The sequence below is a fragment of the Endozoicomonas montiporae CL-33 genome (genome assembly GCF_001583435.1).
In the GTDB taxonomy this organism is placed as follows: Bacteria; Pseudomonadota; Gammaproteobacteria; order Pseudomonadales; family Endozoicomonadaceae; genus Endozoicomonas_A; species Endozoicomonas_A montiporae.
Map to the genome: position 1 here is coordinate 727,672 of NZ_CP013251.1, position 115,343 is coordinate 843,014.

General features: G+C 48.1%; 93 protein-coding genes and 9 pseudogenes (2 of these 102 only partly in view). 36 read left to right on the forward strand and 66 right to left on the reverse strand.

Going from position 1 to position 115,343, the window contains the following annotated elements; genetic code table 11:
• The 3 genes from EZMO1_RS03260 to EZMO1_RS03270 all read left to right on the forward strand — a co-directional run.
• Positions 1 to 224, forward strand: the end of a protein-coding gene (locus EZMO1_RS03260) for an MFS transporter (protein WP_082212371.1). Its footprint begins 1,003 nt before the window's first position; the window shows 224 of its 1,227 coding nt (coding positions 1,004-1,227); its start codon lies off the left edge, out of view; it ends in the stop codon at positions 222 to 224.
• A 5-nt stretch (positions 225 to 229) separates the two neighbouring features.
• Positions 230 to 1,108 carry a hypothetical protein gene (locus tag EZMO1_RS03265; protein ID WP_051790729.1) on the forward strand — a complete coding sequence of 293 codons (879 nt, stop codon included), beginning with the start codon at positions 230 to 232 and terminating at the stop codon, positions 1,106 to 1,108.
• A 381-nt stretch (positions 1,109 to 1,489) separates the two neighbouring features.
• The gene (locus EZMO1_RS03270; RefSeq protein WP_034879658.1) at positions 1,490 to 3,217 is read left to right on the forward strand and encodes a sulfatase family protein; all 1,728 of its coding nucleotides are present in this window, start codon (positions 1,490 to 1,492) and stop codon (positions 3,215 to 3,217) included.
• Between the two features lie 108 nt (positions 3,218 to 3,325).
• Here the strand turns inward: EZMO1_RS03270 and trpB are convergent, their stop codons facing one another.
• Positions 3,326 to 4,504, reverse strand: coding sequence for a tryptophan synthase subunit beta (gene trpB / locus EZMO1_RS03275; RefSeq protein WP_034879660.1), 1,179 nt, complete (start codon positions 4,502 to 4,504; stop codon positions 3,326 to 3,328).
• Positions 4,505 to 4,840: 336 nt separating this feature from the next.
• On the opposite strand from trpB, the gene EZMO1_RS03280 reads away from it, so the two are divergent.
• The 4 genes from EZMO1_RS03280 (at position 4,841) to EZMO1_RS03290 (ending at position 7,238) form a co-directional block, all read left to right on the forward strand.
• On the forward strand, positions 4,841 to 5,677 hold the full coding sequence (locus tag EZMO1_RS03280; protein ID WP_082212372.1) for a HEAT repeat domain-containing protein: 837 nt from the start codon (positions 4,841 to 4,843) through the stop codon (positions 5,675 to 5,677).
• Positions 5,678 to 5,682: 5 nt separating this feature from the next.
• Positions 5,683 to 6,555, forward strand: coding sequence for a hypothetical protein (locus EZMO1_RS03285; protein WP_034879663.1), 873 nt, complete (start codon positions 5,683 to 5,685; stop codon positions 6,553 to 6,555).
• A gap of 61 nt (positions 6,556 to 6,616) precedes the next feature.
• Positions 6,617 to 6,760: a hypothetical protein gene (locus tag EZMO1_RS26505; protein ID WP_160174134.1), complete on the forward strand. Its 144-nt coding sequence runs from the start codon at positions 6,617 to 6,619 to the stop codon at positions 6,758 to 6,760.
• A 268-nt stretch (positions 6,761 to 7,028) separates the two neighbouring features.
• Complete coding sequence (locus EZMO1_RS03290; protein ID WP_034879665.1) at positions 7,029 to 7,238, forward strand: hypothetical protein; 210 nt, start codon at positions 7,029 to 7,031, stop codon at positions 7,236 to 7,238.
• Positions 7,239 to 7,335: 97 nt separating this feature from the next.
• On the opposite strand, the gene pdxR is transcribed toward EZMO1_RS03290, so the two are convergent.
• Positions 7,336 to 8,808, reverse strand: a complete 1,473-nt coding sequence (gene pdxR, locus EZMO1_RS03295) for a MocR-like pyridoxine biosynthesis transcription factor PdxR (protein WP_222842185.1) — start codon at positions 8,806 to 8,808, stop codon at positions 7,336 to 7,338.
• 92 nt (positions 8,809 to 8,900) lie between these two features.
• On the opposite strand from pdxR, the gene EZMO1_RS03300 reads away from it, so the two are divergent.
• A complete protein-coding gene (locus EZMO1_RS03300; RefSeq protein WP_034879667.1) occupies positions 8,901 to 9,569 on the forward strand; it encodes a pyridoxamine 5'-phosphate oxidase family protein in 669 nt (222 codons plus the stop codon).
• A 264-nt stretch (positions 9,570 to 9,833) separates the two neighbouring features.
• Positions 9,834 to 11,141, forward strand: coding sequence for an NCS2 family permease (locus tag EZMO1_RS03305; protein ID WP_201772253.1), 1,308 nt, complete (start codon positions 9,834 to 9,836; stop codon positions 11,139 to 11,141).
• 153 nt (positions 11,142 to 11,294) lie between these two features.
• On the opposite strand, the gene EZMO1_RS03310 is transcribed toward EZMO1_RS03305, so the two are convergent.
• The 11 genes from EZMO1_RS03310 to EZMO1_RS03360 form a co-directional block, all read right to left on the reverse strand.
• A complete protein-coding gene (locus tag EZMO1_RS03310) occupies positions 11,295 to 12,233 on the reverse strand; it encodes a LysR family transcriptional regulator (RefSeq protein ID WP_061509256.1) in 939 nt (312 codons plus the stop codon).
• A 222-nt stretch (positions 12,234 to 12,455) separates the two neighbouring features.
• A protein-coding gene (locus EZMO1_RS03315) for an IS5 family transposase (RefSeq protein ID WP_201772254.1) occupies positions 12,456 to 13,231 on the reverse strand; the annotation gives its coding sequence in 2 pieces (ribosomal slippage) (positions 12,456 to 12,892 and positions 12,892 to 13,231; 777 coding nt in all).
• Positions 13,232 to 13,301: 70 nt separating this feature from the next.
• Positions 13,302 to 16,502, reverse strand: coding sequence for a hypothetical protein (locus EZMO1_RS03320; RefSeq protein WP_145912449.1), 3,201 nt, complete (start codon positions 16,500 to 16,502; stop codon positions 13,302 to 13,304).
• Positions 16,503 to 16,596: 94 nt separating this feature from the next.
• Positions 16,597 to 17,289 (reverse strand): pseudouridine synthase, encoded by a 693-nt coding sequence (locus tag EZMO1_RS03325; RefSeq protein ID WP_082212374.1) that lies wholly within the window; start codon positions 17,287 to 17,289, stop codon positions 16,597 to 16,599.
• A 98-nt stretch (positions 17,290 to 17,387) separates the two neighbouring features.
• Positions 17,388 to 18,710, reverse strand: a complete 1,323-nt coding sequence (locus EZMO1_RS03330) for an MFS transporter (RefSeq protein WP_034879673.1) — start codon at positions 18,708 to 18,710, stop codon at positions 17,388 to 17,390.
• Between the two features lie 470 nt (positions 18,711 to 19,180).
• On the reverse strand, positions 19,181 to 19,942 hold the full coding sequence (locus EZMO1_RS03335; RefSeq protein WP_034879674.1) for a Crp/Fnr family transcriptional regulator: 762 nt from the start codon (positions 19,940 to 19,942) through the stop codon (positions 19,181 to 19,183).
• Between the two features lie 131 nt (positions 19,943 to 20,073).
• Positions 20,074 to 20,934 carry a pyridoxal kinase PdxY gene (pdxY, locus tag EZMO1_RS03340; protein WP_034879675.1) on the reverse strand — a complete coding sequence of 287 codons (861 nt, stop codon included), beginning with the start codon at positions 20,932 to 20,934 and terminating at the stop codon, positions 20,074 to 20,076.
• A gap of 46 nt (positions 20,935 to 20,980) precedes the next feature.
• Positions 20,981 to 22,168 (reverse strand): acyl-CoA dehydrogenase family protein, encoded by a 1,188-nt coding sequence (locus EZMO1_RS03345; protein ID WP_034879676.1) that lies wholly within the window; start codon positions 22,166 to 22,168, stop codon positions 20,981 to 20,983.
• Between the two features lie 21 nt (positions 22,169 to 22,189).
• A complete protein-coding gene (locus tag EZMO1_RS03350) occupies positions 22,190 to 23,797 on the reverse strand; it encodes an acyl-CoA carboxylase subunit beta (RefSeq protein WP_034879677.1) in 1,608 nt (535 codons plus the stop codon).
• On the reverse strand, positions 23,794 to 24,297 hold the full coding sequence (locus tag EZMO1_RS03355) for an acyl-CoA carboxylase biotin carboxyl carrier protein subunit (protein ID WP_051790731.1): 504 nt from the start codon (positions 24,295 to 24,297) through the stop codon (positions 23,794 to 23,796). Before EZMO1_RS03355 ends, EZMO1_RS03350 begins: the two co-directional genes overlap by 4 nt.
• A complete protein-coding gene (locus tag EZMO1_RS03360) occupies positions 24,297 to 25,820 on the reverse strand; it encodes an acetyl-CoA carboxylase biotin carboxylase subunit (protein WP_082212375.1) in 1,524 nt (507 codons plus the stop codon). The genes EZMO1_RS03355 and EZMO1_RS03360 overlap by 1 nt, the downstream gene beginning before the upstream one ends.
• 133 nt (positions 25,821 to 25,953) lie before the next feature.
• Here EZMO1_RS03360 and EZMO1_RS03365 point away from each other — a divergent pair, with 133 nt between their 5' ends.
• Entirely contained in the window at positions 25,954 to 26,436 is a 483-nt protein-coding gene (locus EZMO1_RS03365; RefSeq protein WP_034879678.1) for a MaoC family dehydratase, read from the forward strand.
• On the forward strand, positions 26,426 to 27,313 hold the full coding sequence (locus tag EZMO1_RS03370) for an HpcH/HpaI aldolase/citrate lyase family protein (RefSeq protein WP_034879679.1): 888 nt from the start codon (positions 26,426 to 26,428) through the stop codon (positions 27,311 to 27,313). The genes EZMO1_RS03365 and EZMO1_RS03370 overlap by 11 nt, the downstream gene beginning before the upstream one ends.
• Here EZMO1_RS03370 and EZMO1_RS03375 read toward each other — a convergent pair.
• The 3 genes from EZMO1_RS03375 to EZMO1_RS03385 form a co-directional block, all read right to left on the reverse strand.
• Positions 27,306 to 27,845 carry a hydrolase gene (locus EZMO1_RS03375; protein ID WP_034879680.1) on the reverse strand — a complete coding sequence of 180 codons (540 nt, stop codon included), beginning with the start codon at positions 27,843 to 27,845 and terminating at the stop codon, positions 27,306 to 27,308. The genes EZMO1_RS03370 and EZMO1_RS03375 overlap by 8 nt on opposite strands.
• A gap of 157 nt (positions 27,846 to 28,002) precedes the next feature.
• Positions 28,003 to 28,275, reverse strand: a complete 273-nt coding sequence (locus EZMO1_RS03380) for a DUF406 family protein (RefSeq protein ID WP_034879682.1) — start codon at positions 28,273 to 28,275, stop codon at positions 28,003 to 28,005.
• Between the two features lie 253 nt (positions 28,276 to 28,528).
• Positions 28,529 to 30,088 carry a SulP family inorganic anion transporter gene (locus EZMO1_RS03385; protein ID WP_034879685.1) on the reverse strand — a complete coding sequence of 520 codons (1,560 nt, stop codon included), beginning with the start codon at positions 30,086 to 30,088 and terminating at the stop codon, positions 28,529 to 28,531.
• Between the two features lie 270 nt (positions 30,089 to 30,358).
• Here EZMO1_RS03385 and EZMO1_RS03390 point away from each other — a divergent pair, with 270 nt between their 5' ends.
• Together EZMO1_RS03390 and EZMO1_RS03395 are read left to right on the forward strand one after the other, a co-directional pair.
• A complete protein-coding gene (locus tag EZMO1_RS03390) occupies positions 30,359 to 32,398 on the forward strand; it encodes a vWA domain-containing protein (protein WP_145912450.1) in 2,040 nt (679 codons plus the stop codon).
• A 248-nt stretch (positions 32,399 to 32,646) separates the two neighbouring features.
• Positions 32,647 to 34,197 (forward strand): trypsin-like serine protease, encoded by a 1,551-nt coding sequence (locus tag EZMO1_RS03395; RefSeq protein WP_034879689.1) that lies wholly within the window; start codon positions 32,647 to 32,649, stop codon positions 34,195 to 34,197.
• 289 nt (positions 34,198 to 34,486) lie between these two features.
• On the opposite strand, the gene EZMO1_RS03405 is transcribed toward EZMO1_RS03395, so the two are convergent.
• The 7 genes from EZMO1_RS03405 to EZMO1_RS03435 form a co-directional block, all read right to left on the reverse strand.
• Positions 34,487 to 35,068: an electron transport complex protein RnfA gene (locus EZMO1_RS03405; RefSeq protein WP_034879691.1), complete on the reverse strand. Its 582-nt coding sequence runs from the start codon at positions 35,066 to 35,068 to the stop codon at positions 34,487 to 34,489.
• Entirely contained in the window at positions 35,058 to 35,744 is a 687-nt protein-coding gene (gene rsxE, locus EZMO1_RS03410) for an electron transport complex subunit RsxE (RefSeq protein ID WP_034879693.1), read from the reverse strand. Before rsxE ends, EZMO1_RS03405 begins: the two co-directional genes overlap by 11 nt.
• Entirely contained in the window at positions 35,741 to 36,496 is a 756-nt protein-coding gene (locus EZMO1_RS03415) for an RnfABCDGE type electron transport complex subunit G (RefSeq protein WP_201772255.1), read from the reverse strand. The genes rsxE and EZMO1_RS03415 overlap by 4 nt, the downstream gene beginning before the upstream one ends.
• On the reverse strand, positions 36,493 to 37,584 hold the full coding sequence (locus EZMO1_RS03420) for an RnfABCDGE type electron transport complex subunit D (protein ID WP_051790734.1): 1,092 nt from the start codon (positions 37,582 to 37,584) through the stop codon (positions 36,493 to 36,495). The genes EZMO1_RS03415 and EZMO1_RS03420 overlap by 4 nt, the downstream gene beginning before the upstream one ends.
• A 12-nt stretch (positions 37,585 to 37,596) precedes the next feature.
• On the reverse strand, positions 37,597 to 38,988 hold the full coding sequence (gene rsxC, locus EZMO1_RS03425; protein ID WP_051790736.1) for an electron transport complex subunit RsxC: 1,392 nt from the start codon (positions 38,986 to 38,988) through the stop codon (positions 37,597 to 37,599).
• 106 nt (positions 38,989 to 39,094) lie between these two features.
• Positions 39,095 to 44,011: a 2-oxoacid:acceptor oxidoreductase family protein gene (locus tag EZMO1_RS03430; RefSeq protein ID WP_034879695.1), complete on the reverse strand. Its 4,917-nt coding sequence runs from the start codon at positions 44,009 to 44,011 to the stop codon at positions 39,095 to 39,097.
• 140 nt (positions 44,012 to 44,151) lie between these two features.
• Positions 44,152 to 45,027, reverse strand: coding sequence for an RnfABCDGE type electron transport complex subunit B (locus tag EZMO1_RS03435; protein ID WP_201772256.1), 876 nt, complete (start codon positions 45,025 to 45,027; stop codon positions 44,152 to 44,154).
• Positions 45,028 to 45,432: 405 nt separating this feature from the next.
• Between EZMO1_RS03435 and EZMO1_RS03440 the strand changes: the two genes are divergently transcribed.
• Genes EZMO1_RS03440 through EZMO1_RS03450 form a run of 3 tightly spaced genes read left to right on the forward strand, consistent with a single transcriptional unit; the run spans position 45,433 to position 48,722 of the window.
• Positions 45,433 to 46,290: a DUF6279 family lipoprotein gene (locus EZMO1_RS03440; protein ID WP_051790739.1), complete on the forward strand. Its 858-nt coding sequence runs from the start codon at positions 45,433 to 45,435 to the stop codon at positions 46,288 to 46,290.
• 55 nt (positions 46,291 to 46,345) lie between these two features.
• A complete protein-coding gene (locus tag EZMO1_RS03445; protein WP_034879697.1) occupies positions 46,346 to 47,545 on the forward strand; it encodes a hypothetical protein in 1,200 nt (399 codons plus the stop codon).
• A gap of 10 nt (positions 47,546 to 47,555) precedes the next feature.
• Positions 47,556 to 48,722, forward strand: coding sequence for an FtsB/FtsL family cell division protein (locus EZMO1_RS03450; protein WP_034879699.1), 1,167 nt, complete (start codon positions 47,556 to 47,558; stop codon positions 48,720 to 48,722).
• 205 nt (positions 48,723 to 48,927) lie between these two features.
• Here the strand turns inward: EZMO1_RS03450 and EZMO1_RS03455 are convergent.
• From EZMO1_RS03455 to EZMO1_RS03480, 6 genes and pseudogenes are all read right to left on the reverse strand, one after another.
• Positions 48,928 to 50,418 (reverse strand): annotated as a pseudogene (locus EZMO1_RS03455) (IS1380 family transposase).
• Between the two features lie 263 nt (positions 50,419 to 50,681).
• The gene (locus tag EZMO1_RS03460; protein WP_034879701.1) at positions 50,682 to 51,179 is read right to left on the reverse strand and encodes an ecotin family protein; all 498 of its coding nucleotides are present in this window, start codon (positions 51,177 to 51,179) and stop codon (positions 50,682 to 50,684) included.
• Between the two features lie 216 nt (positions 51,180 to 51,395).
• A complete protein-coding gene (locus EZMO1_RS03465; protein WP_051790744.1) occupies positions 51,396 to 53,081 on the reverse strand; it encodes a sulfatase family protein in 1,686 nt (561 codons plus the stop codon).
• A gap of 358 nt (positions 53,082 to 53,439) precedes the next feature.
• Entirely contained in the window at positions 53,440 to 54,426 is a 987-nt protein-coding gene (locus tag EZMO1_RS03470) for a LacI family DNA-binding transcriptional regulator (RefSeq protein WP_034879704.1), read from the reverse strand.
• A 481-nt stretch (positions 54,427 to 54,907) separates the two neighbouring features.
• Positions 54,908 to 56,164: an ATP-binding protein gene (locus EZMO1_RS03475; protein WP_034879706.1), complete on the reverse strand. Its 1,257-nt coding sequence runs from the start codon at positions 56,162 to 56,164 to the stop codon at positions 54,908 to 54,910.
• A 569-nt stretch (positions 56,165 to 56,733) separates the two neighbouring features.
• Positions 56,734 to 58,146, reverse strand: coding sequence for a putative glycoside hydrolase (locus tag EZMO1_RS03480; protein ID WP_034879708.1), 1,413 nt, complete (start codon positions 58,144 to 58,146; stop codon positions 56,734 to 56,736).
• Positions 58,147 to 58,798: 652 nt separating this feature from the next.
• Between EZMO1_RS03480 and EZMO1_RS03485 the strand changes: the two genes are divergently transcribed.
• The 7 genes and pseudogenes from EZMO1_RS03485 to EZMO1_RS03515 all read left to right on the forward strand — a co-directional run bounded on the left by EZMO1_RS03485 (position 58,799) and on the right by EZMO1_RS03515 (position 65,972).
• Positions 58,799 to 59,824 carry a hypothetical protein gene (locus tag EZMO1_RS03485; protein ID WP_034879710.1) on the forward strand — a complete coding sequence of 342 codons (1,026 nt, stop codon included), beginning with the start codon at positions 58,799 to 58,801 and terminating at the stop codon, positions 59,822 to 59,824.
• 224 nt (positions 59,825 to 60,048) lie between these two features.
• Complete coding sequence (bglX, locus tag EZMO1_RS03490) at positions 60,049 to 62,358, forward strand: beta-glucosidase BglX (RefSeq protein WP_236632096.1); 2,310 nt, start codon at positions 60,049 to 60,051, stop codon at positions 62,356 to 62,358.
• 309 nt (positions 62,359 to 62,667) lie between these two features.
• Positions 62,668 to 63,201: an IS1/IS1595 family N-terminal zinc-binding domain-containing protein gene (locus EZMO1_RS27165; protein ID WP_236632012.1), complete on the forward strand. Its 534-nt coding sequence runs from the start codon at positions 62,668 to 62,670 to the stop codon at positions 63,199 to 63,201.
• Positions 63,140 to 63,556: pseudogene (locus EZMO1_RS27170) on the forward strand (IS1595 family transposase); the annotation flags it as partial. The gene EZMO1_RS27165 and the pseudogene EZMO1_RS27170, both read left to right, overlap by 62 nt.
• Before the next feature lie 92 nt (positions 63,557 to 63,648).
• Complete coding sequence (locus tag EZMO1_RS03505) at positions 63,649 to 64,071, forward strand: hypothetical protein (RefSeq protein WP_034879715.1); 423 nt, start codon at positions 63,649 to 63,651, stop codon at positions 64,069 to 64,071.
• Positions 64,072 to 64,341: 270 nt separating this feature from the next.
• Positions 64,342 to 65,163, forward strand: coding sequence for a hypothetical protein (locus EZMO1_RS03510; protein ID WP_145912453.1), 822 nt, complete (start codon positions 64,342 to 64,344; stop codon positions 65,161 to 65,163).
• A 2-nt stretch (positions 65,164 to 65,165) separates the two neighbouring features.
• Positions 65,166 to 65,972, forward strand: a complete 807-nt coding sequence (locus EZMO1_RS03515) for a hypothetical protein (RefSeq protein WP_145912454.1) — start codon at positions 65,166 to 65,168, stop codon at positions 65,970 to 65,972.
• Here the strand turns inward: EZMO1_RS03515 and EZMO1_RS03520 are convergent.
• Positions 65,969 to 66,730 carry an AraC family transcriptional regulator gene (locus EZMO1_RS03520; RefSeq protein ID WP_034879718.1) on the reverse strand — a complete coding sequence of 254 codons (762 nt, stop codon included), beginning with the start codon at positions 66,728 to 66,730 and terminating at the stop codon, positions 65,969 to 65,971. The two genes, EZMO1_RS03515 and EZMO1_RS03520, sit on opposite strands and share 4 nt — an antisense overlap.
• Before the next feature lie 133 nt (positions 66,731 to 66,863).
• Here EZMO1_RS03520 and EZMO1_RS03525 point away from each other — a divergent pair, with 133 nt between their 5' ends.
• The gene (locus tag EZMO1_RS03525; protein ID WP_034879839.1) at positions 66,864 to 68,036 is read left to right on the forward strand and encodes an MFS transporter; all 1,173 of its coding nucleotides are present in this window, start codon (positions 66,864 to 66,866) and stop codon (positions 68,034 to 68,036) included.
• Positions 68,037 to 68,109: 73 nt separating this feature from the next.
• On the opposite strand, the gene EZMO1_RS03530 is transcribed toward EZMO1_RS03525, so the two are convergent.
• From EZMO1_RS03530 to EZMO1_RS03580, 10 genes are all read right to left on the reverse strand, one after another.
• Positions 68,110 to 69,975 (reverse strand): RCC1 domain-containing protein, encoded by a 1,866-nt coding sequence (locus EZMO1_RS03530; protein WP_034879719.1) that lies wholly within the window; start codon positions 69,973 to 69,975, stop codon positions 68,110 to 68,112.
• A gap of 245 nt (positions 69,976 to 70,220) precedes the next feature.
• Positions 70,221 to 70,978 (reverse strand): IS1 family transposase gene (locus EZMO1_RS27970; protein WP_420809906.1). Its coding sequence is split into 2 segments (ribosomal slippage): positions 70,221 to 70,711 and positions 70,711 to 70,978, totalling 759 coding nucleotides; the frame shifts between segments, so codons are not numbered across the junction.
• A 74-nt stretch (positions 70,979 to 71,052) separates the two neighbouring features.
• Positions 71,053 to 71,871, reverse strand: a complete 819-nt coding sequence (locus EZMO1_RS03545) for an SH3 domain-containing protein (RefSeq protein ID WP_034879720.1) — start codon at positions 71,869 to 71,871, stop codon at positions 71,053 to 71,055.
• On the reverse strand, positions 71,868 to 73,688 hold the full coding sequence (locus tag EZMO1_RS03550; RefSeq protein ID WP_034879721.1) for a BatD family protein: 1,821 nt from the start codon (positions 73,686 to 73,688) through the stop codon (positions 71,868 to 71,870). Before EZMO1_RS03550 ends, EZMO1_RS03545 begins: the two co-directional genes overlap by 4 nt.
• Positions 73,689 to 73,712: 24 nt before the next feature.
• Positions 73,713 to 75,425, reverse strand: coding sequence for a VWA domain-containing protein (locus tag EZMO1_RS03555; RefSeq protein ID WP_034879723.1), 1,713 nt, complete (start codon positions 75,423 to 75,425; stop codon positions 73,713 to 73,715).
• Positions 75,422 to 76,435, reverse strand: a complete 1,014-nt coding sequence (locus tag EZMO1_RS03560) for a vWA domain-containing protein (RefSeq protein ID WP_160174135.1) — start codon at positions 76,433 to 76,435, stop codon at positions 75,422 to 75,424. Before EZMO1_RS03560 ends, EZMO1_RS03555 begins: the two co-directional genes overlap by 4 nt.
• A gap of 5 nt (positions 76,436 to 76,440) precedes the next feature.
• Positions 76,441 to 77,274, reverse strand: coding sequence for a hypothetical protein (locus EZMO1_RS03565; RefSeq protein WP_034879725.1), 834 nt, complete (start codon positions 77,272 to 77,274; stop codon positions 76,441 to 76,443).
• Entirely contained in the window at positions 77,267 to 78,157 is an 891-nt protein-coding gene (locus EZMO1_RS03570; RefSeq protein WP_034879727.1) for a DUF58 domain-containing protein, read from the reverse strand. Before EZMO1_RS03570 ends, EZMO1_RS03565 begins: the two co-directional genes overlap by 8 nt.
• Before the next feature lies 1 nt (position 78,158).
• Complete coding sequence (locus EZMO1_RS03575; protein WP_034879729.1) at positions 78,159 to 79,139, reverse strand: AAA family ATPase; 981 nt, start codon at positions 79,137 to 79,139, stop codon at positions 78,159 to 78,161.
• 376 nt (positions 79,140 to 79,515) lie between these two features.
• Positions 79,516 to 80,178: a C-GCAxxG-C-C family protein gene (locus tag EZMO1_RS03580; protein WP_082212379.1), complete on the reverse strand. Its 663-nt coding sequence runs from the start codon at positions 80,176 to 80,178 to the stop codon at positions 79,516 to 79,518.
• A 227-nt stretch (positions 80,179 to 80,405) separates the two neighbouring features.
• Here EZMO1_RS03580 and yedF point away from each other — a divergent pair, with 227 nt between their 5' ends.
• The 4 genes from yedF to selD are packed head-to-tail and all read left to right on the forward strand — an operon-like array spanning position 80,406 to position 83,472.
• Positions 80,406 to 81,053 (forward strand): sulfurtransferase-like selenium metabolism protein YedF, encoded by a 648-nt coding sequence (yedF, locus tag EZMO1_RS03585; protein WP_034879731.1) that lies wholly within the window; start codon positions 80,406 to 80,408, stop codon positions 81,051 to 81,053.
• On the forward strand, positions 81,053 to 82,198 hold the full coding sequence (locus EZMO1_RS03590; protein ID WP_034879733.1) for an aminotransferase class V-fold PLP-dependent enzyme: 1,146 nt from the start codon (positions 81,053 to 81,055) through the stop codon (positions 82,196 to 82,198). Before yedF ends, EZMO1_RS03590 begins: the two co-directional genes overlap by 1 nt.
• On the forward strand, positions 82,195 to 82,410 hold the full coding sequence (locus EZMO1_RS03595) for a putative Se/S carrier protein (protein WP_051790748.1): 216 nt from the start codon (positions 82,195 to 82,197) through the stop codon (positions 82,408 to 82,410). The genes EZMO1_RS03590 and EZMO1_RS03595 overlap by 4 nt, the downstream gene beginning before the upstream one ends.
• 12 nt (positions 82,411 to 82,422) lie before the next feature.
• The gene (gene selD, locus EZMO1_RS03600; RefSeq protein ID WP_034879734.1) at positions 82,423 to 83,472 is read left to right on the forward strand and encodes a selenide, water dikinase SelD; all 1,050 of its coding nucleotides are present in this window, start codon (positions 82,423 to 82,425) and stop codon (positions 83,470 to 83,472) included.
• Between the two features lie 67 nt (positions 83,473 to 83,539).
• Here selD and EZMO1_RS03605 read toward each other — a convergent pair whose 3' ends face one another.
• Positions 83,540 to 83,884: a TehB family protein gene (locus tag EZMO1_RS03605; RefSeq protein WP_034879735.1), complete on the reverse strand. Its 345-nt coding sequence runs from the start codon at positions 83,882 to 83,884 to the stop codon at positions 83,540 to 83,542.
• Positions 83,885 to 84,077: 193 nt separating this feature from the next.
• Here EZMO1_RS03605 and EZMO1_RS03610 point away from each other — a divergent pair, with 193 nt between their 5' ends.
• A complete protein-coding gene (locus EZMO1_RS03610; protein WP_034876179.1) occupies positions 84,078 to 85,514 on the forward strand; it encodes a hypothetical protein in 1,437 nt (478 codons plus the stop codon).
• A gap of 20 nt (positions 85,515 to 85,534) precedes the next feature.
• Here EZMO1_RS03610 and EZMO1_RS03615 read toward each other — a convergent pair whose 3' ends face one another.
• The 4 genes and pseudogenes from EZMO1_RS03615 to EZMO1_RS03625 form a co-directional block, all read right to left on the reverse strand.
• Positions 85,535 to 86,080, reverse strand: coding sequence for a class I SAM-dependent methyltransferase (locus EZMO1_RS03615; protein ID WP_034879737.1), 546 nt, complete (start codon positions 86,078 to 86,080; stop codon positions 85,535 to 85,537).
• Between the two features lie 26 nt (positions 86,081 to 86,106).
• Complete coding sequence (locus EZMO1_RS27175) at positions 86,107 to 86,274, reverse strand: rubredoxin (RefSeq protein ID WP_201772258.1); 168 nt, start codon at positions 86,272 to 86,274, stop codon at positions 86,107 to 86,109.
• Between the two features lie 135 nt (positions 86,275 to 86,409).
• Positions 86,410 to 86,580, reverse strand: coding sequence for a hypothetical protein (locus EZMO1_RS27180; RefSeq protein WP_201772259.1), 171 nt, complete (start codon positions 86,578 to 86,580; stop codon positions 86,410 to 86,412).
• A 251-nt stretch (positions 86,581 to 86,831) separates the two neighbouring features.
• Positions 86,832 to 88,231: pseudogene (locus EZMO1_RS03625) on the reverse strand (IS1380 family transposase).
• A 188-nt stretch (positions 88,232 to 88,419) separates the two neighbouring features.
• Between EZMO1_RS03625 and EZMO1_RS03630 the strand changes: the two are divergent.
• On the forward strand, positions 88,420 to 89,844 hold the full coding sequence (locus tag EZMO1_RS03630) for a hypothetical protein (RefSeq protein WP_061509258.1): 1,425 nt from the start codon (positions 88,420 to 88,422) through the stop codon (positions 89,842 to 89,844).
• Positions 89,845 to 90,217: 373 nt separating this feature from the next.
• On the opposite strand, the gene catB is transcribed toward EZMO1_RS03630, so the two are convergent.
• The 4 genes from catB to EZMO1_RS03645 all read right to left on the reverse strand — a co-directional run bounded on the left by catB (position 90,218) and on the right by EZMO1_RS03645 (position 92,630).
• Positions 90,218 to 90,850 (reverse strand): type B chloramphenicol O-acetyltransferase, encoded by a 633-nt coding sequence (gene catB, locus EZMO1_RS03635; protein ID WP_034879741.1) that lies wholly within the window; start codon positions 90,848 to 90,850, stop codon positions 90,218 to 90,220.
• A 108-nt stretch (positions 90,851 to 90,958) separates the two neighbouring features.
• Complete coding sequence (locus EZMO1_RS27185) at positions 90,959 to 91,279, reverse strand: hypothetical protein (protein WP_201772260.1); 321 nt, start codon at positions 91,277 to 91,279, stop codon at positions 90,959 to 90,961.
• A complete protein-coding gene (locus tag EZMO1_RS03640; RefSeq protein ID WP_201772261.1) occupies positions 91,276 to 92,016 on the reverse strand; it encodes a hypothetical protein in 741 nt (246 codons plus the stop codon). Before EZMO1_RS03640 ends, EZMO1_RS27185 begins: the two co-directional genes overlap by 4 nt.
• Positions 92,016 to 92,630 carry a hypothetical protein gene (locus tag EZMO1_RS03645; RefSeq protein ID WP_051790751.1) on the reverse strand — a complete coding sequence of 205 codons (615 nt, stop codon included), beginning with the start codon at positions 92,628 to 92,630 and terminating at the stop codon, positions 92,016 to 92,018. Before EZMO1_RS03645 ends, EZMO1_RS03640 begins: the two co-directional genes overlap by 1 nt.
• A 137-nt stretch (positions 92,631 to 92,767) precedes the next feature.
• Here EZMO1_RS03645 and istA (EZMO1_RS25270) point away from each other — a divergent pair.
• Positions 92,768 to 93,944: pseudogene (gene istA, locus EZMO1_RS25270) on the forward strand (IS21 family transposase).
• On the forward strand, positions 93,944 to 94,705 hold the full coding sequence (gene istB, locus EZMO1_RS03660; RefSeq protein ID WP_034873160.1) for an IS21-like element helper ATPase IstB: 762 nt from the start codon (positions 93,944 to 93,946) through the stop codon (positions 94,703 to 94,705). Before istA (EZMO1_RS25270) ends, istB begins: the two are co-directional and overlap by 1 nt.
• A gap of 89 nt (positions 94,706 to 94,794) precedes the next feature.
• Here istB and EZMO1_RS03665 read toward each other — a convergent pair whose 3' ends face one another.
• The 6 genes and pseudogenes from EZMO1_RS03665 to EZMO1_RS03690 form a co-directional block, all read right to left on the reverse strand.
• The gene (locus EZMO1_RS03665; RefSeq protein WP_222842187.1) at positions 94,795 to 95,463 is read right to left on the reverse strand and encodes a hypothetical protein; all 669 of its coding nucleotides are present in this window, start codon (positions 95,461 to 95,463) and stop codon (positions 94,795 to 94,797) included.
• A gap of 167 nt (positions 95,464 to 95,630) precedes the next feature.
• Positions 95,631 to 96,164, reverse strand: a complete 534-nt coding sequence (locus tag EZMO1_RS03670) for a GNAT family N-acetyltransferase (RefSeq protein ID WP_034879742.1) — start codon at positions 96,162 to 96,164, stop codon at positions 95,631 to 95,633.
• Complete coding sequence (locus EZMO1_RS03675; RefSeq protein ID WP_034879744.1) at positions 96,161 to 96,430, reverse strand: type II toxin-antitoxin system TacA family antitoxin; 270 nt, start codon at positions 96,428 to 96,430, stop codon at positions 96,161 to 96,163. The genes EZMO1_RS03670 and EZMO1_RS03675 overlap by 4 nt, the downstream gene beginning before the upstream one ends.
• Positions 96,431 to 96,580: 150 nt before the next feature.
• Positions 96,581 to 97,159: a TetR/AcrR family transcriptional regulator gene (locus EZMO1_RS03680; protein WP_034879746.1), complete on the reverse strand. Its 579-nt coding sequence runs from the start codon at positions 97,157 to 97,159 to the stop codon at positions 96,581 to 96,583.
• A complete protein-coding gene (locus tag EZMO1_RS03685) occupies positions 97,152 to 97,628 on the reverse strand; it encodes a hypothetical protein (protein ID WP_034879748.1) in 477 nt (158 codons plus the stop codon). The genes EZMO1_RS03680 and EZMO1_RS03685 overlap by 8 nt, the downstream gene beginning before the upstream one ends.
• Before the next feature lie 122 nt (positions 97,629 to 97,750).
• Positions 97,751 to 99,094, reverse strand: a pseudogene (locus EZMO1_RS03690) (IS110 family RNA-guided transposase).
• A gap of 790 nt (positions 99,095 to 99,884) precedes the next feature.
• Here EZMO1_RS03690 and EZMO1_RS03695 point away from each other — a divergent pair.
• Complete coding sequence (locus EZMO1_RS03695) at positions 99,885 to 100,910, forward strand: hypothetical protein (protein WP_145912455.1); 1,026 nt, start codon at positions 99,885 to 99,887, stop codon at positions 100,908 to 100,910.
• A 303-nt stretch (positions 100,911 to 101,213) separates the two neighbouring features.
• Here EZMO1_RS03695 and EZMO1_RS03700 read toward each other — a convergent pair whose 3' ends face one another.
• On the reverse strand, positions 101,214 to 101,408 hold the full coding sequence (locus EZMO1_RS03700; RefSeq protein ID WP_034879752.1) for a helix-turn-helix domain-containing protein: 195 nt from the start codon (positions 101,406 to 101,408) through the stop codon (positions 101,214 to 101,216).
• Between the two features lie 123 nt (positions 101,409 to 101,531).
• Here EZMO1_RS03700 and EZMO1_RS27975 point away from each other — a divergent pair, with 123 nt between their 5' ends.
• Positions 101,532 to 101,687 (forward strand): IS1 family transposase, encoded by a 156-nt coding sequence (locus EZMO1_RS27975; protein ID WP_145912456.1) that lies wholly within the window; start codon positions 101,532 to 101,534, stop codon positions 101,685 to 101,687.
• 3 nt (positions 101,688 to 101,690) lie between these two features.
• Here the strand turns inward: EZMO1_RS27975 and EZMO1_RS25275 are convergent.
• Positions 101,691 to 101,915 (reverse strand): annotated as a pseudogene (locus tag EZMO1_RS25275) (ATP-binding protein); the annotation flags it as partial.
• Positions 101,916 to 101,999: 84 nt separating this feature from the next.
• Here EZMO1_RS25275 and EZMO1_RS03715 point away from each other — a divergent pair.
• Positions 102,000 to 103,107 (forward strand): IS3 family transposase gene (locus EZMO1_RS03715; RefSeq protein ID WP_145912435.1). Its coding sequence is split into 2 segments (ribosomal slippage): positions 102,000 to 102,268 and positions 102,267 to 103,107, totalling 1,110 coding nucleotides; the frame shifts between segments, so codons are not numbered across the junction.
• 42 nt (positions 103,108 to 103,149) lie between these two features.
• Here the strand turns inward: EZMO1_RS03715 and EZMO1_RS03720 are convergent.
• Together EZMO1_RS03720 and istA (EZMO1_RS03725) are read right to left on the reverse strand one after the other, a co-directional pair.
• Positions 103,150 to 103,704, reverse strand: a complete 555-nt coding sequence (locus tag EZMO1_RS03720) for an ATP-binding protein (protein ID WP_051790756.1) — start codon at positions 103,702 to 103,704, stop codon at positions 103,150 to 103,152.
• Between the two features lie 10 nt (positions 103,705 to 103,714).
• The gene (gene istA / locus EZMO1_RS03725) at positions 103,715 to 105,247 is read right to left on the reverse strand and encodes an IS21 family transposase (protein ID WP_145912735.1); all 1,533 of its coding nucleotides are present in this window, start codon (positions 105,245 to 105,247) and stop codon (positions 103,715 to 103,717) included.
• Between the two features lie 222 nt (positions 105,248 to 105,469).
• Between istA (EZMO1_RS03725) and EZMO1_RS26075 the strand changes: the two genes are divergently transcribed.
• Positions 105,470 to 106,149 (forward strand): IS1 family transposase gene (locus EZMO1_RS26075; RefSeq protein ID WP_145912457.1). Its coding sequence is split into 2 segments (ribosomal slippage): positions 105,470 to 105,686 and positions 105,686 to 106,149, totalling 681 coding nucleotides; the frame shifts between segments, so codons are not numbered across the junction.
• Positions 106,150 to 106,405: 256 nt separating this feature from the next.
• On the opposite strand, the gene EZMO1_RS03735 is transcribed toward EZMO1_RS26075, so the two are convergent.
• The 7 genes and pseudogenes from EZMO1_RS03735 to tkt all read right to left on the reverse strand — a co-directional run.
• Entirely contained in the window at positions 106,406 to 107,557 is a 1,152-nt protein-coding gene (locus tag EZMO1_RS03735) for a carbohydrate porin (RefSeq protein WP_082212390.1), read from the reverse strand.
• A gap of 283 nt (positions 107,558 to 107,840) precedes the next feature.
• Positions 107,841 to 109,232 (reverse strand): MFS transporter, encoded by a 1,392-nt coding sequence (locus tag EZMO1_RS03740; protein WP_051790817.1) that lies wholly within the window; start codon positions 109,230 to 109,232, stop codon positions 107,841 to 107,843.
• Between the two features lie 98 nt (positions 109,233 to 109,330).
• Positions 109,331 to 110,479, reverse strand: coding sequence for a glycoside hydrolase family 172 protein (locus EZMO1_RS03745; RefSeq protein WP_201772271.1), 1,149 nt, complete (start codon positions 110,477 to 110,479; stop codon positions 109,331 to 109,333).
• Positions 110,480 to 110,644: 165 nt separating this feature from the next.
• Positions 110,645 to 110,755: pseudogene (locus EZMO1_RS27525) on the reverse strand (IS1595-like element ISEnu2 family transposase); the annotation flags it as partial.
• A gap of 202 nt (positions 110,756 to 110,957) precedes the next feature.
• A pseudogene (locus EZMO1_RS25285) lies at positions 110,958 to 112,380 on the reverse strand (ISNCY family transposase).
• 183 nt (positions 112,381 to 112,563) lie between these two features.
• Positions 112,564 to 113,816, reverse strand: a pseudogene (locus EZMO1_RS03760) (ISL3 family transposase).
• Positions 113,817 to 113,942: 126 nt separating this feature from the next.
• Positions 113,943 to 115,343, reverse strand: the 3' portion of a protein-coding gene (tkt, locus tag EZMO1_RS03765; RefSeq protein WP_034879755.1) for a transketolase. Its footprint extends 606 nt past the window's final position; the window shows 1,401 of its 2,007 coding nt (coding positions 607-2,007); the start codon falls outside the window, past its right edge; the stop codon is at positions 113,943 to 113,945.

A 115,343-nucleotide genomic window follows, 5' to 3' on the forward strand; every position in this document is an offset into this window, starting at 1 on the left:
CCAATACTCTGGCGGGCGTTCTACAGAACAATGACAAGTGGGCCATGCAGGCTGTGTCGTTAATGTTTATTCTGTTTTCATCTATGGCGAGCATCGTCAATATTTTTTTGATTGTCCATCAGGACGGTACTCCTAAAGTATTATCTCTGTTTTCACTGTTGGTACTGGTTATAACCTATCTTGTCTTTTTGGGCACTCTGCCCGCCCATAAGCGAATCCGGTGACTCGTATGACGATTACAGTGGACTGCTCCGATCAGGAACAGATTGAACTGGAGGAGTATATTGATTTTTGTCGTTCACAGGCGCACTTAAATGACCGGGATCAGGTTCTTGCAAGTGCTTTTATGCTGCGTCGTCTGGCGAATAATCAGACATTCCTTCTTGATTTTCTTAATGCCCGTTTAAAGAATGTTGAACAGTACAATGTAAAAACAGATTTCACACCGCCCAGCTTTTATCTGTTCAGTTGCAATGCATTTTCAGTTCGGGCGGTATTGTGGCTCCCCTGCGATGAACCTGACTCGGAAGATGCCATCTCTCTGGGGTATGGTGTTACGCACAACCATCATTTTGATTTTCTTACCTGTGGTTGTTATGGGCCCGGATACAGAACGATTGTCCATTTGTGCGACAAAAGCCGGATGGCAGGTCTGGTTGGGGAGTCGGTTGAGGCCGCCTTTCAGGAAGATACCTTGCTGACGCCGGGTAAACTGATGTTTTACCGGCATACGGAAGATATCCATGTGCAGTATCCGCCTGAGAGTTTATCCGTTTCCATTAATCTGATTTTTCCCTCTCATCCTGATGCGCTTGAGCAGTGTGCTTTTGATCCTGAAACCTGGGTAATCACTCATCACCTTGACCCCATGGCGACCACAACAAGACTGTTTCAAATCGCCAAACTCCTGCACAACAATCAAACCGTTGAGCGGTTGCTCGCTATTGCCGAAAGGCATGCTCATCCCAGAGTGCGTTCTATGGCTTACTTCTCGCTGGTGTCGATTCTTCCACAGTCCAAAGCAGAGCTTTTAAAACAGGCAGGCAGTGACTCCAGTTCCTTTGTAAAAAAACTGTTTGCCGCTGCTAGTGAGAGCGAGCAGGGATAGGCCGTCTGGCCAGATAATGCATTCCTGAAAGTAGGGCTGGAAACCAGATTTTTCCATGTAGCTCAAACTGTAAACAGGTATTTTATAGAAATGTTTAAGCATTAGTGTTGGGGTTGTAAATTAAGTTAATATCTATGGATATCGGCGTAATCTGTAGATATATGTACTTTGTCGCTTAGTTGCGAGCCCCGTTATTTACTGATTTATACGATTTTTTGGCGACTGCTCATAAAATAGCTCAACGTTGATTCAAGTCACAAAAGCGATCATTTCAAAAGAAAAGCCCACACATACCTTGCAGGTACAGTTCGAAGTTGTACATAATGCGAAACGTTTCAATAATGAACTGGCAAGTCGTTTCTTCAGATAGAAAGGAATACAATGGACTTTACTCGATCTGCATTTTTAACAGGAGCAGGGGCGTTGCTGACCGCTGCTGCTCTGTCAGTACAGGCTGCTACAGCGGTTCAGACACAGCCAAATATTGTCTTCATCTTCTCGGATGACCACTCAACACGAGCTATCAGCTCTTATGGCTCTGACCTGGTACCGACTCCAAACATTGACCGGATCGCGCAAGACGGTGCCCTGTTCCAGAACTCCTTCGTTGCCAACTCTATCTGTCAGCCAAGCCGTGCAACGGTAATGACCGGTAAGCACTCTCACCTGAACGGTGTTATCGATAATACCTCTCGCTGGAATCCTGATCAGACAATCTTCCCTAAACTGATGGAAGAGGCGGGCTACCAGACCGCGCTGGTGGGTAAGTGGCACATGCAGCCAACACCGGTAAACGAGTTTGGCTATGCAACAGTACTGAGTGGTTCCGGCGGTCAGGGAACCTTCTATCAGCCTGAGTTTATTAACAACAAAGGTGAAAGCTATACCGTAGAAGGCTATTCCGCCGACATTATTACGGACAAGTCCATTGACTGGCTGGAAAACTCACGGGAAGAGGGTCAGCCATTCCTGCTGAAGGTTCAGTACAAGGCGCCGCACACACCTCGTCGTCCTTCGCTTGAGCATCTGGAAACCTTTAAAGATCACGTGTTCCCGGAGCCGGAAACACTGCACGATGATTACTCCACTCGTGGTGAGCATGCCGATAAGGCGTGGATGGAACTTTATGGTATGAACCATGAAGGTATTAATGCTTTCCCTCCGGCAGCGACAACACCAGAGCGCGCCAAAATTCGTGAAGACTGGTTTGCCAGCATGAACGAACATCAGCGCTGGGCGCATGATAGCTGGATGAATCGCATGACTGAAGAGCAGCGTGATGCGTGGCACGCTGCTTATGATGACATGAACTCTGAGTACTGGGAAAAAATCCAGACTGAGCCATACAAGCGTGTTTACAGAAGACTGACGCCTGAGGAGAAGAAGCCTCGTACACAAATGATGTATCAGCGCTTTATGAAGGAATATGCTGGTACTGTCGTTAGTATGGATGACAGCATTGGTCGTCTGCTGGACTATCTGGAAGCAAATGATCTGGTTGAGAACACGATTGTTGTTTACAGCTCCGACCAGAGCTTCTTCATCGGTGAACACGGTTGGGCTGAAAAGCGTTATATGTATGAAGAAGGCCTGAAAATGCCATTCATCATCCGCTGGCCTGGTCACATTGAGCCGGGTTTAAGACCTGACGCGATGATCCAGAATATCGACTACGGTCCGACCTTTATGGCGGCTGCAGGTATGGAAGCACCTGATGAGATGCAAGGTCTTTCTTTCCTGGATGTTCTGAAGGGAGAAATGACCGATGAGCAGTGGCAGGAAGGTCGAAACCGTATTTACTACCACTACTACATGCAGGGCGCTCATAACGTTCCTCGTCATGACGGTGTGCGTACGGAAGATTACAAGCTGATTCACTTCTACTCTGAAAACGACGGTAAGGGTTTGTATGAAATGTATGACCTGAATACCGATCCGCACGAAATGAACAACATTTTCGAAAATCCAGAGTACAAAGAAGTTCGCGACAACATGATGAAAGAGCTGGAAGGTGCTCGCGAAGAGTACGAAGTACCTGATGATGTTTATGTGGCTCCGTTCCCTTATATGAATGCAGAGGAACGCAGACGTTTAGGCTACGATAGCTGATCTGGCACTTAATTGTTGCTTCTTGAGCCGGGAGGGTGTCCTCCCGGTTTTTTTGTCTTAAATAAAAGTTTTCATATAAAAGACAAGTGCTTTTTATATGTCAGCGTGTTACAGATTGAGTTGTCTGACCACGAAATCGATATCTTTGTCGCCCCTGCCGCTCAGGTTGATAAGGATGCTCTGGTTTTTTGACAGCTGAGGAGCCAGCTTTATGGCACCGGCCACCGCATGCGCACTTTCCAGTGCCGGAATAATGCCCTCTTTTCTGGACAGTGTCATAAAGGCATCCAGACATTCCTGATCCGTTGCACTCTGATATTCAATACGACCTATGTCTTTTAAATAGCTGTGCTGCGGCCCAACTCCGGGATAATCAAGACCCGAGGCAATGGAGTGAACCGGTAATGGTTCTCCGGCGTCATCCTGAAGTACGTAACATTTGAAGCCGTGTACTGCACCGGGTTTGCCCAGCGTTAATGTGGCTGCGTGATCCGGAGTGTCCAGCCCTTTCCCTGCGGGTTCTATGCCAATGATGTTGACCGATTCATCCTGAAGGAAAGCGGTAAACAGGCCAATGGCGTTGCTGCCGCCTCCCACGCATGCCATCAGATAGTCTGGCAGTCTGCCAGTCATTTCCTGAAACTGATCCCGGGCTTCTTCGCCAATAATCTGCTGGAAATCACGGACCATCATGGGGAACGGATGAGGCCCGACCACAGAGCCAATGGCATAGAGCTGACTGTCCGGATCACTCAGGTAGGCTTCAAAAGCGCTGTCCACGGCATCTTTAAGGGTTTTGGTTCCGCGGGTAACGGCAACGACTTTACAGCCCAGTATTTTCATACGCGTTACGTTGGGCGCTTCTTTTTCAATATCGATCTGTCCCATATGGATTTCACAGTCGATGCCGACCAGTGCGCAGGCTGTTGCCATTGCTACACCGTGTTGCCCGGCGCCAGTTTCGGCCACCACCTTTGCTTTGCCCATGTACTTCGCCAGCAGGGCTTCACCAATGGCGTGATTGATTTTGTGCGCGCCGGTATGGTTCAGGTCTTCCCGCTTCAGGTAGATCTTTGCACCGCCAAGATGATCCGACAGTCGCTTGGCATAGAAGACAGGGCTTGGACGACCAACGTAGTGTTTATAAAGATCGAGCAGTTCTTTTCGGAAATCAGGATCATTACGGATTTCCCGGTAGGCCCTGTCAACATCGGCAATGGCTTTTTCCAGAGCAGGAGGAACCATGGCACCGCCATAATCACCAAAATAACCATGGTCGTCTGGCATGGGGGCAAACCCTGTTGTTTTATTCACTTCGCTTACCTTGCTTTTTTGTTTGTCACTGAGTTTTCTTCGGATGATGCCAGCAAGCCGGAGTATTTGTAAGGGTGTTTGTCATGGTTTACCTGAATAGAAGATGAATTCAAGAATTTAATTTGAATTACAAATTGCTGTTATAGGAATTGTGTATTTCACAACCACTGTTTGCTGCTCTATATTCTGCTCACAAACAATCTGTGACTGATATTTGTGTGACGTTAAATTGAATTTTGGTTCGTAAATTTCTCCTTGGTTCATCTTTCGTGAAAGTTTTTTGCTTTTACAAATGGCAGGAGGTTCGTTATGTCCTCTCCAATGACGATTGCCGGAATGACTTCGATGGCAGAACAGTTAATGACCCGTAAAGGGTTTGTGTTTGCTGATTTTTGCGAGTTGTTCACCGAATTTAATCATGCGTTAGCCTGCCAGTTATTTAACAGTGTTCTGGAGGCGGTACTCAAACAATCGGTTAGTGAAGGTAAATCCGCATACTCTGATCAGGTTCATCTTGCAGAATCCGGAGAGTTTAACCTGTCACTGGTTGTGGTCGGAGAGGGCGTTCTGAATCATCAGACAATCTGTGCCAGTGAATTTGACATGATTGTCGTAAGTCTGAGTTCAGAACCGGTTAGTATACCTGTTTATAGAGCGCTGCTAGACGTTAATCATCTGTTTGAGCGGCCGGAACCTCTGGTGGCACCGGTCAGTCATCGGCTTGATCCGTTCAGCCCGGTGGTGTTCCATGCTTACCGGGATATCGTTGATCTTGAGAATGCGGATACCAAAGCGCCTTTATTGATTATCCACTCGCTGCCAAGAGGTTCTGTTACCTGGGTTTATGAACGAGAGTCTCTGCAGCCTCTGAATCTTACCGACAATAACCTGCAGAAGTCCCGCATTCAGCTGGCAGTCAGAGTGATTGGAGACATGGGAAGTGAAGAATACGCTGATACGCTGGAGGCATTGGCGACTTCTGACTTTGATCACTTTGTTCGCTGGGAAGCAGCGGAAAGTGTTTACAAATTAAATGAGCAGCGGGGCATTGAACTGTTGCAGCAGCACCTTGTGAATGACACCAATCAGTCGCTGGCCAAATCAGCCAGACAAACGCTGGTTAATCTGACCAGCGGGGAGGGATAGTTGTCATGACCTGCACCGTTTATTCGCAAACCCGGGCGGAATCTTCGCTGGAAGAATACATTGATTTTTGTGAAAGTCATCCGGAAATGCGGCGTCCTGAAGCAGCGATTGCACACGCCGATGAGCTATTGAAACTGTGTAATAATCGGACGTTTCTGGCTCGATATTTTACGGAGCAGCTCCGTCATCTGGCTGATTTTCAAAAAGGTAACGACTACAAGCCTCCTACTTTCGTGCTGCACTATGGCTCATATTACGCGATCAGGGCCGTTGTCTGGCTGCCAATGGAAGAGTTGGCTGCAGATGAGTTGTTATCTTATTACGACGGGCATGATCACAATTTTGATTTTCTGACCTGCAGTTATTCCGGTTCTGGTTATCGAACGGTTATCTACGAATACGATTATGACAGGGTAGTGGGTTATCCCGGTGAAGAGGTGGAGTTGAGATTTAAGGAAGATACCACGTTTCCGGTGGGTAAATTAATGTATTACTTTGCCAGCAAAGATGTACATACCCAGTACCCGCCCGATGATCTTTCAATCTCGGTCAATCTGATTTTGCCCCGCCCCGGTGAACCAAAGCTTCAGTACTTTTTCGATGTGGATAAGCAGACGATTATCGGTCAGGTCAACGAGTTGAGTTTACGCACCAATATTTTCAAAGCAATTCAGACTTTGGAAGATGAAAACAGTATTGAGTTGCTGTTGCATATCGCCCGAAGTCACCCGTGCTTCCGTACGCGGGGGTTGGCATGGGAAGCCGTTCTGGCGATGGAGGCAGGAAGTGTCGATTTTTACTCTCAGGCTATGAGCGACAAACATCCGTATGTTCATGAAGTCGTTCGAGCATCTTTAGGCCGCCAGCAGGCGGCATAAGTAGCTCCCATGCGCAGCTTGGATAAGCTGTGCTACATGTTGGCAAACAGGAGTACATGTGATGAAAACTCAAGCAGTAAAACAGCGTAAAGCCTTTGTTAAACTGGATGAACAAGTCAGCTTGGCCAGCTCTTATAAAAGAGTGGTTAAAACCGCTGTCCAGGGCCGTGAACTAGGCTTTGGTTGCCACCTTCGCAGCAAGTGAAAGCAGGGATTTTCATTAATCACTATCCGGGCATCCTGATTCTTTGATCGGGATGCCCTTTGTACGAAAGACGTTATTAATTCCCCTTGGCATGAACAGCCACGTTCCTTAAAGCTAATTTAGATAGCTAGAACGGTTTTTTAGCTTAGTATTGTCATAAGGATTGAACTAAGTGGGCAAGGATTAGTCAAACGACCAAGATTTGCACTTTTTCCGGATGGCTTCCGGTGAGGGTGTGAACTCCTTGAGCTAATTGGGAAGTTAAATAATGTCTAAAAGATCAATCTCTCTCATTGACGACCGTCATCAGAAAAATAACACTGAAGATTCAGCATCTATTGAAGAGCAAGTTGCCGAATTCCTGAAGTCCGGAGGTAAAATAGAACAGATTGCATCCGGAGTGAGTGGTATGGAAAGCATGGCAACCCGTCAGCCAAAATCTCTGCAGAAAAACACTCGAAAAACCAAGAAAAGCTAACCCCCGGAAGCTGAAGTCTATAACTCGGCACTTAGGTGATGTGCCTGAGAACCGAGCGGTTGATAAGAGAGCCCTGCTTTCAGGCTCTCTTGGTTTTTTATGTTCTTGCTGCCAGTTTGATCGTGGATGCAATCTGCTCCACCTTGGTTCTTATTTCTTCCTCACTGCTGTTTGCAAACCCTAGTACCAGACCTGATTTTACGGGTTCTTCAAGGTAGTACCGACTGAGCTTTGAGCAATAGACTTTCTGCTTGACCAGCTGATTGTAAACTGACTTCTCACAAAGTTCGGCGGTAAATTCAATGACCAGGTGCATGCCTGCGCCGTGAGTATGGATTTTGCACCAAGGTGTCAGCTTTTCGCAGGCTTTTAGCATGCACTCCAGCTTTTCTGCATAAAGTACTCGCATACGCTTCAGGTGTTTACTGAAATAACCCTGTTGAATAAAGGCTGCGGTTGTCGCCTGAATATGGACGGGCGTTTCACCACTGTGCTCCATTTTTGCCTGGGTAAACACATTGGTCAGTTCTTTTGGCAGAATGGTATAACCGAGACGAAGGGCAGGAAACAGTACTTTGCTGAACGAGCCGATATAGATCACTCTGCTGTTTTTGCAAAGCCCCTGCAATGAAGCCAGCGGCCGGTTCTGATAATGGTATTCACTGTCGTAATCATCTTCCAGAATCCAGCTGTTGTGAGTGGCAGCCCAGTTAAGCAGGCGGGTTCGTCGTTGTAATGACATCACACTGCCCAGTGGGTAGTGGTGTGCAGGTGTGACATAAACCAGTTTTGGTGGCGGATCGAGTTGTTCCAGTGCGCTGACCATCACGCCATGTTCATCAACAGGCAAAGCTGTCACATGCGCGCCTGTGGCATGAAGGGCTCGACGGGCTCCGGTATAACCGGGGTTTTCCATTGCGGCCGGATCGCCCGGATTTAAAAGCAGTCGGGCGCACAAGTCCAGAGCCTGCTGTGCCCCCTGAGTGATCACTACCTGATCAGACTCGCAGCGAACCGCTCTGGAGCTTCGGACATAATCGGTGATGACTTCCTGCAGTTCAGGCAGTCCTTGTGGGTACTGAAATCCCATCAGTTCGGTTAATCCGGCATGGGGTATGGAGCTGGAAACCTTATTCCATAATCTGGCCGGAAAGCCTTTAAGATCCGGGACTCCTACTGTGAACCCCTGATTAGAGCCGTTTTTTCGAACGTTTTCATCCCTTATGGCTTCTGCATAATTCGATAGTGCAATATTCTGTATGGGTTTTGGTGGAGAATGGGACTGAGCTTCTGCCTGAAACCAGGCTTCCGGCAATTCTTCTGTGACAAAAGTACCAGAACCTGATTTTGATTCCAGATAGCCTTCAGCGATCAGTTGCTCGTACGCGGCAATCACTGTATTTCGGGCAACGTTCAGCTGCTGTGCCAGTTTGCGACTCGACGGCAGCCGGGTGCCGGGACTGAGGAGGCGATTCAGAACCCGCGTTCTGAGGGTTTGGTAGAGTTGGTCGAACAGTGGCGTGTTGCTGTTGTTGTCCAGCCTCAGGTCGGGTATTTCTACCAAAGGCATTCTCATTAGGTGGCTCTGTCTCTTTTTCGGAAATGGTTCTATCGAACGATCCATTATGCGCGTAGCCTTTGAAGGATTCCAGAGGAGGTCATATGAAAGCACTGCCAGAGTCAGACAGAACAAAATTAAAAAGAAGTCCGAAAAGGGCATGTTTCGACAGGGAACGGCTGTATGAAATTTTTGATGAAGCGCATGTTGTTCATGTCGGTTTTAGCACCAATGAGCAGCCATACGTCATTCCCATGTTGGGGTGGCGGGTGGACAATCAGCTGTACATTCACGGCAGTAATGGCAGTCGAATGATCAAGGCACTGCGTGACGGGACAGGGTGTTGTGTTACCGCCACGCTTCTCGATGGCATGGTGTTATCGAAGTCTGCTTTTCATCACAGTGCTAATTATCGGTCGGCCGTTGTGTTTGGGTCGTTTCGGGCAGTGAATGACCCTGAAGAAATTGAGAGCAGCCTTTATCGATTCCTTGAACATATTGCTCCGGGTCGCTGGGATGAGGTTCGCCCCCCTTCTGAACAAGAGTTAAAGGCAACCACTATTCTGGCTATCGAGCTGGAAGAAGCCTCGGTGAAGATAAGAACCGGACCGGCTCAGGAGGCTGACGGTGATGAAGTTCTGCCGGTGTGGACAGGGGAAATGAGGATCAGGCAACAGGTTCGAGAGATGGTGGCAGATGAGAACGCCAATGTCTCTGAAGCACCCGACTACAGTGGAGCGTGGAAAGAGCGCCGGGAGGTGGAGAAAGAATAAAGAGCAGGATGATTTTGGAGTGGAAGGGGTGACCGGGAGGTTGCCCTTTCGGAAGTTACAGTCTCTGCGTTTGCCGCAGGACAACCCTGCATTATTTCATTTTTTAAGTTGTACGTCAGTACGCATATGTTCGTCTGTTTCTTTGCTGTCGGATCGTTAGACTATGGATGCTTCATGGACGAGTGTACGTATTTTGGTTGAGAGAGAAAAAAATTAAATTCGCATTCGTCTTGTTTGATGGCGATTCCCACCTAAGTGAGTCACATGCTGGACACCATTCAACGCTATTTTGAATTTGATCGATTCAAAACCAATTTCCGAACTGAAATCATGGCAGGCCTGACAGCATTTCTGGCCATGTCGTATATCCTCAGTGTGAACCCTGCCATTCTCGGCAACACCGGCATGGACAAGGGGGCGGTGTTTACTGCCACCGCTTTATCGGCGGCCTTTGCTTCGTTGGTGATGGGTATTTTTGCCAAATACCCTATTGTTCTGGCTCCGGCCATGGGTATGAATGCCCTGTTTACCTACGGTACCGTTATTGCTCTGGATATTCCATGGGAAACGGCACTGGCAGGTATTTTTGTATCGGGTGTGATTTTTTTCCTGCTGTCGGTTACCGGTGTCCGTGAAAAAGTGATCAAGTCGGTCCCTGCCGACATGAAATACGCCGTAACGGCAGCACTGGGTTTCTTTATTTGTTTCATAGGTTTAAGAAACGCCGGGATCATTGCTGCCAACCCGGCCACTCTGGTACAGCTGGGTGATGTAAGATCGCCTTCCGTTCTGCTGGCATTGTTTGGTCTGGCTTTGACCATCTTCCTGATTGCCAAAGGCGTCAAGCTGGCGGTGTTCTTCGGTGTAATGGCCACCACGCTGGTGGGTGTTGCGGTGGGTTTGAACCCGGTGCCGGACGCGATTGTTTCTGCACCACCGAGCCTTGCGCCAACATTCGGTATGGCGATTGCCAACCTGCCCAACATTCTGACGTTGGAAATGGTGGTAGTGGTCATTACCTTCCTGTTCATTGATTTCTTTGATGCAGTAGGCACCATCATCGCGGTGTGTAATGGTATTGGTGTGACCGACAAGGAAGGTAACATTCCCAATGTCAAACCGGCTTTGTTTGCCGATGCCGCTGGTACGATTGTGGGTTCGGTGCTGGGTACCAGTAGTGTGACCTGTTACTCCGAGTCGGCTGTTGCGGTAGGTACTGGTGGTCGTACCGGTTTTACTTCGGTGACCACGGCGGCCTGTATGCTGATGGCTCTGTTCTTCTTCCCGTTGATTGCCATGTTTACGACGGTGAGCACCTCTCCGGCACTGATTGCTGTGGGTGTCTTTATGGCCAGCAGTCTGCATCATATTGACTGGTCAAAGATGGAAATCAAGATTCCGGCATTCTTTACCATCATTATGACAATTCTGTCGTACAGTCTGGTAGACGGTATCGCCTTTGGTTTTACGCTTTACCCGGTCTCCATGCTGGCACAGGGACGCGGTCGTGAAGTGACGCCGACCATGTATGTTCTGTCTGCTATCTTCGTGACGTACTATTTCTTCCTGTAAAAGCCCTGCAATATCAGGCTGGTGCTGCTTGTACCAGCCTGCTTTATCTAGGAGCCTGTCGGACTTACCACTGACCTACTGCGAAAAAGCCGGATTTGGCCATTTTTGACGATCCTTTTCGTTGAATAGCTCGCTATTCGCCTCAAATGATCGTCAAAACTGTCTCAAACCGGTCTTTTTCTCGCTACGGTCGGCTAAGTCCGACAGGCTCCTAGTTCCTAATATCTCTTCTATTTTCTGACGAATAAAACGGTATCGGGCAGGCAGTTGCCGGTACTTCTTTTCAACCAGATAAATGGTTTCAAACACCGGGTTTGGTAGTGTCAGGGCATGAATTTTGTCTTTGTCCGGAAAAGCCTGCACCACCGAGGCAGGCAATACCGTAAAGCCAAGACCCGCCGCCACCGGATAAAGAATTATATTGATCTGGTTGACATAGCCACTCACGCGCAGGTCGGGCAAGTTATGGATATCATCCGGAAAGTTGTTTTGCATGACCATTGTTGTATGGTGACTGGCATCCGGATGGCTGATCATGCCCAGCTTTGCAAGATCGGAATAGGTTCGGGCCGGTACTTTACTGGCGGGTATTACAAGGTATAGCTCTTCCCGGCTGACCGCAGTGGCAGACAATAAACCAGATCGGGGCTCACAGGTCATCAAACCAAGATCTGTCCGATGTTCAAGCAACTCGGTTTCTATTCGGTGGTTGGGTGCGATTTCATAATGAATTTCCAGGTCCCGGTGGTTCTGTTGCAATGAAACCAGTTGCGTGTAACAACGAATTCCAAGAGCGCCCGGGCTGGATAAGCGGCATAAGCCCTTACAGGGGTGGTCGTTAAGTAACTGTTCCTTCAGGTCTTGCTCACTGCGCAGCAGGTTTAATGCAAACTGGTAAACCTGCTCTCCGGCTGGTGTCAGCTCAAACTGTTTGCCCTGACGGTTCAGCAGTTCGGTATCGTAATAGTTTTCCAGTTTTTGAATATGCTGGCTGACGCCGGGCTGTGTCATTGCCAGTACATGGGCTGTTTTGGTGAAGTGGCCTTGCTGAACCAGTGTCGTAAATGTTCTTAGCCAGATTGGATTGATCATAAAAAATAAATTTGAGGACTGCAGGTATCGACATCAATTGATTGAGCGTCTATTTCAGAAGTTCACCGGGAGTTTCCCGACAGATTTCCCAGCTTTTCATACTCTTGCTTCATGTACTCAAGAAATACTGCCATCATTTCTTCAGTTGTTACATTTTCATCATTGAGATTCAACTGGTTTGTTTCCAGAAAAGTCGTGTTGTTTTTAGAGGCTGTTTTAAAACTAAACAAGCCTCTTAACCATTATTCGAATCATGCATATATAGATAAACGATTCTGAATTTTCTGGTAGTTGCTCATAATCCTTCGCCAAGCGACGAGAGCCTTCAAACCACCCAAAGGTTCTCTCTACGACCCATCGCTTGGCTTGCACAACAAATTTACCCCGTGGGCGCTTTGTGATTTCCAGCTCTCGTCTTGGCTTTCTCCGATAAAACCACTCTTCCAGATACCCTCTGTAACCGCAGTCTGCCCAAACCTTACGGATTTTCTTAAAGTGCTTGATCACACAGGCAAGCAATATCTCTCCAGAAAGGCTGTCACTGATAGAAGCTGAATGAACCCAAAGAACCAGAATCAGACCTAGCGTATCTACAACTATATGGCGCTTTCTACCATTGATCTTCTTGCCTCCGTCATAACCCCGGCCCCCCCTTTTACTGAGGTTTTTACACTCTGAGAATCAATGCTGGCAGCAGTTGGTTGAGCTAATTTGACAACACTCAGCCTTACTTTGTCTCTCAAAGCGTCGTGTAATTTCTTCCAGGTTCCATCGAGCCGCCAGTTTCGGAAATAGGTGTAAACGGTTCCCCAAGGCGGGAAGTCAGAAGGCAACTGTCGCCACTGACAGCCTGTTTTATCAACATAGATAATCGCATCCAGAATGTGTCGATAAGCCCACTCTCTGGGTCTGCCATTTTTGGGTTGGTCATATCCCGGATCGGGGAAGAAGGGCTGAATGACTTTCCACTGGTCATCAGTCAAATCTGAGGGGTACATGGAGAACCCTCCATCAAAGAAACTCTATGAAGGGTAATACATTGTGTACGAATTTTCTTGAGTCAGTGGTCTATAGCTTTTGAAACAGCCTCTTACCGAAAAAAGATTTTTCATCAAACAGTTTTACACTGTTTACAGGCAGGTCCATGATCTCTGGCTTATTGACGATCCACCATTCAGGTGCAAAATGGTGCGGCGATATCAAATGCCCCGTTTTAGAGATCATTGTATTGGTATAGAAAATAAGCTGACCCGGATCGTTGGTGTTAATGGATTCCAGCTTTATGTTATGGGTCAGCTCACGTGTGATCACTCTGGTTTTCCAATCCGGGCCGGATTGACGATGCGGGATACTAAAAGTCCATACTGAAAAAGCCGGGTTATTGACTGAATAGCCTAATGCGGGATGAATGAGAAGCACAGAGTTGGGCAGATTATTGTCGGGCAGGACGACCTGACTATCGAGCCAGAGCAACAAGGCCATAAACATATGTCCGATTCGGGTGCCCGGTGTTATCTTCGCCTTTTGGTCTGAAGCGGGCAAATGACTGAGCAGCTGCTCGAACATAAAGGCGGGGTCAGATGGAATAACTGTTCTCTGGTAAGCATTGATCATTAAAGTCAGTTTCAAATAATACGATGAATCCTGATCCAGACTGTTGATGCGCCTGGATGTCAGTGGCACAACAAATCGATCCATTGTGTCGAAACGCCAGGAAGCAACCTCATGCATAGGGTAACGCAACAAAAAAGCGGTTTGTTGAGAGGATAAAGGTGAAACTTCTGACCAGTGACTTTTTGATAAGCCTGGAGATACGTCACTGGTCTGATGCAATAGCAGGGATAAAACCATTTTGTTTTCTGCAAGTCGTCTTATTTCCTGCACATCGTCAATGATCTCTTTGACGATTATTTTTTTCTTAACATCAAACCAGTAATGCTTTGAATGTGGTTGAAAATGTTTGTCGGGCTGCACCACCTGTATGTGAAAATGGAAACCTCTGGAAGCCAGAGCTTTAAGTAACAATGGTATGTAGCTATCCCCCCAGAGTTTTATAAACTCCTCGTCATATGCTCTGGATGCAGACATTTGTGACATCCGGCGTAAATCAGGAGCCGACAGGCTACCAGTGTAACCGGAATTGATATGACGGTTTCGTTCCAGCCAGTTGCTGATGCTGATCCAGAGCCCATTTGCTGAAGAGTGAGCTTTTGAGGATTCCAGTCCAAGAATAAAGTTTGCATAACTCTTGGCTTCGGTCTCACTCATCATGCAAGGGGTGCTTTCCAGAGTATGTATGTTTTGCTGTTTTTTGTAGTGCGGTTTAACATCCCTGATCCATTTAAGCCACCGGTCTTTTTTCCACTGATCCACCCTTGCACTCATAAGGGACGCTTCCATCTGCAGAAATTTAACAATAGGAGATGATTGATCCACACTCATTGCTTTGTGCGCATGTTGGTGTTTGTTGTTGGTTAAGATATCTGAATGGTACGACACATAGGCTTTCCCTCCTCTGGTGTTACTGTCAACAGAGAGAGCTCCGGCGCGACTCACGTCGCTGTTTGCTTCAGAATCTTGTCCCCATGCTACACGTTGTTGTGCCTTAAGCAGACGCGTTATCTCATTATGAACAGGGGGCTTAGAGGCAATCTTGAGCAACGCGTGGTCAAACAGTTTGTACCAGAAGTTACTTTGTTTTTTTTCCGGCGTGCAGTCCATCTCACTGAAGATGCATTGTCTGAATGCAATCAATTTGTTCTGACAGGTTCTGAATAACATGCCCAGAAAAAACAGGTAGCGGTGCAGGGGGTTCATGGAAATGTCATCAAAATGGGTGGCAATCCCCTCCAGCTCCATGTCAAGAAACTGATGGTTAATGGCCGGTGTTTCCCCTTCAAAAGCCATAAAAAAGGGAGTCAGATCTACCACTGTTGCCTGAGTACCGTCATAGAAATAGTTGGCGTAATTAGGGTCAACAGCCAATGAAAAGCCAGTCGATGCCGGTAACAGGGTTCTGAGCTGCTTAGCATTACTGGTATCACACTCCACCAAAAGATCAATGATATCGTCCAGCAGTTTTTCCATAGCAGGCATGGGCTGACCGGGGTCTTCAAACAGGTGGTCAAGAAACTGCTCGGAATCACACTTCTTTTGAACACCGTAAAGCGCCACTTTCCCTTTTTTTCGTGCAGGCACATGGAAATAGATCAAGGGCAGGTAACGAATTTCTGCCATCGTCAGCAAACGCATATTGATCTGTGCCGTCAGAATAAACTCCTCGGCAGACCGGGTATCAGGCACCTCTTTGATCACCCGCTTTATCGCAGCTGAATGCAGGAAGCTGACAGGCTCCATGACCTGAGCCGATATTCCGCGACCAAGCAGGCTTCCTACGTGGCGGTTCGCTGCAGGGTTTTCCGGATCATATTGTCTTTCCAGATGGCTGAGAAAAAGCTCAATACTTTCTTCGGTGTATTCAGGGAGCGGTGAAAATTCGTCATGAGGGTCAATAATGTCATCAATGGAGAATTGCTGGGCGGGTCCCATCGGGATGCAGACTTCGAATTGATTGCCTCTGTCATCATCGTTATCGCTGCTATCGCTGACACACAGCGACATCAGTAGGAACTGGTCGTTTTCCCCACCTTTTTGGAATTTGACAGATGAATCGCAGTAATCAACAGGCTTAAAGTAAGCGTGTTCATATTGACTGCTACTGTTGAACAGTTGTTGTGATGAGTAGCTGTCCACAAATCCGAGCTGGCTGTCGTGGAACAGGCTTTCATCACTGCACTGTGGTTTTATTGGGTTAGCTTTGCTAAAAGTCAGGCCTGCAACGGTACCGTCTTCAGATGAATACTGTTCATACCCCGCCTTCTGTTTATAGGTTTTGTGGTTCGGGGAGTTTTTATCGAGAAAAGGTTCCGGATAGGTAATAAAGACCGATTCGGCAGCTTTGTTTGAATGGTCTTTATTTGCTACAGGAACAAAAAACAGGTCGAAGTATTCCTGATAAGGGGGAGGCGGGTGTTTTTCCAGATAATGACGGAAGGCTTTTAGTGAATGTCTAAACCATCCTTTATTTTCAGCAACAAAGAGTTCAACAGTATTTTTGTGAAGAAGGGTGAATTTTTCCAGCTCTGTTCCTGCCATGGCGTCAGAATGACTGAACTGCAGGCAGAACAATATTGAGATCAGCGCCGGTGTTGTTCGTTGTTGTTTTATTAACCGGATCAGCTGTTGAAAGGCAGCCTTATGAAGAATCAAACTGACAACCTGAGTCTGTCTTATCTTGTTGATTGCCAGTGATTCTAGTTCAGATCGGGCGCTGTGTGCCAAATCCGGTTAAATTCAGCGTGGATTAAAAGGGAGCAGACACTTCAAAGGTCATGGACTCCTTCAATACCGGATGCATAAAGGTCAGTCGGGTTGCATGAAGGTTTAACCTTGAGCTGGCTGAATACGCTTCGGCATGGGCATAAAACTCACAGCCAAGAATAGGATGCCCCAGTTCAGCCATATGTACCCTTAGCTGGTGTGAGCGTCCTGTTACAGGTTCAAGCCATACCCGACTGTTTTGGCTGGAGGTTCCATCGTGGTTATTAATGCACGAATAGTGGGTCAGGGCAGGCTTACCCTGTTCATGGTCTACGATCTGTCTTGGCCGGTTTGGCCAGTCACAGCGCATGGGCAGGTCAACAGAACCTGACGTTTCTTCAGGAATGCCCCACACTTCTGCGGTATAACCCTTGCTGACCAGACGGTCCTGAAACTGGCGACTCAGTGCCCGGTGACTGTCAGCATGCAGGGCAAACACCATGACCCCGGAAGTGGACATGTCCAGTCGGTGTACCACCCGGCTTTCTGGGTTTATGGCCTGCAGGCGGGATAAGGCACTGTCAAAGTTGGCAGGGTGTCGCCCAGGCACGCTAAGCAGACCGGCGGGTTTGTCCACAACCACCAGATGCTCGTCCCGGTATAATTCCCTGAGTTCCTCATGGCAGGCAGGAACAATATGTACAGGGCGTTCAGAAGTTTGGGCTGATTCAGTCATGGGAGCGAATTATGGCGGCAAAAGCCACTGGTGTCATTGGTCATTGATACCAACGTTTTAAGTGGCTTTTGCGAGGTCACTGGCTGATAACCCGTTAATCAGGAAGGCTGTCGGGAAAAGCGAACCCTGAAACGTTGCCAGAATTCAGGCGATGTTTTAAATATCAATAGGCTCACAACCACATGCAGAAGTGCCAGAGTCAAGAAGAACTCCTCGATGCTGCGGTCGGCAACGCCCAGAAACACCATACCGAAGACGGCACTGCAGACCATATAGAAAGAGTTCATCACGTTCAGGGCTGCAATCATTCGTGCCCGGCGGCTTTCTTCGGTTCTTTTCTGAACCATGGCGTACAGAGGCACAATAAACAGTCCGCCAAAGAAACCAATCATGGCTAGATCAAACAGTACCCTGACATTGGCCGGAATCATTAAAAATTCCGCAACGCTCAGAAATTCGTCGGTGGTATTTGGCGAAATGGCAAAAAACAGATCCAGAGCAAACAGGCTGAGACCAAAAGCGCCCAGAGGCACGATGCCGGGTTCAACCTTGCCGTGGGAGATACGTCCGCAAAACAGGGAGCCTGCCGCTACACCCACGGTAAACATGGCCAGCATAATGCTGACGACCTGAGGGCTGCCGGATAAAATCTGGCTGGCAAGGTTGGGAAGCTGGGTCAGATAGGCGGCTCCCAGCGCCCAGAACCAGGAAATCGCCACCAGACACATATAAACCGTTTTATTACCATGGGCGTCTTTCATGATTTTCCGGGTCTGGGAGAACAGGTTGTAACTGATGTCCAGCTCCGGTGCTGCTGCTCTGGCTTCCGGTACCTGACGGGCGCACAGCCAGCCGAGAATCGCCAGCACGACAACGGATACTGCAATCCACTTATGAGCTTGTGGCAATTCAACCAGAAGACCTGCTCCAAGCGTGCCGAGGAGAATGGCCACAAAGGTTCCCATTTCCACCAGTGCATTACCGCCTACCAGCTCATCGTCGTACAGATGCTGGGGAATAATGGCGTATTTGACCGGGCCAAAAAATGCACTCTGGGTGCCCATAAGAAAGAGCAGAATCAGAAGGATCAGAAAATTCTGGCTGATAATGAAGCCGGCAGCCACGGCCATGATTCCGATCTCCAGCAGCTTGACCCTGCGGATGATCAGCGACTTTTCATACTTGTCTGCCATTTGTCCGGCAATGCCGGAAAAGATGAAAAAAGGCAGGATAAACAGGCCAGCTCCCAGGTTGATGAACAGGTCCGAGTCGAACGGCAGTTGCTCGGCAGTCGCAAAAGCGGCCATCAGCAACAGTGTGTTTTTGTAGATGTTATCGTTAAACGCGCCCAGAAACTGGGTCGTAAAAAAGGGTAAAAACCGTCTTTTACCCAGTAGGGAAAGTTGGTGGCTGTGACTCATTCGGTCTCCGCAGATTCTTGCGCCTTAGGCTGATTAACTAAGAACATTCGCAGGTAATGGAAGTTAATGCAACGTTCGTTTGTTAGTCAGGTGTATTCGTTAAATGTCAGGCTTGGCGAGAAAAAATATCTGAGGAAAATAACAGTCTATCGATCAAGTAGAAATAATATTGACTGAATGATGAATATTCAGTCATGGTAGTTAAATAGTTGTAGTATAAAAAACCAGTCGTCTTTTTTGATATAGCCACTCAAGTTGCTATTCACTTAATAGCCCCGCTGAAAAATGAACAGGGCTGTTAAGTTAAGCTGGATGGCTGTATTTGCTTAGACGTTATTAAAACTACAAAATATGAATCTTATTTATTTTTTGTTGGCTGTAGGCGCATGATTAATAATGTCGGTTGGAATAAACATTTAACCTTGTGTAAAGATTGAACTGAATGAGGCTCCTCCTCCCCATAAGGATAGTTATAACTCTTTTTTTAGTGTTGAATTGTCCGATACAGACATTCTTCGGCAACTACTTAACGTGTTGTCTTGATGATTTAAATAGTTGGAATCAATAATTTCAAACCAGCCATAACCACTTCTTATGATGCTATTTTTAACCAGTTTTTTAATCTCTGCGTGTATTTTCTGACGACTGACGCCCAGCATATCCGCCAGATCGGTTTGTGTTGCATAGACTCTGTTGCTGTCGGGCCCGGCAATGCTGATCAGCTTACGCAGTACGCGCTCTGGCAGAGGCCTGGTCAGTAATGATTCAACGATTTCATCAAGGTCGCAGGCGCTTTCAGAGGCTGATTTCAACAACACATTCATTAATGTCGGGTATTTATTCAGCTCGTTCAATTTGATTTTGATTAAAAGAGATAAACAATCTGTCTGAGCCTGAACCGATGTTGTATGGGATGTGATGCCAGAAAAAAAGCCAAAGTTAATCAGATGTAGCGAATGTTTAATGTGTATAGCGACTGAATGATTATCCTGATTTGATTTTGTGGCTTTTGTTGAACCGGATAGAAGAATTAAAATGCCGTCTACTAATTCATCTTGTTTGCATATATATCCATTTGCTTTTGTTTTGATCAAGCGACAATGATTCATTAATTCGGTAAGCTCACGGTTTGATACATGATCACCCAATAAAGCTGACAGATGTGATTCAATGAAAGGTGTTTTACAGGCAGTTGATAGAGATAGAGGCTTTATCAGAGGTAAATAATTCACGAGAGTAATCGCGTCCTTAATATTACTTTGTCGTTTATAATTAGTACCATATTAAAAAAATTAATAAAGACTGTTTTGTTAGTTTTTTATGAATGCTCCGAATTATTTATCGGAGCAGTGTGCTGAATTGGTCAAAAAGTAACAGGATTGGCTGAAAAGGTAACGGATGGTGTCATAAGCTCATCCTGAGCTGCGATCAGTTGTAATTCAGGGCTGCCTGCCAGACTGGTTGTTTTAAACAATCCGTGCATCGCTCCGGCGATGTGCTCAAGTGAATGTTGCAGGCTATTACTTTGCAAAAGCTTTGCTAAAAACAGCGCTGCTGTTGCATCGCCTGAACCACTGACAACGTCCTTCATCGGGTACATAGGGGTTTTAACCAGCCAGGCTTGTGCATAATTAACCGCCAGCATGGCAATCTGGTCGTTCTGGCAATCCTCGGTAATGAGGCTTGTGACCAGAACCGTATCAGGGCCTTCTGCCAACAGAATTTTTGCTGCATCGACAGCCTGTTCGATGGTTGTAATCTGTCTGCCGGTCAGCATCTGCAGCTCAAAGTGATTGGGTGTAATGATGTTAGCCTGCTGAATAACCTTGTTGCGAAAGAAGTCCGGAATCTCTTTCTGAACATAAATGCCGGTATCGACGTCGCCTATCACCGGATCACAGCAATACAGTACATCAGGGTTAGCTGAACGAATACGTTCAACCGCATCAAGAATGACCTCTGCCATACCCGGGTCACCCATGTAACCGGACAGAATGGCATCACACTCGGCAAAAGCACCATGTTCCTCCATACCCAGAAGCACTTCCCGGACGGTTTCAGGGGTAAACACAGGGCCACGCCAGCCGGGATGACCGGTATGATTGGAAAACATCACCGTATTCACAGGCCAGACATTAAAGCCCAGCCTCTGTAACGGAAAAACAGCCGATGAATTGCCCGCATGACCAACAGCAACATGGGACTGGATAGAGAGAATATTCATGCTTCAGACTGTACTCACTAATGATTTCAGCCTCAAGGCTTACCCGCTACCTCAATAATTCACCGGCAATAATCATTTTCCGAACTTCGGTCGTGCCTGCGCCGATTTCCAGCAATTTGGTGGATCGAAACAAGCGGTTCATTTCCGATTCCCAGATGTAACTTGTACCGCCATGTACCTGAACGCCGTTGTCCAGAACCCTGTTACACATATCCGCGCAATACATCACGGAAGCGGCTGTACGGGCATGAATTTCACCACGACCGGCGGTGGTCTCGTCAATATGGGTGACTTCTTCCAGTACCTGCCAGCAGAAAGATTTCATGGTTTCCACCCAGACGTACATGTCGGCCAGACGGGACTGAATCATCTGGAAGCTGGCAATGGTCTTGCCAAACTGTTCGCGGGTTTTTGAGTACTCAACCGATAGCTCTAAAGCCCGTTCAGCAATGCCGACATTGATGGTGGCGATGATGGCACGTTCAATATCCAGCCCACTCATCACCACCTTATGACCCTGATGCTCCTCACCGACAATGTTGTCCACAGAAACCCGCAGGTCTTCAAACACCAGTTCACCGGTCTGGCTACCACGGAACCCCATCTTTTCCAGCTTCTGAGCCACTTTAAAGCCGGGTGAATCGGTTTCTACGACAAATGCCGTAATACCCTTGGAACCTTTGCCGGGCTGGGTTTTGGCATACACCAGGCAGATGTCAGCCACCGGACCATTAGTAATGTAGATTTTGGAACCGTTCAGAACGTATTCGTCCCCATCACGAACCGCTTTGGTTCGCATGGAGCCCAGTGCGTCTGAACCCGCTCCCGGCTCGGTCAATCCAAGGCATCCGGTCCATTCGCCGGAGCACAGTTTTGGCAGGTATTTTTTCCGAATGGCTTCGCTGCCATTGTTGTAGAGATTATTTACACAAAGGTTGTCGTGTGCCACCCAGCTCAGTCCGAAGGCATGGTTCCAGCGTGAGATCGCCTGCAGGATCAAACCGGCTTCCAGTATGGATAAACCAACGCCTCCATACTGTTCCGGTACAGTGACACCAAGCAGGCCAAGCTTGCCCATTTCCCTGAAAGCGTCCTGTGGCCACCACTCTTCGTTATCCATTTTTTCACACAGGGGGTAGAGCTGCTCACGGGCAAACCGGTCAGCATGATCCATCAGGCTCTGCTGGTCAGCAGTGAGGGAAAAAGCCTGCCGGGTGTTTGATGTGTCATTCATAATTATTCATCCCTGAAAACATTAAAACCGCATCACACCGTAGCGGGGTTCGCCAAAGGGTACGTTTAACGATGCACTAATCGACATCGCCAGTGCATTTCGGGTGTCCACCGGATCAATAATGCCGTCATCCCACAATTCGGAGGATGAGTAGTAGGCACTGGTCTGGTTTTCATAGCTGGCTAATACGGAAGCACGAATTGTTTCTATTTCTTCCGGATCCGGTTCAATGCCTTCACGCTGCAACTGTTTCAGCTTGATAGTGACGAGCGTATTGGCTGCCTGATCAGCCCCCATTACAGACGTTTCACTTTGAGGCCAGCTGAACAGGGTGCGGGCATCAAAGGCTCTGCCGCACATGCCATAATTGCCTGCACCAAAGGAGCCATTGGTCATTACGGTGAACTTGGGCACATCCGAGCATGCCTGAGCCATAATCATTTTCGCTCCGTCCTTGGTAATACCCCGGCGTTCGTAGTCTTTGCCCACCATGTAGCCGGTAATATTCTGCAGGAACACCAGCGGTACGTGATTCTGATTACACAGTTGGATAAAGTGGGCTGCCTTTAAAGAACTGTCGTTAAACAGTACGCCGTTGTTGCCCAGAATACCGACCTTGTAACCCCAGATATTGGCATAGCCACAGACCAGTGTGTCGCCATAATCCGGCTGATATTCAGAAAAACGGCTTCCGTCTACTATTCGGGCAATGACTTCCCGCATATCAAACTGTTTCTTTATGTCGTCAGGGATAATGCCGTACAGTTCGGACGGATCATAATAGGGCTCTTCAGGGGTTTCCCGCTGCAGATTGAATTTCGGCTTCTGTTCCCACTGGGCAACGATTTCACGACCAAGGGTAATGGCTTCTTTTTCATTGCTGGCGAAATAGTCGCAGGTGCCTGAAACCGAGGTGTGCATTCTGGCACCTCCCAGCTCGTCCACGGTCACTTCTTCACCGGTAGCGGCTTTCACCAGTGGCGGGCCACCCAGAAATACAGCACCGGTTCCATCCACGATCACTGAATAGTCGGACAGGCTGGGAATATAAGCGCCGCCCGCCGTGCAATGACCAAAGACCAGTGCCAGCTGTTTACAGCCCAGCTTTGACAGCTGCGTCTGGTTTCGGAAAATCCGTCCGGCCATGTATTTATCAGCAAAAAATTCCGATTGCATGGGCAGGTATCCGCCCGCACTGTCGCACAGGTGTATTACCGGCAACTGGTTTTCAATGGCAATATCCAGTGCCCGGATGGTTTTCTTAACGGTGAGTGGAAACCATGCCCCGCCTTTTACCGAACTGTCACTGGCATTGATCAGCACCTCCCTGCCTCCCACAACGCCAATGCCGGTAATACATCCGGCAGAAGGTGCAATACCGTCATAGGCCATGTTGGCAGCCAGTGATGACAATTCAAGGAAAGGGGTGCCGGGGTCGAGCAACAGTTCCAGCCGTTCTCTGGGCAGCATCTTATTCTGGCTCTTCAGGCGCTGAATATCCCTTTCAGGCCGGTGAAACCTTGCAGCTTCCTGCTTTTGATGAAACTCCGTCAGTATTTTTTGATTGTGTGCCCGATATTGTCTGAACTCGGGTGACTGGGTATTAATGCGGGTTTGCAATCGTCTCATGGTGATGCCTCCCCGGCGATGTCCACCAGTATTGAACCTTTTTCGAAGCTGTCACCGGCACCGGCAACATGAATACCTGTAACTGTCCCGGACACCGAAGCCCTGATAGCCATTTGCAGTTTCATACTTTCGATTAATAAAAGGCTGTCGCCTTCTTTGACCTGATCGCCAACAGCGGTATTCAATTCAATAACCACTCCCGGCATGGGCGCAATCACCTGACCACTGGCAGTGTGTCCGCCAGCAGCGGCATCACTGAACTCGTCAATGCATTCGAGGTGCCAGGTTTTCCCGCCAAGATGAATAAACAGTTGCTGGTTATCCTGAGCGATGTAAACCTGCAGACAGTCATCATCCAGCATCAGAAAGGCTTCATTCGGGCCAGACCACTCCAGTCTGGCGTTGACGGTATGGTTACCTATCTTCAGCACGGTCGAGTGTTGTTTGCGAATGGGGGTCACTGAATAGACTGAGTCATTCAATAAGTATTTTGGTTGCATCAGTTCCTCCAGTGCCCAATAGCAGCATGCAACTCGGGTGTTGCTTCTGCTAATAGCCGGTTGTTACGTTCACCTAACTGAGCCGTGGCAAGGATGGCATGGAGTTCTTTCTTGTTTTCCGGCTGGGTAGCGGTGAGATCACTGGCATAATGTTGAATAAAGCCAGTGTCAAAGTGACCTGCTGCAAATTGCTCATGGCGCAGAATCGCGTCAAGGTAATCAGCGTTATGTTTGACACCAAGAATGACCAGATCACCCAGTGCCTGCCGCATTTCCTCAATGGCTTCCTGACGGGTATCGGCGTGAACAATCAGCTTTGCCAGCATGGGGTCAAAGGCGCTGGTAATAGCCTGATTCTGATACAGGCTACTGTCGAACCGTAGGCCCTGACCGTAGGGCTCTTTCAGAAACAACACTTTGCCAGTTTCAGGCATAAAGTCATTAAAGGCATCTTCCGCACAAATACGGCACTCAATGGCATGACCGGATGATGACAGTTCTTCCTGTTTGAAGGAGAGTGGACGACCTGTAGCGATATGGATCTGCTCACACACCAGATCAACACCAAAGGTCATTTCAGTAACCGGGTGCTCAACCTGAATACGGGTATTCATTTCCAGAAAGTAATACTCGCCTTCCGGCGTGTATAAAAACTCAACCGTGCCTGCACTGTTGTAACCGGCGCTCTGGGCAATGCCTCTTGCGGTTTCACAGATTTCACGACGCGTTATGTCATTCAGGGCAGGAGAAGGGGCTTCTTCGATAACTTTCTGGAAACGACGCTGGATGGAACATTCTCTTTCACCTAGGTGAACCACCTGTTGACCATCGCCCAGAACCTGAACTTCAATATGCCGGGCACTGGTAAAATACTTTTCAACGTAAACCCGTTTATCTCCAAAGTACTTTTCAGCCTCGGACGACGCAATGCGCAGGGCATCTTCCAATTCGTCCTGACTATGAACAATGCTCATTCCCTTGCCACCACCACCGGCAGACGCTTTAACCACCACAGGAAATCCCATGGCAACAATGCTGCTGATAAAGTCAGGGTGATCGGGTTCGAGATTGACCGACGGTGGCACAGGAAAACCATGGTCGGCGACAAAGGTTCTGGACGTAATCTTGTCGCCCATCAGTTCAATGATGCTGGCTTCAGGGCCAATAAAGGTAATACCGGCTTGTTCCAGAGCTCTTGCAAACGCGGCATTTTCCGATAAGAAGCCGTAACAGGGATGAACGGCGTCTACGTTCAGTTGCTGACAGAATTCAATAATCTGTTGTCCGTCAAGGTGAGCAGCAGAGGGCGTATCGCCGAGTATTTCTATGGCCTCATCAGCCTGTTGTACAACAGGAGAATGTTGGTCGCTATGGTGATAAATAGCGACAGAGGCAATATCCAGCTGCTGCAAAGCCCTTAACACTCTCAGGGCGATTTCTCCACGGTTGGCAATCAGCACTTTCTTGAAGGGCTTGTCGGGTGGTGGAGCAGGGGAGGCTGTTTTCGTTTCCAGATCGTTCATTGCTAGATCCGTATTTGTTATTTTTTCCACTTTCCTAATTTAAAGGCTCTGGCAGTATATTGGAATGCTTGGAACCTCTATTTGCAGGGTGTATAACAGTAACCAATGACAAGAAGAATAAAAGGAAGCGGTCATGCCCGGGCTATATTACGAGCAATGTGACATTGGGCGGGTGATAAAGCACAACCTTTCCCGCACTGTGACCGAATCAGACAATGTTCTGTTTTGCGCCATTACTCACAATCCTCAGCCTTTGCATCTGGATGCAGAATACGCCAAAGGCACCGAGTTTGGACAACGAGTGTTCAACAGTATGTACACTGTGTCTTTTGCCTGTGGGGTTTCGGTCGAAGACACCACGCTGGGAACGCTGGTGGTCAATCTTGGTTTTGGTGAAATGAGATTTCCCAAGCCAGTGTTTATTAATGACACGCTCAGGGTCGAAACCGAAATCAAGGAAAAACGACCCAGTAAATCACGGCCTGATACGGGCATTGTCACCTTTGAACACAAGGTTTATAACCAGCACAGTGAAATGGTGTGTTCAATGCTTCGTACCGCCCTGTTGCAAAAACTTCCTTCCAGTGCAGACAAGGGAGAGCAACATGCTGGCTAAATCCTATCTGTTTGTTCCCGGTGATAACGATAAAAAAATGCTGAAGGCAAAAAATGCCGGAGCCGATGCCCTGATTTTATGCCTTGAAGACGCGGTTTCAGAAAAGAACAAAAAGTTGGCAAGGGACAAGGTTCTACAGTTTTTGCTGGCTCATCAATCGTCTTCCAAGAGAAAAAGCACCCTGTCTCAACTCTGGGTCAGGGTTAACAGCCTGTCATCCTCTCATCTTCTGAATGATTTAGTGACCATTATGCCGGGTAAACCCTTTGGTGTTTTTCTGCCTAAGCCCTCAGGCTCGGAAGATTTCCAAACCGTTGACCATTACCTGACGGCACTGGAAGTACAAAACAACCTTGAGGTGGGTTCAACCCGGGTTATGAGTGTGGCGGAGTCGTCTATAGGAGCCATCAACCAGAACACCTTTATCCATGCCAGCCCAAGATTGAAAGGGTTTACCTGGGGGGCAGAAGATTTGTCTGCCGATATTGGTGCAATCACGAACTGCGAACCGGATGGGGCACACTTTCTGATCCATCGAATGAATCGGGCTAACTGCCTGCTGGTGGCATCGGCAGGTAATATGCAGGCCATTGACGGGATATGTTCTGATTATAAGTGCCAGAAAAAACTCCGGACAGAATGTGGGCGTGCCCGTATGGAAGGCTTTACCGGTAAACTGGCGATTCACCCGGATCAGGTTGACATTATTAACCAGTGCTTTACACCCACTGACGATGAAGTGGCTTATGCCCGGCGGGTTGTTGATGCCTTTGCCAACAGTCATGGTGCCGGAACGGTGGGGTTGGACGGGCGTATGCTGGACCTGCCTCATTTGAAGCAGGCTCAACAGATACTCAGGCAGGCTGAATCTACTTGATCAGTTTGGCAACGGTTCTAAACTGAGGCGCATCGGCGGTTTTCATCAGCTCAAACAGTGCCATTTCGGTGCTGGTAATGCCGATGCCCGCTTTGCCCAGTTTTTCCAGAGCCAGGTTTTTGTTCTGCTTGGTTCGGGAAGAGACGGCATCCGCTACCACTTCCACATCATAACCGGCCTGATGCAAGTCCATCGCCGTTTGATAAACGCAGATATGAGCTTCAATACCGACCACCAGAACCTGCTTTCGACGGGTCTGTTCCAAAGCTTTTAGAAATTCAGGTTCGCCATAGCAACTGAAACTGCTTTTACTGATAGGATTTTGTTCAGTCAGTAGCTCGGACAGTTCTGTAATGGTGGGGCCCAGCTTATGGGGAATCTGCTCCATCCAGAGTACTGGCACGTCAAGCTCTTTTGCTCCGGCTGTAATAGCCATCAAATTTTTGTATAAATCCTGCTTTTTGTGCATCAGCGTCGCAAGCTTGCCCTGCACATCCACAATCACCAGAACCGTATTATCAAGACTGAACATTCGTTGATCTCCAGATCAGTGGGAATAGAGGTATATCCTACCATCAGTCTCCAGGTGAACGGCTAATCTGGATCAAAAGTTTGGAATCTTCAGTTTCATGCACTTTTACTCACTGATGAAAATAAAAGTGCATTTTCATGAGTTCAGTCGCGTAGAGTCAGGCGTTTTCGCCCAGCTTTTTATACTTGCTGTTAAATTCAGTATTCAACTGAAAAATCAGCTTTTCGGCGGCGCAGCAAAAATCAAAATGAGCGTGAATAACGGCGTCCTTTTCAAGAATTTCCGTTTCGTAGTCAATCAGGCAGGGGTCTGTTTCAATCTTATGGATAAGGGCGGTTAACTGATAAAGTCGTTCCCTCGCTTCCGGCAAATCACCGGCGTGGATGTCCATATCAAGATGTGTGTCTTTTGGGTCAGAAAGGCTGGTCATAAAGCCCCCTCCTGTATTTTTTGTAATGGGTAACTGTTGGTCAGGATTACTGCGCAGTTCCTTCTTCTGGTTACAATCCCTGTAACTTCTGGTGGATGATGACTCGACTATAACGTCAGTTAACAGTCGTTTTATGGATTTGAGTCAAATTTTGACAGGAAAAAACAAAGCGACCCAACCACTGGTTTTCAGTAGTTGGGTCGTTAGTGTGCGAGATGTGATGCAATAAGAGTCTGTTCAGCAGGATGAAAGATCAGGCATTGGTCGCCACAAAATACTTCGGATCTTCAATGACATTGACCTCAACCAGGTTGCCTGCCCGCTTCAGTAACTGGCGACAATCCGGGCTAAGGTGCAGCAGGTGCAGGGTTTTGCCGGAATTCAGATAACGCTCTGCCAGCGTATCAATGGCTTCGAGACCGGAGTGATCGCAGACTCTGGAATCGGCAAAATCAATAATGACATCTTTACCGGCTTCCTGTGGTTTGAACTGTTCCAGGAATGCTGTGGTAGAGCCGAAAAACAGCGGACCATGCACCTTGTAAACGGTGGAGCCTTTGTGGTCTTCCTGTTTTTCCACCCGGATATGCTTGGCGTGTTCCCAGGCAAAGATCAGGGCAGACACAATAACGCCGGTGATAACGGCAACCGCGAGGTCGGTTAATACGGTGACTACGGAAACGAGAATCAGCACAAAGGCATCCCCTTTCGGGATTTTGTTCATGATGCGCAGGCTACTCCACTCAAAAGTGCCAATCACAACAATAAACATCACACCGATCAGAGCCGCAATGGGAATCTGTTCAATCAGAGACGACGCAAACAGAATAAACACCAGCAGAAACAGTGCCGCCGAAATGCCGGACAAACGACCACGTCCGCCTGAATTCACGTTGATCATGCTTTGTCCGATCATGGCACAGCCGCCCATTCCGCCGAAGAAGCCGGTGGTAATATTGGCAACGCCCTGACCGATGCATTCCCGGTTTGAGCTGCCGTGTGTTTCGGTAATCTCGTCCACCATGCGCAGGGTCAGTAACGATTCAATCAAGCCAATGGCAGCCAGAATCAGTGAGTAGGGCAGGATAATCCACAGGGTTTCAAGGTTAAAAGGCACCATGGGAATACTGAACTCAGGCAGTCCTCCGGCAATACCGGCAACATCACCAACGGTTTTGGTATCCAGACCAAAAGCAATCACTACGGCACTGACCACGACAATAGCGGCAAGAGAGGATGGCACTGCCGTGGTCAGCTTTGGCAGAAAATGAATGATCGCCATGGTCAGAGCCACCAGACCGATCAGCATGTAGAGTTCGGTGCCTTCAATCCAGGCGACATCCAGCACACTGCCTTCAAGAAAAGTACCACTGAGCCAGCCAGCTTCGCCTGCTACACCAAACTGTCCGAGTTGGGCAAGGAATATGACAATGGCCAGACCGTTCACAAAACCCAGCATCACCGGGTGTGGCACCATTCGAATGAATTTACCCAGCTTGAGGGCACCTGCCAGCACCTGAATAATGCCCATTAATACAACGGTGGCAAACAGATACTGAACACCATGGGCAGCCACCAGAGACACCATTACCACGGCCAGCGCTCCGGTGGCTCCGGAAATCATGCCGGGCCGACCACCAATGAGCGAAGTAATTAACCCGACCATAAAGGCGGCATAAAGACCCACCAGAGGCTCAACACCTGCAACAAAGGCAAAGGCGACTGCTTCGGGAACCAGGGCCAGGGCAACGGTCAGGCCGGACAGCAGGTCACTTTTCAGACTGGCTGCTTTATTGGTTGTTAATTCGATCACGATATCTACCTGAAAAGTCAAACTGTTCTCTGTTATCGGCGGGGACAGGAGCCCAATAAGGCACGGCAAAGAGACAGGGAACAGGGTGCATTTTGTTGAATTATTGTTTGCCAGCGGATTTTAGACGAAAGCTGAATCATTCCTCAAGCTGAACCAAATCTGAATGACAGAGTACCTGACCTTGTCAGTCGGTTATTAGTTTCTATAGTCAGTGGGCTGCAGCAATGAATGTTTTTCAAAGTTCATATCTCTGAATTAAAGAGGAATAAGATGATGATCTGGAATCAGCTTCCGGTTCGAAACGTATTGCTGCTCTGTGTTTTATGGTTGCCTGCCCAGAGCTGGAGCATGATCGGTGTAGAGCATCAGCCAGCGGGCGCTATCGGGGGCTTCGGTAGTGCAGGCAACCTGCCGTTGTTTCGCGGGGCTGACCCCGAACAGATGATGAAGTCGCAAGTGATCTCTGATCTGGTTGATGGGATGACCGTAACCCCGGAAACTCACGGCATCCTCTTGCCGCCGGATGATTCGGATACGATTTCTTCCGGGTCTGTTCCCGCCCGTCAGGAGCAGGAGCCGAAATCGCTGCTACAAAAACCATGGCCTGAATTTTGGGAAGAAGAACGTGAAAAGCGGCAGGAATTATTGCAGGTTCTGGAAGAACAGGATGTTTCCGAGTTTGAACTGCGCGACCGGGACGACGTTTCGCAACAGGTTATTGAAATCCTCCACAGGGACAGGCAGGAAACCGCTTCGGTACCCGAACCTCCGGCTGACCCGGACGATTTTAAAGGGCAGCAGGTTTACCGGCAGCAGCAGGCGGCTGCATTTCGGGAACGGGATGAAGGCGACCTGGAACCGGCTTTTGCACGGGATCAGGATGAATCCATCGGTGACGGGGAAATGGTTGCAGAGGCGAACCGATATAATGGTGATGTTGAGCTGGACACCCGCCATGTCTACAAGGGGGCTGTTAATGGCATGGTGCATCTGCCTGATCAGAATAGCCAGTCGTCAAAAACACCTTCAGCTCCGCCTTCCGATGCTCCTCCTAGCTATCAGGAAGCCGTTGAAAATGGTGGTTATGTTCCTTGGGCTGTCGAGCCTCGGCTAACTTGGGTCATTCGAAATGGTCAGCTGGTTCAGGAACCGACTCTACCAATTGCGTCGAGTGTAGGGCAGGTGCGGGAGGTTAATCCATGGGTTAGACGTAACGGTGTTAAACAGCTTCCAGAGTCAACCCGAGAGCTGGGTTTGCTTGGGAAGTCGCAGGCAGCTGTGATCGAAGCGGCTTCATCACTGAAAATCCCGGTGGGTATTACCAGCAAGCTTTCAAGGCTGAGAGAGTATCATATCTATTTGATTGTTGACGACAGTGGATCAATGGGAGAGTCCGATACCGGTTTGTCGTACGAAAAAAACGGTTGTCCTCAGTTGTCCAGAATGGAGGAGCTGAAATTCCGGCTGCGGGCTATCATACCACTGCTGGCTGCTGTGTCGGTACAGGGCATCACCATTCGATGTCTGAACCGGTTTGAAGCCCAGTATATTTCCGGTGACATGAGCGTGAGGGATAAGGAAGCGGCGTTGCGTACTTTTGTTGATTCTCTTCAACCGTCCTATGGCACGCCCCTTAACCAGGCTTTAAAAGACAGTTTTGAAAACGCCAAAAGTCAACAGAGGCCTACGGTCGTTTATATATTTACGGACGGAGAACCCACTGACTATGCCGCAGGCGCGTCTGGCTCTCAGGGCTTCATTAACCTGATCAGACAAATTCGACGGGAAAGGGATGCCGAATTTTTCCCTATTGGTCTGATGCCGTGTACGGACAAAAAAAGCTGCATTCAGTGGATGAATGGGTTGGATGAAGACACGGACCTGGGATGGATACAGGTAGTGGACGATTATTTCTCAGAACGGAAAGAAGTTTATGATCATCATGGTGGACTCATTCCTTACACTATTGGGCTTTACCTTGCAGCAGCGTTGCTGGGACCCGTTGATCAGGTACTGGATAACCTCGATGAAAGCACCATTTTCACCAAACGGCAGTTGGAAGAGTTTATGGGGTATCGAGTATCCAGCGAAGAGTACCAGCGTTACCGGAGCAGTGCACAGGAAGCCGTTCGGAATAGACACATGTGGGGACATGGCAGGCATCCGGTTGACTGGCTGAACCGGGAACCTATCTATCTTCAGGGGCAGGCACTGTTCCGGATTGATAGCGGTTGCCGGTACTCCGATTCAGACGACAATGATCCTGATCCCTATAACCCGAACGAATGCCCGCTATGTACTATTTTGTGATGTGATTAATGAAAAGCCCTGTTTCATGAGGGCTTTTCATTATCAAGGTATTCAATAAAACGAAACAGATACTACAAAGAATGAAGAGAGCTATTCAGGACTACACTGCATAAACAAATTAAAAGTTAGAGACGGCAATGATTATAAAATATCCTTTTTTGGCAGTAGTCTTGTGCAGTGTTTTATTGGCTGATGATTGTAAGGCTAATCACCGCGTAAAGAGAATTCTTGGCGGTGACCCAGTACCGATGGACACTTATCCTGAAATAGCCTTTTTTGAAAAAGAAACACGTTATGGAAGGTCGAGCTGTACCGCTACATTGATTGATGTCCGAACGACTGAACCCAAGCTGGCGTGGTTTTTGACAGCCGCTCATTGTGCTTATGCGGGAGAAGAAAAGAACATTAAATTGTCGATGCGGAACTACCATGACCGGCACATGGATAATATACCGGTTGCCAGAGTGTACCAGTACGAAGGTTGGAAAATAGGTGGTTACGAAAAATTGTCAGGAATCATGATAAACGACGCATCCCTGCTTGAAGTTCAACTGCCGGAAGGTCTTGAGCGCATAAAACCCATGCGGTTAACGTATCGGGATGTTTCTGATGATGATATCGAAAAAGGTGATTACGCCGATGCGACTGCTGCCGGTTATGGGTTAACCGGTGATGAAAGCAGAGGGCAGTTGAATAAAGTGATTGCCCCGGCCATGACCAAAAGGCGTTGCTGGGGTGAGAATATTGTTTTTGCTCCTTTGTTCAAAAGCATCCTCTGCGGAGGAAAATTCACTAATGGAGGTAAAGGGGCTTTTTATGGTGATTCTGGCAGTCCTTATTTCATCACTGAAAATGGTGTCAGAAAGCAAATAGGTCTGGTTAGTTATGGCAGTTTTTCTGAAACATTTTCTCAAAATAATCTGCAACGAGAGCTGTATAACATTACTTATTGTGCTCGCATAGAATTTTTAAAGGATTTTATAGTCAGTCATGTGGGTACAGGTAAAAACAGGCTGTTCAGCTGGGGGAAGGGCTCCGAGGGCGCAGCCAGAGTGTTTAAGCAAGGAAGCAAACCATTAGGTATCTGCAAGCCAGCCTCCTCATCGCAGGTGTGTACCCTTGATATTTCATCCAGTGAATGTATCTGTCCAACGGAAGATCAGATACTGACTATCACCAATGCTAACCATTTTGAGGCGCTTCAAGGCAATTTGCTAAAACTGTATCGCTGGCATGACTGGGATGGAAACATTGGAAAACACTTTATTTTCAGCACTAACAGCCGGGATAATCAGCAAGAGATGATTGGGTCAACCGGGTCTCCTGTCTCTGACCCGGTTCCATGTCTGGTTAATTTGTCGGACGAGAGAAAGCAGCCAACAGGCTCTGTTTTCAATGCGACAGAAATATTACCTTCTGGACGAAATCTGACCAGTCCTGTTCCTGCTTATCGTCCACTGTCTTCTTTTATCGGAACACTGGATGAAAATAATCAATGCCTTGTCAGGCTAAATGAGAATCAGGTGGTTGCTTCAACACAGTTTAAAATTCTGGTTCATTACACTTATCAAGACCCGACAACGACAACGACAACTGTATTGGATCAACTGACAATGTCCTCAAAGCCGGAGCAGGCATTAAGTAAAGGTACAATTGCAGGTATTGCTGTGGGCGTTGTAGTTTCTGTGGTTGTCGTAATGACAGCTATAGGTGGTATTACGATTAAAAAAATGAAACAGCGAGGTGGAGCTGGTTTTAGTTCACAGGGTGTTCGGAATCAAGCGTACGCAAGTGAGTAATAAGCCCGTGTTGCCTGTGAAACGTTAATTCTTGTGATATTAAAGAGGCGTAGTTGCTTCAGAGCACCTTCCTGTTTTGAAAGTGCTCTGGAACGGTGAGATCAAGCTCTGTTGACTTGACACAAATGGCGATTAGCGCAGCATTTGCAAGCGGTATTCCCGCCATCCTCCCGGAATGGTCCACATTCCGGGTTGTTCTTTTCAAAATTACGGTACAGTTGTTGTACACCCAGCCAACCCGCCATGGTCAGCATCAGTACAACCACTGCCGTTAACATCTGAAACAGCATCAGGCCCCCAGTCCGGCAAAGCCCATAAACGCCAGTGACAGAACGCCACCAATCATAAGGGTCATGGCTGCCCCTTGAGCGACAGACGGCGTTTTTGCCAGTTCCAGCTTTTCGCGAATACCCGCCATCAGCAGCAATGCGATACTGAAACCTGCACCGGCTCCCAGGGCAAAGGCGACACTTTGCGGGAAGTTATAGCCACGGTTGGTCTGAAACAGCGCCAGACCCAGAATCGCACAGTTGGTAGTAATCAATGGCAGGAAGATACCCAGTGCCCGGAACAGTGCCGGACTGAATTTCTTCACAAACATCTCGACCAGCTGAACCGACGAGGCTATGACAGCGATGTAACAGATCAATCGCAGGAACTCGATGTTCAGTGCGATCAACAGCAGGTTAATGACATAGGCACTGGCCGAACTCACCAACATTACAAAGGTTGTGGCAAGTCCCATGTTCAGGGCGGTGTCTCGTTTGTTGGACACCCCCAGAAACGGGCAGATACCCAGAAACATTGCCAGCACAAAGTTACTGACAATGGCTGCATTCAGAAAGATACTGAACAGGCTTTCACTTTCCATGGGCTAAAGCCTCCCCTTTAAATTGCTCTTCACCCTGTGCGTCCTTTTGCTCTTTGCGCATACGAACAAAGGCAAACAACAGCAGCCACGCACCCAATACAAAGAAGCCACCGGCAGGCAACAGCATGACGATCCAGGGTTCAAAACCGGCAGGCATGATATTGATGCCGAACAACGCACCCGCGCCGAGGATTTCCCGCACCGAACCCAGACTGAACAGTGCCAGTGTAAAACCTGCACCGGTACCCAGACTGTTGACCATGGAGGCAACAGGCTTCTGCTTGGAAGCGTAGGACTCCGCACGACCCAGAATCACACAGTTCGCCACAATCAGCTGAATGAATGCGCCCAGAGCGTTATACAGATCCAGACTGATGGCCTGAATGATGTAATCAACAATGGTCACAAACGACGCAATAATGACGATGTAGGTCACGATGCGAACTTGCTTGGGAATCAGATTACGAACCAGCGAGATCAATCCGGTAGACATCAGCAGTACAAAGCTGGTGGCCAAGCCCATACTGATGGCATTGATAGCCGAGTTGGTTACAGCCAGTACCGGACACATGCCCAGTAACATCACAAAGACCGGGTTTTCCCGCCACAGGCCACGCAGAAAGGTATCTGGCGTGACGTTCTCATACTCTTGTTTTTTCTTCGGCACGCTAATCATTCGCTTGCCTCGCTCTCTGTTAAAGAATTGAGAGTTAATGAATCCAGATGCTGGTGAATCACCGGCAGCCATTGTTGTGCGCTCAGGTTAACCGCCTGGCCAATGGCATTGGAGGTAATGGTGGCGCCACTGATGGCATCAATTTCCCAGGCATTTTGTTTGGTACCGCTTTTTACCGTGACAACGTCGTTTGCCAGTGCCGAGCCATCGGCAGACAGACGGGCATCGAGACGATCAAAGTTGGCGAGGAAGTCCTCGTCAGTCAGTACCTTGTCACCCAGTCCCGGCGTTTCCGTCATGGTCAACACCTGATAAGCAGTAATCGCTTCCAGCTCAGGCTGATAACCAAACATGATATACACCGGACCGGCATAACCGGAGGCAACGCCAGGAATGGCAAGCCCTTTCAGACCACCGCTGGCATCGTAGCCACCGTAGATAACAAAGCCGTCTTTATCGGTCTGTTCTACCGGAACGATGCCGGATTCCGAGATCACAAAAGAGCGGCTGGTGGTCGCACCATGCACCACATTGAAGACTGCCGCTTCCGTGGCCGCTTTCTGGTTGGCTTCGATATACGGCATTGCCCATTGAACGACCATGACCACCAGAAAGCCCGACAGCAATGCGGTTAGTGTCAGGGTGCGGAACATCGCCATCACCGGTGTCTGAGGTGCTGCCTGTTCTACTGGCTGCTCTTCCATCGGTGTGTTGGCAGGTACCTCGGTCAGAGGAATATCGTTACTGCTCATGCTTCCTCCCGGGATTGTGGTTTCAGGCCGGCACCACGGGCACAAGTACCAAAGGCTCTTGGTTGAGTCACGCTGTCAATTAACGGTGCCAGGGCATTTGCCACCAGAACCGCATACATAGCACCTTCCGGCAAACCACCAAACAAGCGGATAATGACGGTCATAAAGCCAATGAATAAACCGTAAATCCAGATGCCTGTTGGCGTCAGAGGTGTTCCCACCATATCGGTTGCCATAAACATTGCTGCCAGCATCAGGCCGCCAGAGAAAATAACAAACAGAGGTGATGGATAAATGTCGGCATTCATCAGCCAGAACGGTGTAGCGGTCAGCAGCGCACCCAGAATAACGGCTGCAGGAATTTTCCAGCCCATAATGCCACGGGCAATCAGGAAACCACCGCACAGCAGCACCAGCAGAGCCGAGGTTTCACCGGCTGAACCACTGACCATACCCAGCATCAGATCCGATGTGCTGGTGGTCACCTGTTCAAACTTGAACAACGACAGTGGTGTAGCGCTGGAGTAAGCATCTACTTGACCGGCAATCCACGCACTACTGTCAGCCGGAGACATAAACGGCAACGCCAGACTGGACGGGATAAACGACGAAAAGCGTTCAGGCAGGAAGCCGGGTGTCCATGTGGTGATAGAGACCGGAAAGGCTGCCTGTACAAAAGCACGACCCACCAGTGCAGGGTTGAACGGATTTTGCCCGAGGCCACCAAACAACATTTTGCCCAGCGCAACGGCTACAAAACCGGCAACCGCCGCCATCCATAGTGGAAAGCCCGGTGGCAGTGTCAGTGCCAGCAGAATACCGGTAATGACCACGCTGTAATCGGAAAGCGTACTTTTTTTATCGGAAATAGCTGTAAACAGCTGTTCCGTTGCCATGCACGACAGAGTGGTAATAATGATGAGTGCCAGTGCGCTCAGGCCAAACTGCCACACTGACCATGCACAAATAGGCAGCAGGGCATACACCACATTGCGCATGATCTGTGGCACCGTCAGCACCTTCTTCAGGTGTGGCGAAGTGCGAATGGTTAAGGGAGCGCTCTTATTTCGCTCAAGGCTGTTATTCATAGTCTTCCACCCTTATCGTGCATTGCGAGCTTTTTGACGGATGGACTGCTTGGCGACCCGGATTTTCTGGGTCAGGGGAATGTTGGCGGGGCATGAGTTACTGCAGCAGCCACACTCAAAACAGTTCATCAAATGATACTCGTCCATCATTTCCTGATGACGGCTGACGTCAGCCAGCTTGCCGAGCATGGAAGGGTTCAGGTACATAGGGCAGGCTTCAACGCAGGCGCGACAGCCAATACAGGGCATTTCAGGTTCATTACAGCAGGGCAGTTGTTCCGGTGGAAACACCAGTATGCCGGTAATGCCTTTGGTAGTGGCAATATCACGGGTGGCGATACTCATGCCCATCATGGGGCCACCCAGGATAATCATGCCGGGTTTTTCTATGGCACCTACCTGTTCAAGGACATACGGCAGTGGTGTACCAAGAGGGATAATGTAGTTGCCGGGTTTGCTGACACCGGGACCACTCACGGTGACGATTCGTTCAATCAGTCCACGACCTTCCGGCACCAGCTCACCAATTTGCGCCAGTGTGCCCACGTTGAAAACAGCACAGCCAATATCAGCAGGAATACCGCCCGCAGGTACTTCCAGTCCCAGCAGACTTTTCAACAGCATTTTTTCTGCACCCTGTGGGTAACAGGTCGGTACGGCTTCGCAGGTGATGTTAGTCAGTTGTTGTTTGTTAATGGCCTCACGGATTTTTTCAACCGCGTCCATCTTGTTATCTTCGATACCGATAATGGCTTTTTCAGCCCCCGAAGTGACCATGGCCAGCTGCAAACCTTTCAACAGGTTATCGGTTTGCTCCAGCATGGTTCGGTGATCGCAGGTCAGGTAAGGCTCGCACTCGCAACCATTTGCCACCAGAGTGGTAATGGTTTTACCTTTGGGTGCTTTCATTTTGACGTGAGTCGGGAAGGCTGCACCGCCCAGCCCTACGACGCCGGCATCCTGTACTGCCTTAACCAGTTCATCAGCAGACATGACCTTGGTATCACGCGGCTGCAGATAACGGATGGCCTGGTCCGAGGAAGGCCAGGTATCAATCAGGATGGCGGGCGTTTTGCTGCCATTAGGCATGGAGACCAGTTCATCCACCGCAGAGACCGTACCGGTTACTGGCGCATGAATGGGGGCAGAGACAAAACCACCTGCTTCGGCAATGGGTTCTCCGCGCATAACATCCTGACCTTTGGTCACGATCGGTTTGGCAGGTGCGCCAATGCTTTGCGACAGGGGAACAATAATTTTGTTAGAAAACGGCATTCGCCGTATAGGCTTATGCTCGGTCAGTTCTTTATGGTCTTCCGGATGTATACCGTTGGCAAAGCTAGTGCCTTGCCAGGGTAACTTCAGAAAACCTTTTTGGGTAAAAGGTTGGTTAAAAAGAGACATTGATGGAAATCCTTTTGACTGAAAAGCATCAGGCAGAAATAACAAGGGTGGGCAGTGCCCACCCTTTTGCTTTTTATAAGAAAGCTACTTCACAGCGAAGATTGTTTTACTGGAACTTCTCAGCTCGCTTGATCAGCTTATCCAGATCCTTTTCACTTTGATCCCAGGGGATACCGGGGTGAATGCTGCCAGCAGTACACTTCTCAGCCGCCTTTACAATATCCTTAAAAGCAGCGCCCTGCGGGTTCGTGATCTGCACCTTGCCATCGCTATCGTAAGCGAAGACGCCGGGCGCAATGTTGATACACTCATCACAGGCAGTACATTCAGCACTTTCTACCCAGACACCTTCACCGACCTGTACAGCAGGGATCAGGTTGTCACCCTGTGCAGCAGGTGCGGCAATCGTAGGAGACACGGTGATGGTGCCCACCAGTTCCTCTATCTTGCCGGTCAGCTGGCTGGCCAGTTCGGCTTTCGCCTCGGTAGCAGCAGCTTTCACCTTCGCCTGATTTTCTACGCCAGTCAGGCTGCGAAGCTGACGCCAGAAGTGACGACGCTCGTCGCAGGAATTCACCATTTCCTGAGCCACCAGAACACGAACCAGGTGGTTCTTGCTGTCGGTAGCCATCACGTAAGGGAACAGGCCTTCACGGTCACTGTTGTCCATTCCCAGGAACTCGTGCAGTGGCACCATTTCGTCGTTCCAGGCATCCTGAGGCACCTTACGGAAGTGCTTGCTGAAGCGACCTTCAGTCATGGCAAAGTCAGCGAAGGTAAATGGCAGTTCCATCGTCTTCTGCTCGCCTTCTTCATCCAGATACTTGATCGGATAAGTCAGCCAGTCGTCGGTCAGCTTGGCATTACCTTCCAGTGATGCACAGTCTTCATAGCTGGTGCCTGCATCCGGATCGTAGCGGAACAGTGGGTAGGCACGGGAATCGACCGCCAGTTTGGACTGATGACGAGCCATGTCGTCGGCAATACCGTGTTCTACCGGACAGGCGGCGTAGATGTTAAACAACGCCGGATGACGACTGTTGAAACCATCAATAAAGCCTTCCAACAGGTGTGTCGTGTGCGCCGCAGAACTCTGCAGGATAAAGCTGGTGCGATGCGCCATACCGATCAGGCTGATCTCCTTACGCATCTCGGTCTTACCGTGTTTGGCTTTACCGTATGGGCTCATGTCAGCGACCTGACCCACAAAGCTGGAGGTACAGGCCTGACCACCGGTGTTGGAGTACACCTGAGTATCCAGCACCATCACCTTGATCGGTACGCCTGATGCCATGGTACGGGACAGATTCTGGAAACCGATGTCGTACATCGCACCGTCACCACCAATGGCAACAACCGGTGGGCACAGACGGTATTCTTCATCACTGAAGTCATTCCACTTGAAGTGGGTGAAGAACTTGTCGTGTACGTCAGAGTCGTACTTGCCTTCCAGCTCCAGTTTCGCCTGACGAATGGCCTTGAAACCTTCCGCCATTTTCACCATATGGCCTTCGAAAAGACCCATTGCCAGCGATGTGCTGTCCTGGAACAGGTGGTTCGCCCATGGGAATGGGTATGGGTTGTATGGATAGGTAGCCCCCCATACAGAGGTACAGCCGGTGGAGTTGGTGATACCCATCGCTGCACGACCACGGCCAGTGGTGCCTTCGGTGTAGCGATACTTCAGGTGCTTCAGTTTTTCAACCAGCTGGGTCACCCAGCGCAGCCACTTCGGATCAATCGGTGTGCTGGCACCTTCAGCGTTCAGGCTGTCGGTCAGGTTCGCCAGCGTCAGGTCATGGTCGCTGTGCTCTTCAATGGCGTGCTCGATGGCATCCACATTGCTGATATCAACGCCACCCGCCAGCTTCATGCGAATGTGGGTTTCCAGCCTGGCGACCAGATCGTCAATCTCTTTCAGGTGTGCCTTGATACGCGGCTGCATCATTGCCGTCACAGTAGACGTCATCAGATGGATGATGCTCTTCTCACCACAACCCAGACAGGCACCGTCACCACAGACAGTGGACATGTAGTTTGCCTTGTCCATCAGCAGGGTTTCGAGTGCACCCACTTTTTCGTCGAGGTCATCAATACGGCTGAACTGTTCGCTGGTGGTCGGCAGATCCATCCAGAAATCCCAGTTCTTACGCATTTTCTCAACAGACTCATCAGTCTGTGGCTTAACCACCAGGGCGTTGTCGGTACAGACCTGAACACACTCCATACAGCCTTTACAGGTGTTGGGGTTCAGGGTGATAGACAGCAGACCACCGGAGCCTTTCGCCTTCTTCTCACGACTGGTGTAGTACGGTTTGGTAATGGAGAAATCAAACTTGCTGACCTGATCAAGCAGCAGGCTGAATTCCTGTTCCTGGGCTTCTTTCTGGGAACCTTCCAGAGTGGAGTTGCTCAGATGTTCCAGAACCGCCTGATCAATCAGCAGGTTCGGATTAGAGCCTTCACCACCGGCTTCGATCAGTTCGCGTACACGCTTTTCAATAGCGCGGGTGTCGCGACGCAGGAAGCGGGTAGGCATGCCCTTGGTTTCGATGCGGTTAATGGCAGTTTCAAAGACTTCGCCGAAGGTGTTAACCAGTGCAGGTAATGCACTGTCCGGACAGATGGTGAAACAGTCGCCACAGGCTGTACAGTTTTCAGGAATCCATTCAGGGTACTCAAAACGAATACCGGTCATATCACGGTAAGCGCCGGTACCGGCAGGCATCAGGCTCATCGCCAGACTCGGGTCGGCAGGATTGCCTTCACCGTCGCCTTTTGCGTAGAACGAAGCAGTGTCGTCCCAGAACTTGTGCAGGTCAGAAATGCCGTCTTTGCTCACAGGAACCTGTTTCAGCATTACGGGCAGTTTTTCTTCTTTGCGAACTTCTGGCAGAGAGGCACCAACGACCTTTTCAGTGATCTCAACCATTTCGTCAAAGCCGCGACGAACCACACGAATGTTGTCTTCTACAACGTGGGCACCCTTATGGCCAAACTTGCTTTGCAGCTGGCTGCGGATCGCTTCAAACAGGCTGTCCTCGGTGAGGACGCCGTTGCTTGATGAAGAACCGCGCTTGAGCAATGGAGACGCCCGGAAGAAGGCCCCCTGGAAGGCGTTACCCTGCATACGATACTGGAGCTCAGGGTTGGAGGCCTCTTCACGAGCGATCTTGAAACCATCCAGATAATAAATATTGATATCGTTATCAACGATATACTGCTGAGATGCACGAGGGATGGTTGCCCAGACTTCCTCTGGTGTTTCGAGAGAACTCTGGATAATAAATACACCGCCCGGCTTCAGGCCAAACAGTGGGTTGGAATGACCAAATACGTTGGCATCCGGAGACATCACTACGTCTACATAATGGTATTCGCAGTTGATGCGGATAGGCTCAGGGGCTGCAGACAGGTAGTAAGTGGTGGGCTGACCTTTTTTCTCGGAACCGTATTTCGGGTTTGCACGAATGTCATAACCCAACAGGTCGAACAGTGTGACCGCCAGGTTCTTGCCGGTGGTGATCATACCCCAGCCGCCGATGGAGTGCAGACGGGCTGTAATGGCACCTTCTGGCAACAGGTCAGGATTCTCAGAACCTTTCAGGCTCATCTTCTGAATGTCAGGGTAAGCGTCCAGCAGTTCCTGACGACGAATGTCTTCTTTTGGTGTCAGGCCTTCTTCACGGGTGAAATCAATACCCAGATAGAAGAACTTTTGGTGTCTGCCTTCTGGCAGCATGTTTTCAACGGCGGCAATGATGCCCTCGGGTTGCAGATCGCGGGAACCCAGACCGAAGCAACCAGAGTACAGACGTGGTGTATCAAACTTGCTGTAGGTGGCGTAGTGCTCATAAGGTGTTTCGTCCTGAGCAATACCATTCTCCTGACACTTGGTGATCGCTGCACGGATTTCGCGAATCACAGGCAGGTCTTCTGCCAGAGGCTGGTCGGTACGTTCCAGAACCACAACGCCTTTACGGCCTTTCAGGGCTTTACCGATCAGGTCACCCGGGAATGGGCGGTACATGGTCAGGTTAACGACACCCATTTTGATGCCACGCTTTTCATGCATGTAGTCGGCGACTGCGCACGCCTGTTCTGCCATGGAACCCTGTCCGACCACTACATATTCAGCGTCGTCCATCTTGTAGTTCATGACACGCTCATAGCGACGACCGGTGAGCTGGTAGTACTCTTCCATGCATTCGTCGGTGATCTTTGAGATGTGTTCAAAGAAGTAAGGACGCTGGGCGGCTACGGATTGCATGTAAGCGTCCTGATTCTGAACAGTACCCGCCACCACAGGGTTGTCTACGTCCCACAGCTCTGGTACACGACGGCGCTTTTCACCGTAGATCAGCTTCTGAGCCGGTGTCGGGCATTCAATAATGTCGTCCGGGCAGCCACAGAACTCTTCCACCAGATCTCTTTCCGGAACCATTACCGGCTCAATCAGGTGCGTGGTCAGGAAACCGTCCTGTGCGACAGCGGCAGGCGTCAGAGACAGCTCGGCAATCTTGCGACCAATCAGGTTGAGGTCGGCAGCTTGTTGGGCATTGGTTGCGAACACCTGAAAGAAACCAGTGTCGTCGATGCAATGGTAGTCGTCATGACCACAGTGTACGTTCAGGGAGGCTTTGGTAATTGCACGGGCGCCGACGTTCAGTACATAGGGCAGGCGCTTACCCACCGCTGCGTACAGGGATTCGTGCATGAACGCGATACCCTGGGCAGAACTGAAGTTGGTGGCACGCAGACCACTCATGGACATACCGGCGGTCACCGCTGCAGCAGCGTGTTCCGATTCCGGCTCGACAAAGATCAACGGCTTGCCGGAAACGTTAACGTGTCCTGCCGCCGTCTGCTCTGCCCAGTATTCACCCATCTGTGTAGACGGGGTAATGGGGTAGGCACCGGCAGCATCGGAGGCTTCACGCTCACACATGATCACCGCGGTGTTACCGTCGATGGCCATGCGCTTGCCTGGGTACTTGAATTGCTTTTCGACTGATTTGACCAAGAGGGATCTCCTTCCAAACGACCACTTCTTACTGTTTTAACCGCAGAGTGATCCATAAAGCTCCAGCTGTGGAACGGCTCTGAAAGGGTTAAAACGTTCGGGTTTCAATCTTGTATCAGGGCTGGTAAACCCTGACGCTGTTACGCAACAGGTAAGGCATCTTTGCGGATGACTTTCTTTGCTTTCTTGCCTTTACGGATAATGTCGTCTTTTTCAAGCCAGACGATGGCACCCGTTGGGCAACGTTCGATGGCAGCTTTTTCTGCCTTGTTATTCAGGGTGTAATTGACCGTAGCCAGATTGTTGCTGATGGCGATCAGGCCTTCAGCGGCATCCATTTCGCAGCGACCACAGGCCGTGCAGGCAACGCCGCAGTCAGACTCGGCTTTATCACCAAATTCTTTATTATTACAGGCCACCCAGAGTTTGTGACTGACAGGCTGCATGGACAGCAGAGTTCTGGGGCAGGCATCAATGCAGTCGCCACAGGCGGTGCATTTTTCTGCATCGACATGGGGTAAACCATTACGATCGAGGTAGATGGCATCAAACTGACAACTGACGACACAGTCACCCTGACCGAGACAACTCCAGTTACAACCTTTACCACCACCGGCCACCAGATCGGCGGCGCGACACCCTTCCATACCTTCGTAGTGCGCGCGTTGCCAGGCAACGTGAGAACCACCGGCACAGGCGACACGGGGCAACTGTTTCTCGGCAACACTCATGGCAACGCCGAGCATGCTGGCAATGTCTTTGTTTTTATCGCTGGAATTGGCAGTGCACTGACCGGGCTGGAATGTTCCGGCTACCAGACCTTCGGCAAAGGCGCGACAACCGGGGGAACCGCAGGCACCACAGTTGGCGCGGGGTAACAGGTCTTCGACTTCATCAATACGGGGGTCTTCAAAAACATAAAAGCGTTTATTGGCAACGATAAGCAATACAGCCAGTAACCCACCTAGAACGGCCATAAAGCCGGTGGCACTGGTGATGATCAGACTAGTATCCAATACTTACTCCCCCATTGGTTAGTCAGTTCAGGTATTCTCACTGTTTTATGTTTCAGACTGTTTGCGAAAGCACTCTTTAGCGGTGATCAGACTACGAAACAGGGCAAATTTATTCAGAGAAATACGCTGTGCCGGAACTTTGTAAGAACCCGGCTGTGTTCTTGTTTATTGAGATGGTGAAGATTGTTATTGAGTTTGTTAATTAATGATTTGATATGGGTCAGTTTTTGTTTCTATTTACAGAATTTGATAAAGCTTTATTCAAAAAGTATTTTTTAGTTAAGTATCTGAATGCAAATGATTACCTTTTAAAAGCGATCTTTCTCGCTAACAGACAAATGGAAATCATTATCCAGCTGATTTAAGGTATAGGCAGGCTCAATAATAAAAAGCACCCAGTGCCGTATGAATACTATAAAAAGAGTCTGCTGCCTGTTCCTTCTGATGATGCTGCCTTTTTTGCCGAGCTGCTCGACGACTTACGTTTACGATAATCTTGACTGGCTGGTGCACTGGTATGTGGACGATTATGTCACTCTGACCCCCACACAAAAGCAGGATTTTGACCGGCGTTTCAGTCAGTTACAGCAGTGGCATAAAAACAGTGAGCTTCAGGAATACCAGCTGTGGCTGGAAAGTATTCGTGACCAGTTGATGAACAAAGAATTATCACGCCACGATATTCTTGTCAGTGTGCGCTCGCATCGCATGAAATCGCTGACCTTCTGGCAACGGCTGGTGAGTGAGGCAGAGCCTCACCTGTTGCAATTGTTGGATCAGTTATCTGATCAACAACAGCAGGAACTGACAGAGAATATCCGGAAACAGTTGTTGAAGCGCTATGATCGCCGTGAGGCGCTTGGCCGAAAGGGATGGGAACGAGATAAGGTCGCCCGAATGGAAAAAGGGTTAAAACCCTGGGTGGGCAAGCTGGGTCGTGAGCAGAAAAAGTTGCTGATGAACTGGGCTGTCGAGTTGCATAACCTCGATCAGCAGAATCGTGAATTCCGCCTTGACTGGCTGGCACGCCTGACAGAGCTTCGGGCACTGCCACTGTCACAAAGACGTGGCAAATTCGCCATGCTGGTGGTCAATCCGGATCATTTCAGAACAACGGATCATTTGCAGAAGCTCGATGAGAACCGGGAGCTGACTGACAGAGTGATTGCCGAGGTTATCGCGTTACTCAGCCAGCGGCAGAACAAAATGGCTTTGGCTGAAATTGAGCAATGGTTGCAACGGATAAAAAGCACCAGAAGTTAGCAGGCCAGCAACCGATAACCTGATTAGACAAAGCGATCAATCAGGTTAAAGACGAATGATGCGGCCATTCAACCCCAATATAGTCAACAAATTCATTGGTGAAGGACAGTCACCTGATCGTATATTGCGCTTTTCCGATCAGAAACAGGTTGATAGTGAGAAAAAAGGGGTGCTTTGGCAGAGTAAAGAAGCTAAACGACTCGGCAAAGCCTTGCAGCTTTTTGTTAGTCGGCACCTGGAATTAGCAGTCAAAACAATCAATAAGCGGGCTATAAAGGTGGTCAATCGGGAGCAGTGCAAGAACCTGATCAATCACTATCGGAATCAGCCCGTCAGTGAAATTCATCAGCTGGAGATTACGCTGCTTGAGGCAGTTGTTAGCCAGAATCAGGAGGGCGTCAATAAAGCTCTGGATGAGATGAAAGATCTATTCAAATTGTCCTTTGGCGATGAGTGGCCTGAAAAATATCAAGCGTTTTTAAAGGATGAATCAAAGGAAATTTTAAAGTTAAGTCAGGCGCATTCAGATCAGGGTTTTATTTCCCGATTGATGTTTGGAAAGCCCAAATACAAAACAATGATAGAAGCTCTGGATAAGAAGATTGACAAGCAAAAGGGAGAGCTAAATAGAGCCAGACAGAAGCAGGACATTCAAAAATGGCAGGGCAATCAGCGCAAGAGAAAGTCAGGGAAACCGGTACAAAATCGTGATCAGGCGCGAGCTGCCAAGCGCAATCGACAGCAGAATACGTCTGGCAATATTCCGGCCAGACGGACGCAGAATCAACAAGTGCCCATTGACAGTAAGGCTGCACAACAGCTGGCTTTTGACATTGTTTGCGAGCAGGCCAAAGAAATAAAAGCTGAAGATTACCAACTGGCCATGGAGTATGACTTATTAAACAGCCACATGGTTGAAGCATTGTTGAGGGAAGGTGATGTCAGCCATGCGGCTGAGACATTTAAAGAGTTGGTGAAGGCTTTAAGACCTGAAAAGAAAGTGGCCAGTCAGCCTCCTCAGCGCAGTCAACGTCAGAATGTAGCAGGTAATCGGACTGAACGAGCCGAAGCTCAACAAGCCAGGCAGCTGCCTAATGATCTTCAAGTTGCTCAAAAGCTGGCTTTTGACATTGCTCGTGGTCACACCGAAGAGATAAGAGCTGAAGATTTTCAGCTTGCAATCAAGCATGGCTTATTAAACGGTGTAAGTGCTCAAAAATCGGTACATGAGGCAAAGTTGCAATTTGTCGTCTAACCTCAATCCCATGATTCCATTACCTACCAAAGGCCAGTCAACGAACCTGCTGAAGTTCATCGCCCAGTTACAGGGACAAATTGTTCAGCTGCAAGAGCAGGTTGTTCGGCTCCGGGAACTGAATGTTCAGCAACAGGCTCGGATTGAAGTGCTGGAGAACGAGATCATTCGCCTGAAAAAACTCAACCCCAAACCCAATATCAAACCCAGCACCAAGCCGCCAGATGACAACGACCCAGACGGCTCACCACCCAGCTCTGATGGGAATGCAGAAACTGAAGCTCCCGAAGACGGTGAATCGTACAGTCGCAAATCAGAAGTGGAAAGGCCTGACGACACTACTCGCCGCCAGCGTTCCCAGCCCGACAGCCCTCCTGTCTCTGAAGAGCACTGCCTGTCTCCTGATGACATTCCGGAAGGGTCGGTTCGCCACGGACGGGAGTCGTTTACTGTTCAGGAGTTTGAGATAAAAGCCAAGTCTGTTCGTTACTGGCTCGAACAATGGTTGACCCCAGAGGGTAAAACCATCAGTGGACGGCCGCCCGACAGCTTGCATGGTCACCATTTTGGTTCCCAGTTGCAGGCTTTTATTTTGCTCCAGCATTACGGATGTGCTGTCACCCAGCCTCAGTTACTTGAGTTGTTATGGGACGCAGGCGTCTCCATCTCTGCTGGTGAACTCAGCAACTTGCTGACCAAAGGGCACGATGATTTCCATACCGAAAAGGATGAGCTTCTGGCAACGGGTATACGCTGTTCGCACTATTTGCAGACAGATGACACAGGTGCCCGGCACAAGGGACAGAACGGTTATTGTACTGTGGTCGTGAATGAACTGTTTACCTGGTTTGGCACTACCGGCAGCAAGAGTCGGGAAAACTTCCTGACACTGTTACACCGACCCTGGCCTGTCTATGTTCTTAACCGTCATGGGCTGGATTATCTTGAGAAGCATGGCCTCTCAAAGAAATGGCTGCGCCTTCTGGAGCAGTACAGTGAAGTTCACTTCCTGAGCCTGAAGGCGTGGGAAGACTTCATGGACGACATTGGTTTTAAAGAACGCCCCGGACTCCGGCGGAGTATCAGCGAAGGGATGCTGTATGGCAGCTTGATGCATCACGGCTTTGATCGTCACATGGTGACCTTTAGTGATGGTGCTAGCCCGGATATTTCATAAACAAGCAGCAACTACCATCCCATCCTCTTAATTTTGGACTTTTCCGCAAGCCTGTTGCTCTGTTAACCATGTGAAAGACATTGCAGCCCATACTTGCTTACAGATTAGACGCTAATCAACGAATCCTGCTATTTCAGGATAACGGAAAGCCCCAAGGCTCTTTCATCTGGTTGCTATGTACCTTGATTGAGTCTTATGAAAGTTGCTACCCCGGTCGAAGTATCGGCATCTGGTAAAAGACTTCTGTCACATGCTGCAAAAGCCTCTTGAATGGGCAGCTACGCGGCAGATGAAGTTTAATGCGAAGCCTTGGGTCTAATTCCCCGCAGCTTGCTGCGACCTACTCAAGAGCTAACTTGATACCCCGGAGCTTGCTCCGGGGTAGTTCATTTCGGTCTTTATATTCAACCACTTTGACTGCAACTTTACAGAGCTTCATGATCACCGTTGATGGCTGCGCTTTTTCCAGCTCCGTACCTTTCAAAGTCTTGGTTCTTAACTCATAGTGCAAAACATAAGCGGCACAGGCATAAAACATTCTCAAATGGTTAGCCAAAAAGCCCTGATCGGACAATCTGTCGCCGGACAGATCACTTTTCAGATGTTTGATGAAGTTCTCATCCTGTCCTCTTGGACAGTAAAGCTCTTCATAAATTACCTCTGGAGAAGCTTCCTTCATCGACGTCACAATGAAACGAGGGTTGTCGCCTTTTTGGTTGACCTCCGCCTTGTAAATTATCCGGGTATCGAGACCTTTCCAGCTCTTGGCCTGGTATTCTGCTTCCCCGTAAAGTCTGAGCCGATCAGGTTCTGGCATGTTGTTCAGTCTTGCCAGCTCAGTCTTGACCTTCAGAGCTTGACGCGCTTCATCCAACAACTCTTTGGCTTTTGGCCGCAAAGCCGTTTTGTGGCCTGCACCTTTGCCCAGGACATAATCCGAATGAGGGGCATTCTGAACCACCCACATTAACTCTGGTTGAGCGAAGTGGCTGTCTCCCCGAACCAGTAGATGGGTTTTCGGCCACTTTTTCCGAAGCAGCCGAATGACCCGTTTGAGAATGGCTGCATTTTCCTTGCCCGTTGGGGTTTTCCCCGGACGAAGAATCGCCGTAATCAGCTTGCCGCTGAGTCCCTCAAAAATCATCAGGGGCAAGTAGCAGTAGTCCTGATATTTGGCATTAAACAGGTTCATCTGCTGGCCACCATGAGTAATGGCCGGTGTATGATCAAGATCGATAACGATCACCGGAGGTGGCAGCTTGTAACTGCTGATAAAGTGATGCACAAATGCTTCAGCCATCCTGTAAATGTCGGAGCGGGTCATAGATTGTCCCAGCCGGGTAAAAGTGGGCGCTGATGCGAGATGGTTATCGCTGTCCAACGGATTGCGACCAGTGGCCAGTTTGAACATAGGGTCTTTACGCAAACGGTTACTGTCGTTGGCATCTTCATAGCCGCAGGCCATTTGCAGAACCCGCTGAACCAGAAGTTCTTTCAGGGAGTGGTCGATATAGGATTGATGGCGTCTGTCATTGATGGCATCAGTCATTTTGCAGATAAGACCGCTCTGCAGAATGGTTTCCCGTAGCAGCAGAGTGCCAAAGTCAGAAGATAACTCCCCACCATTGAAGTCTGCCCGGATGGTTTTTCCATTTGAGGGATGAAAACGAAGCTGTTCTTGTGTAGATTTGGGCATGGCAAGTTCCGGTTTGCTTCTTCCGAAGCTTTCTTTTGGTCGACCCAATTATATCAAGTGATTGGGCGGAACTTGCCTCCTTTTATGAAATATTCGGGTTAGGCAGGTTGTTTCTACGACTGATAAAAAAGTGACCAAGCCTGATACTTTATTTGAATCTTTATTTTCATTTTTATTCTTTTAGGTATTAAAAGGTGGGCAAAACGGCAAGACGGGCAATAAACAGGCAGCAGGGAAAGAATATTCCCCGCTGCCGGGCAGCATTATTCTGCAGGTGCTTCAATGCTGGTTTCTTCAGGACTGACGCGCCAGATTTTGTAATCCAGAGTCATGCCGTCTTCGACAAATACGACCACAGGCATACGGTCGTTGTAACGCATATTTTGCAGTTGGTCGTTACTGGCAATCACTTTCACATCCTGCTCGCCGGATGGGCAGGCCATCAGGGTAGAAGGTCCGGCATTGAAATCGCTGATTTTATAGTAAGAGTAACCCCAGCCCTGAATGCTCTCTCTTTCCACCTCTACGCTGGCTAACCGCTTGTTGCAGGTATCACCACGTACTACTTTACCGGGCAGCAGTTCCAGACGGGCTTCATCTTCCAGCTTGGGCAGGCGAATCACATGGCGTGTATAGCCTTTCATCTCCTGCGGGAACATTTCAATGGATTTGGTCTGGGCTTCGGAAGGTTCGCCGGCAAAAGTCAGAGTGCTGGTGGCTGCTAACAAGGCAATGTAGCTGGCTTCGATAAATTTTTTCATAAGAGTGATAAATCAGTTGGAGATTTTTCGTCTGGCAACGAAAAACAGAAAAATTTGAGTACAGGGCGAGTATGCACGAAAGAACCATCAGAAACATCTGTATTAACAAGTATTTACTTGCTCTCCAAAAGATTAACACTCCCTTTACAGTCATAAAAAAACGGGGCACTGCCATCGGCAATACCCCGTTTGTGAAAACACAGTTAAGTGGTCGTCTTATTTAACCGGACGAGTGACCTTAACCTTGTTGTTTTCATCGTAGCTGTCTGGGTACAGATCCCAAAGACGTGGCTTACGCTGGCGACGCAGAGGCATACGAACCCACTCGTCCATTGGTGGTACATCGTACTGGTCTTTCAGGCGCAGAACCTCTTCCTTCAGACGCTTGATTTCCTTAGCGTACTGAGGATCGTTGTAAGCGTTGTTCATTTCCTGTGGGTCTTTCTCCAGATCGTAGAATTCCCACTCGTCCATGCGGAAGTAGAAGTGAATCAGCTTGTAACGCTCATCACGAACACCGTAGTGACGCTGTACTTTATGAATGGCCGGGAATTCGTAGAAGTGGTAGTACAGGGATGTACGCCAGTCTTCTGCTTCACCTGCCAGCAGGTCAACCATGGACTCACCCTGGATGTCGGATGGCACGTTAACGCCAGCATATTCCAGGAAGGTTGGCGCGTAGTCGATGTTCTGTACCATCTCGTTTACAACAGTGCCTGGCTTGATTTTAGCCGGGTACTGCATGACCAGAGGAGTACGGAAAGATTCTTCGTACATGAAACGCTTGTCGAACCAGCCGTGCTCACCCAGGTAGAAACCCTGGTCAGAGGTGTATACGACAATGGTGTTTTCGTGCAGATCGTTGGCTTTCAGGTAATCCAGAACTTCACCAACAGAGTCGTCTACAGAACGGATAGTTGCCAGGTAGTCCTGCATGTAACGCTGGTACTTCCAGATGGCCATCTCTTCTTCAGACCAGTTGGCAGCGTTCTTGTTCATGTAGTCGTTGCGTTCCTGATACGCAGCGTCCCACTCGGCGCGCTGTTCAGGGCTCAGACGCTCCAGCAGGTGAGGCCAGATGTCCTGACGCCATTCTGTTTCGCCAACACCGGTGGTCATCTTCAGGTCGTGACCTTCCTGAGCGTCACGGTAGATGTTCATCTCCTGACCCTGAGCAGCTACACGACCTTCATAGTTGTCGAAATAGGTTTCAGGCACCGGGAATTCAACGTCAGCAAACAGCTGAGTGTACTCTGGCGCAGGCATCCAGTTACGGTGAGGTGCCTTGTGGTGCATGATCAGGGCAAAAGGCTTGTCCTTGTCACGCTGGGAGTCCAGCCAGGTGATGGTCTTTTCGGTGATCATGTCGGTGGTGTAACCGATTTCGGTTTCCACGCCGTCTTTGGTGATCCAGTCCGGGTTGTAGTATTCACCCTGGTCGTTCAGGATTTCCCAGTGGTCAAACTTGAAACCGTCCGGAGTCAGGTTGATGTGCCACTTACCAATGGCAGCAGTGGTGTAACCTTCGTCGTGCAGCAGGTTGGTCCATGTGTCCTGAGAACCATCAAATACCTGACCGTTGTAGTTAAAGCCATTGATGTGGCCAAACTTACCGGTGAACATGGCCGCACGGGATGGACCACACAGGGAGTTGGTTACAAAAGAACTGTCGAAACGGGCACCGTTTTCAGCAATTCGGTCGATGTTTGGCGTAGGCGCCATTTCACCGATGATGTCGCCGTAGGCGCTAACAGCGCGAACTGCGTGATCGTCGGACATGATGTAAATGATGTTCGGGCGCTGAGCTTCAGCCGCTTCAGCCGGTGCTGCTTCGATGGGCGCTGCACTCACTGCCTGAGACAGTGTGCCAGCTACCATCAGTGACAGTAACTTTTTGTTCACTTAGACACTTCCTAGCGTTATATCCAATGCGGGGGGATATTAACGAGACAGAAGTGCCAGCCTGTAAGACATAGATCAATGAATGGTGAAATTTTGAGTTGATTTAAGCTATTTTGTACTTGAATGACGCTGTAAACCCTTAAATTAAAGGGTTTTTTATTCAGTTAAAGGTTTTAAACAAATTGTAAGAAAATATTGTTTTTCTTCATTTTATGCACAGCTTGTAGGTTGGGACGAGCGTGGAACGCGATCTCCCAACACGGTGAGCCAGTTAGTAGAAATCATGTTAACTTCAAACTGGCTTTTCAGGAGATATAAGACAGTCACCGTGTTGGGAGGTCACTTCGTTCGTCCCAACCTACAGGCTTTCCCGTTCGATAAGCTTGGTGGGCTGAATGCGAATATACTCTATATCATCATTGCCCTTGAGAGCATGGAACAGGGTTTCGGCAGCACTGATACCCATTTCAAACTGCTGGTGAGAAATAGTGGTCAGTGGAGGCGTAGTAACGGCAGACTCACGAATGTTGTCGAAGCCTACGACTTTAATGTCTTTTGGAATGCGCAAATTACGTTCGCGGGCTGCCCGGTAAATGCCCAGAGCCATCTCGTCATTGGCAGAAAAAATAGCGTCAGGTATGGTTCCCTGATCAAACAGCGCGCTCATTTTCCGGTAAGCGCCTTCCTCGGTAAAGTCACACTCAAGAATAAAGTCGTGATTAACCGGAACGCCACAAAAGCCCAGAGCAGCAATGTAACCATCCAGACGTTTCTGGTTGTCGTACGAATCTTCCGGGCCGCCCAGAAAATAGACTTCCCTGACGCCACTTTTAACAATCGCTTTGGTGGCTGTGAAGGCGCCGCCAAAGTTATCAATCAGAATGCTATAGATATGAGGTGACTGGATTTCCCGGTCAAGCACCACCAGTGGCAGTTCTTTTGAAGCCATGGAGGTCAGAAACTCGTCATCAAAGGAGTTGGTGAGGATAATGGCTCCATCCACCATACGGTCACGCAGGTATTTGTAAGCGGTAGAGTTTTCCTCGCCGTACAGGCTACAGGCCACCAGATCGTAGCCAGCCTGGTGAACCGCTTTTTCAATACCCCGGGCGATCTCGCTGTAGATGGGACCAAACCACGAGTTGAAGAAAATACCAATAGCACGGGTGTTTTTCTGTTTCAGCAGTTTCGCGTTGCCATTGGCTACATAGTTCAGTTTTTTGGCAACCTTAAGAACGTGCTGTCGGGTCTTTTCGCTGATCCGGTCTTTTCCGTTAATGGCATAGGACACGGTAGAAATAGAAACCTTGGCTTCTCTGGCTACGTCCTTGATGGTGGCTTTCACTGCGTTACATCTCCGCTGGGTCTGACATGTTCTGCTTTGTCATGGTGTCTGTTTAATATTGGTTCAGTAGGTTGGGACGAGCGCGAAGCGCGACCTCCCAACACGGTGACTAAAGAGCGTAAAAATTTCACTCATCCAGCCTGCATTTCGATTTCAAAAGCAGGCGATAAACGGCACTGGATGTCTTTATCACTCTGCTATGAAAGGTTTACTTAGTATGGTGGGCATTATATGTAACAAAGCCTCTGCTTTGGTAGTGGGTTTGTTACATAGGTTGGTGAAATATTTTGCTTTGTACGTAATATGACCGAAATAACTCACTGTTGTTTCGAGAAAATTATTATACCTAAGCCGACAGCCAGTTCCGAATACCCGTTATTTATGGCTACATTTCCATCACTAAAAAACAAATATAAACGTTTCGACAAATAGTATGACTGAATGAGAAATCTGTCAATTGGTTTCGATAAGGGTATAGCATTTATCTCAGCAGGAACCCTGCTGGAATTGCAATCAGGTTATCCGAGAACGGAAGAATCCTATCTCCGTTGTAAATGATGATGCCCCGCTGAATGCTTTTGGTTTCGATGAGCATGTCCAGAGCTGCAAACATTTCTCGTTTGATGGTCATGCCAGCTTTGACTTCTATGCCTGTAGCTCGTGCATTATGTTCAGTGAGAATAAAGTCCACTTCCCGTTTGTTTTTGTCACGATAGTGGTACAACTGGCAATCAGCTTCACTCACAGCCATTGACTTCAATAGTTCAGTGCACACCCAGGTTTCCATCAGTGATCCCATCAGGTTTTTATCTTTATGAATGGCGGCTTCATTAATACCTTTCAGGGTGCAAAGTAAGCCGGTATCAATAAAGTGAACTTTTGGTTGCTTGATGGCACGTTTGAGCTCATTTCGGTGCCAGCCTGGAATGCGTTTGATCAGATACAAGTTTTCCAGCGCCGAAACGTACTTTTGAACCGATTTATTGTCCATCTGTACTGCTTTACCAAGGCTGGCATAGTTCAGGGTTTCTGAAGAAATAGAAGCCAATAGTTTAAGCAACTGCCCCATTTCATCCAGCTTTTGCAGTTGAAACACTTCTTTTATATCACGCCGGACAATAGCGTCTGAGTATGCACGATGCCAACGGGTGCGACGTCCGGGGGATCGCTGTTGAACTTCTGGATACCCACCACGAACAATGGCTGAAACCACTTCGTTGTATTCAAGTGTAATGGCAGGCTCGGGGTCAAAATCAGGTGCAAGCAGTTGCTGAATAATATCCTTTGACCCTTGTGAGTTGGATGATGCCGCTTTTAGCTCTGTCTGACTGAAAGGATACAGAGTGACAAACTCGGCACGTCCGGCCAGAGAGTCTGCCAGTGTTGGCAAAGTCATAAGGTCGGCAGAGCCGGTCAGAATGAACGAACCTTGCTGGCGATCTTCATCAACTAATAATTTGATGGTTCGGATCAGTTCGGGCGCTCGCTGTACCTCATCAACAATGATTGGTCGCGATTGGCTGCGCAGTAAGCCGATGGGGTCATTTCTGGCAATGGAGAGAATGTTCTCATCGTCCAGTGTGAGATAGCTGCCTTTTCCCTTATGCTCAGCCCGATCCAGAAAGTGTCGGGCAAGAGTGGTTTTACCTGACTGACGAGGGCCGGTAATCACCACAACAGGGGTGTCGGTCAGGCATTCCTGAAGGTACTGCTCTATGCCTCGTGCAATATAGGGCATGATAAAGTCATCCGTCCAAAATGGATTTTAAGTAAGACTACTATGGATTTTAGCATGGACTATTATGGATTTCAGGTCAGACTATTATGGATTTTAGATCGGACTATTATGGATTTTAGATCGGACTATTATGGATTTTAGATCGGACTATTATGGATTTTCAGCCATGCAGTTTACCGTCATTCCCGCGAAGGCGGGGATGACGATGGTATGTTTTTGCCTGCCACTACCCTAAGCTGCAACCTACAGCCCGGATGCATCGAAACGGTGTGTTAAGTAACTGCCATTTGAAGCTCATTTTTCATCTGAGGAAGTATCGGGTGGTTACAAGATAAAACTAAAGCAACTGGGCTACAGGCTGGTGTACTCGGTTTCAGACGGAACCATAACAGTCAATGTGCTTGCGGTAGGCAAAAGAAATAGGAATGAAGTGTATCAGGTGGCTTTGGCGAGGTTCCTGCATTGAGCGGCAGAATGCCGGTCAGGGATGATTGCGTTTTATCTGAGAAGCTGGAGGGAAGGGCGTTCCCACGCAAGGCGTGGGAACGAGGTAATGACTTACGAGAAAGTTATTTCACAAATTCGATATCAGAAATGTGCATGGTCATGCCTTGATATTTATCACCACCGGCAGCTTGTGTGCCACCCTGTCCCATGATGGTCAGGCGATTGATGTTACGTGGCAGGTTAACCAGCATTTGGCCAGCTGCATTACCTGCAAAAAGCTCGGAGAATGGAACTTCAACAACATTTACTGCACCTTTAGTTAAGGTGTCAGCTTCAATAACAACTTCGGCAGAATTAGTTGAAGTGTATGCGCTATTGCCTGTCCATGTGCCATCTTCTTCTTTCTCGTGTACCAACTTCTCGCCCACCATTCTGACTTTGAAATCAGGGAGGTCTTCGACAGTATCATTAACAATCATGTTAAAGCGTAATTTGGCAGTGCTGTATGCACTCAGATCTGTGAATACGTCAGCCTCATCAACTTTAGGGGCGGTAAAGTGCAGGCCAGCATTTCCATTTGTACCAAAGGTCAGTAGATGCCCGTGGTAATCGGTACCGCCAACGGCAACGGTTGCGCCATTTTGTGAACCACCAGAGAGACTGAGTCCGGAAGCATTAGAAGCCCATCCCGTTACATTTCCTTCTACATCGCGAGAGTAAACCTCAGCTTCTGCAATTTCATTGCTTAAAGCACAGTCAAAAGTGAAGTCTTCCGTGTAGGTATTGGAGCGTAAAGCTACATCTTTCAATGCAAACTTCAGGTTAGACTCGGAAGTAATTTTAAATGGAGTTGTACCAGTACTTAAATCAGCACCTTCGAAACAACTCATAGGGAGTTTGATCCATTGCTCACCGGTGCCACCGGCTAAGGTGGTGTACAGTTCAGTAATGTCCAGCGGTTCCGAGCCCGGAATTTCAACGGTAATGCGCTGGCCTGCTTCAGGTAAAGTCTGAGGGAAAATGCGGGCACGAACGGTACCTCCACCATTTTTACCTTCATTCGTGGTAGCAGTGTAGTCGTAGTTGGCATCTGCTTTAGCAATAATGCTACCAGGAGCATCATCTGAAATAGTTACGAGGATTGGGCTATCTTCTTCTGTTGACGCAAACCACTCGGTTTTAATGTTATCTGCTGTTCCAGTAGTTACATCATCACGCTGGATTTTGATTTCGTTGCCACCCTGCCCAACGGCGTACAGATCGAACTCTTTAACGTTGTAGTCACCATAGCCATAAACTCGGAAGATGGCTGTTGTTGCACCACCGCCACCACCGCCACCGCCGCCACCAGTAGAACCACCATCATACTTGTCATCCAAAACACACCCGGACAACAAGGCTACTGATATAGCACTCAGAGCAAAAGTTTTAACAGCTTTATTCATACTTAAATCCATGCTTCTTTGTAGGCTGATGGCTGTGGTGGCTGATTGAAAAAAACTGGCTTGATCCGTTGATATCACCAGAACTTTCACAGTGTTAATAAGTGTTGAACTTACCTGCTATTCAGCAACAACCAGAAATAATCGAAATGTTTACAAAGCGAGGCGACGATACGAAATTTCGCTAAATGGGTCAAGGATTAACGATTTCGGAAAAATAAAAACAAAACCTAATACAAATCCAGATCAATTTTTAGCAATTAGCGTCACATTTAATTAGCAAAAAGCTAGCTTGTTTTAGGCTTTGTTACAGTGTTTGTGTATTTTAAAACATTGCTGTAGCCCTTGTATGGCGCGGGTTTATAACTGAAATTGACAGTTCGAATGATATAGATCAATTAAATGATATTTTTTGTTAATTGCTTATTTTCTTTGCAGACCGCTTAAACAAAGGCTTTCAAAGAAATTGCTATTGTTTCCTGAAATTTTCAGCATATTGATGCGCTTCGACGAACCCATTATATTCGCTTTGCTTTTTGGATATGGCAAAAGAAACACGCCATTTATGCAAGTTCGACAAACATGTCAGTAATTAAACTTACGCGATTGATGTCTATTGCATTCAATATTTCAGCACGTCCTGAATGGTGAAGTGTGTTTCGCCAATGCACGACAATGAATAAGTCTTCTCAAAAGCAACGATTTAGCAACGGATAACGGATTAGGTTTCGGCAGTATTACCATTATGAAAAAGTTATTACTTCCTTTTATGCTTGGCTCCTTTGCCTTGCCAGCAGTCGCAATGGATTATCAGACAGATGATGGTTTTAATCTGCCGGAACTGAGTGCTGACGTGTTTGATGCTTACAACATGGAAGCCAACGCCAATCGCACCCGCCGTCCTCAGCAGCGTCAGGCTCCGCTGCGTACCCGTATTTTCATAGGTGCCGAACACACTGAGAACCGTTTTGATAATCAGGGTAAGACTCAGAATACTAATTTCCTGATTGATGGTAGTACTAGCATTAATGACCGTTTTCGTGTGGGCTACGTTATTAACGAACGTAACCTGACTTATCGTGATGGTGATATGGATGACAATCTGGGTAAGCGCCTGACTGCCACCATTAACCCACGATTTGACACCTATGTAAGCCCGAACTTCAGCTGGTTCATGGCCTTCCCGATCAGAAGAACGATTGATGCCAACCGTGGCCGCCTTCCAGACGGCTCCCCGGGTAATGGTGGCCCGGTTGAAGAGCAGGCTTATACCATCAAGCCGGGCTTTAACTACCGCATGGGTGATCACACCTTCAACATTACCGGTCACTTCCGCTATGTTGAAACTGAAAACTACGGTAACAACAATCCTCGCCTTTATAACAAGGCCTATAACTTCAACCCGACTTACATTTACCGTCTGAACCGTACGACGAACGTAAGTCTGGAAATGGGTTTCACTGAAAATGACAACCCGAACAACACCTGGAACCGCAACATCAAACCATCTGTTGCTCATCGCTGGAGCAATGGTATGCGTTCCCAGTTCAGTGTAAATGTAGGTAAGAATGGTCAGGATAACGGTCGTGGCGTTCGCTACACCAACTGGCAAGTCAACAACAACCTGCCTCTGAACCGTAACTTCGACCTGATCGCCAACCTCGGCTGGAGAACCGGTGAACAGTATGAAGACGACGATGGTTATGTAAATGAAGGCTCCGGTGACCGCGAAACCCTGTACTTCAAGTTTGGTTTCAACGTTAAGTTCTAATTCAACTGAATCAATGCATCAGGCAGCAACCCTCCCGTGATCATTCGACAATGATTCAATCTGCTGCCCGGATGCCGACGGGTGAAGCGCCCGCCACGCTTTCAAGACTGGCAAACAAAACTAGAGTGACTATGAAACTGAGACTTCTCCCAGTTGCAATCTCTTGTGCAATTGCAGCTTCTTCTGCTTTTGCGTCAACGAGTGCATCCAATTTCGGTTCTGTAATGAACCCTGTTCGCATGGAGCAGCCTGCCTCTGTCGTACACTGGAACGACAACAAAAAAGAAATGGATGCGTTCATTTCTGACCTGATTTCCAAAATGACCCTGGAAGAAAAGATCGGCCAGCTGGACCTTCAGTCCGGTATCATGGCGGTGACCGGTTCCCAGGTAAACCACCAGTACGAAGACTGGGTCGCTGAAGGTAAAGTGGGTTCTGTATTCAACAACTTCACTTACGAGCGCGCTTACAACCTGCAGAAACGTGCGGTTGAAGAATCCCGTCTGGGTATCCCGATTATCATCGGTCACGACATCATCCACGGTCACAAGACTATCTTCCCACAGTCTATCGGTGAAGTCGCTTCCTGGGATCTGGAAGTGGCGGAAGTAGGTGCGCGTGTAGCGGCAAAAGAAGCGACCGCTGACGGCATCATGTGGACTTTTGCACCAATGGCTGACCTGGTTCGCGATCCTCGCTGGGGTCGTGTATCCGAAGCGCCGGGTGAAGACCCGTTCCTCGCTACCCAAATGTCTGTTGCCCGTGTGAAAGGTTTCCAGGGCGACAACCTGTCTGACACCGACACCATGATGGCGACTGCCAAGCACATGGTAGGCTACGGTCTGTCTCAGGCGGGTCGTGACTACGGCACCACCGACGTATCCGACTACGAACTGTGGTCCAGCCAGATGCCAATGTTCAAGGCCATGGTTGACGCCGGTATCGCTACCGTAATGACTTCTTTCAACGACCTGAATGGTATTCCTGCCTCAGGTTCTCACTACCTGCTGACGGAAGTACTGCGTGACAAGTGGGGCTTCGAAGGCTTTGTAGTGACCGACTACACCGCTGTGAACGAACTGGTGCCTCACGGCTACGCTCGTGACGACAAGCACGCTGCCGAAATCGCATTCAACGCTGGCGCCGACATGGACATGGTAGGCAAGTCCTACATGGATTACATGGCCGAGCTGGTTGCTGAAGGTAAGGTTGACGAAGCGAAAATCGACCACTCTGTCCGTCTGATTCTGGAAATGAAATGGCGTCTGGGTCTGTTCGAAGATCCTTACCGTTACTTCGACAAGGATCGTGCAGAAACCGATATCCTGACTGATGAGCACCTGGAACTGGCACGCGACGCTGCTCGTAAGTCTTCCGTACTGCTGTCTAACAACGGCGCACTGCCTCTGAATCTGGATAAGATTGACTCCATCGCTCTGCTGGGTCCTCTGGCTGACCGTAAGCAAGATATGATTGGTAACTGGGCGGCTGCCGGTGACCGTCGTAACCAGCCTGTTTCTATCAAAGAAGGTTTGGAAGCGCGTCTGGGTAAAAGTGTGAAGATTCACACTGCTGGTCGCCATGGTGGTGCTACCTACGCTCACTTGCATGATGCAGATGAGACTTCTCCGCACATCGGTATTCGCTCTGTAGCGCGTGATGAAATTGGCAAGCCGGCTCTCAAGCGCAACATTGAACAAGCGGTTAAAGCAGCCAAGAAAGCTGACGTTATCGTTCTGGCGATTGGTGAAGAACAGCGCATGTCCGGTGAAGCGGCTTCCCGTGTTGAAATCACCCTGCCTGGTAACCAGCGCGAGCTGATGGAAGAGCTGAAGAAGCTCGGCAAGCCAATGGTTGGTGTTGTTATGTCCGGTCGTCCTAACGACCTGAGCTGGGAATACGAGAACCTGGACGCTATCCTGCACGCTTGGTACCCGGGCACTTCCGGTGGCCACGCGATTGCTGACCTGTTGGTAGGTGACTACAACCCGTCCGGTAAGCTGCCGATGACCTTCCCGCGTTCTGTTGGTCAGATTCCAATCTACTACAACATGAAGAACACTGGTCGTCCATACGATGCCGACAACGAGAATCAGCGTCAGGAGCATTACAAGAGCCGCTACGATGACTCTCCAAATACTCCGCTGTTTGCCTTCGGTCACGGTCTGAGCTACACCACCTTCGACTACAGTGACATCAAACTGTCTTCTGACACTCTGAAGATCAAAGACGACGAACTGAGTGTATCTGTTACCATTACTAACTCCGGCGACTTCGCTGGTGAAGAAGTGGTTCAGCTGTACACCCGTCAGCTGGTAGGCTCCAGAACCCGTCCGGTTAAAGAGCTGAAAGGCTTCCAGAAGATTCACTTCGAAAAAGGTGAATCCAAAGACGTTACCTTCACTTTGACCGCAGAAGATCTGTCATTCTACCGTGGTGACATGACCTGGGGTCCTGAAGCAAGCGACTTCCACGTATTCGTGGGTACTTCTTCTGACGACGTTCAGAAGGCTGAATTCAAACTGGTTGACTAATAAGTCTTAAACCGGATTTGATATAAAAGCCTCAATGCTATGGATCGGTGTTGGGGCTTTTTTTGAATCATTTTATCGTTTCAGTGTGCTGTTTGTGGCGAACAGACGTAACCGTTGTGCAGGCAAGTCCTGCACTTTTTGGTTGTACTGAATGCGTGTTTTATGATCAAAAGTGAATCTGTATCAATAAAGGCTCTTATCGGATTCCAGACTGCTGAGCTACACTTCATCAAAATCTTGCGAATGGCTGATCACGCAGTGAATATTTGTAAAATTTCAGAACTCATCAGCAATGTAACTTGCTTTGAAATGATCCGTGAAAACCGCTGGCCTGACGGGGTGGTTCATTGCCCCCATTGTGATTCAGGCCATGTAAAAAAGAACGGGCATGACACGGTACAAACTGAATGCCAACACTATCAATGCAAACATTGTGACCGCTACTTTGATGACCTGACTAATACTGTCTTTGCTGGGCATCATCAGCCTCTTAAGGTGTGGGTTTCCTGTCTGTACCTGATGGGACTCAATGTTTCCAACAGCCAGATTTCTAAAGAACTTGACCTTTCACTGAGTGATGTACATGAAATGACAACCTTGTTGCGAACCTCTGTCGTTAAACGCAAGCCTGACATTACTCTTGAGGGAGAGGTAGAGTTCGACGAGGTGTACATCGTCGCAGGTCACAAAGGACATCCTGAAGCTTTAAAAAAATCTATCGCGCCCTCCCCGAAAAAGAAGATTAAAAGGAGCTCCGGGCAGAGGAACTCTCGAAAAAGACAAGCCTCCCGTTCTGGGAATGATTCAGCGAGGAGGTCAGGTCATTATCAACATGCTGGATAATGTTCGAAAAGCCACCATAAAGCCTTTCATTACGAAGCATGTAGCCAAGGGAACCCAAACTTACACTGATGAATACAGCATTTACAACTCCCTTGAAGAGTGGGGTTACAAGCATAAATCTGTCTGTCATGGTAAAAGCGAGTACGCCCGGGATGATGACAAGGATGGTATTTATGAAGTACACGTGAACACCATGGAAGGCTTCTGGTCATTGCTCCGTTCATGGCTCAGACCTCACAGGGGGATTTCTCAGGAAAGCTTACCTTTGTACCTCGGCTTCTTTGAGTTCGTTCATAACGCCGGAATCCGGGGTAAAGGGTTACTTCAACCATTAATCAGCTTGCTGGTTACGTAGCAGTCTGGAATCCGATAAGAGCCTCTGACGTTTATCAGCAGGCTTCAAACAATGCGGCTCAAGCTGACTTTGCCTGGTGGCAAGATCAGCCAATGCGAGATCGAGAGACTTATGAGTGGGGCAGTGGTGCAGGCTCCTGCCCAAACCGGAATGCCCAGGGCGAGCCCGTTGGTCGTGACAATAAGTATTGTGTTGATCGCATCCGTAAAGACGGGGATCGCTCCAGTAATGAATACATGGTGGTATCACCGCACATTCTTGCAGGCTTTTTGCCCCAGTATGATCGTGCTCGCAACGACCTGATTGCCATGTACCGGGATGACCGGCAGAAGGCTCATTACCGTCTGGAAGATGGCAGTGTTGTGCTGTGGCGTTATAGTTACGACCACCCTCAATGGAAGGCTGGCTCTATACAGGCCGTTGATTTTTCAACCATGTTGTTTGGTCTGGCGGCTCTGGAAGAAAATCTGGGTATGGCCTTCTTTAACCAGTACAACAATTATTACCGCAATTAAATCCGTTATCAGATCTTGCAAGCTGTTCATAATCTTTTGAGGAAAGATCATGAACAGCTTCCTATCGTCAGCATGTCTGACCGGGTCGTTAGTGATTCTGATGGTCTGAGCGTTTAATGACCTGAACTATCCCCCTTTATCCGCTGTCCATATTCTAACGAATAGGGTTTAAAGACCACGACTCTCTTGCTTTTGATTTGCAAGGCATTTTGCTGGTTAGTGCATTGAGAGAGGGAAATATGGAGACCGGGAAATAAATGGAGGTCAGGTATGGATGGTGCAGGAAATGGATTTTCAAAGCTACAAACGGTAGGGATAACGACAGGATTCTCTCTTGCCAGCGGGCTTTTAGCAAATAATGGAGCAAGGGATACTCTCGGCTCGAGTGTTTCTTCTTTTGGTAAAACGTTGTGCAGTATTCCGGGTTCTCTGGTGAATACTGCAATGTCAGGTATCAATGGGGTCAGAAATCAAACGTTTAACGTTGCTAGCTATCTTGTTCCTTCATTAAAACCTCTGGCTGAACGGCAGGTTGCCCTTCCCGGTTTTTTACGTCCGGTTCTGGGTGGCGCATCCGGTACTGCCAGCATGGGTACACTGGTCTTGGCAGGCATGACCCCCATGTACTATGTAGCTAAAACGGGTGTGACAACCTGTCAGCGTTATCTGCAGAGTCGTGCGCAGAATCATAGAGTTGATCATGCACTGAATGGTGCTCATCGAGATTCTGTAGCAGCTTTAGACCATGCAGAACTGGCTTTACAGGCAGATAGACGAAGATACAAGACACTCGCCCAACGCTCTGTATTACCCACGTGGACACAATTACTGATGGCAGCTGTCCCTGGCATCTTATTAGCACCGGAGCTGGGTGCTGCTGCTTTGGTTGTAGGTGCTGTAGCGGGCGCTTCACAGGTAGCCAGTAACCTTTGGGAGCGTTCAGCAAACAAAGGCATGGTTCAAGAGACACAAAAGAATATAAATCATGTCACCACAAAGAGGGATTTGTTAAACGCTCGCAGGGATCTTTATTTAATGGGGAAACGTATGGATCGCCTGGAAGCACTTCATCCGGAGCTGAGAGGACAATGAGTATGCCACATCAGCAAGTACCATTACTTCCAGCGATTGGTTTGACTGCTGGAAGTTCATTAGCGGCTGCGGTTGCGGCCAACCCGTCTTCCCGGGAAACGGTTATGGCGTTTGGCAAGCTGGTTTACAATCAGCCGTCCGCTTTGCTTGAGCATACGGGGCGATGCCTGAGTGGAATCAGGGAGCAGCTGTTTCATGCCGTCAGCTACATTCTACCTCCGGTCAAAACCATTGCCGAACGGGATGTGGCTATCAAGACGGTTGCCGGTCCTTTCCAGTCAGCTCTTGGAAAAGCCGGGATAAACACAACCGGTAATGTAACACTGGGAACTCTGGGGTTGGCCGCTGCAGCGCCAGCGATTCATTTGGCAGGGAATGTATTGAATGCCTGCCAGCGATTTTCAGATAAAGGTTATCAATACGATTTGATCAACCGGGCTCGCAACAGTGAAGATGTCAATGCTTTGGGTCAGGCCGCTGTAAGGCTTCAATACAGCGAAGAGCACTACAGGAAGTTATCGGAACGTTCAGTAATGCCGGGCTGGAAAAGTCTGCTCTGTAGCCTGATGCCGTCTATTCTGCTTGTCCCTCAGCTGGGAGCATCCGCTATAGCTCTGGGCGCTGTTGCCGGAGTGTCTCAGATCGCCAGTAATGCCTGGGAGAAATGGGCAAACATCAGCATGCTGGATGAAACACGTCAAAATATTAAGGTGGCCAATTTTAGCCACAGAACAAGAAAGTGTGCGGCTGGAGTTGACGCATTGAAAGAAAAACTAAAGATGAAAGAGAGTACTGATCCGGCGTCTTAATCAAAGAACTGGCCGGGTGCTGTACCAAAGTAATTCTTAAACAGTCGGTTGAAAGCGCTCAGACTGGCAAAACCAACATTCATTGCAACACTGGTCACCGGTTCGCCGCTGGCCAGTCTTTTTAACGATTCCACTAATCGCACCTGCTGCCGGAATTGCACAAACGACATGCCCAGCTCGGATTTGAACAATCGGCTCATTGTTCGGCTGCTGATATGAATTTTTTCTGACCACTGCTCCAGTGTTTCACTGTTGTGCGGGTGCCGCATAATTTCCTGACAAACAGGCTGTAGTCGTTTATTAGTGCACTTGGGTATACTGAGTTGAACAGAAGGCGAGAGCTTTAGCAGGTCTATGGTTACCAGCAGTAAACGTTCAAGGCTGCTGTCGTAGGAAAAGTTTTCCGGCAGCTCTGACAGGTGAACCAATAGCTCCCGAAGCAATGGCGAAACGCTGAGAACACTGCTGGATTCCGGCAGTCCAGAGTAATCTTCAGAACGGATATATAAACTTTTCATTTCCGCCCGCCCATGCATAGTGACCTTATGGGGAACCCTTGGCGGAACCCAGATAGCCCGCTGGGGCGGACTGACCCACAGGTTACCCGGCACATTCACCACCATCACACCATGACAGGCGTAAAGTAACTGGGCATAGTTATGGCAATGCCATTCATTCACATGACCATTTGGGTATTCAACAGAATAGGCGATAAACGGTGTATTTAGCTGGGAGGGCAAAGCATGGGTGCTGGTCACGACAGGTTCACTTCACGATGGCTGGTTGTCTGATATGGGCAAAGAGTCGTCATAAATGAGACAGTTCGCCATTTTAGAACAAGGTAGACTGCGCCGCATCATTTTGCTGGAGCGATACACAGTCGAGTCCTGTATGGATAAACGCAAGTTTCATTTTCAGGTGATGAGCCTGGGTCATGCCCTTGACCACTTTTTTGTTTTGATTTTCCCCACCGTCGTGCTTGTCTTGCAAAAAGAGTGGGGTCTCAGTTATGCAGAGCTGCTCAAATACGGAAGCCTTGGAGTGTTGGCCTACGGTTTGGGCTCTCTGCCCTCTGGCTGGCTGGGTGACCGCTGGAGTCAGCGCGGTATGATGAACGTCTATTTCTACGGCATGGGTTTGTCTGCCATTCTCACCGCCCTGGCACAAACACCGGAGCAGCTGGCGGCGGGTGTTGCAGCCATTGGCCTGTTTGCTTCTATTTATCATCCGGTGGGTACAGCCGTGGTGTTCAGTACGGCTGAAAAAACCGGTCGGGCCATTGCTGTTAATGGCGTGGCTGGCAATATCGGACTGGCGTCGGCTGCTATTGTGACCGCCTTTATCTCCGAGATGATTAACTGGCAGGCGGCGTTTATTATTCCCGGCATTGTCTGTGTCTTAAGCGGCTTTGCTTACTCCTGGGTGTCGGGTGATGTGTCTGCCATTAACCGAAAAGGCAATGGTCGTGACACTGAAAGTCTGGACAGACGATCGATGATCAAACTGTTTATGGGCATTGCGGTCATTGCCTGTCTGGGCGGACTGGTGTTCCAGAGCATGACCACCGCACTGCCTAAAATGGTTGAATCCGCCTTTTCCGGTTCTCTGGGACAAACCGGCATGGTGGCCACCATTATCTTTGTCTTAGCAGCGACGGTGCAGATGGTGATTGGTGAATTGCTCGACCGGGTGCCTGCGCGTTCGCTGCTGCTCGTGATTGCACTGGGGCAGGTGATCTTTCTGATACTGGCCTCTATGGTCTCCGGCATGGCATTGATCCCTGTTTTGATCTGCCTGATGTTTTTCACCTTCGGACAGATTCCGGTCAATGACTGGCTGATTGGTCACTACGCTGCCGACGAATGGCGTTCCCGCTTTTACGCCATGAAATACACACTTGGCCTGAGCGTTGCCACCGTGGCGTACTGGTTGATTGCTGTCGTACATGACAATACCGGCGAGTTTACGCTGTTGTATCTGGTGCTGGCAGCGATTATGAGCCTCTCGGTTGTGGCAGCATGGTTTATGCCAAAAACGCGGGCTCAGCAGGCAGTGATTGCCTGATTTTAGAAGGGCTATAAACTTAAATGGTCGCCTTTCGCTCCACAATGATCGCTGGAGCGAAAAGCGTTTTTTCTTACAAGCTACTTTCTAAGAGAATATCCTGTGGTGCCAAGGCTTCGGCAGCATTGCTGTTATTCGCGCCGGTACCCTCGCCCCATGTAATCACTTCACCATTTTCTTTTAATGCAGCGAAAGAAGCTGTGGTAGAGAAAACATCCTTAACACGAGTATTTAATTCAGATTGTTTTTCCGGTGTCAGGTAGCCACCACTTCGAGGCTCGCCCCAGACTCTAACTCCGCCGCCTCTGGTAATAGCTGCAAATGCACCACCGTCGAAAGTATTTCTCCTGGATTTATTGGTTACGATTTTCTCAACATTGCTAATTTTACCAGGACTAATGATGCCGCCGAATTCAGGGTGTCCCCAAGCAAAAACAAAATTGGCATTAAAGTTATCAATGCTGCTAATACCTACAAATGCAGCAGTCCCCGGAATAATTTCACTCACATTGTGTTTATAAATTCCCAAGCTCCAATTTGTATCGCCCCCAAACATAGAGTCACCCCAAGCCACAACCTCGTGGTCTCCACGTTCGGTAAGCTTGAGTGCTGCGAATGTAACGAGATTCGGTATAATATCGACAATATTGGATGAAAGATCATCACCGCCACCTACTGTGATATCTCCACCACTGGTTGGTTTGCCCCAGGCAACAACGCTGCCGTCCTCTTTAAGGGCTGCAAAAGCAGCGGCATTAGCAACGACACGTTTAACACCCGAAGACAGGCCTACCTGTGTAAAGTTATCCATGTGCCCGCCATTATCCGGATGACCCCATGCTACTACCGAGCCATCTTCCTTCAGTGCGGCATAAGCACTCAGGTTAGGAATAATGTCATCAACATTTTTTAATGGCTCAGAAAGAGTTCCGCCGTCTCCCCATCCCCAGGTAATCACTTCGCCGCTTTCTTTTATAGCTGCAAAGCTTTGGGTATTGTGAATAACCTTTTTGAAGCCGCCTGTGAAGTCTCCACCACTGCCCTCTGAAACATCGCCTCCGTAGAGTTTATTTCCCCAAGCGACAAGGCTTCCGTCATTTTTTAGAGCGGCAAACGCTCTTGCACCCGGTACAATATCATCGACACCACTGCTCAGATCACCCTCATGGCTAAGCGTTATGTCACCACCATTGTAGGCATATCCCCAGGCAACAACACTGCCGTCATCCTTTAAAGCAGCAAAGGCAGCATCCGTTGCAAATACCTGCACTACACCACTGTCGAGGTCGCCTCCACTTGGTTGGCTTGCATCTGAGCCGTGATCACGGTTACCCCATGCCACCACGCTACCGTCATTACGAATAGCAGCGAAAGCATTGTTGTTGGGAATGATTTCACGAACATCTTCTGCCTGAATCGGGTCTGGACCAATATCTTTACCCCAGGCAATAACGGTTCCGTCATTGGTCAGCGCGCTGTAGCCTGACAGGTTAGAAACTATGTCTTCAACAAAACGACGACGGTAAACGACAAAGGCTTCATCACTACTGCTTAGACCATCGTTGTTGGCAATGGCCGACAGGCGAACGGCTTTACCATAGTCGTCTTCAGTCACAAGGAAAGTCTGACCTTCAACAACGTGGTCACGAATCTCAACGCCATCGACAGTGATGCTGTCACCGAAAACACCGGTTCCGGTGCGGTCAACGACCCATGTGTAGGTGGTTTTATCGGGCTCGCAATCAGTACATTCTGACTCGGCCTTTATTGTTCTGCCAACCAGCATGTCTCCCGATTTGGAGAGTTGCGTAATGGTCGGCACAGAAGGTTCCGGATCAGGTGTCGGTGCAGGAGAAGAGCTACTGGAAGAACTGTCATTACAGGCGGCCAGCAAGCCTACCAGACCGGTTATAGCCAGCTTTTTTATCATGGTGTCCATTGGGTACTTCTTGTTTCTTAATAGTTGCTAACTTGAGAGCGCTTCGGATTTTATCGTGAGCCTGTATTCGCTGTGTATAAGTACTTGGTACAAGTGTACATTTTCTTATGAGTTTTATGGAATGGTGTTGGGATGTGCGTATCACTCATCCCAACAGTTTTAACCTTTGAAGCTATTTAAATAACTCGGTAAATGTTTTTCTGCATCATAGGATCTCTGAATCAATCGGTAGTGGGCCAGAACTGTTATATCGCGTGAATATTGACCCCAAACTCAACTTTATTAATCAATAATCCAATAACAATATCGTGCATCTTTTCGAGCTTTGAAAAACAAATTGTCTTTCTGGCCAACCGTTTAATCCAAGTCCGAAAATTAAGGTTTTTACGCTCTATCTTCTGAGTGTTTGCTTTACCAATAATATGCATGTTTTCATCAAGGTGTCGCTCATAGGCTCCCCAATCATCGGTGTAAAATTTATTAATACCAAATGGCTTCAGAAGTGTTTTGAGTTCTTTAAAAACTTCATCTTTCCGTTTTCCGAAAACATAAGCAAGCACGGTATTTGTAGCGTGATCAACAGCATACCAAAGCCAGCGTTGGTTCGATTTATCATGAACATACGACCACTGCTCATCTAGCTCAGCCTCTTGGCAGACAAGCCCTACATGAATAATTGCATCTGACTTGAGATCAATAGTTTGAATATTTGGGTTGACCTTTACCAGACCGCTTTCTTTTTTTTTAGAGTCTTTATTACTGTTGTCTTGCTTATTCCGAGTACTTTACTTGTATCCCTGATTCCGCTGCCATTTATTGCCATATCGATGATTTTTTCTTTAACGCCAGGCTCACAGGCCTTGTAGCGATATTCAAGCATGAAGGTTTTGATTTCACATTTGTCATTACAGCAATAGTATCGTGGAACATCATGAGTGCTGTATCCGAAAGGCCGAACTTGGTTACTGCCACATGTTGTACAGAGGACTTGCGTAAGGCACATTTTTAAACCGCATTTTTCAAAGTTGCCGAATGTCGTATTTTAGCAGACAGGGCTAGAATCACAGAACTGTGCCACTACCAATCAATCAATGTGGTCGCCCGTGTTGGCAACCATGCTGTTGACCCATTGCTCAATCTGATTTCCTGCCAGTTCGCGTGCTCCTGCAACAGAATAAACTCGGTACCCTGATTCAGCGGGCTGGTAAACGCCGGAGCAAACACCAGTCCCGGGCCTTTGCGGGCAGTAATGTCCATGGCAGTAATCACGCCGCTGCTGTCTTCCGGTGTATAAGCGACCCTGAATACGGTGATAACACTGGTCAGCAGCATGATGCTGGCGGCAAAGATAATGCGGCTTTTTTCAGTTCGGTCTGAACGGATAAATACCCATACCTGCCACCAGAACAGCAAATAAACGGCAATGGCAAACCAGAACCACAGGCTGCTGCTGGCAATACTGTGAGTGGTAGCCAGCCACGGGTTACCAAAGCTGTCTGGCAGATAATCAAGACGCTGTTTACGCACATGGCTCAGGTTGTGAGACAGCTCTTTGCTGCCATAACCCAGCGACTCTGCCCGACGGTACCAGAGTACACTTTCACCATAACGACCCGCATGGAACCAGCTGCTACCGATGTTGTAAGCCAGAGCCCCCTGATTAATGTCTTCTGCTTGCCACAGAGATTCCAGCTTACCCGCCACCAGTGTGTGTGCTTCACGTCCACGGGTTGGATAGCTCTGGCTTAACTGCAATGCCCTCTGGTGTTCTTCTCGCAAAGACAACAGTTGTTCCTGAAGATCAACCACTGCATTCTGGTCTGCATAAACGACACTGGATAGTTTGGGTAATAGTGGCAGAAAAAAACTCAGAGTGAGTATCAGCAGGTATTTCAAGACAGCACTCCTCTGGCTGGTAAGGCTTTGTCCAGTCGTAATACGAGATCAATCAATGCTTTGCGGTGGCTGGATCGGTCAACGTTATTCGATGATGATGGTTTGGCATATAGCTGTTGCTCACGGCTCAGGCACTGAATAGTTTCTTCAATCAGTGCCTGATCAACGCCCAAGGCTGCCAGTCGGGCAGTCAGTGTCTGCTCATTCAGCTTTGAAGGCAGCAGTCTTATACGACGATGAAAGTATGTCCCCAGAGGTGCGAGACTGTCATTTGTCTTAGCCAGTTCCGAGCGCAGTTGTGCAATGGCACTACTGTTGCGATAGATCACCCAGCGTTTGCGCAGGGCAGGAGACAAGCCGAACAGCACCATAGCAGGCGGACACACTAGCAGCGCAAACAAAATCCATGGCTTAAGAGCGCTTTGCTGACGACGGTTGTCCATCAGTTGTCGGGTCCAGTTATGCTCCCAGATACCATCCTTGTCAGCTTTGACCGGATTGCTCAGCGTCACATCGGCAGACAGTTCGCTGCTGCTGATATTAAACCGCTCAACCGGAATCACCGTCAGAGGAATAGTCTCAGTGACATAGTCCCGATAATGACCGGTGTCCGGATCGAAATAACTGATCACCACCGGTGGAATTTCAGACGTTTCTGCCAGCTTTGGAAACAGGCTTTGGCGCACCACTCTGACATCGTCCTCATACACTGCCGGAGAGGCGGAACCAGGAATGTCGAAGCTGTGGATAAACGCTCTTTCCTTTTGCAGATCAGGCAGTTGGGAAATTTCAGAATGTGGATGAACGACATCAAAACGCAGCTGCATGGGTTCACCCTGACGAACGGTTTCCGGCTCTGCAGTGAACTTGATATCAGGGCGTCCGACCATACCGGTAAAGTGTTCAGGCGCACCTGCAGGCAAATCCTTAACCGTAAATCGAAGTGGCTTTGAACGTGTCATCAACCGAACCGGAGGTTCGTCTTTAACTACACGCTCGGCTTCAAAAAAGTTGTTATCAAAGTGAGCCGGGAAACGGGAACCCCTGAACTGTTGGGAACCATGCTTCCAGATGCGCTGATCAACACTCGCCATTAACACACCGGGCTGGAGTTCAAAGGTACCGGCTTCCAGTGGCTGGATTTTGTAGTGAAAATGAATGCGGTACTGGTTATCCGGCATTCCGTGCCAGCGCGCAATCACACGACGGTTGCCGATGGGCAGGCCAATAGCGTTACCATCTCTGGAAGTGAAGGCATTCCATGGCTCAACGGGCCGTATAGCGGCATTTTCAAACTCTGGCAGCAGAATATTAACCGCTTTCAGGGCGTTGGGCTGAATGGCGGTAATCCATTCAAATTCGACGTCGATGGTCTGACCCAGATAAATACTGTCCGTGTTGTGGCTGACATGAATGCGCATCTCGTCCGTCATTGCAGGCATGGTAACAGTGATTGATTCAGAAGCATCGGTTTGCTGTTCGCCCAGACTGAATACCGGCAGTGTCAGCTCACCGGCTTTCAGTGGTGTTAAACGAATCGGGTAGCCTATTGCCGGTGCTTCATTCCTTTGCAGTCTGACAGGTGGGCGCTGTGAGACGATAAAATCACTGTTGTCTGCGATAGACAGTTCCATCTCATCAGCAGGTGGATTCAGCGCCAGCACAATAAAGTCGGCAGGCTGTCCCTGCCATACGGTATCTTCCGGTTTCTCAAGAACCAGTTGCCAGTCATCGGCACTGGCATACGCTGACGGAACGGTGATAAAAGCAATACATGCCAATAGTCCGAACAGTGTGTGTTTAAAGTTGCTCGTCATAGAACAGTAGCTCGTCATAAAACCTTACCAGTCCCGGTCAACGGTATTTTGCCGTTGCTGATCCAGTTGTTGTAATTCGCCCTCAAGTTGTCGGGCCTGATCCAGAATCTGTTTGGCACTGGCCGATGGTGTCGGCTCCAGCAAATCTCCAAACATAGCGTCCATATCATCAAACTCTGTACTGTTGCTGTCGTCGGCATCGGAGTCTGCGGAGTCGTCACCTTCCTGTTCAAGGCTCTCTTCCCCTTCTTCACTTTCAGAGTTGGCTTCGGAGTCCTTGTCTTCCTCTTCTTCACCCTGCTGCTGTTGCTGCTGCTGGATCGTGTCGGTGTCCTGATGCAGACGGTATTGTTCCAGAGCCAGCCATTCCAGGTTGCGTTGGCTGGGTTCATGCTCGGGATCGGTCATCAGGATATCGCGCAGGACATTTCTGGCTTCACTCAGGTAGACTTCCGGATCAATGTATTCATCCGACTCCATGGCTTCTTCCATAAAATCCACAGCCGTAAGGAAACTGCTGTTGGCCAGGTGAATCAGTGAGGTGGCCAGGTTGTAACTGGCTGCAACCGCTGTCGCCTGATCGTCTGCCTGATCGGCGACCTGTCGATACAGGTTGGCCGCATCGGCGTACAGCTGTTGTTCAATCATCTGGCTAGCCCGCTGTTCCAGTTCCTGCAGGTCAACAGGGCTTTGGGCATGAGCAGTATTGATGGCAAGTATCAGAAGACAGGGAATCACAGCCGAGGCTTTTTTAACATTGGCAGGCATCTGAACCAGTGACAGAAAAAGCATCAGCATCGCCAGCGCCATCAGGTAAGGGTAACCTTCGGTATACTCAAGCACTTCTCCCTGCTCACGACTGTCTGCAGGCCAGAGTACCCGCAGCTGGTCAAGAATGCTCGGCAGATCCAGCCAGGCTGTGCCGACCGGAAAGTAAATGCCCTGATCAGCCTGCTGAGCCAGTGACCGAAGACGGGCGTCGTCCAGACGACTCCAGTGCTCTCTGCCATCATCCATGGCCCAGCCTTTTCCGTCACGGGTGGGAACACGGGCACCAAACTGGCTATCACCCAGTCCGATGATGAGCAGGCGGGTACCGAGTTCGTTCAGCAGTTCAATGGCTTCAACAGGGTCTTCACCCAGATCTTCGCCATCGGTAATCAGGACAATGTCTACCGCTTCCGGATTGCCAGAGTTGCCACCATCCAGCATTTTTTCCAGAACAGTCATCAGGGCATCGCCAATCTGGGTGCCACCGGTGGCGACCGTTCCGGGGCTGATGGTGTCCAACAGTGTATTCAGAAAGATCCGGTCACGGGTGACCGGAGACTGAATGGCGGTTTCACCGGCAAACGCTGCCAGACCAATGCGATCACTGGACGATGTATTAACGACCTGTCGTATAGCGGTGCGAGCCACTTCCAGACGATTCGGGCGCGCATCATCTGCCAGCATGGAACGCGATACGTCCAGCAGGAAAATCATATCCCGTCCCTGATCCTGCAAACCTTTAGGTTGAGGATCCCATGCAGGACGGGACAGGGATAAAGCCAGTACAGCCAGAGTTATCAGTACGCTGACCGAACGACGATTGACGGCAGGCAACGACAGGTTTTTGCTGAACTGCTTCAGATCACTGTGACTTTTACGTTGCTGGTAAAGGGCAAGAAAAAGCCACGCGGGAATCAGTGCCAGCAACCATAGCCACTGGGGGGTTAACAGGGTTAATTGGATCATCCCAGCCTCCTTAGCCAGGTGGCACTTAACAGGGCAGACAGCATCAGGCTGAGTAATGCGAGCAGAACAAAGGGCTGAAATGCCGGTACCTGATCGGTAAAGACGACGGTTTGCAGCTTGGAGGTTTCCAGTTCATTAATGGCCTGATATCCGGCCACCAGAGAGTCATAGTCGTAGGCTCTGTTATAAACACCCCCTGTCGATTCAGCCATAGCCTGAAGAACCCAGTCTACCCGCACCGCTTCATTGCGACTGTCGAGCATGTCGGTGGGCTCGTTACCAATGAAAATCGTGTAGACCCTGATACCCCATTCTTTTGCCAGAGCGGCCGCCATCATGGGGGAGTAAGTGCCTGAATTGTTTTCGCCATCGGTGATCATGATGATCACTTTGCTCTTTACCTTCTCGTCCAGACCGTACTCGTTTTCGTACTCACTCAGCTGTGCCGCGGCCAGAGCTGTGGCATCGCCAATGGCAGTACCATCTTCTTCCATTCGGGTGGGCGGTTGAACATGACGAGCCATGCTGACCAAAGCATCGTGAGAATCGGTCAACGGGCTGATCACCCTGGGGTAGCGGGCAAAGGTAATCAGTGAAATCAGGTCTGCCGGACGTCCTTCCAGCTGGTCATCGTCACCCGCAATAAAGGCTTCCAGCACTTCTTTGGCGACCGTCATCCGGTTGCTGCGTTTGCCGTCCAGATCCATGCGAATGTTCATGGAGGAAGAAACGTCCAGCACGACGGCAATAGCAATACCTTCCTGCTGCTCGGTGGATTCGGACACTTCGCGATAGGGCTGGGCAAACGCCACAATAATAAAGGCAAGCGCCAGCAGTTGCAGGGCAGTGGTCAGCCACAACCATTTCTGACGATAGCTGGCAGGCAGGCTATCAACCAGAGGCAGGTGCGAGTAGCTGATGCCCTGTCGGCGATTACGACGCCACAAATAAAAAGACAGTAGTGGTATGATCGCCAGCAACCACAGAAGTATCGGGTATTTAACACTCATCCCCATCATTTCTCCTGACCACATTTCTTCTGACCCCACTTCTTCTGACAGAGGTCACAGAATTCAATAAAGTCATCCAGCCTTGTGGTTCTTCCGAAGCGCAGGAATTGATAACGATGCAACAGGGGTTCGCTGGTGGTCAGCTTTCCAACAGGGTCAGCGCCTGTTGTTACCATCAGCCAGTGCCTCAGGGCTTCCCAGTCAGCCATGCCTGCTTCATCCGCCTGAGTGGCAATGTCACTGGCCGAAAGCGCTTTGTGCTGTTGAACGGGCAAAGCCTTTCGGCGTCGCTGGTGGAACAAGACAGAGGTGAGCACTGCGACCATGGCCAGCATGACCAGAAATAACGAAAAATAAGAGGTTTCTGTTTGTCGTTGTGGCAATCCGACGGTGTCCTGTACATCCACAGGGCTATCGTCGAAGGATGACAGGATGTGCAATGGCAGCGCGGCAGTATCCAGTTCCCAGTGTTGGGAATCATCAAACACGTCAGCGGTAAAAACAGGTGTCTGATACTGACCGGGAATCAGAAACGCAGTATCCATATACACAATGTATTGCCACTGCCCATTCACCCAGTAGCGAGCCGAGGTATGGCTCGACAGAAACTCCATTTCACCCCAGCTTTGCTGCTGAGGGTTGAAGATCACTTCAATGCCTTCGTCGTGACGAATGGTCAGTGCCAACTCGATTTGCTGACCGGCAGTGGTCGTTGATACAGAAGGTTCAAGGTGCAGGCTTGCTTTGGGCTCTCCGGCATAGACCGTAAAAGCGTTTAGCCACAGGGTAAAAGCAAACAGTAAAGAAAAAACAGACGAGGATTTTAATACGCTACCCACCGGTTTCTCCTTCGATTCGATCTCTACGACTGTGGAAGTACGACAGTAGTGTTTCTACCGGATCGGCATCCACCTTATGAACCAGCAAATCCAGCCCCCACTGGGAAAACGCCTGCTGACGATCTTTTAACCGTTTTTCCATACGACGGTTAAACAGCTTCTGTACCGGCTTATTGGCAAGATCAAGCCAGCGTGTTTGTCCGGTTTCGGCATCACGCAGGTGTGTCAGTCCGCCACCGTTCAGCGCTGCTTCTCGCGGATCGTCGATGGCAATGGCAATCACCTCATGGTGGCGGCCAAGCATGGCGAGGTTTTCCATGAAACCTTCCATAAAAAAGTCGGACAACACGACAATGATGGAACGTTTCAGTTTCAGCTGATTCAGATGATCCAGCGATTCCACGACGCAGGTTGTTGAAACGGCTTCAGGGTCTTCCAGTACTGACGACAGGCAACGCATCAGCTGGTTGCGCCCTCTGGCGGGTGGCAGAAAGTCATCCATACCATTGCTGAACTTGAGCAACCCTATGCGATCGTTGCTGCCCAGTGCCGCAGTGCCCAGTAAACCACAAAGCTGTGCTGCTGCAGTTTGACGACCTTTGTCTTCGCTGGACCAGGCAAACGATGGTGAATTATCAACGACAAAGATCAGGTTGATTTCCCGTTCTTCGTGAAACCGCTTGATATGCACTTCGCCGCTACGTGCCGTAACATTCCAGTCGATAGTGCGTACATCGTCGCCAGGGCTGTAGGCCCTGACTTCATCGAACTCCAGACCCTGACCTTTAAAAATCGAGCGATACTGTCCTGTCAGCAGGTGGTCAACCCGATGCCTGCAGAACAGCTGCAACTGGTGCAGTCGCTGGGTTAAATGGTCATGCATATCAGTTTGGAATGGCCACGCGCTCGAGAATCTGCTCGATCAGGGTTTCAGAGGTAATACCACGGGCTTCAGCCTTATAACTCAGGGCAATTCGATGGCGCAGGATATCGGGCGCCAGTCCGCGGATATCTTCAGGCAGTACATGGTCGCGCCCCTGAACAACCGCCATTGCCCTTGCTGCCAGTGCCAGATTGATAGTGGCTCGTGGTGACGCGCCAAATCGCATCAGGTCATCAATTTCAAGGCCGTAATCTTTGGGTGAGCGGGTCGCTGTGATCAGGTGCACAATGTATTTTTCAAGGCACGGGTCCATATGAATGTTTTCAATTTGTGCTGTTAACGCTTCCAGATCGTCTTTGGTTAATACACTGTTCACATCCACTTTGGTTTTAGGTCGTGACATACGACGCATTACTTCCAGCTCTTCATCAAACGCTGGGTAATCAACCTTGAGTTTGAACATAAAGCGGTCAACCTGTGCTTCCGGAAGCGGGTAGGTGCCTTCCTGTTCAACCGGGTTTTGTGTAGCGAGTACCAGAAACGGGTGGGGCAGAGCGCTGATCTCTTTACCGAGCGTTACCTGCTTTTCCTGCATCGCTTCCAACAGGGCGGACTGAACTTTGGCAGGTGAACGGTTGATTTCATCAGCCAGCACAATATTGGCAAAGATCGGGCCTTTTTCAGCGGTAAACTCACCGGTAGACGGGTTGTAAATCAGGGTGCCGGTCACGTCACCCGGCAGTAGATCGGGCGTGAACTGTATACGACTGAAGTCCAGACCGAGAGCCCGGGATAATGTATTAACGGTCAGGGTTTTTGCCAGTCCCGGGATACCTTCAATCAGTACGTGGCTTTTGCACAAAAGGGCAAGAATAAGACGGTCAATCAGATCTTCCTGACCGACAATAACCTTGGCAACTTCCTGACGAAGAATGGCGATCTTTTTTAAAGCCTCTACAGGCTGGCTTACGGCAACTGACATACGTTTATTATCTGAATCTGAGATACGTTAATTGAAACAGCGAAATTAAATACCGCTTTTGTTGAATGGTTTTGTTACATAAAATTTAATTATGAAACATAACAATCAACAGAGATGAATGAATTGTCTCAAAGAATGACAGGTAGAAAAAGGAAATTGATATTGATTTGAATCAAGCTAACAATCATTAGCGTTAAAAACCAATAGTGAGATTAATTGAATTGATACCGGTTATTAGTTCAGCTTATTTTCATTTAATTAAACGGTCTTATTAAAGGCGATATTTAAATGAATTAAATAATCTGTTGTATTCATCTAAACAGGTTTAATTCAGCTAGTTATTTTTGTAATTAGCTGAATTAAACGGAATCGCTCTTTATATTCTGGATAGAATGCTGCCTTTCAAGCGTGCGGCCAGAGAACCAAGCGTTGCTTTCTTAGGCGGTTTGATAGAAACAGGATGATCATTTGGGCAATCCCCGCAATCAGGCTGAGCCCTGTCTGTCGGTTCTGTTATACCGTGCTCGATCATATCAACGACGTCGGCTGCGACTTCACCTGTGAGGCGAATGCACTGTTTGATGTGCTCTCTGGAACCAAACTCCACATGTTTGATGAGCTTGCGGCAACAGGTAGAACCGTTACGTTTCTGAAACCGGTCGTGCAATTCGGACGACAGAGGAAACATATCATCCGACATTTTCTGTCCTTTCTTCTCCCGTCCATGCTCAAGACCCAAAGCCATAACACCACCTGCTACCGCACCGCATAAACATCCTGACATGCCAATGCCGACCGGAAACCCCGATGCCATTTTGACCATGCGTGGGTCGGCTGGTTGCCCGAGGTGGTCATTCACCGTAGTGAAAACAGCTTCAGAACAGAGAAACTGTCCCTTTTTGTACAGTGTTTCTGCTTTGCTGCGAGCAGACTCGCTCACTTCATCGTACACGCGCAGGCGTTCAAGACGACGATCTTCAATGGCCTGCTCACGTTTAGAGAGTGATGAGGCGGGCTTTGATTTTTTTGGTAATGGCATATCTTTTTTTCTCCACGAGCGACTGGCTCGCGCTACGTTCAATAGGTAGCAAATCCGGAGATTCCTATCTTATGGACGACGCTCGTAGTATTCAAATGAGGATCAGGCTTTTGCTGGATAATACTTATCAGTCTGCGCCTCATCCTTATACCTCCTGATTCTATTTCCCTCAGAATGAAGACTTCACTGATACGCTGTCTATTGAACGCAGCTGAACTGAGGTTTTCATGCAACACCAACATTCTCTGGATGCACGGGGGCTGCTTTGCCCACAACCACTGATACAAACCCGCCGTCTGTTAAAGACATTGCAGGCAGGTGAGCGTTTTCAGGTTATTGTGGACAATGACATTGCTCATCTGAACCTGATGTCGTTCTTTGCGGACCAGGGGATGAATCCGGAATGTGTTGCCGAAGGTGGAGAGTGGCAGATCAGTGCTACTTGTCAGAAGTCAGGTAGTCAGGCTGGTATGACTGCGAGTGATGTTCAGGCTGAAGTGCCCTCAACAGAATCCGGTTTGAAAACACCTGTTTCAAACACTGAATATGTCGTGGTATTGAACAGTGATTGTATGGGACAGGGCGATGATGAGCTTGGCAGCCTGCTCATCAAAGGCTATCTGAATACCCTGAAAGAAATTGATAACAGGCCATCCAGTATTATTCTGTACAACGGCGGTGCCCGTCTTGCCGCCAAAGGTTCGGGTGCCGACTCTGCCCTGCAGGCACTGGAAGCTCAGTCAGTGGATATTATTGTTTGCGGTGCCTGTGTGGATTTCTTTGAGCTGCAGGGACAACTGGCGGCCGGACGTATTTCCAATATGTATGACATTGCTGAAAAGGTCGCAGCCGCCGGGCATGTGGTGTATCCGTAATGTCAGATGAACGGTTAACGTATTTTGATAACGGTGCCACCAGTTTCCCAAAACCACCGGAAGTGGTTCAGGCCATGACGCGCTACCTGTCTGAGGTGGGAGGCAACTATGGTCGCTCTTCTCATACAAAAGCTTTCGAGTCCAGTTCGGTGGTTGAAGAGTGCCGTGAAAAACTGGCGGAACTGATGGGCATTGAGCAGGTGGAGAACCTGTGTTTTTCCAGTAATGCGACGCATGCCGCCAATACGATTTTACAGGGATTCTGCTTTCCTGAAGAAGCAGAGGTTCTGGTATCACCGATGGAGCATAATGCCATTGCACGGCCTCTGGCACAGTTGGAAGCGCAGGGGCGTATTAAGGTAAAAACCTTGTCTGCCAGTGAAGATGGCAGGGTGATTCCGGAGCTGATCACTCAATCACTCACTGAGCATACGGCAATGGTGATCATAAACCATCAAAGTAATGTGAATGGTGTTATTCAGCCTGTTGCAGCCATCAAAAAGGTATTGGGTAAAGTGCCTTTACTGATGGATGCGTCACAGTCTTTGGGTAAACAGCCGGTGCGGGTTGATGACTGGGCGATTGATTATCTTATCTTTACCGGTCACAAAGGCTTGCTGGGTCCTACCGGTACAGGCGGGCTTTTTATTCGTGACCCTCAAACCATTCAGCCTTTGCTGCTGGGAGGCACTGGCAGCAACAGTGAGCATCTGGCTATGCCGTCGGTCATGCCGGATCGCTTTGAAGCCGGTACGCCTAATATTGCCGGAATTTATGGTTTGCTGGCGGCACTGGAACACCCACCAGAACCCGGACACAGTCGGGACGATTTTCTAAGGTTACTGGATGAGATTGAAGCAACAGATGGCTACGTTGTGCAGCGAGCCGTTGAACAAGACGCACAGGGTGAAGTGATTTCTCTGACGCATCGAACGCTGGATTCGGGTACGCTGTCATGGCTGCTGGAAAAACAGTTTGGTATCAGTTCCCGTTCCGGTTTGCATTGTGCCCCTTTGGCTCATCAGCATCTGGGGTCCTATCCTGAAGGCACCTGCCGTTTGTCGCCTTCTGTTTATCATTCACCTGACGATTTCGCGTATCTGCTGAAGGCATTGAGAAGTATTGCTCTGGAGGCTGCAGCATGAAGCGTGCATTTATTCTATTAAACAATATGCGTTCAGCGATTAAGGCTGAAGCCTGGTGTCGTGAGCAGAGCATTGCCTGTGAAGTGATTCCGGTTCCACGACAACTGTCTTCGGAATGCGGTATGTGTCTTGAGATTGATAGTGAGCGAGCGGATCACGTTCAGAAACAGCTGCTAGCGGCTGGTTTTTCACTCACGCTTGCCTACTTATAAGGTGTATCACTTATGTCTGAACCTTCTATCGACCTGTTAACCACTGTTGAGTACGGCGGTTGCTCTGCCAAACTGTCGCCTACGGAACTGGCTGGCATATTGGATAAACTGAATTTCCCCGGTCATCCTGATCTGCTGGTGGACGTTTCAACTCACGATGACGCCGGTGTTTACCGGATTAATGATGAAACCGCGCTGATTTTCACCACAGACTTCTTTCCCCCGGTGTGCAGCGACCCGAAGGAGTTTGGCGAAATTGCGGCGGCGAATGCCCTGAGTGATGTGTTTGCCATGGGGGGGAATGCCCTGATGGTATTAAATCTGATGATGTATTCCACCAAAGACTTGCCGGTGGAAGGCTTTGCGCAGATTCTTCAGGGTGGTCAGAATAAGGTCAGCGAAGCAGGGGCTCTGGTGGTGGGTGGACACACCATTGAAGACCATCCGCCCAAGTTTGGTCTGGCGGTCATCGGTACGGTTCATCCTGATAAAGTGGTTAGCAACAGTGCGGCACGTCCCGGTGATCAATTGATTCTTACCAAACCCTTGGGTACTGGTGCTTTAATCGCTGGCAAGCGTGAACAGCTGGCCAGTCACGAAGCGTATCAGCAGGCATTGAATCAGATGAAGCTGTTGAACAAGGCGGCTGCCGATATCATGGTAAAACACGGCACCCGCTGTGCAACGGATGTCACCGGTTTTGGTTTACTCGGTCATGGTCGTGAAATTGCCAATGGCAGTGAGGTGACTCTGAGCATCGACTCGGACAAGCTGCCACTGCTGGATGAAGCTTACGAATTGTTTGATGATGGCTGTATTCCGGGTGCCACTTTCCGCAACCTTCACTATGTAGGTCATGATGTTCAGTTCAAAACCGGTATGGATTACAACCTGAAAATGCTGACCTGCGATGCCCAGACATCGGGTGGTTTACTGATCTGTGCTCCGGCTGAAACGGCTGAAGCGATGCTGGAAGAATTAAAGGCGACAGGCTTGCATGATCAGGCAGCGGTGATTGGTGAAGTGTTGCCACGGAAAGAAACAGCGCTGGTGGTTCAGTAGGTTATCTTTAGGTTATAAGAGTCACCGTGTTGGGAGTCGCTTCGCTCGTCCCAACTGACAAACAGAGTCAACTATTACGGTGAGTGTGGTACATCGGCTGGTCTGTCTTATCGGATTCAGACCAGAAGTTGATATTAAACTGGGCATCATCACTGAGTTCAATGCTGTGCCAGTACTGGGGCGGACTGGTGGCAAACTGTCCGGCATTGATCACAACCGTTACTTCCGGCTCTCTGGTTTCACTGTCCGGGTAGCCAAAATAAGTCACTGTTCCTTCCATAACACAGAGCTGACCAAACACGCCTTCTGCCGTATTGTGATGATTCAGCAGAGCGGCGGGCACATTATCCTTGGTAAAAAAAGGCGTAGAGCGCTGGATTTTCCAATGCTTTGGAATGCGTTGATGGCTCATGGCTATCTCCTCATGCTGGTTTGCGGAAGGTAAGAATGTAATGGGTGAAAGTCTCATACTGACCATTTTTTCTGGGCTTGCCGTCCGTGGTTTATACAGCAGCTACAAATTTTCTCTGGACTTACATAGGAACGGCCAAACACCGCTATGATCGTTACTGTAAAAGATACCGCAACAGTGAAAGGCCGCCCCGATGCAAGTATGTCAGCCACTAGCTGAAGCCGCCAATTTTTCTTGTCATGCTATCCAACAGCTTGAGCAAAAACTGGCCGTTCTTCGTCAGGAACACAGCCCAATCAAGCACTTTGAAGACTATGAAGGTGAGATCCATAAACTCTTTATCGAAGCAGAGCAAAGCGTTCTGGCAGAAGACCTGACCGGGCTTGATATTGACGTTCCTGCGATTGAGGTAAGCGGTGTCTGTTACCATCGGGTGTTGCGATCTTCAGAAACTTATCAATCCGCTGTCGGCCCTGTCCGGGTTTTGCGTACGCTCTATCGTAACGGTAAGGATCACTCTATCATCCCTTTGGAGCTACAGGCAGGTATTGTAGAGGGGTATTGGACACCAAAAGCAGCTAAACAAGCTGTCTGGATGGTTGCGCAAATGCCTCCCGGAGAGGCTAAAAGCCTACTTGATCTGATAGGGAACATGACGCCCTCGGAAAGCTCTCTGGCCAGACTACCCAAAAAGTTCAATGCGCAGTGGGAACCCAATAGGGAAGCCTTTGAAGACTTTCTCTGGGAAAGCGTCAAGGTTCCTGAAGAAGCTGTGACTGCCGCCGCTTCTCTTGATGGCGTCATGTTGCCGATGAAAGATGGTAAACGTCAGGAAAAGCGGGAACAGAATAGAGTCGATGGCAAGCGAACCCGTGGCCCTGCTGGCTGTCAGGAGGCCAGTTGTGGAACATTGTCGTTTTACGATGCACAGGGTGAACGCCTCTCAACGGTCAGGATGAGTCGAATGCCTGAAAGCAAGAAAGTGACTTTGAAACAATCACTCTCCGCACTCCTGAGCGAAGCTCTTCGACAGAGGCCAGATCTGACGCTTGTTAAAGTCGCTGATGGGGCAAAAGACAACTGGACCTACCTTGCCAATGAACTCCCTGAAGGTCACGAGGTTGTAGACTTCTATCATGCCGCAGAGCACCTGAAGAAAGCGTTTGACCTGTCCTATGGTGAAAACAGCAACAAATCCAGAGAAAAGTTCATCACCTATCGCCACATCCTCAAAGAGGAGCCCGAAGGTGTTGAAAAAGTCATCAAAGCTCTGGCTTACCAGCATAAACGACACCCTCGTCGATCGAAGTTGAAAACAGAGCTGGAGTACTTCAGAAGTAATCGAACCCGCATGAACTATGCTGAACACTTGTCGCACAACTTGCCAATAGGCTCAGGGGTTATTGAGGCTACTTGTAAAACCTTGGTAACGCAGCGAATGAAGTGTTCTGGAATGAGGTGGCGGCATCCCGGAGGCCAAGGTATTTTGACAGCAAGGTCATTAATTCAGAGTGGCATGTTCGACAATGGCTGGAAGTTACTGGCGGTGACCTACTGCGCCAAGGTCACGAAAGTGGGTATGGACAATGTCATCCCATTCCCCATGCAGAAAGGTGACTTGGAATTATAGTACCAGTCAATATGAGACTTTCACCCAATGTAATGATCAGGGCAGCCTTCGCTGTCCATTGCCTGTATCTCAAAGCCTGCCTGTTTCACTTCTTTTGTTGCGGTTTCCGGGCTTACCCTGGCATGGGCGCCACGAAAATCAACGAATACAATGGTCGTATCTACTGTCGTCTGTTCATACAGTGTAGATAGAAACGTATCCCGCTCTTTTATGAAACGGTAAACATTGGCAAGAAAGACGATATCAACCTGTTGAGGCAAACAGGGGTTGGTAGCGCTGCTCTGACGTATTTCAATATTGCTGAAACTGCTGTTGTTAAACCGCTTTTCCATATAAGCCACCATGCCCGGCTCATTGTCGATGGCATAGACTTTGTTCACGCGTTCTGCAAACAGGCGGGTGAAATAACCGGTTCCGGCGCCTACATCGGCAATGATCATCGGCTCCTGTAAGCCCAGAGTCTTCAGAATGTGGGAGGTGTTTTGCCACTCTTCCCTGTTGTCTGAATCAAAGATCTCGGAGAGTCGTTCCGGTTCGGCAAAGCTGATGGGTTTTGGCTGGGTCATTGTTGTTTCTGCTCCGAACAGTTTAATCAGGCTGCTTTGGCCTTCTCGGTTAATTTGAAAACGCTTTTGCCCAGACCGCACTCAGGGCAAAGAAAGTCTTCAGGAAGGTCGGCCCAACGTGTTCCGGGTTCTATATTTTGTCCGGGCTCTCCGGAAGTGGGGTCATAAGTCCACTGACAAACCGAGCACACCATGGATTCCCCAAACGATTGCGGAGCTGTTGGAGTGCTTTTGGACTGCGTTCTTGCTGGCAGGTTCCGTGTTGCCCAGAGCTGTGCAACCTGATTGCCATACCGGCGACATTCCGACAGTGCTTGCCCGTCGGGTTTTCATTGGCTTTTTAAGCTTTCTGTGGCAGTAAAACCGGCATCTTTCAGGCGGCTATGAATACGATCAACCGCACCACCATTCCAGCCATAACTGCCGAATGCGCCGGCTTGCTTGTTTTTAAATCGTAAGCCGGTGATTTCTTCCAGCAACCCTGCAATTTTGGGCATCATGACATTATTCATGGTCGAAGAGCCCACTAGCCCGGATATTTCATAAACAAGCAGCAACTACCATCCCATCCTCTTAATTTTGGACTTTTCCGCAAGCCTGTTGCTCTGTTAACCATGTGAAAGACATTGCAGCCCATACTTGCTTACAGATTAGACGCTAATCAACGAATCCTGCTATTTCAGGATAACGGAAAGCCCCAAGGCTCTTTCATCTGGTTGCTATGTACCTTGATTGAGTCTTATGAAAGTTGCTACCCCGGTCGAAGTATCGGCATCTGGTAAAAGACTTCTGTCACATGCTGCAAAAGCCTCTTGAATGGGCAGCTACGCGGCAGATGAAGTTTAATTCGGTCTTTATATTCAACCACTTTGACTGCAACTTTACAGAGCTTCATGATCACCGTTGATGGCTGCGCTTTTTCCAGCTCCGTACCTTTCAAAGTCTTGGTTCTTAACTCATAGTGCAAAACATAAGCGGCACAGGCATAAAACATTCTCAAATGGTTAGCCAAAAAGCCCTGATCGGACAATCTGTCGCCGGACAGATCACTTTTCAGATGTTTGATGAAGTTCTCATCCTGTCCTCTTGGACAGTAAAGCTCTTCATAAATTACCTCTGGAGAAGCTTCCTTCATCGACGTCACAATGAAACGAGGGTTGTCGCCTTTTTGGTTGACCTCCGCCTTGTAAATTATCCGGGTATCGAGACCTTTCCAGCTCTTGGCCTGGTATTCTGCTTCCCAGTAAAGTCTGAGCCGATCAGGTTCTGGCATGTTGTTCAGTCTTGCCAGCTCAGTCTTGACCTTCAGAGCTTGACGCGCTTCATCCAACAACTCTTTGGCTTTTGGCCGCAAAGCCGTTTTGTGGCCTGCACCTTTGCCCAGGACATAATCCGAATGAGGGGCATTCTGAACCACCCACATTAACTCTGGTTGAGCGAAGTGGCTGTCTCCACGAACCAGTAGATGGGTTTTCGGCCACTTTTTCCGAAGCAGCCGAATGACCCGTTCGAGAATGGCTGCATTTTCCTTGCCCGTTGGGGTTTTCCCCGACGAAGAATCGCCGTAATCAGCTTGCCGCTGAGTCCCTCAAAAATCATCAGGGGCAAGTAGCAGTAGTCCTGATATTTGGCATTAAACAGGTTCATCTGCTGGCCACCATGAGTAATGGCCGGTGTATGATCAAGATCGATAACGATCACCGGAGGTGGCAGCTTGTAACTGCTGATAAAGTGATGCACAAATGCTTCAGCCATCCTGTAAATGTCGGAGCGGGTCATAGATTGTCCCAGCCGGGTAAAAGTGGGCGCTGATGCGAGATGGTTATCGCTGTCCAACGGATTGCGACCAGTGGCAGTTTGAACATAGGGTCTTTACGCCAAACGGTTACTGTCGTTGGCATCTTCATAGCCGCAGGCCTTTTGCAGAACCCGCTGAACCAGAAGTTCTTTCAGGGAGTGGTCGATATAGGATTGATGGCGTCTGTCATTGATGGCATCAGTCATTTTGCAGATAAGACCGCTCTGCAGAATGGTTTCCCGTAGCAGCAGAGTGCCAAAGTCAGAAGATAACTCCCCACCATTGAAGTCTGCCCGGATGGTTTTTCCATTTGAGGGATGAAAACGAAGCTGTTCTTGTGTAGATTTGGGCATGGCAAGTTCCGGTTTGCTTCTTCCGAAGCTTTCTTTTGGGTGAAAGTCTCATACTGACCATTTTTTCTGGGCTTGCCGTCCGTGGTTTATACAGCAGCTACAAATTTTCTCTGGACTTACATAGGAACGGCCAAACACCGCTATGATCGTTACTGTAAAAGATACCGCAACAGTGAAAGGCCGCCCCGATGCAAGTATGTCAGCCACTAGCTGAAGCCGCCAATTTTTCTTGTCATGCTATCCAACAGCTTGAGCAAAAACTGGCCGTTCTTCGTCAGGAACACAGCCCAATCAAGCACTTTGAAGACTATGAAGGTGAGATCCATAAACTCTTTATCGAAGCAGAGCAAAGCGTTCTGGCAGAAGACCTGACCGGGCTTGATATTGACGTTCCTGCGATTGAGGTAAGCGGTGTCTGTTACCATCGGGTGTTGCGATCTTCAGAAACTTATCAATCCGCTGTCGGCCCTGTCCGGGTTTTGCGTACGCTCTATCGTAACGGTAAGGATCACTCTATCATCCCTTTGGAGCTACAGGCAGGTATTGTAGAGGGGTATTGGACACCAAAAGCAGCTAAACAAGCTGTCTGGATGGTTGCGCAAATGCCTCCCGGAGAGGCTAAAAGCCTACTTGATCTGATAGGGAACATGACGCCCTCGGAAAGCTCTCTGGCCAGACTACCCAAAAAGTTCAATGCGCAGTGGGAACCCAATAGGGAAGCCTTTGAAGACTTTCTCTGGGAAAGCGTCAAGGTTCCTGAAGAAGCTGTGACTGCGGCCGCTTCTCTTGATGGCGTCATGTTGCCGATGAAAGATGGTAAACGTCAGGAAAAGCGGGAACAGAATAGAGTCGATGGCAAGCGAACCCGTGGCCCTGCTGGCTGTCAGGAGGCCAGTTGTGGAACATTGTCGTTTTACGATGCACAGGGTGAACGCCTCTCAACGGTCAGGATGAGTCGAATGCCTGAAAGCAAGAAAGTGACTTTGAAACAATCACTCTCCGCACTCCTGAGCGAAGCTCTTCGACAGAGGCCAGATCTGACGCTTGTTAAAGTCGCTGATGGGGCAAAAGACAACTGGACCTACCTTGCCAATGAACTCCCTGAAGGTCACGAGGTTGTAGACTTCTATCATGCCGCAGAGCACCTGAAGAAAGCGTTTGACCTGTCCTATGGTGAAAACAGCAACAAATCCAGAGAAAAGTTCATCACCTATCGCCACATCCTCAAAGAGGAGCCCGAAGGTGTTGAAAAAGTCATCAAAGCTCTGGCTTACCAGCATAAACGACACCCTCGTCGATCGAAGTTGAAAACAGAGCTGGAGTACTTCAGAAGTAATCGAACCCGCATGAACTATGCTGAACACTTGTCGCACAACTTGCCAATAGGCTCAGGGGTTATTGAGGCTACTTGTAAAAACCTTGGTAACGCAGCGAATGAAGTGTTCTGGAATGAGGTGGCGGCATCCCGGAGGCCAAGGTATTTTGACAGCAAGGTCATTAATTCAGAGTGGCATGTTCGACAATGGCTGGAAGTTACTGGCGGTGACCTACTGCGCCAAGGTCACGGAAGTGGGTATGGACAATGTCATCCCATTCCCCATGCAGAAAGGTGACTTGGAATTATAGTACCAGTCAATATGAGACTTTCACCCTTTCTTTTGGTCGACCCAATTATATCAAGTGATTGGGCGGAACTTGCCTCCTTTTATGAAATATTCGGGCTAGTCTTGTGTCTACTTGAAAAGCTACATTTTTCATAGATTGTATCCTTATAGCCTACTTATGATTTTTTCATAGACTGCAAGCTCTGGAAAGCAGAGGTGTTGGTTTTGTTTGATAAATTTCTCATTCGGTTATATTACGATCATAATTTACCGTTTGATAACTGAGGGGCTGACTAATTCCGTATAACGGCTGTTTCAGCCGCGCCGCCGATGGCGGTGTCGGGTGGAGGGGCGAAGCCCCGGATCGAAATGGAACTATCTGTTATGTGCGGACTTGATTTTTCCAGAATGAATATAATGATGAAATATCAGACGAACATAGAAATGGCATTGCTTCCCTTATTTGTTCATCACTCCAATCCCACCATTTCATCTCTAGTAGCATTTCGATTTCAGTAGTTTCAAATCTAAACTTAATATGCTTTGCAGGGTTAGCCCCAACGACTGAATATGGCTCAACATTTTTTGTGACTACAGAGCGACTAGCGATGATTGCTCCGTGACCAACTGTTACGCCACTCATAATCATTGCTTCAGAGCCAATCCATACATCGCTTCCGATTACCGTATCGCCTGCTTTTTTAAAACCATCAACAGCACCTGAAAAAATTGGATTATCTTGATAAAAGAATGGAAATGTACTTGCCCAATCACTTCTATGGCCTTGATTTCCTGCCATCATAAATATGGCTCCAGACCCAATAGAGCAATAATCACCGATAATTAATTTATCTACATCATCTCTATCATCTAATAAATACCGGGCACATTCATCAAAAGAATGACCATGATAATAACCGGAGTAGTAACTGTGTTTTCCAACAATAATATTGGAATTTGTAACCTGTTCCCTTAACTGCTTTCCGATGAAAGGGCTTTCAAAATAATTTTTCATACTAAAACTTCTTAATTTGGTATGAGCACATAACGCCTAGCTCAGGGGCGCCGCCGACGGCGGCGTCGGGTGGAGGTGCAAAGCCCCGGAGCGAACTGAAACCATTTGTTATGCGGATTTTGCAGAGGAGCTAAAATCAAGCCGATCTATTGACCAATAATCTAAAAGGCATCCGATGAAGCTTTTTAGTTCAGAGCTACTATCACTGTAGGAGTTAAACACTCTAGACATTGCTGATACTTCTAAATCTTTTGCAACAGAAAAAAGTGTTCTACTTACATCACTTTTAGAAAAATATTCACCAAGAATCTTTGTTGGTAGAGACGCAAACTCATGATTAACTTTTGATTTTATTTGCGCTGATATAGATGATCCGTCAGTTGCAAACTGATCAACTAAACCAAGAGATAAAGAAAGTGCTTTATTCATTCCCTCTTTACCTCTTTACCTCTTGACCCATAAGTAAAACCTTCAGATAAACGTTCAATTCTTTCTTGTTGATCTAAGAATGAAAGTTCCTTCAATATAAAATCAATTCCAATAGCGACTAATGAAAGAGAAAAGTAGAAACACCTTAGAGCAGTTTCCATTCGGCTTGGTTTTGTTAATACTTGTTCTGCAAAAAATTTAGAAATGTTAAGCCATTGATTGCAAGTATCAAATGACAAACCATTAGATAATAGAGATTTACAGGCTAGAATTTTCCCCTTCCAATCACCATCTAATTTACCAAGATCATAGCTTTGGACTAGCTCGATAAACTCTTCATCAGACAAACGCCTTTCAAAGTGTGATTCACTCTTTGAAAGTTTAGAAAGGAATAAACCATCAAGGACTAATACATCGAGTTTATTGCCAAAATCTTTAACCTCAGGCTTCCGTTCGGTTGTAGCAACAATGGCATTATCAGCATTTATTGCTTCCGACAAGCCTTTTGTCCAGAATATTCTTTCAATTGCTTGTGGTGTTTTTTTATTTTTAACATCAACAATCGAAATATTCCTTGCTACAGAAGATGTCCTGCTGTAAAGCCACAAATCAATGTCAGTGACATCAAACCCCTCATACTGAAAAGGGACTCCTCTCATGACATAGTAGCCAGCCTGAAGGAAGTAGCTTCTCAGAAGCTCTTCCATTTCATGCCCTTTGCTTAACTTTTTTGTCATCAAAATACCCCACCTGTTCTGAGTGAGTTAATCATATCGTTTGTTTCATTTGGGCTACGCTGGATCTGCTGCCTCCGAGCATTTTCCCTATTAACTTCTGGTCCCTGATACTTAGTAATTGTTGCTCCAGGCAACGAGGGCAAAGATTGCTCACTGACATCACCTTGGCGAATTGCTTGTAGTGCTAGCTCACAGATCTCTTTCTTGAGCAATTTCATCATAGGACCACTTCGACCATTCTTTGACCCCATTCTTACTGATACTACACCTTTAAGCTCAAGAATTTTATAATCTTGACCAATCGCTCTTACGGGACCAACTTCCCTTCCGTCAATAAGTGCGCCTAGCAGCCGGTCAATCATGCTGATTTGACCTCTTTCATAGGCACTTTTTGTCATTCCGTATGTTAAAGATGCAACAAATGCTTTAGCGAGATCAAATGCATCTTCAACCATTGAGGAGGAGCTGAATTTTGAAAACGCAGAAGGGAGAGTCAGATAGCCAACTTCTTCTGTGGAGTTGCTGACTACATTGATATCAAAAAAGCCGATAGAGCTAACCTTTCTAAATAAAGATTCTCCTAGAATTTTTTTTTGCAATATCAACTGGAACACATGCTTCTCTTCGCAAGCGTTCTGTTAGTGTTACCTCCGCCAATAAATGACCCCAAATCACCGGTTTGAAATGACCTCTCGATTTACCACTTCATGGCCGAATCCCATAGTGTTATCAGCACTCAGGAAAAGGAGCCATGATCAACCGAGAGGACTACCTTATGATAAAGCAAGCCAGAGACAAAGGCTGCTATCTTGAGGACATTGCCTGCCAGAGAGGTTGCTCTGTCAGTACCGTCAAGAGAGCCCTGCAAAGGCAAGGGCCACCACCCAGACGCAAATCCGGTGTTCGCCAGAGTAAGCTTGATGATTTCAAATCCGTCATTGACGCGTTACTGGCTGAGAATGTCTGGAATGCCGAGGTCATATTTGCCGAAATCAAAGGGCAGGGATATGCCGGTGGCATCACCATTTTACGGGACTATATCCACCCTAAACGCACCCTGCGTGAAAGCAAGGCGACCACCCGTTATGAAACGGCTCCCGGTCACCAGTTGCAGCACGACTGGGAGAACTGCAGATCGAAGTTGGAGGTGAGCTTCGCAAAGTTTATGTCTCCGTTAATGTTCTGGGCTACTCACGCCGCTTCTATGCCTTTGCTGCTTACAGCAATGATGCGGAACACACTTATGAAAGCCTGATCCGGGCGTTCGAGTGGTTCGGGGGTTCAAGTGCGCAGGTACTGGTTGATAACCAGAAGGCTGCAGTTCTGGAGCATCCTGGTAACGGACAGGTGAAGTTTAATGAAGGTTTTCTGTTGTTGTCTCGACACTACGAGTTTCAGCCTAAAGCCTGCAAACCCTACAGAGCACAGACCAAGGGAAAAACCGAGCGTATGGTGCGCTACGTAAAAGAAAACTTCTTCCAGCGCTATCGCAGCTTTGAAAGCCTTGAGCACTTGAACCAGCAACTGGGAGACTGGCTGACCAACGTAGCAGATGAACGCCATCATGACACTCTGAAAGAAAAAGTGGCTGACCGCTTTGCTAAAGAACAGCCGCACCTTCAAAAGCTACCGGATATTCGTTATGACACCAGCTACCGGGAAACACGACGTGTGCCGGTTGATGGTTACATTAATTTTAAGACGAATCGCTACAGTGTTCCCAGTACTTTGGTTGGTCAGCAAGTCAGTATCCGCATGGGACTTGACCGGCAGCTACGGGTTTATGGCCGGACGATACCCTCGTTGCCAGCCATCTGCTGGTTGACGCAAAGAACCGCTGGGTACTCGACGCCACCCACCACCGTGCCCTGTATGACGAGATCAAGGTTGAAACCCGTGACCTCAGCCATTATGAGGAGGTGGTGTGATGGAACAGTTAACGACACTGGTCAATCGCCTTAAGCTTGACCACCTGGCTGACAACCTTGATACCCTGTGTGAGCAAGCCAGCAAGAAAGACCTGAATTACCGGGAGTTCCTGGTAGAAGTGCTTTCTACTGAGTGGGCTGGCCGTCACCAGAAAGGGCTTGAGAGTCGTCTAAAGCAAGCCCGGTTACCATGGCTAAAAACATTAGAGCAGTTTGACTACAGCTTTCAGCCGACCGTTGACCGAAAAGTGGTTCGGGAACTCTCCGGTCTTGGTTTTGTTGATCGTGCTGAAAATGTCGTATTACTCGGACCGCCAGGTGTTGGTAAAACACATCTGGCAATAGCTCTGGCTGTTAAGGCAGCAGAAGCCGGACATCGGGTTATGTTCATGAGCCTCGACAAGCTGATGACTACGCTGAAAAAAGCGTTGCAGGAGAACCGGCTTGAAAGACAGATGCAGCAACTGATGTACCCAAAGCTGCTGGTACTGGATGAAATTGGCTACCTTCCTATGGATCAGGATGAAGCCAGCCTTTTCTTCCGACTCGTGACTCGCCGTTACGAAAAGGCAAGTATCATCCTGACCTCGAATAAGAGCTTTGTCGACTGGGGCGAGATCTTTGGCGATCAAGCCATAGCCACTGCGATCTTGGATCGGCTACTGCATCATGCGACAACTCTCAATATCAAAGGTGAGAGTTACCGCCTGAAAGAGAAGCGCAAAGCTGGATTACTGAAAGGCACTTCTGCCAAGAAATAAACCTGAAAACACAGTGAACTTAACCGTTGAAAGCGGGTCAAAAGTATTGCTGAAAACGGGTCATCTCAAACCGGTGGAAGAAGGTCATATTAAAGCGGAGTTAACATTAGCTCCCCAAGGAGAGTTTGCTCTTGGGCAGAAAGGCTATCTAGTACTGCTTTTATTTTTCTGGAAGATTCTCTTCTAAACAGGTTCCCATTAAAAAATAGTTTTTCTGATTTTCCCAATACCTCTGTATCGACAAACCCAATCTGTTCGGCATCATGTAAAACGTATTTAACTTGCTCTCCTGATAGCCTGAATGTATCAGATATCTCTTCCCCCAAGGTTTTATCCGATACTGGAGTTAATGATGCTTTTTCAGCTATCTCAATTACTGATTTCTCAGTATTTTCTGGATCAAGAGAATCAAAAATATCTGATGTATGGCTAAGAGCAGATGTTGTTGTTACACCCAATACTCCTACACCGTGCTCAGTGTTATCAATCAGTTCCCTGCCTTCCAAAACCTCAAGTAGCTTTGGCAGCTCAAATGTCTGGTTGATGTTTGCAGCTCTAGCCAAAGTGTTTAATTTTTCGACTGGAACGACAACTTCATTTGTCCCAGAAATGGCTGAAAGAAGAATGCCTGCTTTTCCTGCAAGATAGGTCTTCTCATAACTTCCCTGACTCGTTACATTCTGCAACTTATGCGTGTGATGAATAAGCCATGAACCCTGAACTTTCTTTTCCATAACAAAATCTGAGCATGATTTCAAACAAAGTAGCGATTATACGACGTTTTGCAGGCTTTTTGTAGTTGCTTGGCAGGGTAATGAGATCGTTGGTGAATACGCATAACGCCTGGTTCAGCCGACGCCGAAGGCGGTCGGGTGGAGTGGCTCAGCCCCGGAACGAACTGGAACCATTGTACATTTGCGATTGGCTACGAACCAAAAAGCTGGGCTACTGTTTTCATGGGTAGAAACATGCGAACTCTACCATTATGTTCACACAGTACTTCGAACCCATATTTTGCATAAAACTTCTCTGCGGCGTCTGTTAGGCAGTCAACAATAATGGCGTATGCACGCATATGGGAGTTTATTTCCCATAGGTACTTTAAGGCATTTATGAGACAGATTTTCCCCAGCCCCTCACCATGAAATTCTCGATGAACTGCAAGCTGTGCAATCAAAAAAACAGGGATAGGATATCGTGGCAGTTTCTTTGCTAAAGCTTTAGGTAAAGTATCTCGACAGATGGAGCTTGGCGCGATGCTGTAAAATGCACAGATTGGTATTTTTTGATTTGGTAAAGGGTTTGATGCAGGCAGAATCATTGTGCGACTGATACCTGCCTGCATATGTTTTGCGGCTTGAGTCTGGATGAACAAATTAAGTTCAGTTTCACCACAATCAAATGATGCTCTATCGTGGATACCTTTATCGAGTTCCACAAACTCCTTTGACCAGCTCATTTGACGCCTTTCTCCTCGGTAAATGCTAAGGCATCCAGCAAAGCCTTATTTGGAGCCTTTGCCTTTTCGCAGGCTTCTGTAAAGCAATCAAAGACATCGTTTTCTACTGTAATGCTCTCATATTCAGAAATGACCTGTGTAGAGTCCTCATCCATGAGCCTAACAACATATTCGGTCAAACTCTTCAGTCCCAGTAAGGCTGAAGCCTTTTCTGCTTTAGCCTTGATTTCCTCATCAAGTCTCAGGTCTAAGCGTGCAGTAGCCATTTTTTACCCTCCATTTGTACGGATATCTTCCGTATAGGTAGAGTTTAGACCTGAGAGTTCCTATAAGCAAGTTGTACGGATAAATGACGGATTGTTTGAGTGAATGTAACGCTTGTTTTGAAGCACCTGCCTGTTAACAGAATGCCGGAATCAAATCAGACCCGGCAGAATAAAATCAACAAGACGGTTGCGAATCTCTTCTTCGGTATAACCTTCCAGACTCCAGTGTCTCAGCGCCCAGACATTACAGAAGAAATAAATCATATTGGCAGCCAGTATAGTATCCGCTTTTCGGAATACGCCTTCTTCAATGCCATCGATAATGATCTGTTCCCAGAGAGATATAAAATCCCGTTCGACATTGAAGATCCGGTCACGGTTTTCTGTATTCAGAGCCCGGGTTTCACGGTAAACCAGATTAATATATTTGCGGTTTTTAGTGACATAGCGGACATAGGCGTCAATAGCACTCTTCATCTTTTGTTCGGCGGGCTCCTGTCGTTGAAGAGCGTCCTTGAAGTAGGCAAAAATTTCCTCCATGCACACCTGGGTGATCATAAACAGAATGTCTTCCTTGGTGCGAATGTATTTATACATGGTAGGAATGGTGATATCTGCAGCTTTGGCAATTTCCCTCATGGTGGCAGAACCAAAACCTTTTCTGGAAATCACCTCGCAGGCACCTTTAAATATCTGCTGTCGCCTTTTATCAGCGATGGTTTCAGGCATGGTGCTGAGGAAAGAGCTGGCCGGTTTGCTTTCTATCGTTGCCGGTTTCGTTTCCTCTGAGGAAGTAGAGGCTTTTTCGGCAAATGGCAAAGGTATGAGTGAAATCAGCGATCAGGTTATCCGGGGAATGTCGTTCTTCATTCTGTAGCCGATACAGGCTGGTCTTCCAAGCGGACAGGTCATGGCGCTGGTAAAGAGGTTCTGACACCGCCAGAAACCGGGAACCCTTGCCAGTAGTAAAGAAACGCTGAGAGCTGTCACTGATCGTCGCTTCCATTGTCTTATGGCAAGCTCTGGAAGCACCGTTCTGAACACAGGCATCGGCAATCGCCGTCAGCATCCAACGTGGAGCCTCAGCACTGTCATAGCTCAGTTGGGTCGATAAATCGCTCCAGGCAACTACCTGGTTAGCGTCGCCTTTTTCCAGCCTGATTTCTAACAGTTGCTGAATGTCTATCCCGTTACTCATTGCCTGACCAGATTCCCTTACGCTGAATTCATGTAAACGCACTCTACCAAGAGCGCGGCTGTTATTGCCAGTTATTAACTTCTGAGTAACTCCCCATGAGCTCGCCGGTTGCTAAAACAACCCTAACCGACGGCGGTTTCAACCGGCGTTAATGTGAAGCCCATATCTTTAGCCTTCTGCTTCAGGGTTTTTAAAACTCTTTCTCTGTAACGCTGCTCAAAATATTCCTGACCTTCATCTACATACTGACTCCCATGTTTGAGCATACTGTAAACCAGCCTTGCCAGCTTATGTGCTGTTGCCGTAATCGCCTTTGGAGCACCAAGCTTGCTTCGCATTCTACGGTAATAGGCACCCAGGGCGCTTTTTGAGTTGGCCAGTGCATAAGCCGCCAACCTGAATGCTGTTGCGGCTGCGCCTGGCAAACGCTTGGTTTTCCGGTTCAGAACTTTACCACCGGATATTTTGGTTCCGGGACAGAGCCCTAACCAGGAGGCAAAATGTTTAGCGGAAGGCCATCGACTCATATCCAGACCGATTTCTGAAACAATCTTCAGAGCCGTATTTTCGTCGATGCCGTCGATATCAGTCAGATCGACACCGCTCACCCGGTTGAGCTCTGAACGCACATCAAAGTCTGGAGCGCAACGGGACTTCCGTTTTTTTGAAGGCTTATCTGGCGTAGAAGGCTTTTGAGAGTCTTTATCATCTTTGCTGTCAAATGTGTTGAGCTTCTGTTCCAGAGCTTTGTCACAAGCCCTGATTTTTTCATCATAAGTATCGTAAAGTTCAACAGCTTGCCGCAGAGCAAATACATGCTCATCCCGGTAATGCCCCTTCAGGGATTTGGCGATTTCTTCCTCGGATTTTTTTGCAGTGCTTGTCACGATATCTGGCCAGCTCCACAGGATTCCGCTGCCCATTCAGTATGGCGCGGATAATAGTCATACCGGTTTTTCCGGTAATATCAGTCACCACATTATCCAGTAACAGATTCATCTGTCGAAGTGCCTTTTGCATATGCTGGATGTGGGAAGCACGGTAGCCAACAAGAGTGTCACGTTGTCGTCTATAAGATCGTAAAGAGCAAACCTGCTCATCAGGGCGGAACGCGCCATTGAGCAACCCGTAAGTATGTAACTGCAAAAGCCATTGGCAGTCCAGAACATCAGACTTACGTCCGGCAACATTCTTTACATGTCGTGCATTGACCAGCTTTACATCAAGTCCCGGGATTCCAGTATTTCAAACGCAGGTATCCAGTAAATTCCGGTTGACTCCATCACAACGGTGGTAATGCCAAGCTTTACGAGCCAGTCAGCCATAGCTTCAAGGTCTGCGGTAAAACAGCCAAACGAACGCACCGGTTGTTCATCTAACTCTTCTGGCACTGCAACAAAGTGTGACTCTGACCCGATATCAATACCGGCGGCAAAGAGATTGATTTTCTCCAGATGTCCAGCAATACGCTTTTTGACTCTGTCAGAATGGGAACGGTTGGATTTGCTGCGGCGAGACATGGTTTACCCTCTATACTTCCGTGCGAATGCATATCCGGATATGGGGCTGTCGATGATTCGCATTCTTCCGAACGAGATCGCATATTGCGTCATCAGTGATGTTGTCGCCAGCTCCCCGACCACGCTTTCAAACGGGCAAAAGGCACCAGTGTGTTTACGGTCTCTGGTCCGGATATGTCTTCCTTTCTATCATAGGCATGTAGGCAGTAGTTGGGAGAAAAGTTACTCATAGATGTTCAGCCGGGGGCCCGGCTTGGAGCGCTTTAAAGAAAAAATGACAATCCGGTTTGATCGCTTTTTGCCCAAGTGGAACTATATTGTTTTTCCCGATACATGCTGAAATCGGGAAGTTATTTTCAGACAAATCCTAAACTCAAATTTATTTCACGAAATAGTCTACACTGATCGTTCTCAACTGCAGTTTAGTTGAATGTATTTATCGGTTTCCCGACCACAGGGGAAACGGCGTTTTTTCTGCTTGTGAACAAAGTCTTGCAAAAAAGTGATTTCGAAACATTGCTACTGAAGGCTTCTAATCTAATTCTGGTCAAACGTTGTCTCTAAAACGACAAGTGCCTGCTTTTGCATCAAAACCGTTTATTGTAATCCGAAGGTAACACTCATGATGTGCCGTCACTGTTGCAACAGAGCCCCTTTCAGTCTGTCAGGGTTTACGCCTGCCCGCTTGCCTTACAGGTTAAGGTTATGTTGCCATGCCCTGTTTGTGATCATCAGCATGGCAGTTGTTCGTAATGCCGAGGCCTTACCAATGCCTGAGGACTTACCAATATCTGTTAAGATAGAGAAACACATTACCGCTCAGACTGGAGAAGACGTGTCATTCAAATTCACGGTTAGTCTGCCGCGATCTGCGGGGTTTAATGAGTTTGCATTTGGATTATGGGAAAATGACCACGTTTCAGCCTACTTCTTCACCGTTAATAAACAACTAAAAGGTATCTTGAATCCAGAAATCAAAAAAGAATACCCTGATTATGCAGGCAGGCTGTCTTATATTCGTGGTGTTCAGGGTCAGAACTCGTCATTTTTATTCAAAACGTTTACCTTTGTTCTGCGCAATGTTCGTCCACCTGACAGCAGAAACTACGGTGGCAATCTTGCTTATGGTGGTTTTGGCAAGGTATTTCCTGCAAAATCCACTCTCGAAGTGTCCCCGGGTCCTTATGTAATCGCAAACCCTGACTTTACTGTTTCAGAGGTAAGGCACGCTTCTGTTTTTAGATACTTGCTTTATCTTGCAGGTTTGCCTGACGGTCAGGAACCCTCAGGGAATATTACCTTTAGTTCTTTAGAAAAGAGTAAAAAAGAAATACCACTCTTTCAGTCTTTATGGCACGGATATAACATGATGGCCAATGAAACGGCTCTATCATTGCAAGGCTTTTCAAGCCATTACAATGAAACATCCAATGAGTTAACAGTCATTATGAAAAATACGACCGAAACTGATTTTGGTAAATTTTTTAATCTTGAATTAACGATCAGAAATGTCAGCAGACCACTTCAAGCTCAAGTACAGTTGTTTCAGCGTGCCGATTACAGGATTCCTGATACAGAGACAGTAACCGAAATGTCTGGTACACAAACAGTAACCAAAATGAAAATAATACACAAAACTGAGGGCAATCAGGAAAAAGTTATAACCAAAATGGTAAATATAAAGACTTCGTCAAAGGCTTCACGTTTGGATTTTGAATTAAGCGTGATCACTCTGTTGTTCGCGGGCCTGCTCCTCATGTAATACCAATTCCGCTTTCTAAATATGACCATGAGCAAGTCATTATGGGTCACGGGACAATACCCTGAAGGCAGCAGTTTCCGTACTTAAAACGACGATAGTATTATAACTTTTAAGGCCTGCAGATAGGCTCACAGGTGACAAGTCTTGCAAGGGCTTTCGCTCAGGTCGCATTATATGGCTCAACAGCAAAGTTCATGTTTATCCCAGTCATAGCTGTAGGCCTTGATTACCAAAGGATTGCTCTTAATGTCGTCCTTATGAGCCATTACTGGCTGATGATTGCAGCAAATCGGGAAGTTATTTTTAGACGATTCCTAAGCGGGTAAAGTAGTTCGTATATTCAAATCCAAGCTGGTAGGCTATTTCAGCCACAGTTTTGTCAGAGGCCAGTAACTGGTTTTTAGCTGAATCTATCAACTCAATATGAATCCATTCCTTGGTAAACTCGTTCTGGTTGTTCTGATACTGGGTTTTTATAGCATCAAACAGCCCGGCCACCTGCTTTTCTTCTTTGGGGGCAGATGCAATGCTTCATAAACTGCATAACCGGTGATGTGCCTGATGCGTTGATTGCGGATTGTCGTTCTCTGTAGATTTGAGATCATAACGTATTTTGGTCTGATGGCTACGATAGAAATTTGTTGTTCTCACTGTGAATCCACCCACGTTGTTAAAAACGGGAAAGCTCCGTCTGGCCTACTGCATATTCCGGTCAAAATGAACACCTTCTCCGGAAAGCGTGAACACCTCCGCTTCCCTAAGCATTGCCTCTCTTAATTTTTAGCTTGAGTGTTCACGATCATCCAGTTTTGCCTTTGTTTTTCTCATGGACTCTCCCTTGAGTTTTATCCTGTGAGCATTATGGGTCAGCCGATCCAGAATGGCATCGGCCAGAGTTGCGTCTCCGATACTGTCATGCCATTTCGAGACCGGCAGTTGACTGGTGACGATGGTAGAGCTGTGGTTGTGCCGGTCATCCATGATTTCCAGTAGGTCATTACGCTGACTTTGACTATGATGGACCCCATAAACTGGACAGGTAGCTAAGTTAAGTTTTCTGGCTGTAAGATGACCCTGCAGGAGGGAATCATGACAGCAAAAAGAAAACGACATAAGCCCGAATTTAAGGCACAGGTAGCACTCGAAGCCTACAAGGGCGAAAAGACCATAAACCAGCTGGCAAGCGAACACGAAGTTGCAGCCGTTCAGGTTAGCCAGTGGAAGCGACAGCTACTCCAGGGGGTTCCAGAAGTCTTCGGCAGGGCACGGCCAGAGGTAGATCCAGATGCGCTCACTGCCCCCCTGTATCAGGAGATCGGACGGCTTAAAATGGAGCTGGACTGGTTGAAAAAAAAATCTGGCAATGTCCATTGATGACAAACGGAGATGCATAGACCCGGATCACTCGAAGATCAGCATTCAGCGCCAATGTGAACTGGTTGGGTTAAGCAGGTCAAGCTGGTATTACCAAGCTTCTCCAGCTTTGGAAAGCCCTGAGAATCTGAATCTGATGAGGCTCATTGATGAGCAGTATACACGTACACCGTTTTACGGCAGTCGTAAGATAACTGCATGGCTGAATGAGCAGGGCTTTCCGGTCAACAGGAAGCGTATACAGCGACTTATGAGGCTGATGGGCATACAGGCTGTCGGACCAAAACCGGGCACAAGCCTGAGAAACAAAGAGCATAAGGTTTACCCGTACTTGTTGAACGGCGTTGATATTGTGAGACCCAATCAGGTCTGGAGTACTGATATTACGTACTGCCCGATGCCTCAGGGGTTTATGTATCTGGTTGCCATTATTGACTGGTACAGCCGTTACGTGGTCAGCTGGGAGCTGTCGAACACACTGGATGCAGACTTCTGTATTCATGCGCTGGGTCGAGCTTTGGAACAAGGTGAACCTGATATATTCAACACTGACCAAGGGTGTCAGTTTACCAGTAATGATTTTCTGGCACCTCTTCAGGAACGGGAAATACGTATCAGCATGGACGGGAAAGGGCGAGCACTGGATAACATTTTTGTCGAGAGGCTGTGGCGCTCCGTCAAACATGAATGGCTGTACACGCATGAATTTCAGACTGTTCCAGAGCTTTATACTGGGCTGGATGAATACTTTGAGTTTTACAACACTGAACGATTACACCAGTCGTTGAGTTATAAAACGCCTAAGGCAATTCACTTTGCATGAGGGCTTTGGACCACTGCCAGGACTTAACTTAAATTTGTTGGTTTACTGTCTTGACAGTGGGGTCCACCATAGACTGAGTGGCTCCAGCCCCCAGTCATCGAGAATCAGCAGGTCAACTTTTGCCAGCTGTTTCAGTTGCTTGCTGTAACTGCCGTCACCATGGGCAATGGTCATTGCTTCCAGCAGTCTTGATGTCCGGAAGTAACGAACGCTAAGCCCTCGCATACATGCACTATGTCCAAAGGCACAGCTCAACCAGCTTTTTCCTGTTCCGCATGGACCGGTTATCAGGAGATTCTGCTTTCGCCTGAGCCAGTCACAGGTGACGAGTGTTGCCATCTGTGATTTGGTTATGCCTCGTGGCTGTTCATAATCAATGTCTTCCAATGTGGCAGACAGCTTGAATCGGGCAACCTTGAGCAGCCGTGCCAGCCTCTTGTTGCTGCGGTCAGCATCTTCCTGATCAACAAGCAGTGCCAGTCGCTCTTCAAAGCTGAGACCTTCATAAGTGCCGGGCTGTTCTTGTTGCAGAGAAAGAGCTTCCGCCATGCCACTGAGTCGCAGGCTGTGTAAACGGGTCATCGTTTGGTTAATCATGTTCTGTACCTCACTGGAAGAAGCCTGCGCCACGGATGTTTTCGTGACTGCGTGTCACTCGCTCATTGTCGTTTTCCTGTGGCAATTCAATGGGTACTTTGTCCAGCCCGGATTGCAGGATGGACTTCACACTGGCTACCCGACGCCCTCCGGTTTTGATGGCTCGGTCACACGCAGCATTTAACCGCTGATGTCCGTACTCGCGCTCAAGGTTTAACAGCCCGAGGCATGCCCGATAAGCTTGTTCCTGATGTTGTTTGCCATCCAGCAACTGCCGGGTAAACATTAAAACGTCTGGTCCCAGCTTTTGCGCCCACTGTAACAGCCGTCCCGGTGTCCACTGTTGCTGTTTCTGGTGGCGTTTAGGCATATGCTCCGGTTTGGTGGTGAAGCTTCCGGCGGCGTATTGCCGAACATGGCTTGTGACTGATTTGCCTTTGTAGAAGATCTGGACAGTGTGATGGCTGCCACGGATTTCTACCTGCTCCCTGACCAGCTGATGGGGCACGGAGTAATAATGACCACTGAATTGCACGTGGTAATCAATGTTGACTCTGGCCATCTTGAACTCCAGGTGCTCGTAGGGCTGTCTGGGCAGAGGCGACAGAGCAGGCTTGTCCAACTCGTCAAACTGACTACGACGGCAACCGGGTAGCTGCTTAAAGGGTCGATTATTCAGGTCTTCCAGCAGGCGTCTTATTTCCCAGTTCAGCTCTGACAGTGAGAAGAACGTCGTATGGCGCAGGCGCATTAGCACCCAGCGTTCGACCAGTTGCACACCGACCTCGGCTTTTGCCTTATCTTTTGGCTTGTAGGGGCGTGCAGGCAAGACAGAGCATCCAAAGTGTTCAGCCATGTGCTGATAACTGCGATTGATCTCCGGGTCATAGCGACACGCTTTGGTCACGGCACTTCGCAAGTTGTCCGGTACCAGCATCTCAGGCACACCGCCGAAGAACTGGAAAGCCCGAACCTGGGAGCCAATAAAGTCTACAGAGCCCTGCGTCCAGGTGGCTTCCGCAAAGGTGTAGTTAGATGCTCCCAGCACCGCTACAAAGATTTGAGCAAGTGCCGATTCACCGGTTTCTTTGCTGACAACCGGAACCGTCAACCCGGCGTAATCTACAAACAGCTTTTCACCCGCTTTATGCTGTTGCCGCATGGAGCGCTTCTGCTTCTTGCACCACTCGTTATAGCGGTGGCAGAACTGGGTATGGCTGTAGGCATTGTGGGGATATACCTCACAATACTCTTCCCAGAGCAACTGCTTGGTCATGCCTTTGTGCTTAAGACTGCTGTGCATCTCAGCCCAGTCGGGTTCAATAAAGCCCTGTTGCTTACGGTTTGGTGTCTCAGGTGATAAGCGATTTATGAGTGCAGAGTCGTCCATAGCATCGGGCAAAGGCCAGGGCAGACCGGATTTTTCAAACAATGTCAGATATTTGCTGACGGCTCCGGTGCTAACTCTGACACTGGCAGATATCTGCCGGGTGGACAAACCACAATTGTGACGGAGTCGAAGGATTTCCCGAATTTTTCGCATTGATAACCTCTTTTCCTTAGGCATTGCCGTTCTCCCTGTTTCAGTGGAATTAGGAAAAGCGGCACAAGTTTAATGAAATCAATGCTTAAGGAGGAGGTTTTGGTTCTTTCCGGAGACGATTCCGGTGTCGTGAACACGTATTCCGGCTTCGTGAACGGTGATTCCGGAAATTCGTAAAAAGTGTTCACGATTAAGCGGAATAGGTGTTCACGGTTTTGCGGAATGAGCGTTCACAATAAACCGGAGTGGGTGTTCACGGGAGGCCGGAATATGCAACTACAGCGATTCTACTGTCGAGCTTGCTCAAAGAGCTTTCAAAAGGACTTCATCTACAAGGCTAACTTGCCTGGTACCCATGAACGGATCATCGAGATGGCTATGAATGGTTCTGGTGTTCGTGACACAGGCAGAGTCCTCGGTGTTAGTCCAACGACTGTCACCAACCACTTAAAAAACTGTCGCCTAAACAAGTAACAGATTTGCCCTTCGAGAATGCCAAGGTTCAGCTACTCTGCCAGATGGATGAGCAATGGAGCTTTGTTGGGAGCAAGAAAAATCAGCGCTGGTTATTCTATGCTTGGGAGCCACGCTTCAAGCGAGTGATAGCTCATGCCTTTGGCAGAAGGGTTGCATCTACGTTAAAGAAACTCCTGCAGTTGCTTAAGCCATACAGCTTTAGTTACTTCTGCACAGATGACTGGAAGCCGTATAAACGGTATCTTCCGGAAGGTATTCATGTAGCCAGCAAACGTTTTACCCAAGGGATAGAGAGGAACAATCTCACTTTGAGGATTAGATTGAAGAGACTGGCGAGGCGAACAATCTGCTTCTCACGGTCAGAAGAACTGCACGATAAAGTAATTGGTGAATTCATCTCAAGAAATTACTATCAACGTATTTAGTACGCCACCAGAAAAAGCCATTGCCGGAACAATAGTTAACAAAGTCAGAAATGAACGCTTAAAATTCACCTGAATTACCTTTAGTTATTATTGAAAAATAAAGTCTTGAAATTTGCTTCAAGGCTTTAGAATTGAGGCAAGAGATTATGAGTAATAATTATATTCCCAGATCACTAAATGGATATATACATAATATGCCTTTTAGTGAGTCTGAGAATAAAATTCAGTTTTAGTCTGTTGTTATGAAATTTCCCAATTAGAAGTAGTAGTTAAATCGGGTACGGAATGCAGTTGTTTCCTCATCGTTGTTCTTAACACCGTAAGCGTTGTCGGTCTTGGAGTGAGACAGTGCAAAAGTCACTTCTGCATTATCAAAGTTCAAAACAGGTACAGTGTATGCAGTGTATAATACGTAGGATTTTGTATCTTCCTTACCTTTGTCAATGTGTTTGTTTTTGGCAAAAGATCCGCCTAAGCCGAAACGACCATACTCAATGTTACTGTTGAATGTTTCTGCTTTCCAAAGCTCTTTGGCATCTTGATGCGCAAAGCTGTTATGCCAGATTAAATCACCAAAGTTCAGTGTTGCAGTTGCGGCCAGACCATAGCGATTAGCCAAATCATACCTTCTGTTGTTATTCGAATCGGCTATAGTAACAGAGTCATTGTTTAGTTCGGCTTCACCACCAAAGCTCACACTAAGGAAACCTGTGTCACTGAGGTAGTTGATAACAGGACGAACCATAAAACTGTTATTTTTAGAGGTGATTCTGTTTTTATCATCCAGATAAATGTCTGAACCACTTAACACTTCAAGGGTATCGCCATAAACCGTTGATACCTCGGCCGTCCAATTGCTCATCTTGGTGGCTATACGCGCCTGACCAGCCTTGCCACTCCGTCCGCGAGCTTCTTTCGCCATGTAATAATAGACACCTTGACCGATTCCATCGCTGCCTGCTGCATAAAACACTGCTACGTCCTTACCCAGTGGGAACAGATCCATTGCTTCGTAGCGGCCAATTTGGAACATCCAGCTATCTTGGACCCCGAATGCAAAATAGGTATCGTCCATCTCTAATTGACCGTTTGTCTTCAATAAAGAATCCGCACGGGCGGTCACGAATGATCCGTCATCTCTGGTGTTTCTCCAGTCAGTGCGCAACAAGAATCTGGAGTCATCACCAATTTGAGTATTAGTTAAGCCTCGGTTATCACGAGTTGGAAGTGTCGTACCATTTACACCATTTTTGTTGCTAAATACATCAAAATTGATCTCCATATCACCGCCAATGAAAAAATTACCATCGGGTGAAGTCCAGCCTTTATAGTCCTCAATAGGCGTCCATTCAGCTACGGCCATTGTGGATGCACTCATTACGGCGATTGCGAGAAGCGTCTTTTTCATTTTTTATCCTTGTGTTGTATATAATATTTAAATAGTTTTATTTAATTAGGCTTCGGAGGCATTACTTCCGAAACCAGAGCCACACATTCTAAAATTCAGGATTTAAGAGATTCTTATCCGTCAGTTGTAGTATTTATAAGCCTGACTACTAATAATTCGAAGATGTATTAAACAGGTGTAGTTAGGCTTGAATCTCTGTGGGTCTTATTCCCCGCCGCTTGCGGCGAAATACTCACAGAACTAACTTCATACCCCGCCCCTTGGGGCGGGGTAGTTGTTTGTATCAGGCCTCCATTGCTCGAATTTGTTTCAATTTATCTGCTGTTTCGGCAATAGTCTGGCTGTTCATTTTGAATTGAGAAACAACCAGCGCTGTTAGCATAAAGCCGATGGCAGGAACCAGTGAGAAGACTGTCAGAATACCGTTGATGGCTTCAGGTGTTTGTTCCACACCACCACTCATATAGCCGTAACTTCCCAGTAAGCCCATCGCAATAGCTCCACCAACTGACAAACCAACTTTCAGAGAGAAGATGGTGAATGAAACAGCCAGTCCATCAATGCGACGACGGAACTTCACTTCACCATAGTCAGTAGCATCAGCAGTAAAGGTGAACCAGATTGGCGCAATCATCTGATTAAAGAAGCCAACAAAGAACTGGATTGCCATGATAACCGCTATGTTGTTGTTACCTGCGATGTATGAAACGGCTGACATGGCGGCACACGCAAACAGAAGGGCAATGTAAGCTTGTTTCTTACACATTCTTTCTAATACTTTAGTGGCCATTTGGGCGCCAATCATGCCACCTACCATCCACAAAGACATGAACAGAGAGACCATGGCTGCAGCATTTTCAACATACATAGTGATGTAGAACATCTGCGTCGTGTTCTTGATCGTTTGAGTGGTCACCATCACAAAAGTAGCAAGCGATAACCAACGGAATTGGTCGTTTTTCCAGATCAGCGACAGGTCTGAAAGTATGCTGGTTTTTTCTGTCTTGACTGGCTTAACACGCTCTTTTGTTGTTGAGAAACAGATGAGGAACAGTACAACCGAAAGAACTGCCATAATCATCATGGCATAGCGGTAGCCGTCAGCAGGGCTATCACCCAATATTTCTGTCATAGGCAGTACGATTGAGGTAATGACCAGACCGCCACCGGTTGCAAACATAAAGCGAGTAGCATTGATGGAAGCCCGCTCTTCCGGATTGCTTGTCATTACACCTGTCATGGCACCGTAAGGAATATTGGTGGCAGTGAACAACACCATCAATACGGAATAAGTGACGTAAGCGTAAATAACTTTAGCCTGAGCCCCCATGTCTGGCACAGTAAACACTAGAACACTAGCAATGGCATAAGGCACACAGAGAATCAGAAGGTAAGGACGGTATTTGCCCCATCGGGTTTCGGTTCTGTCAACCAGGGCACCCATAAGAGGGTCAGTGATGGCATCAACAATCCGGACAAACAGAAAAATACCTGCCACTGTTGCTGCACTTAGTCCGTAAATTTCGGTGTAATAAAAACCTAATAAAAGCAGTACAGATTGATAAACAAAATTACCAGCGGTATCGCCTAAACTGTAACCAATTTTTTCTTTTAAACTAACGACAGGTTTATACCCTGCCGCACTGGTTTGACCAGCAGATAATGTTTGTTCCATGACCCTTCCCCTTTGATTGTACTTTTTGAAAAGTCTATTTTTTTGTGATCAATGAATAACTGCAGAGAACTGCCAGTTATTCATTGTTTTTAATGAAATTAATGAGCCTGCAGTCCGTCCCAATCAGGTAGAGGCTTTAATTTTGCCGTTGGCAATGTTTGATACCAGAATGAAACCGTAGCGATATCGTCTTGTCTTGGCAGATATTTACGGTCAGGAACGTGATCAAACTTTTTGGCATTAAAGTTTTTCCAACCAAGATCTTGCACAGTCACTTTCAGTTTTGATTTAAAGCGAATCGGATCTTGAATATGCCAGCGATACATTGAAAATCTTGGTTGGGATTTGTATAAGCTGTCTGGCTCAATTACCTGTGCCATTCCACCATAGGGTGAGTTATAAGCGGCGTATTTGTCGTCTACCTCCCAGTTAAATGCTCCAAGGAAATAATCTTCTGTACCTGTACCGCAAATGGTAGGGTAGTCGTCATCTTCATCAATATAGAATTTAACTTCACCTTCACCCCACCAACCGCCAGCGCCATTTAAGCCAACGCACATTGCTGTACCAATATAATGACCTTCTCCCTCAATGCCATCAATAATGGTATGAACGCCTTTAAACGGCACCGGGTTAGTTCGACGGAAGCTGGCATGGAAGTAAGCGCAGTTCTCAGGGATATCAGTTAATTGATAATTGATTTGGTAATAGAGGCAACGCTCAAATTCTCCAATATTTTCAATGGTCATGTAGCAGCGCTCACGGAATGGCATGCTCCAGAAACAATTGAATGCATTTTTCGGTAATACACTAACTGGCAGGGATACTAATGGCTGAAAAGGTCCTCCTACTAATTCATCAATATTGTCACACCAGCCGTAAGCAAAGAAATCAGGAAAGGGGACTTCTACAGAGGGGAGCTCCTGATTATCCCAGTAAATGCGAATAATTAACTCACGAGAAACCATGCCGGTTATCCACATACTCTGGATATTACCCATATCCTTAATATCTGCGATAACCGCTGTCTCACCGGGCTTTATATTAATAGCCGGATTAACCTTCCAGCCTTCTCCCAGTTCACTGGCTTGCCTTTCTGCAAAGCCAGTTGTACCCATTCCACCTTTGCCTGGCTCTCCAGTCGGATTTTCAGCGGTGATGCTTCTTGAGCGCGCATCAGAAAGCAGACTAAGATTGCTAAGCGACATATTCAGTCCATCAAATCCAGATGGGTGGTTAGTAGTCATAACTCAATCAGACTCCTTAAGTTATTTACTGATCAATATTATGGTTTGTTAGCTAATACGAGTTAGCTATATGCTAAGTAAATATCCTTTACAGGGTTATGACACAGGTCAACAAATAGGAACGCATGCCATCAATTTTTGATGCTAAAAGATCATCAGCAAGGGCTATGTTCCATTTTCGGGTTGAAAACGGCATAGGCATATAATCTTATTGGTCAGTCGGTCAATATCTAACGGTATGCTTTCTGTTAAAGCTCTCCGCCAACCTAGGTAGTGCCTGTCAGAAAACCTCTGAAAAATGGCAGTCGTTCCTGGCCGACAGAAGTTGATAACGGCTGGATTTCAGTTACCAGACGAACAAAGGATGTTTTTTGTACTGCGCTGCTCAAAATACAACCTGATTCGACTATCTACGAGCACAGTAATCTCTCATGCTTGGCATGATCAAAAGTAAACTGACGGGAGCCTGACTGAAAGGCTACTGACGATCTCTGGTCAGCAGAATTTTACCCAACCGCTTCAGGTTGCTGGCGACAACAGCCAGTGCGACATACCGCTCAAAGCCTTCTATCCCTTTATCCGGGCATTTGTCGAGACCATTCGCTTCCAGTGCGTTGATATCGGATTCAACGGCTGAGTGCTTCCTTCTTGCCCGGATAAATTCCGGGTGGCATTCCCGTTTTTTGTCATTGGCTGACAGCCTGCCTTTCTTGGGAAGAACTGAATGCTCCAGAAGAACTTCCAGCTTTTCAAGATTGCCCGGACTCCAGAAGCCTTTGTCGTAGCTCACCTGGCTTAATGTCGGGAACCGCTTTTTGGCAGCCTCAGCCATAGGTACTGTAACCTGGTCGTCTGTTTGTTTTTGCATGACCTGATGATGCAAAGTAAAACCGAACTGATCCTGCAACACGCAGACCCGTAACCCCAGTTCAACCGGAGTTCCGGCTTTGCCTTTGCTGATCCATTCTGTATGAGGCTCAAAGATTGAGAACACCTTCTCATTATGGGGAATCTGCTCATGTTCTTCACCCGTCGGTAAATCAGGTTTATCTGGTGACGACTGTGGGCTATGTGATATTTGAGGTTTTCCAGCCTTGGCTCATCCGGTTGCTTTTTCACCAGCAAGGACAAGGTCGTTTCAGCTCTGCGGACAATTGAAAGGCTGTACTTTATGTACTCGAGATGAGCCATCTCAATATCGTGCTGCCGCTGCTGCTGTTTCAGTTCACAGGTCGCACTGGAATGCTTCAGGTTTCGAGCCTTGTTGTAGCGCTTGCGATGCTGATCTTTGAGGTATTTGCGCTGACGCCAGCCCGGAAGCTGGTACTGATTGGCAAGAGCTGACGCAAACTCAATACTCTTACGGCAAGCGTCGCTCAGAAGGCTGATATCCGTGGGGAAATGGACATCGGTTTTGACTACGAACGAATCGGTACGGCCATGTAGCGGCTCATCTTTTTTTTAACCAGCTGGTGACCTGCATCCACCGTGACCTGGTTAATCTGATCCAGTATCTCCGGTGTGAAGAGGCTGATGTTGTCCTGTAATGTTTGTATGTGGTAGGTGTGGGTACAATAGGGACCATGCCCGAGCATTTTCCGTAATGTCCCATGTTCATTAGCCAACTCTTGCAGGCGGTCGTAGTCACAATTAGTGACAAGGCGCAGAGTGCCAAAGACCAGAATGTTCCAGAGGTCCATACCAGGACGACCATTGTGCCGACTGGCAGGAATTATGTTCTCAAGCACCTGAAAAACCCTGTGTCGCAGATCAGGTGTTATCCAGATATGTTGCAGCCCCCGGAGCAGGCGGGGAATGTCGTCTCTGGACTTGGGATTAAACGTGATGGCGGAGATATCAACTTCGCCCAACTGCATTTGTGGGTTGATGGTTTGGCGCATAAATGTGGAAACAGCCTGTTTTGGAAAATCTTCGAGTACTATATGGGGCTACAGGCTGCTGTTTTCAAGTGTTTGTGGGTTTTCGGACAGGCACTATGTAATGTGCTGGCTAATACGAATTAGCTGTAATGATATGTAAGATTCACTATATTTCCCGTGATGCAGATCAAAAAAAAGGCCTCGTCAGTAAAATCTGTGGGTCATTTCTGGTTCGGGTAGCTTGCCAAGCGCATGATATAAAGCGATTTCTGCACATTTATAAGTTCTGAAGCCGTATGACTTTCTCGTAGTGAGTTTTATCTTGGTATTCAGACCCTCTACAATGCCGCTGGAGAATGCTTTTTTGCCCTGAACCAGTTCAGGATAAGAGGCCTGTGTCGTCGAACGGTTTTAGCTACTTTCTTCATCGGCTCTATCTTTGATCGCATAACCCTTGTACACCAACGATCCAGATATTTTCCTGCCCAGTGTGGTGAGATGTAGTCCCAGAATGCCTGAAACTCTTCTTTGAGCAGGTAGGCTCTGACGCTTTTCAGGTTGTACTGAAGCACGGTGTTTAATTTGATCTCTTCTTTCTCGGTCAGGTTTTCTTTCCGTTTGAGCAAACACCAGCGAGTCTTTTTCAAAACAGGCTCATAACCATCGGCCTGTAACTGCTTGTGCTCAGACGCCCTGACTTCATCTATAGCCTTGTTCAGCATGGCTACTATGTGAAAGCGATCCAGAATATGCAGTGCCTGACTGGCAAACTCGGCAATAGCCTTCACATAGGGTGGCCACATATCAGAGCAGACATATTCCAGTTGCAGGCTGCGCTCTATACCAAAGAAAGCAAAGAAACTGCGAATCGTAGCTTCAGTACGCTCCTGACCAACCCACAGGAGCCGCGTACAGTCACGATCAATTTGGTAGACCACGGTCAGATATTTGTGACCAACTTGGTATGACACTTCGTCAACGCCAATGGCTTTGATATTGTCGAGTGAACGGTGTGCTTTGCCCCATTCAACTACATACTCAACAGCATGGAACACTTTTTCCCATGAAGTATTGAAAGTACAGGCAACCTCTTTCCAGGACAGCTTTCTGGCCCAGTTTGCCAGAAACTGCATGTAAGCCTTGGTGAGCTCCTTCTTGCCATCAGCCCATGGAACTTGTTCAACTTTTACGCCGCACGTTTTGCACTCCACCCGGCGCATTTTGTAGAGCAGAAAAACTCTGATACCCCAGAGAGGAACAAACTCAAAGCGGCGCTCGGCAAGTCGATCGTAGCCTGAAGCTGGTTTTTGGCAGCCTGAGCAGAGGGCATGACTGTTCTTTCGGGGAACCACAGTCACGTAGAACACTTCCAAGCCTTGATAGAAGCCGAGTTTTACATCCTGATAAACAAATGACTTGAGTTTATGAACCTTATTGAGGATAGTTTTAATCAGCATCAGTGGTGGCTTTTGTTGTTTTTTTGTTCATCAACAAAAAGCTATCAGAAGTCAGCCACTGGTGTCTCTATCTCAAAATATGTTCATTTTTACCCACAGTTATCCCTGAAGAGCCAAAAAAAGAAGCTACTTGTTTTTTAAAAGAAGGATGAGTGATTTACGAACAACTTCATCCGCAGTGATATGAAATAACTTATACAAATCAGCCGCTGGAGCTGATTCGCCAAAACTACTCATTCCAACAATATCACCCGTTAAACCAACATACTTATACCAAAAGTCGGTATGCAGAGCTTCAACAGCAACACGAGCCGTTACTTCTGTCGGTAATACTTGCTGTCGATATTCTTCACTTTGTTTCTCAAATACTTCTGGCGAGGGCATTGACACCACGCGGACTAAACGACCACTTTTTTCTAACTGATTTGCAGCTGATACTGCTAATTCGACCTCTGAACCTGTAGCAAGCAGAATTAGCTCCGGTGTTCCTTCAGAGTCCCTGAGAATATAAGCACCTTTTTCAATGTTACTCAGCTGTTCGTCAGTACGTTCTTGATGTTGCAGGTTTTGTCGGGAAAAGATCAATGATGTTGGACCATCAGTACGTTCAATGGCTGACTTCCAGGCAACCGCGGACTCGACTGTATCGCAAGGGCGCCAAGTGTGCATATTGGGTGTATGACGAAGATTGGCCACCTGCTCAACCGGTTGATGGGTTGGACCATCTTCTCCGAGACCGATAGAGTCGTGAGTATAAACAAAAACAGAGCGTTGCTTCATCAAAGCGGCCATACGGACAGCATTACGAGCATATTCCATAAAAATCAGGAAAGTAGCACCATAGGGAATAAACCCTTTATGCAGGGCAATGCCATTCATAATGGCGCTCATGCCAAACTCTCTAACACCGTAATTGAGGTAATTACCTCTGGCATCTTCATTGCGAATAGATTGACAGCCATCCCAGAACGTCAGGTTAGAAGGTGCCAGATCCGCTGAACCTCCCAGCAGCTCAGGAAGTAAGGAACCAAATGTGTTTAATGTGTTGAGCGAAGCTTTACGGCTGGCAATGTCCTCACCTTTGCCCTGGCAATCACGAATATAATCGTCGGCCTTTTCAGAGAAATCCGCTGGTAATTCGCCTTTCATACGACGTTCGTATTCTTCTGCCAACTCCGGATAAGACTCTTTATAGACAGCAAAAATGCTGCGCCATGCAGACTCAGAAGCTATCCCTTTTTTTTTGCCATTCCAGGCAGCGTATATTTCATCCGGTATAACAAAAGCATTGTGATGCCAATCCAGACGTTCTTTCGTCAGACTAATTTCATCAGCACCCAATGGAGCACCATGACAGTCCTCTTTGCCTTCTTTATTCGGTGAGCCAAACCCGATAATCGTTTTGCAACAAATCAGAGAGGGCTTATCTGTCTCGGCACGAGCTTCAATAATGGCGGCTCTGATGGCTTCAGAATCATGGCCATCTACTGCTGGAATAACGTGCCAGCCGTAAGACTCAAAACGCTT

Excerpts from the sequence above, each read along its gene's own strand:
- EZMO1_RS03265 (WP_051790729.1), top strand. The coding sequence starts at position 230 with ATGACGATTACAGTGGACTGCTCCGATCAGGAACAGATTGAACTGGAG.
- EZMO1_RS03270 (WP_034879658.1), top strand. The coding sequence starts at position 1,490 with ATGGACTTTACTCGATCTGCATTTTTAACAGGAGCAGGGGCGTTGCTG.
- trpB (WP_034879660.1), bottom strand. The coding sequence starts at position 4,504 with ATGCCAGACGACCATGGTTATTTTGGTGATTATGGCGGTGCCATGGTT.
- EZMO1_RS03280 (WP_082212372.1), top strand. The coding sequence starts at position 4,841 with ATGTCCTCTCCAATGACGATTGCCGGAATGACTTCGATGGCAGAACAG.
- EZMO1_RS03285 (WP_034879663.1), top strand. The coding sequence starts at position 5,683 with ATGACCTGCACCGTTTATTCGCAAACCCGGGCGGAATCTTCGCTGGAA.
- EZMO1_RS26505 (WP_160174134.1), top strand. The coding sequence starts at position 6,617 with ATGAAAACTCAAGCAGTAAAACAGCGTAAAGCCTTTGTTAAACTGGAT.
- EZMO1_RS03290 (WP_034879665.1), top strand. The coding sequence starts at position 7,029 with ATGTCTAAAAGATCAATCTCTCTCATTGACGACCGTCATCAGAAAAAT.
- pdxR (WP_222842185.1), bottom strand. The coding sequence starts at position 8,808 with ATGCCTTTGGTAGAAATACCCGACCTGAGGCTGGACAACAACAGCAAC.
- EZMO1_RS03300 (WP_034879667.1), top strand. The coding sequence starts at position 8,901 with ATGAAAGCACTGCCAGAGTCAGACAGAACAAAATTAAAAAGAAGTCCG.
- EZMO1_RS03305 (WP_201772253.1), top strand. The coding sequence starts at position 9,834 with ATGCTGGACACCATTCAACGCTATTTTGAATTTGATCGATTCAAAACC.
- EZMO1_RS03310 (WP_061509256.1), bottom strand. The coding sequence starts at position 12,233 with ATGATCAATCCAATCTGGCTAAGAACATTTACGACACTGGTTCAGCAA.
- EZMO1_RS03325 (WP_082212374.1), bottom strand. The coding sequence starts at position 17,289 with ATGACTGAATCAGCCCAAACTTCTGAACGCCCTGTACATATTGTTCCT.
- EZMO1_RS03330 (WP_034879673.1), bottom strand. The coding sequence starts at position 18,710 with ATGAGTCACAGCCACCAACTTTCCCTACTGGGTAAAAGACGGTTTTTA.
- pdxY (WP_034879675.1), bottom strand. The coding sequence starts at position 20,934 with ATGAATATTCTCTCTATCCAGTCCCATGTTGCTGTTGGTCATGCGGGC.
- EZMO1_RS03345 (WP_034879676.1), bottom strand. The coding sequence starts at position 22,168 with ATGAATGACACATCAAACACCCGGCAGGCTTTTTCCCTCACTGCTGAC.
- EZMO1_RS03350 (WP_034879677.1), bottom strand. The coding sequence starts at position 23,797 with ATGAGACGATTGCAAACCCGCATTAATACCCAGTCACCCGAGTTCAGA.
- EZMO1_RS03355 (WP_051790731.1), bottom strand. The coding sequence starts at position 24,297 with ATGCAACCAAAATACTTATTGAATGACTCAGTCTATTCAGTGACCCCC.
- EZMO1_RS03360 (WP_082212375.1), bottom strand. The coding sequence starts at position 25,820 with ATGAACGATCTGGAAACGAAAACAGCCTCCCCTGCTCCACCACCCGAC.
- EZMO1_RS03365 (WP_034879678.1), top strand. The coding sequence starts at position 25,954 with ATGCCCGGGCTATATTACGAGCAATGTGACATTGGGCGGGTGATAAAG.
- EZMO1_RS03370 (WP_034879679.1), top strand. The coding sequence starts at position 26,426 with ATGCTGGCTAAATCCTATCTGTTTGTTCCCGGTGATAACGATAAAAAA.
- EZMO1_RS03375 (WP_034879680.1), bottom strand. The coding sequence starts at position 27,845 with ATGTTCAGTCTTGATAATACGGTTCTGGTGATTGTGGATGTGCAGGGC.
- EZMO1_RS03380 (WP_034879682.1), bottom strand. The coding sequence starts at position 28,275 with ATGACCAGCCTTTCTGACCCAAAAGACACACATCTTGATATGGACATC.
- EZMO1_RS03390 (WP_145912450.1), top strand. The coding sequence starts at position 30,359 with ATGATGATCTGGAATCAGCTTCCGGTTCGAAACGTATTGCTGCTCTGT.
- EZMO1_RS03395 (WP_034879689.1), top strand. The coding sequence starts at position 32,647 with ATGGACACTTATCCTGAAATAGCCTTTTTTGAAAAAGAAACACGTTAT.
- EZMO1_RS03405 (WP_034879691.1), bottom strand. The coding sequence starts at position 35,068 with ATGGAAAGTGAAAGCCTGTTCAGTATCTTTCTGAATGCAGCCATTGTC.
- rsxE (WP_034879693.1), bottom strand. The coding sequence starts at position 35,744 with ATGATTAGCGTGCCGAAGAAAAAACAAGAGTATGAGAACGTCACGCCA.
- EZMO1_RS03415 (WP_201772255.1), bottom strand. The coding sequence starts at position 36,496 with ATGAGCAGTAACGATATTCCTCTGACCGAGGTACCTGCCAACACACCG.
- EZMO1_RS03420 (WP_051790734.1), bottom strand. The coding sequence starts at position 37,584 with ATGAATAACAGCCTTGAGCGAAATAAGAGCGCTCCCTTAACCATTCGC.
- rsxC (WP_051790736.1), bottom strand. The coding sequence starts at position 38,988 with ATGTCTCTTTTTAACCAACCTTTTACCCAAAAAGGTTTTCTGAAGTTA.
- EZMO1_RS03440 (WP_051790739.1), top strand. The coding sequence starts at position 45,433 with ATGAATACTATAAAAAGAGTCTGCTGCCTGTTCCTTCTGATGATGCTG.
- EZMO1_RS03445 (WP_034879697.1), top strand. The coding sequence starts at position 46,346 with ATGATGCGGCCATTCAACCCCAATATAGTCAACAAATTCATTGGTGAA.
- EZMO1_RS03450 (WP_034879699.1), top strand. The coding sequence starts at position 47,556 with ATGATTCCATTACCTACCAAAGGCCAGTCAACGAACCTGCTGAAGTTC.
- EZMO1_RS03460 (WP_034879701.1), bottom strand. The coding sequence starts at position 51,179 with ATGAAAAAATTTATCGAAGCCAGCTACATTGCCTTGTTAGCAGCCACC.
- EZMO1_RS03475 (WP_034879706.1), bottom strand. The coding sequence starts at position 56,164 with ATGCCCTATATTGCACGAGGCATAGAGCAGTACCTTCAGGAATGCCTG.
- EZMO1_RS03485 (WP_034879710.1), top strand. The coding sequence starts at position 58,799 with ATGAAAAAGTTATTACTTCCTTTTATGCTTGGCTCCTTTGCCTTGCCA.
- bglX (WP_236632096.1), top strand. The coding sequence starts at position 60,049 with ATGAACCCTGTTCGCATGGAGCAGCCTGCCTCTGTCGTACACTGGAAC.
- EZMO1_RS27165 (WP_236632012.1), top strand. The coding sequence starts at position 62,668 with ATGATCCGTGAAAACCGCTGGCCTGACGGGGTGGTTCATTGCCCCCAT.
- EZMO1_RS03505 (WP_034879715.1), top strand. The coding sequence starts at position 63,649 with ATGCGAGATCGAGAGACTTATGAGTGGGGCAGTGGTGCAGGCTCCTGC.
- EZMO1_RS03510 (WP_145912453.1), top strand. The coding sequence starts at position 64,342 with ATGGATGGTGCAGGAAATGGATTTTCAAAGCTACAAACGGTAGGGATA.
- EZMO1_RS03515 (WP_145912454.1), top strand. The coding sequence starts at position 65,166 with ATGCCACATCAGCAAGTACCATTACTTCCAGCGATTGGTTTGACTGCT.
- EZMO1_RS03525 (WP_034879839.1), top strand. The coding sequence starts at position 66,864 with ATGGATAAACGCAAGTTTCATTTTCAGGTGATGAGCCTGGGTCATGCC.
- EZMO1_RS03530 (WP_034879719.1), bottom strand. The coding sequence starts at position 69,975 with ATGGACACCATGATAAAAAAGCTGGCTATAACCGGTCTGGTAGGCTTG.
- EZMO1_RS03550 (WP_034879721.1), bottom strand. The coding sequence starts at position 73,688 with ATGACGAGCAACTTTAAACACACACTGTTCGGACTATTGGCATGTATT.
- EZMO1_RS03555 (WP_034879723.1), bottom strand. The coding sequence starts at position 75,425 with ATGATCCAATTAACCCTGTTAACCCCCCAGTGGCTATGGTTGCTGGCA.
- EZMO1_RS03560 (WP_160174135.1), bottom strand. The coding sequence starts at position 76,435 with ATGAGTGTTAAATACCCGATACTTCTGTGGTTGCTGGCGATCATACCA.
- EZMO1_RS03570 (WP_034879727.1), bottom strand. The coding sequence starts at position 78,157 with ATGCATGACCATTTAACCCAGCGACTGCACCAGTTGCAGCTGTTCTGC.
- EZMO1_RS03575 (WP_034879729.1), bottom strand. The coding sequence starts at position 79,139 with ATGTCAGTTGCCGTAAGCCAGCCTGTAGAGGCTTTAAAAAAGATCGCC.
- EZMO1_RS03580 (WP_082212379.1), bottom strand. The coding sequence starts at position 80,178 with ATGCCATTACCAAAAAAATCAAAGCCCGCCTCATCACTCTCTAAACGT.
- yedF (WP_034879731.1), top strand. The coding sequence starts at position 80,406 with ATGCAACACCAACATTCTCTGGATGCACGGGGGCTGCTTTGCCCACAA.
- EZMO1_RS03590 (WP_034879733.1), top strand. The coding sequence starts at position 81,053 with ATGTCAGATGAACGGTTAACGTATTTTGATAACGGTGCCACCAGTTTC.
- EZMO1_RS03595 (WP_051790748.1), top strand. The coding sequence starts at position 82,195 with ATGAAGCGTGCATTTATTCTATTAAACAATATGCGTTCAGCGATTAAG.
- selD (WP_034879734.1), top strand. The coding sequence starts at position 82,423 with ATGTCTGAACCTTCTATCGACCTGTTAACCACTGTTGAGTACGGCGGT.
- EZMO1_RS03605 (WP_034879735.1), bottom strand. The coding sequence starts at position 83,884 with ATGAGCCATCAACGCATTCCAAAGCATTGGAAAATCCAGCGCTCTACG.
- EZMO1_RS03610 (WP_034876179.1), top strand. The coding sequence starts at position 84,078 with ATGCAAGTATGTCAGCCACTAGCTGAAGCCGCCAATTTTTCTTGTCAT.
- EZMO1_RS03615 (WP_034879737.1), bottom strand. The coding sequence starts at position 86,080 with ATGACCCAGCCAAAACCCATCAGCTTTGCCGAACCGGAACGACTCTCC.
- EZMO1_RS27175 (WP_201772258.1), bottom strand. The coding sequence starts at position 86,274 with ATGGTGTGCTCGGTTTGTCAGTGGACTTATGACCCCACTTCCGGAGAG.
- EZMO1_RS27180 (WP_201772259.1), bottom strand. The coding sequence starts at position 86,580 with ATGATGCCCAAAATTGCAGGGTTGCTGGAAGAAATCACCGGCTTACGA.
- EZMO1_RS03630 (WP_061509258.1), top strand. The coding sequence starts at position 88,420 with ATGCAAGTATGTCAGCCACTAGCTGAAGCCGCCAATTTTTCTTGTCAT.
- catB (WP_034879741.1), bottom strand. The coding sequence starts at position 90,850 with ATGAAAAATTATTTTGAAAGCCCTTTCATCGGAAAGCAGTTAAGGGAA.
- EZMO1_RS27185 (WP_201772260.1), bottom strand. The coding sequence starts at position 91,279 with ATGAATAAAGCACTTTCTTTATCTCTTGGTTTAGTTGATCAGTTTGCA.
- EZMO1_RS03640 (WP_201772261.1), bottom strand. The coding sequence starts at position 92,016 with ATGACAAAAAAGTTAAGCAAAGGGCATGAAATGGAAGAGCTTCTGAGA.
- istB (WP_034873160.1), top strand. The coding sequence starts at position 93,944 with ATGGAACAGTTAACGACACTGGTCAATCGCCTTAAGCTTGACCACCTG.
- EZMO1_RS03670 (WP_034879742.1), bottom strand. The coding sequence starts at position 96,164 with ATGAGCTGGTCAAAGGAGTTTGTGGAACTCGATAAAGGTATCCACGAT.
- EZMO1_RS03675 (WP_034879744.1), bottom strand. The coding sequence starts at position 96,430 with ATGGCTACTGCACGCTTAGACCTGAGACTTGATGAGGAAATCAAGGCT.
- EZMO1_RS03680 (WP_034879746.1), bottom strand. The coding sequence starts at position 97,159 with ATGCCTGAAACCATCGCTGATAAAAGGCGACAGCAGATATTTAAAGGT.
- EZMO1_RS03685 (WP_034879748.1), bottom strand. The coding sequence starts at position 97,628 with ATGAGTAACGGGATAGACATTCAGCAACTGTTAGAAATCAGGCTGGAA.
- EZMO1_RS03695 (WP_145912455.1), top strand. The coding sequence starts at position 99,885 with ATGGCAGTTGTTCGTAATGCCGAGGCCTTACCAATGCCTGAGGACTTA.
- EZMO1_RS27975 (WP_145912456.1), top strand. The coding sequence starts at position 101,532 with ATGGCTACGATAGAAATTTGTTGTTCTCACTGTGAATCCACCCACGTT.
- EZMO1_RS03720 (WP_051790756.1), bottom strand. The coding sequence starts at position 103,704 with ATGATTAACCAAACGATGACCCGTTTACACAGCCTGCGACTCAGTGGC.
- istA (WP_145912735.1), bottom strand. The coding sequence starts at position 105,247 with ATGCGAAAAATTCGGGAAATCCTTCGACTCCGTCACAATTGTGGTTTG.
- EZMO1_RS03735 (WP_082212390.1), bottom strand. The coding sequence starts at position 107,557 with ATGAAAAAGACGCTTCTCGCAATCGCCGTAATGAGTGCATCCACAATG.
- EZMO1_RS03740 (WP_051790817.1), bottom strand. The coding sequence starts at position 109,232 with ATGGAACAAACATTATCTGCTGGTCAAACCAGTGCGGCAGGGTATAAA.
- EZMO1_RS03745 (WP_201772271.1), bottom strand. The coding sequence starts at position 110,479 with ATGACTACTAACCACCCATCTGGATTTGATGGACTGAATATGTCGCTT.